Genomic DNA, 89,084 nt, shown 5'->3' on the forward strand with positions numbered 1-89,084 from the left:
TAAAGAGCAGTGCCGCTTCGCTTTTTCTCAGCGGCGCGGGGTGTGCATATTACGCTTTCCCGCTTCAGAGTCAAGCGATTATTTTCGCTTTTCTCCGTGAGGTTCTGGTCTGAACCCCGCTGACCCGGCGGCCTGTGTGCCGTTGTTCCGTGTCAGTGGTGGCGCATTATAGGGAGTTATTTCTGCCTGACAAGAGGAAATTTAAAATAATTTTCTGAGTGCGCACTTTTTATTCTTTGCGTTTATTTTGCCGACGATTTGTTGGTTAAATGGGCTATTTCACGGGCAAAGTGCGCAACCTGCTCCCAGTCGGTGTACACCACTTCTTTACTGGTATCCGTTTCGCCGCCCGACATCTTCATAATAAGCTTGATCATCAGACGGTCATACCAGCGATAGCGGGGATAGCGAAGCGCGCCTGCAATGACGGCACAGTAGTCAGGTCGCCACGGAGAGCTCATTAAAAACTTACGCGCGTAGCTGTTAGTCTGCGGCGTCCGTTTTTCAGCTTTACGCGCCACCAGGTTAACGGAATAAAAGGCGCTCGGCATTCCGTTCAACCGCGTGGCATATTTCTTAACAAACTCCTGAAAGGCGCTGTGGTAATGACCATAACGAATAGACGCGCCAATCACTACGCGATCATAGCTATCCCAGTCCGGCTCTTCTGCGCGATGCAGATTAACGACATCGGCCCAGATCCCCATCTCTTTGAGTTCAGAAGCCAGATAAGAGGCAATTTCGCGCGTTTGTCCGTCCCGGGTAGAGAAAAGAATCAATGTTTTCACGTGTTACTCCATTATTCACGCCAGAAAGTCGGGGTAAAAAGTACCAGCAAAGTGAATACTTCCAGACGACCAAATAGCATGTTGGCGATGAGTATCCATTTCGCAACCGGATTCATACTGGCGAAGTTATCAGCAACCACCCCCAGCCCCGGTCCCAGGTTATTAAGCGTAGCCACTACCGAGGCGAAAGCCGAGAAATCATCTACGCCTGTAGCGATAATGGCCAGCATACTGACGATAAATACCAGCGCGTAGGCAGAAAAGAATCCCCAGACGGCTTCCAGAATACGTTCTGGCAGCGCCCGGTTCCCCAGCTTAATACTGTAAACGGCATTCGGATGCACCAGACGTTTGAGTTCGCGGTTCCCCTGTTTAAACAACAACAGAATACGGATGACCTTTAACCCCCCGCCCGTTGACCCGGCGCAACCGCCAATAAACGCGGAACATAGCAGCAAGACGGGCAAAAACAGCGGCCAGCGCGCAATGCTGTCCGTGGTAAACCCTGCCGTTGTCGCCATCGACACAACCTGGAAGAATGCCTGATTTAGCGTTGTCAGCGCCGAGTCGTAGATATTATGGAACCACAGTACCAGCGTGCAGATCACCACCAGCGTCAACTGTACGCCGATGAACATGCGGAATTCCGGATCGCGCCAGTATACTTTCAGGCTACGCCCGCTTAATAAAGAGAAATGCAGGCCATAGTTACAACCGGAGATCAGCAGGAAAATAGCGATGATGGTATTAATAGTGGGACTATCAAAATAGCCTACGCTGGCGTCATGCGTTGAGAAGCCGCCGATAGCGATAGTGGAGAAGCTGTGTCCGATAGCGTCAAACGCGGGCATCCCTGCAAACCATAGCGCCAGCGCGCAGGCTACCGTTAGCAAGACATAGATAAGCCACAGCGTTTTCGCCGTCTCGGCAATACGCGGGCGCATTTTGTTATCTTTGAGCGGCCCCGGCATTTCCGCCCGATAGAGCTGCATCCCCCCGACGCCGAGGATAGGGAGAATCGCCACCGCCAGCACAATGATCCCCATACCCCCAAACCATTGCAGCATCTGACGATAAAAGAGAATGGCGTGCGGTAATGAGTCCAGCCCCACCAGCGTAGTGGCGCCCGTGGTGGTTAACCCGGAGAACGATTCAAAAAAAGCATCGGTAATGGTGAGGTTTGGGCTTTCCGAGAAAATAAACGGCAGCGCACCCACGCTGCCCAGCACGGTCCAGAACAGCACCACGATAAGAAATCCTTCGCGGGATTTCAGCTCGCCCTTTTCCCTACGGTTTGGCCACCACAGTATGGAACCGATCGCCAGCGCGACAAAAAAGGTCTGCGTGAACGCTCTTCCTGCGCCATCACGATATATTAGCGCTACCAGTCCCGGGAGAATCATTGTCCCCGAAAATAAGATAACCAGTAGTCCAACGATTCGGGTAATGGCGCGAAAATGCATCTCTGCCGCTTCCTTTATTCTTAAAAATGAGGTGGGGATTATTCTTCAATCGCTAACAATTGCAATGAACCACGGCTAAAATCCGCCAGTTTTGTGGAAAATACATTCACATGAGCAAAAGGAAGCGCCACCCTGAGCCGAACAGACGCCTGATAATCGCTGGAAACGATCTTCCCGGCAAACTGTCCTAATAATGCTTCGATTCCGGCCAACTGACCGTACTCACACTGCAAAGTATATTCGGTTAATGGCGTCTTGCGTTGTGTGGCAAGCTGACGTAATGCCTGATTCACACCGCCGCCATAGGCTTTTACCAGCCCGCCCGTACCCAGCAGAATACCACCATAGTAGCGCACGACGACGGCAGTAATTTCTCCGACGCCGCTGCCCATCAATTGCGCAAGCATTGGCTTGCCCGCCGTTCCCGCCGGTTCGCCGTCGTCTGAAAAGCCCAGTTGCTGTGAGTCGTCCGGCGCACCCGCCACCCACGCCACACAATGGTGGCGCGCATCAGGGTGCTCAGCTCTGACTAACTCAACAAACGCTTTCGCCGCGTCTACGCCATCGGTATGCGCCAATAGCGTAATAAAGCGGCTTTTTTTGATCTCTTCAACAACGGTGACCGGCGCTGCAGGGATTAACCAACTGTCCATTACGCCAGTTTTAAATCCCGCGTCATGTTTTCCACGCCGTTTTCGTGGATGACCACGTTATCTTCAATGCGAATACCGCCGAAAGGCTTGAGCGCTTCAATTTTCTGCCAGTTGAAGTGCTTGCTGAACGGGCCTTCGCGCCATGGCGCTAACAGCGATTCGATGAAGTAAATCCCCGGTTCGATGGTCAACACCATTCGCGGCTGTAACACACGCGTGCAGCGCAGATACGGGTATTTGGACGGCGCGGCGAGATGCGTACCGGAATCATCCTGCATAAACCCGGCCACATCGTGTACCTGCAGACCCAACGGATGACCAATACCGTGCGGCATAAACGGCCCGGTGAGATCATTTTCCACCATCGCCTCTTCACTCATGTCGGTAATGATTTGATGTTTACGCAGCAGCTTCGCGATGCGCTGATGGAATTGAATATGATAATCCACATAGCTGACGCCCGCCTTCATGGTAGCGATCAGCGCCAACTGTTCGTCGTTAACATCTTTCACCAGGTGGGCGTAGTCGTTATCGCTTTTCGCCGACCAGGTCCGCGTCAGATCCGCCGCGTAGCCGTTGTATTCCGCGCCCGCATCCAGCAGGAAACTGCGCATTTCAGACGGTGCCTGATGATCCAGTTTCGTGTAATGCAGCACGGCGGCATGTTCGTTCAGCGCCACAATGTTGCTGTATGGAACATCGGTATCGCGATGTCCCGTGGCGGTCAGGTACGCCAGGTTGATGTCGAACTCGCTCATGCCGGAACGGAAGGCCTCTTCCGCCGCCCGATGACCGCTCACCGCCATTTTCTGCGCTTCGCGCATACAGGCCAGTTCATAATCCGTTTTATAGGCGCGGTAGTAATGCAGATAGTCGATAACACCTTTCGGGTTGATGTTGCTGGCGGCGATATCCAATTGTAGCGCGCGCTCAGGAACCGGGCCGATATAGCCGATATTGCCACGCGCGGCAGGCAGTTGGCTGCCGATGCCATCCGCTTTCGGTAAGGCGACGACCTCGACTTCTTCTGTCCAGAAGGACGTTGGCAGCGGTTCAACGTTATGCCAGTAATCGACCGGCAGATAAAACCACAATTTGGGTTTGTTGACGCCATCGACCAACAGCCAGCAATTTGGAACCTGAGTTACCGGCACCCACGCTTTAAACTGTGGATTGACCTTAAACGGATAAGGGTGATCGTCGAGAAAGACGTTGAAAAGCTCGCCAGAATGAATAAGTAACGCATCCAGCTTAAAGCGCGCCAGAACATCGCGCGTCCGTTCTTGTAAGGTAACAATATGATTTTTATAGAGCGCGGCCAGTGATTCCATTTTTTACCCTTCTGTTTTTTTGACCTCAAGTTCCCGCATCTTAGCACATCGCCCCACGAGAGCGTGATCTCTGCCGAGCGTGATCACATCGGCATTTCTTTAATCATTTATTTGCATTTTTTTAACACAAAATACACACTTCGCTTCATCTGGTACGACCAGATCACTTTGTGGATTCAGGAGACTGACATGCTTTATAAAGGCGACACCCTGTACCTCGACTGGCTGGAAGATGGCATCGCCGAACTGGTGTTCGATGCTCCAGGCTCGGTCAATAAACTCGACACCGCAACCGTCGCCAGCCTCGGCCAGGCGCTTGAGGTGCTGGAAAAGCAACACGATTTAAAAGGGCTGCTGCTGCGCTCTAATAAAGCGGCCTTTATTGTCGGCGCGGACATCACCGAATTTCTTTCACTGTTCCTCGTCCCCGAAGAGCAGTTAAGCCAATGGCTGCATTTCGCTAATAGCGTCTTTAACCGTCTGGAAGATTTACCCGTACCGACCCTTGCCGCCGTAAACGGCTATGCGCTGGGCGGCGGGTGCGAATGCGTGCTGGCCACCGATTACCGTCTGGCGACGCCAGACCTCCGTATCGGTCTGCCGGAAACTAAACTGGGCATCATGCCGGGTTTCGGCGGCTCCGTTCGTCTGCCGCGTATGCTGGGCGCAGACAGCGCGCTGGAGATTATCGCGGCAGGTAAAGATGTCGGTGCTGAGCACGCGCTGAAAATCGGCCTTGTGGACGGCGTGGTCAAACAAGAGACGCTAATTGAAGGCGCGATAGCGGTGTTACGCCAGGCCATTACCGGCGATCTCGACTGGAGAGCTAAACGCCAGCCGAAACTGGAACCGTTGAAACTCAGTAAGATTGAAGCAGCGATGAGCTTTACCATCGCTAAAGGCATGGTCGCACAAACGGCGGGTAAACATTATCCGGCGCCGATGACCGCAGTGAAAACCATTGAAGCCGCCGCGCGTTTTGGTCGTGAAGAAGCGCTGAATCTGGAAAATAAAAGCTTTGTTCCGCTGGCGCATACCAATGAGGCTCGTGCGCTGGTCGGTATCTTCCTCAACGATCAATATGTAAAAGGTAAAGCCAAAAAGCTGACCAAAGATATTGAGACGCCGAAACAGGCAGCCGTACTGGGCGCGGGTATTATGGGCGGCGGTATCGCTTACCAGTCGGCCTGGAAAGGCGTACCGGTCATCATGAAAGATATCAACGATAAATCGTTGAACCTCGGCATGACCGAAGCGGCCAAGCTGCTGAACAAACAGCTGGAGCGCGGCAAGATCGACGGTCTGAAGCTGGCGGGCGTCATTTCGACCATCCACCCGACTCTAGATTATGCCGGTTTCGATCGCGTAGATGTTGTTGTCGAAGCGGTAGTCGAAAATCCGAAAGTCAAAAAAGCGGTACTGGCGGAAACCGAGCAGAAAGTGCGCCCGGAAACCGTGCTGGCCTCAAATACCTCCACCATCCCAATTGGCGAACTGGCAAGCGCCCTGGAACATCCGGAAAACTTTTGCGGAATGCACTTCTTCAACCCGGTACACCGGATGCCGCTGGTTGAAATCATTCGCGGCGAGAAGAGTTCAGACGAAACCATTGCCAAAGTCGTCGCCTGGGCCAGCAAAATGGGCAAGACACCGATTGTAGTCAACGACTGCCCCGGCTTCTTTGTTAACCGCGTGCTGTTCCCCTATTTCGCCGGTTTCAGTCAACTGCTGCGCGACGGCGCGGATTTCCGCAAAGTCGATAAAGTGATGGAAAAACAGTTCGGCTGGCCGATGGGCCCGGCCTATCTGCTCGACGTGGTGGGTATTGATACCGCCCACCACGCGCAGGCGGTAATGGCGGCAGGCTTCCCACAACGGATGCAGAAAGAGTATCGCGACGCGATCGACGCATTGTTTGACGCCAGCCGTTTTGGGCAAAAAAACGGTCTGGGCTTCTGGCGCTATAAAGAAGACAGCAAGGGTAAGCCGAAGAAAGAAGAAGATGCCGCGGTGGATGACCTGCTGGCAAGCGTCAGTCAGCCGAAACACGACTTCAGCGACGACGAGATAATCGCCCGTATGATGATCCCGATGATTAACGAAGTGGTTCGCTGTCTGGAAGAAGGCATTATCGCAAGCCCGGCGGAAGCCGATATGGCGCTGGTCTACGGCCTGGGCTTCCCTCCGTTCCACGGCGGCGCATTCCGCTGGCTGGATACACAGGGCAGCGCGAAATATCTTGATATGGCGCAGCAGTATCAACACCTCGGCCCGCTGTATGAAGTGCCGGAAGGGCTGCGTAATAAAGCGCGCCATAACGAACCGTATTATCCCCCGGTTGAACCAGCCCGTCCGGTTGGTTCTCTGAAAACGGCTTAAGGAGTCACAATGGAACAGGTTGTCATTGTCGATGCTATTCGCACCCCGATGGGCCGTTCGAAGGGCGGCGCGTTTCGCAACGTGCGGGCAGAAGATCTCTCCGCCCACTTAATGCGTAGCCTGCTGGCGCGTAATCCGTCGCTTACAGCGGCGACCCTCGATGATATTTACTGGGGCTGCGTACAACAAACGCTGGAGCAAGGCTTCAACATTGCCCGTAACGCCGCGCTGCTGGCAGAAATTCCCCATTCGGTACCGGCGGTCACCGTCAACCGTCTGTGTGGTTCCTCGATGCAGGCGTTACACGATGCAGCGCGAATGATCATGACCGGCGATGCGCAGGTTTGTCTGGTTGGCGGCGTGGAGCATATGGGGCACGTGCCGATGAGCCACGGCGTGGATTTTCACCCGGGTCTGAGCCGCAACGTCGCCAAAGCGGCAGGGATGATGGGGCTAACGGCGGAAATGCTCTCCCGCCTGCACGGCATTAGCCGGGAAATGCAGGACCAGTTCGCCGCCCGCTCTCACGCTCGCGCCTGGGCCGCTACCCAGTCTGGCGCATTCAAAACGGAGATTATCCCGACTGGCGGTCATGATGCAGACGGCGTGTTGAAGCAGTTTAACTACGATGAAGTGATCCGCCCGGAAACCACGGTCGAAGCGCTATCAACGCTGCGTCCGGCATTTGATCCGGTTAGTGGCACGGTCACGGCGGGCACCTCATCCGCGCTTTCCGATGGCGCAGCCGCCATGCTGGTAATGAGCGAAAGTCGTGCCCGTGAGCTGGGCCTGAAACCTCGCGCCCGTATTCGCTCAATGGCAGTGGTGGGTTGTGATCCGTCAATTATGGGTTACGGGCCGGTTCCGGCGTCAAAACTGGCGTTGAAAAAAGCGGGACTGTCAGCCAGCGATATCGATGTGTTTGAGATGAACGAAGCGTTTGCCGCACAGATCCTGCCATGCATTAAGGATCTGGGATTGATGGAGCAGATAGACGAGAAGATCAACCTCAACGGCGGCGCGATCGCGCTTGGTCATCCGCTCGGCTGCTCCGGAGCACGTATCAGCACCACGCTTATCAACCTGATGGAGCGCAAAGACGCGCAGTTTGGTCTGGCGACGATGTGTATTGGTCTGGGTCAGGGCATCGCCACGGTGTTTGAGCGGGTTTAATCAAAGATAATATCCCCTAAATAACTCGCACTGCAGCGCAGCGGCAACTGAGCGAATCCCCGGGCACATAGATAACCATGTGCCCGGGGTGAGCAAAGGCAGCCAACAAAGAGGCTGCGCGAATTATGACGGGAAACAGTTTAGTTGCCGTTTTTCCCGCCCGTCAGGGGCGGGTTTTTTCACCGTATGGCCCGCTCTACTCAGTAAGCGCTTTGGTCAGGCTAAATGGCATAGCCTGATATCCACGCGCACCATGTATTTGCATTTCAACCGCAGGCTCTTTTTCTCCCCATTTGAACTCTTCCAGATACGGATTAGGCAAGCTGGTAAATGCGCCTACCGACAAATCAAACGCACCACCTGCTGTTGCGGAATACACGAACACAGAATTCTTGTCAGTCTGGTACTCGGTGATAGAGGTTACCGGGCTAAACCACTCGTTCCCGCGCTCTTTACCGTATTGCCAGATCTGTTGGACTGTCTTGTTTTTCTGGTCGATTTTGTAAATCACGGAGCGGCTGTATTTCATACTCTGCATAGCAGGCTGTTCTAAGCCGCGGCCATCGCCATTGTCGAAAGCGGAAAGGTATAAGATATCGCCTTTACTCTTACTATCAATTTTAAAGGCCGTATGTTGCGTCCATGTCCAGTCGAAGTCACCCTCGCAGCCACTGTCCTGGCAGGTGATTTTTTGGCCTTTGCTATCCACAGGCGTCAGAATTGCGGCATTAAATGGCGCTTTCCAGCCAGCAGGCGTACCCAGTATCCACTTCACTTTCTTATCGCGGCCGATTTTGATAATCGCACTCTGGTGGCGGGAGCTGATGATGATGGAATCATCTTCACTGTCATAGTCGACGCTGTTGACATGCGCCCAGTTGCGGCCAGCCCCACTACCCACGATATCCCCGAATTTGTCGGAGGAGTCCAGCGCCGCCAGATCTTCTTCGCTCAACGTATGGCCGGACTGGCTGGCGTCGATATTCAGGCACACAGCGCCCTGATCGAGGGTTTTCATTATCACATCACGATAAGGATCGAGGATATCAAACAGACGCCATTCATCCACTACCACGCCGTTCTGATCAACTTCGGCAATCACATCACGCACGGTACGAACATTTTTCCCATCAGGACGTTTATAGTTAGAGCTGGCTACACGCAGGAAGTAGTGACCGTTGGCCGCGTTATCCATTGAGTGTGAAAAATCGTTATAATTATCCGGCAGGCGGCGGTTAAAGATTTCACGCCCCATGATATCGTATTTCACATAACGCTGACCGTAGCCCCACGATAGTGCGCCATCCTGGTTTTGTTTAAAGCCCATCATAACGCCAGCACGATAAATTGACTTTAAATCATAAATTGAACTTGGATTCATAAACCAACGAATATCACCGGAGGTGTCGATAATAGCGTTAGCTGTAGTGAAGTTCCATTCTAATGCACCCCCAGTAGGGTTGTTCCAGACAGTACGCGTTCCATTCCCAGACTTATCTTTCGTATTATTCAAAAGATACAAGCGATCTTTAAATTCTGGGGAAACCTTTTTAACATCGATAGTAAAGAGTGCTGATTGTTCTTCTTTTGTACCCGCTGATTCAATATAGGCAGGCGGTGCATACATTTTATAGCTTTCTTTTACATTTTCGGTTTTACTACCCTGGATCCTTGTATATTCAACTTCAACGGTATTGACATAATCCGGGTAAAGACCAAAGACGGGAATACCGCCATACGTTAAAAGGTATTTATTATTAACTTTATACGCGATCTCCTGGCCATTTTCTTTGGGTACAATCCGTACATGCACGTCACGTAACTGGTAACCGCCATTACGAATAACGGCGGTTAGCGGCGCGATATCATAGGGGTTCATAACAACTTCGCCAATTTTTCCCTGGACCTGATAGTCCACTTTAGCGCCGCTGGCGCCGCCGATGGCGAAAGCAGTAGAAGGTACTGATGACAAAATTGCAACAGATAATGCGAGAGAAGTTAAAGCATATTTAAATTTCATAACACTCTCCATCTTATAAATAAATAACTAACTTTCCATTTTATGTTTCTTTTATAAAAATAAATGAAGCATATATAATTAACTATTTTTATTGATAGCCTCAGGACATAATATTACTTAATTTATTACACGCAATACAAAGCCTGTAGATATTCAATATCATAACGTTTTATAGTTGACGATTAATTAATATTTAAGAGGACTTTTAGGTAGGCTAACGTAAAAAGGGACGCTACTGCGTCCCATAAAATAGTTAAATAAATGCGAACGCATCGCCAAACAGACGATCTTCCCGCGCGTTACGCTCATGACAGAACAGATCGCGGGCGATTTTCGCCATCTCAAAACGTCCGGCAATATAAATATCGTGCCCCGCCAGCGTACCATAATCCTGCAATACCGCCGTAAGTACCGTTCCTGTACGTCCACGCCAGCCTTCTTCCGGCTGCTCGACCACAGGTTCAATACGCAAATTCGGATGGTTAACAGAGAGTGCTTCCAGCTCAGAGAGATCATAGAGGTGCTTTTCTTCGCGACCGCCCCAGTAAATGGTAACATCGCGGGCCAGGTTGCGCGCTAACGCCGTCAACAGGATGGAGCGCACATAAGAAAAGCCCGTACCGCCCGCGATCAGAATCAATGGACGCTCTTCATCGTCACGTAGCCAGGCGTCGCCATGCGGAATATCGACGACGATTTCCCGGTCTTTCAGAATCCGATCCATGACCGCCATCGCATACAGATTGAGCTCGGAGGCGCCAATGTGTAATTCAATAAACCCTTTCTCGTCCGGCGTTGAAGCCATCGAAAACGGGCGTTTGTCACGCTCGTCCATTACGACCATCAAATACTGACCAGCGCGGAATGAAAACGCCGCGTCCGGCACTAAACGAACCCGATATACGGTATCGGTGATAGCTTCTACCGAGGTCACTTTACAGCTTAAGGTTGTCATGCGCTCCCTCTGTCGGGTGTCGGGTCAATACCGACATTTTTCAAGCCGAGTCGCCGCAGCCTGAAATGTCGATGTCCGCTTTCAGTTATTTAAAGATAGCCAGCTCATCCCAAATCGCATCAATACGCGCGGTAACTTCAGGATCTTTAACAATAGGACGACCCCACTCGCGTTGGGTTTCGCCCGGCCATTTGTTTGTGGCATCCAGCCCCATTTTTGAACCCAGCCCGGAGACCGGCGAGGCAAAATCCAGGTAGTCAATCGGCGTATTTTCAACCAGCACCGTATCCCGCGCAGGGTCCATACGGGTGGTAATCGCCCAGATCACATCATTCCAGTCGCGTGCGTTAACGTCATCATCGCAAACGATAACAAACTTCGTATACATAAACTGGCGCAAAAACGACCAGACGCCCATCATGACGCGTTTCGCATGACCAGCGTACTGCTTTTTCATCGTCACTACCGCCAGGCGGTAAGAACACCCTTCCGGCGGCAGATAAAAGTCGACGATTTCCGGAAACTGTTTTTGCAGAATAGGCACGAAGACTTCATTGAGCGCCACCCCTAATACCGCAGGCTCATCGGGCGGACGCCCGGTATAGGTGGAGTGATAGATGGCATCCTCACGCTGCGTAATATGCGTGACGGTAAAGACCGGAAAGTTATCCACTTCATTATAATAGCCCGTATGATCGCCATACGGTCCTTCCGGCGCCATCTCTCCCGGCTCAATGTAACCTTCAAGGATAATCTCGGCGCTGGCAGGCACTTCCAGATCGTTAGAAAGGCATTTAACCACTTCAGTTTTCGTGCCGCGCAGCAGGCCCGCAAAGGCATACTCCGACAGAGTATCGGGAACAGGAGTCACGGCGCCAAGTATCGTCGCCGGATCGGCGCCCAATGCGACGGAGACCGGGAAACGTTCACCCGGACGCGCGGCTAACCACTCCTGAAAATCCAGCGCGCCGCCGCGGTGAGACAGCCAGCGCATAATCAGCTTATTTTTACCTATCAACTGCTGACGATAAATGCCCAGGTTTTGCCGCTCTTTGTGCGGACCACGCGTTACCGTCAGTCCCCAGGTAATCAGCGGCGCGGCGTCGTCCGGCCAACAGGTCATGACAGGAAGACGCGTTAAATCGACATCATCGCCAGACGCGATTTTCTGCTGGCAAGGCGCGCCGCGTAACCGTTTCGTCGGCATATTCAGCACTTGCTTAAACTGCGGCAGCTTGTCAAACAGATCGCGAAAGCCTTTCGGCGGCTCAGGTTCTTTAAGAAACGCTAATAATTTACCCACTTCCCGTAAGGCGGAAACATCATCCTGCCCCATGCCCATCGCCACGCGTTTTGGCGTGCCAAAAAGGTTGCACAGCACCGGCATGGCGTAACCTTTAGGATTTTCAAACAGCAACGCCGGTCCACCGGCACGCAGCGTGCGGTCAGCGATTTCCGTGATTTCCAGATGAGGATCCACAGGTAGCGTGATGCGTTTTAGTTCCCCCTGCTGCTCAAGTAGCGTCAGGAAGTCGCGTAAATCGTGATATTTCATGGCGTCCATTGTAGCCTCTTGGTAAGCGCATCATTATACGGCGTTCATCATCGGGATGCTGTATTTTTGTTAAATTAGCGTGAACTCTGGCAACCAACGCTAATCCAGATACGGCTTAAAGGATGAAGTGTATAATTAACTTCGCGCATGGCTTTTGCTATGCTTGCGCCCCGAACAAGCGGATAAGAGTCATTATGCAATCCTGGTATTTACTGTACTGCAAACGCGGGCAACTTCAGCGTGCTCAGGAACACCTCGAAAGACAAGCGGTAAGTTGCCTGACACCGATGATCACCCTGGAAAAAATGGTACGCGGAAAACGTACCTCCGTCAGCGAACCGCTCTTTCCTAATTATCTGTTCGTTGAATTTGATCCGGAAGTGATACATACCACTACAATCAACGCCACGCGCGGCGTCAGCCATTTTGTGCGCTTTGGCGCGCATCCTGCGATCGTGCCTTCCAGCGTTATTCATCAGCTTTCTATCTACAAGCCCGAAGGCGTTGTCGATCCTGAAACCCCCTATCCCGGCGATAGCGTCATCATCACGGAAGGCGCATTTGAAGGGCTGAAAGCGATTTTTACCGAACCGGATGGCGAAACGCGTTCGATGTTACTGCTTAATTTACTCAATAAAGAAGTGAAGCAGAGCGTAAAAAACACCGGTTTTCGCAAGATTTAGCTATCGTTCAGAATACGACCTCAAATAAGGTTCTGGCGTTGGCATCTGTCATCGCCGCTAACCATTGCGGATCTTCACCACGCCATAGCGCTATGCGCTCCAGGATGTGAGGCAGATACGCGGGCTCGTTGCGTCGTGACGTTGGTTTCGGCGTAAGATCGCGAGGCAACAGATACGGCGCGTCGGTTTCTATCAGTAGCTTTTCCGCTGGAATAAACGGTAAGAGTTCACGTAGCTCAAGCCCGCGTCGTTCGTCGCAAACCCACCCGGTAATACCGATATAGAGCCCTCTATCCACACAGGCCTGCATTTGCTGGCGTGAACCGGTAAAGCAGTGCAGTATTGCACCAGGAAGACTATCCAGCCAGGGATCAAGCAATGCCAGAAATCGCTCATGCGCGTCCCGGCAGTGCATAAAGATTGGCATCTGCAATTCGGCGGCAATTTGTAGCTGCGCCTGAAAGGCACGCTCCTGCTCCTGCGGCGTGGAAAAATTGCGATTGAAATCCAGCCCGCACTCACCGATAGCGACGACTTCCGGCTGGTTCGCCAGCGCAATAATGGCGTCTTCAGACGCGGATGACCACTGACTGCTGTCATGGGGATGGACGCCAGCCGTCGACCAACAATGGGGGTAGCGCCGCGCCAGTTTTAACGCCTGCTGACTTTCATGGATGTTCGTTCCGGTCAGTAGCATACCTTTTACTCCCGCCGCAAACGCACGGGCGACCACATCATCACGATCTTTTGCAAACTGGCTACTGGTTAAATTAACGCCAATATCAAACATGCTTGCCCCCATATGACAACCGCCCTGGCGGGCGGTTGTGTTTAGTCTTCAGTGTGCTCGGCCTTTTCGGTTTCGGCCTCGTTATCTTCGTCGCGCGTCCGTCGCTTACCGACATAAAAGCGTGAGCAGAAAACGCCAATTTCAAACAGGCAGTACATCGGTATCGCCAGCAACGTTTGCGAGAAAACATCTGGCGGCGTAAGCAGCATTCCCACAATGAATGCCCCGACCAGGATATAAGGCCGTTTTTTACGCAAATCTTCTGGCGTGGTGATGCCCATCCAGCACAGCAACACAATCGCCACCGGCACTTCAAAGGCTACGCCAAAGGCCATAAAAAGCGCCATAACAAAGCTAAGATAGCTGGCGATATCTGTCGAAACCTGTACCCCTTCCGGCGCCGTATGCGTCAGGAAACCAAAGGCCAAAGGGAATACGACAAAATAGGCGAAGGCCATACCAATATAGAAAAGCAGCGAGCTGGATACCAGCAGAGGTACGACCAGACGACGCTCATGCTTATACAGCGCCGGGGCGATAAAGGCCCAAACCTGGTACAAAATGACAGGCGCGGATAAGATCAAAGACACCATGAAGGTGAGTTTGATAGGCGTAAAAAACGGCGACGCCACATCCGTCGCAATCATTGTCGCCCCTTGCGGCATCTGTTTAATCAGCGGTGCGGCGACTAAATGATAAATATCATTGGCGAAATAAATTAACGCCAGAAAAATCAGAAGTACTGCGACGATGCAGTTTAGCAGGCGCTTACGCAACTCGATCAGATGCGTGATAAGCGGTTGAGTATCTTCTACAGCCATGTTTACGGTTTATCACTCGACGAGGGGGAAGATTCGACAACAGGCGCAGCGGATTTCTTCTCGGCGTCTATCGTGGCTACGGAAGCGGTTTCCGTCGACTCAGGCACGTTAGCTTTAACGGGCTCCGGCTTTTGTTCCGGCGCGCTCGCCTGTGTTTCAGCGGCGGCAGGGGTAACGCCCTCATGCTGCGTTTCGTTCCCTTTTACCACCGGATTATGGATGGTATGCGCTTCATCGCTCGCTTGTTCGGGATCGTTAGCGCTGTAGGTGCGTTTCATCGACTCCGCCGCCTGACGCAGTTCATCCATAGATGCTTTCAGTTCGGGAGTCAGATTTTCCAGGCTCGCCTTTTCGACTTTTTTCAGACTGTCCTGGAACTCCTGAAGTTTCAGTTCCTGAGTCAGTTCATTCTGAACCGTTGTCGCAAGGGACCGCAACGCGCGAATCCAGCCCGCTACCGTTTTTACCGCTACTGGCAATCGTTGCGGCCCCAACACAATGAGGCCGATAACGAACACTAACAGCAGTTCGCTAAAACCGATATCAAACACGGATTATACCTGCTCTTTATCTTGGCTTTTAGCGTCTTCCTTTTTCGCTTCGCCTTGCTTATCCGCGATAGATTTAGCGGTAAAATCAGCGTCCTGACTGGTTTTATCCTGTTTGGCATCATCATCGCTCATGGCCTTTTTAAAGCCTTTGATAGACGCGCCAAGATCGGAACCGATGGAACCGAGTTTTTTGGTGCCGAACAGCAGTACGACGATAACGGCAACAATCAACAACTGCCAAATACTGATACCACCCATACATGTTCCTCTGTGATAGATGATGAATTAATAGGGCCGCATTATACACATTATCCTTCGCGCTGCCTCTTTGTTAGCCGCTTTCGCCCGCCCTATTCACATACTTTTACATACGACCGGGACGACATTGACTTGCGGCCTGAGTACTGCCTCGAGTGATAATATGTACCTGCGTGACACAACCGGCGTTGAGCGATAAAAAATCTCAACGAGTTTTACGCCAGCCAACCAGCCAGACAACTACGCCGCCGACCATGAGCCAGCCAGGCATCAATCCCCATTCAGGGCGGTTGACGAGTAAGAATGACCCGCTCAGTAACAGCGTTGCGCCAATTCCCAATAAATAACGAGACTGACTTTGGCGCACATGGTTTACCTGTAACTCGCGCGCAATCTTATCAACACTGTGCTGTAAATATTTGCCCTGGCGCAAACTGTCGTACACCAGTTCAGGTATTTCTGGCATTTTTTCGACCCAGAACGGCGCTTTTTCTTTAAGAGCCCGCGTGAGAGCCGGAATACCCACCTGATCTTTGATCCAGGACTCAAGAAACGGCTTCGCCGTTTTCCACAAATCAAGCTGAGGATAAAGTTGCCGCCCAACCCCTTCAACATACAATAATGTTTTCTGCAACAACACCAGTTGCGGCTGGACTTCCATGTTAAATCGACGCGCTGTATTGAAAAGGTTTAACAACACATGACCAAACGAGATTTCCGCGAGCGGCTTTTCAAAGATAGGTTCACAGACGGTGCGGATGGCAAACTCAAAATCTTCAACGTTGGTATCTGGCGGAACCCAGCCTGAATCGACATGCAGTTCTGCCACCTTTCGGTAATCGCGATTAAAAAACGCGATAAAGTTTTCAGCCAGATAACGCTTATCTTCTTTGTTTAGCGACCCGACGATACCGCAGTCAATGCCGATATATTGCGGGTTTTCAGGGTGTTCATGGCTGACAAAAATATTTCCCGGATGCATGTCCGCATGGAAAAAGCTGTCGCGGAAAACCTGGGTGAAGAAAACTTTAACCCCGCGTTCCGCCAGCAGTTTCATGTTGGTGCCGTTCTTTTCCAGCGCCGCCACATCCGAAACCGGAATGCCGTATATCCGCTCCATCACCATCATGTTCTGGCTACAGTAATCGGAGTACACCTCCGGGATATACAGCATGGGACTATTTTCAAAATTGCGGCGTAACTGAATCGCGTTGGCCGATTCCCGCAGCAGATTCAGCTCATCGATCAGCGTTTTCTCATACTCACGCACCACTTCCGTCGGGCGCAGACGACGCCCATCCGGCAACAGGCGTGGTACCCAGCGAGCAAGGCGATAAATCAGTTTCAGGTCTGCCTGAATTACCGGCAAAATATCCGGGCGAATGACCTTAATAACCACTTCTTTACCGTTTGATTTCAATCGCGCGGTATGTACCTGGGCGATTGACGCCGACGCTAAAGGCTGGATATCAAAGTCGTCAAACCAGGCTTCGACTGGTAGCCCCCCCATCGCCTCTTCAATCTGGGCTTTCGCCAGTCGACCATCGAATGGCGCGACTTTATCCTGGAGCAAAGCGAGCTGATCGGCGATTTGCGGCGGGAACAGGTCACGGCGCGTGGAGAGCATCTGGCCAAATTTGATCCAGACCGGTCCCAGCTCTTGCAACGCCAGTCTTAATCGTTCACCCAGCAATTTATCTTTATGCCGGTTTGGCATCCAGAACAGCGAATAGCGCCATAATCGGAGTGGCAGTGTAAGACGCATTCGGGGGATGAGTTCATCAAGGCCGTAGCTTAAAAACGTGCGGATGATGAAATATAGGCGCCGTACTTCACCTGGCGTCATTTGGCCTCCAGTTTTTCCAGCCGTGTGGTCAGAGCATCTACGGCGCGCTCAACAGCCGCGGTTTCTTCGGCAAACCATGCGACTTCCAGCGGGCCAGGCGCCATACGCCACTCTTCAGTGATCGCTTCAGCGGCATAACGCTGCTGGCGTTGAAACCCGTGGCGCAGGAATTTAGCCCCGCCACGCACGGCCTTACCGATACTTTCCGCCGCAATATCACCCGTGTATGGCGCCAACAGCTCCGCAGGATCGAATTCGGCGAGATCGGCGAGCGCCACAAAATTTTGCACGACCTGAATATCGCCCTGCACTTCCAGTTCGCCGCTGCGAATAAGCGCGGCCAGCTGCTGACGATCGCGTAGTTTTGGCAAAACGCTAGCTTGAGTGATTACCGTACAGTCCGCTTCGCCTTCCCATGCCCCCAGCACATCAACCTGGCGTTCGCTGAATACCAGGACTAATGGCGTTGAAAATCCCTTTAGTTTCACACACAGTACTTTTCCCTGTAAGCGCGTTCTGGCTGATTTCAGCGCTGGCGAACGATACAGAAACGTATTGAGGAGACCTTCAATTCCTGCGGTCACTAAGGGTTTAAAAGGCATTCCACCCTCCTAGAATTTATAACCACGGTGCAATGCCACAACACCCGCCGTCAGATTGTAATAATCCACGCTCTCAAATCCGGCGTCCTGCATCATGGCTTTTAAGGTATCCTGATCGGGATGCATACGGATGGATTCCGCGAGATACCGATAGCTATCCGCATCGTTTGCGACCATCGAGCCAATACGCGGTAAAATATGGAAAGAATAGGCGTCATACGCTTTACTCAGCGGCTCAATGATAGGCTTGGAAAATTCAAGCACCAGTAAACGTCCGCCGGGTTTCAACACACGGAACATTGACCGCAGCGCTTTTTCTTTTTCCGTTACATTGCGCAAACCAAACGAAATGGTAATGCAATCAAACGTATTATCAGGGAAAGGCAGAGCTTCGGCATTCGCCTGCACATACTCTACGTTGCCGATCACGCCGATATTGCGCAGCTTCTCACGCCCCATTTTGAGCATGGAATCATTAATATCCGCCAGGATAACTTTGCCAGTTTCCCCGACCATACGTGAAAATTTCGCGGTAAGATCGCCCGTCCCGCCCGCTAAATCGAGAACGGTTTGTCCACGACGCACGCCACTGCAATCAATGGTGAAGCGCTTCCACAAACGATGAATGCCAAATGACATTAAGTCATTCATCACATCGTACTTTGACGCCACAGAATGAAAAACGTGGGCCACCATGTCAGCTTTCTGCTCTTTAGCGACGGTCTGAAAGCCAAAGTGCGTCGTTTCTTGTGAATCTTCCACCATCTCAGTGCCTGCTTATCGATAAAAATGTTCAAGAAGTGTAACAGATTGGGCCAATTTGCCCTACTCTGCGCCAGGACTAAACTACTCCGTATGGGTTAACTTAACTGCTGCTTCACCCGTTCATCATTGGGATAATGTTCATCCTGCCGCCCTTCAGGGATCGATCGTAAACGATATTCTTCATCTTGCGTAACGGCCTGTTCCGCTAAATCCGGATTAATCTCGCGTTTGATTTCCACGCCTAGCCCCCGGAAGGCCTCCGCCTGCGCCAAAACGTTGCCACGCCCCGACGCAAGTTTTTTCATCGCCTGGCGGTAGTTATCCTGCGCTTTATCCAGACTCTGACCGATCGCTGACATATCATCAACGAACAACCGCATTTTATCGTAGAGCTTACTGGCTCTGTCTGCGATGTGCTGCGCATTGCGGCTCTGGTGTTCATAGCGCCACAGGTTGGCGATTGTCCGTAACGCCACCAGCAGCGTCGTGGGGCTTACCAGCATAATGTTATTTTTCAGCGCCTCGGTTATCAGTTCGGGCTGTTTATCTAACGCCAGCAGGAAAGCGGGTTCTACGGGGATAAACATCAGAACATAGTCCAGCGAGCGGAGGCCGGGAAGCTGCTGGTAGTCTTTACGCCCCAGTAAGCGAATATGATTGCGCACCGAGGCGATGTGCTCTTGTAAAGCGGCCTCGCGCGTATAGTCATCTTCAGCGTTAAAGTAACGCTCGTAGGCGACTAACGTCATTTTAGCGTCGATGACCACATCTTTGCCCTGCGGCAAGCGGACGATGACATCCGGCTGCATCCGCGAGCGCGCATCGTTCTCAATACTGACCTGGGTTTCGTATTCGTAGCCTTCACGCAGTCCGGATGCCTCCAGTACCCGCGCCAGCACAACTTCGCCCCAGTTTCCTTGCGCCTTATTGTCCCCTTTCAGGGCGCGCGTCAGGTTGATCGCTTCCTGCGCCATTTGCGCGTTAAGCTGCTGCAAATTACGAATTTCGTGCGCCAGCGTATGCCGCTCCTGCGCTTCTTTGCCAAAACTCTCCTGAACCTGGCGGCGAAAACCGTCCAGTTGCTCACGCAGCGGCGTCAGCAGGCTATTCAGGCTTTGTCGGTTTTGTTCGTCTACGCGACGATTACTGTGTTCAAAGATACGGTTCGCCAGATTTTCAAACTGCTCGCTTAAACGCTGTTCGCTGTTGATCATCTGACGGATTTTGTCTTCCGCGTGTTGTTGAGTCGCTTCCAGACGGGTCGTGACTTCACGCAGATCGGCTTCCAGAGAGGTATTAATACTGTGCAGGCTACGCAGTTCGTTATTAAGTAACTCGCATTCACTGCGCCAGTGCGCTTCTTGCGCTAATTGCTGCCGGGCCGCGCTAAGTTCGATATCCAGCTCACGCCGTTCTTCGATAAGATCGGCGCGGATTTGATCGGCGTGCGCTTTCGTCGCCAGCCAGCCAATCACCGCCCCAGCCGCCAGCGCCACGACGGCGCTTATCATAAGAGTAATATCCACAACACCTCTCCTGGAACCACACTGTCCTGCACAAAATAGAATTGTGCTGTATAAACGTCCAGTTTAAAAGGGATTTCCTGCGAGGCGCCACGCAAAAAGAAAAGGCCGAACGCGTCGGCCTTTGCAAAAGAGAGGAGAATTACAGCAGACGACGGGCCGCTTCCACGACGATTTTCACCGCGTGGCTTTCAGTTTGTTTCATCGTTTCCGCATTCGGAATCTCTTGTTGGGTACGGTTAACGATAACGCCCGCCACCATACCTGCGCGTAAACCCTGGCTTGCGCACATGGTTAACAGCGTAGCGGATTCCATTTCGTAGTTCATCACGCCCATCGCCTGCCACTCTTCCATAGAACCTTTGAAGCGACGCACAACGCGGCCAGAATAGGTGTCGTAACGTTCCTGACCCGGATAGAAAGTGTCGGAAGAGGCGGTTACGCCAACGTGAGTCGTGGCGCCAATCGATTTCGCGGCTTCAACCAGCGCAGTGGTGCAGGCAAAGTCGGCAACCGCCGGGAATTCCATCGGCGCAAAATGCAGGCTTGCCCCATCCAGACGTACGGATGCGGTCGTTACCAGAACGTCGCCGACGTTAATGTGCGGCTGAATAGCCCCCGTGGTGCCGATACGCAAGAAGGTACGAATACCCAGTTGCGCCAGTTCTTCCACGGCAATAGAGGTAGACGGGCCGCCGATACCGGTAGAGCAAACGATAACTGCTTTACCATCCAGCTCAGCGCGCCAGGAGGTGAATTCGCGGTGAGATGCCAGCTTAACCGGCTTATCCATCAGCGCGGCGATCTTTTCCACACGCTCAGGATCGCCAGGGACGATGGCGAGCTGGGCCCCTTGTAAATCGTTTTTGGTGAGGCCGAGATGAAAAACATCAGACTTGGACATATAAAACTCCTCTGTGAATCGGGTTTGTCAGAAGAAGCAAAAAGACACTTTACCTAAGGCATAAAGATATTTTCGTGACAGCCATCACTATGACGTAAAACAATTGCACTCGTTTACCATTAAAAAGTGATGTGCATCACAATAAATAATCAATATCGCCAGGCATTGCACAAAAGATAGCCGCTTTAAGGCAATGTGGTTTGTTACACACTGTCTATAGTTAAGATTGCGCTATTTTTTAAGGGTACGGAGAATACCATGACAACGACACATCCATCCGGCTTTGCACCTGCAGCTTCCCCACTTGCCCCTACGATGATTCATACGCCTGATGGGGCCATTAGCGCGGGGATAACGTCGATTCCCTCTCAGGGCGACGATATGCCAGCCTATTACGCCAGACCAAAGGCAAGCGACGGCGCATTGCCTGTGGTCATTGTGGTACAGGAAATTTTTGGCGTACATGAACACATTCGCGATATTTGCCGACGACTGGCGCTGGAAGGCTATCTCGCTATCGCGCCGGAGCTCTATTTCCGCGAAGGCGACCCCAATGATTTCGCCGATATACCCACATTATTGAGCGGGCTGGTGGCTAAAGTACCGGATTCGCAAGTTCTTGCCGACCTGGATCACGTCGCCAGTTGGGCTTCGCGCAACGGCGGGGATGCGCATAGGCTGATGATCACCGGTTTTTGTTGGGGAGGCCGAATTACCTGGCTGTACGCCGCGCACAACCCTCAGTTAAAAGCGGCGGTAGCGTGGTACGGCAAGCTGGTGGGCGACACGTCACTCAATTCGCCGAAGCATCCCGTTGACATCGCCACCGATCTTAACGCGCCGGTACTGGGTTTATACGGCGGGCAGGATACCAGTATTCCACAGGAGAGCGTGGAAACCATGCGTCAGGCGCTACGCGCCGCTAATGCGAAGGCGGAAATCGTGGTCTATCCCGATGCAGGGCACGCGTTTAATGCCGATTATCGTCCGGGCTACCACGAAGCCTCAGCGAAAGACGGCTGGCAAAGAATGTTGGAATGGTTCGCGCAGTACGGTGGGAAAAAAGGCTAACCACAGCGCATTACGATGTTTGTTGGGCCTACGAGACCGGAGTCGGTGTAGGCTCAACAAATCGTCATCGCCACGTTAGCTATGCTTTACCACAGCATTTTTTATATTTTTTGCCGCTGCCGCAGGGACAGAGATGGTTACGACTGACGGCTCCTGTGTCTTTACGCGCGTCCTGCGTCAGCCAGCGCATGATCGATGCCATCGGATAGCCTTGCGCCAGCAGCTCCCGCCAGACATTCATATACGGCGTAACGTGCTGGAAAAAATGTTTATAGCCCGCACACAAGTAATTATGCGCAGGATGACCGGACGGCGAGACGGCAAAGCGATGCTTCGGACAGCCGCCATGACACGCAAAGCGGTAGTCACAGCGACGACAATCGGCGGTCAGGGTCTCCCGCTTGGCCTCGCCAAACGCAATAGCCCGCTCGCTATTATTTAAGGTTTTGATGCTGTGCTGGTGGATATTCCCCAGCAGATGCTCCGGGTAGACAAAGTGGTCACAGTTGTAGAGATCGCCGTTCGACTCCAACGCGAAGGCATGTCCACAAGTCTCGGAATGTACACACAGTACCGGCTGCTGCGCCGTCCAGGCGGCTAACGCCACGTCAAACATCTGCACATAGACGCGGTCTACGTCGCGACGAACCCAGATATCAAAGATCTGGTTGAGAAATTCGCCATATTGCCACGACGGTACCGTCCATGGCGCCAGCGTCGCCGCGCTTTCGCCGGGCATCACCAGATTAAGTACCGATGAGTTATCGGTGCTCATTCGCTCCACCAGCGGGATAAACTGAATAAAACGCGATCCCGCCGCCAGAAGAAATTCGTAGACGTCTGCTGCATGACCGACGTTATGTTTTCCCACGACGGTTAAGGTATTAAAGTCGACATGGTGCGCTTTAAGCCGCGCCATGGCTGCGACGACCTGTTCATGAGTTCCTTTTCCAGCGCGATTAAGCCGATAGTGGTTGTGTAACGACGCCGGACCGTCGATAGAGAGACCGATGAGAAAATGCTGTTCAGCGAAAAAGCGCGCCCACTCGTCATTCACCAGGATGCCGTTCGTCTGCAACGCATGAGTGATTTTTCGCCCATCGCCGTACTTTTCACATAATGCGACAACCCGACGGAAAAACGGTAGTCCCATCATGGTCGGTTCGCCGCCCTGCCAGGCAAAGTCAATGCGGTCGCCACTCTGCGCGGCAATATGCTGGCGTATAAATTGTTCCAGCGTCTCGTCCGACATCCGCCAGTTTTTATTGCGTTCCGGGTACAGCGCCTCTTTTTCAAGATAGAAGCAATATGTGCAATCAATATTGCAGATCGCGCCGCCGGGTTTGGCCATTACGTGACAACCTGCTACCGCCATGTCAGACATCTCCGTTAAAAAATAAGGTTCACCAGCGCCATGAGACAATGCGACGTTTATCGTCGCCAGGGAACATAACAGAATGGAAAACCTCGTTTTGTGCTATGAGAGCGCTGGGCGATCATGACAGGAAAAACGATCTGCGAGGCAATAGCTGCTTCCAGGGACGCTATCCGCCTGGTTGTCATTCATACGGAGAACCTTTTTATTATCAAGATCGCCAAATAGCCAGATCCTGAAAAGGACAGCGCGGAAAATAAGAAAAAGGGAAATGAGAAGAAAGAGGCGCTGTTAATCAGGTCAGACACGGGCGCTACCCGTCAAAGGGTAGCGCCGCATTGCTGCCGGATAAACGCAGCGGCCAGGATGGGTTATTTCGCCTGACGCAGATTGTGCGCCGCTTTGACCATGTTCGCTAACGCCGCGCGGGTTTCCGGCCAACCGCGAGTTTTCAGACCGCAGTCCGGATTCACCCACAGGCGTTGTGCCGGAATACGCTGTGCCGCCTTCTTCAGCAGGGCTTCAATCCACTCGACGCTCGGCACGTTCGGCGAGTGAATATCGTACACGCCCGGCCCGATTTCGTTCGGGTAGTCGAACGCTTCGAACGACTCCAGCAACTCCATATCCGAGCGGGAGGTCTCAATGGTGATCACATCCGCGTCCAGCGCGGCGATCGAATCCATAATGTCGTTGAACTCGCAGTAACACATGTGGGTGTGGATCTGTGTTTCATCCTTCGCCACCGCCGCGTTGATGCGGAAGGCTTCCACACCCCATTCCAGATAGGCGTCCCAGTCGCTGCGACGCAGCGGTAGACCTTCGCGCAGCGCCGGTTCGTCAATCTGAATAATCCCAATCCCCGCCGCCTCCAGATCCGCGACTTCATCACGCAGCGCCAGCGCAATCTGTTTCGCAATCGTTTCGCGGGTCACGTCTTCGCGGGGGAATGACCAGCAAAGAATAGTCACCGGGCCGGTCAACATCCCTTTTACCGGCTTGTCGGTCAGCGACTGGGCATATTTCGCCCACTCCACGGTAATCGGTGCCGGACGGCTGATATCGCCAATCACTACCGGCGGTTTCACACAGCGGGAGCCATAGCTTTGCACCCAACCATTCTGGGTAAAGACGAAGCCGTCCAGATGCTCGCCGAAGTATTCCACCATGTCGTTTCGCTCGGCTTCGCCGTGTACCAGCACATCCAGCCCTAAACGCTCCTGCTCGATGATAGCCTGTTTGATATGTTCGGCGATGCCGGTGCGGTAGTTATTCGCGTCGAGGTTGCCCTTTTTGAAGTCCAGACGCAGGCCGCGAATTTCCGTGGTTTGCGGAAACGAACCGATAGTCGTCGTCGGCCAGGCGGGAAGTTTAAAGCGGGCGCGTTGCGCTTCAGCGCGCACCTCATACGGATTCTCACGCTGGCTGTCCTGCGCGGTGATCGCCGCCAGGCGTTTTTCTACCGCGGCATTATGTACGCGACGGGAGTGACGACGAGCCTGAATCGGTGCGCTCCATTCCTCAAGCGCCGCCGTTTCGCCGCTGTTCAGCGCATCGCGCAGCAACGCCAGTTCACCGCATTTTTGCAGCGCAAAGGCAAACCAGCTTTTAACTTCCGTATCCAGACGCGTTTCGACGCTGAGATCGATCGGGCTGTGCAGCAAAGAGCAGGAGGATGCTACCCACAGCGCGCGTTTGCCCACAAGGGCGTTAATCTGCGCGTATTTTTCGGTCAAATCGGCGCGCCAGACATTACGCCCGTTAATCAAGCCTGCGGAAAGCAGCCAGTCGACCGGCAGACGTTGATGCAGTTCCGCTACATCATCTTTGCCATGAATGAGGTCAACATGTAGCCCCTGTACCGGTAGCGCGATAATAGTGTCCAGGTTTGGCGTCACGCCTTCAAAATAGGTCGTCAGCAACAGCTTCACCTGGCCGGCGAGCGCGTCGTAAGCCGGTTTGAAGGCATCCAGCCACGCCTGCGGCAGTTCCAGCACCAGTGCTGGCTCATCAATTTGGACCCACTCAATACCACGTTTTGCCAGTTCAGCCAGTACGTGCTGATACACCGGCAAAATGTCTTTCAGCAACGTCAGGCGGTCAAACGGCTCGCCTTTCACTTTACCCAGCCACAGATACGTGACAGGCCCCAGCAGTACGGGTTTGATCTTATGCCCCAGCGCCAGCGCTTCGTCCACTTCCTCCAGCAATTGTGTCCAGGTGAGTCTGAACTGCTGGCCTTTGCTGAACTCCGGTACTATGTAGTGATAGTTAGTATTAAACCATTTGGTCATTTCCGCTGCCGCCGCCGGTTCGCCGGTTGGCGCGCGACCGCGGCCAATGCGGAACAGAGTGTCGATGTCCACGGAACCGTCGTTGTTCTGATGACGAGCCGGCACATTGCCTAACAGCAGGCTGGTGGTCAGAACATGGTCGTACCAGGCAAAGTCGCCTACCGGTAACAGGTCAATACCCGCTTGTTTCTGCTGCTCCCAGTGACGCGCGCGCAGTTCGCGCCCCACCGCCAGTAACGCTTCACGCGTTGTGTTCCCCGCCCAGTAGCTCTCTTGCGCTTTTTTCAACTCGCGACGCAGGCCAACGCGAGGAAAACCGAGGGTATGAGTCAATATTGTCATTTTACTTCCTCTCTTATTTTATTGAATCTGAAAGTAAAACTCTAAATAGTTCGGCTTGCAGGAAGGCGGCGACACAGCGCATCCCCAGGAGCTTACTGAAGTAAGTGACTGGGGTAAGCAAGGAAGCCAACGCATCTGCAAGTCGAAATATGACGAGTTTTAGACGTCTGGATGTTTACACATCCATAATGTAAAGGTACTGTATATTCCTCAAGCGCAATTTGTTCATGGCGAAGTGAAGGACTTTCATGATCGAAATTAAACATCTGAAAACACTCCAGGCATTGCGGAATAGTGGATCGCTGGCTGCCGCGGCGGCGGTGCTGCACCAGACCCAATCCGCTCTGTCTCATCAGTTCAGCGATCTGGAACAACGCCTTGGCTTCCGCCTGTTCGTGCGTAAAAGCCAGCCGCTGCGCTTTACGCCGCAGGGGGAAGTTCTGCTGCAACTGGCAAACCAGGTGCTGCCGCAAATCAGCCGTGCGCTGCAGGCGTGCAACGAACCGCAGCAAACTCGTCTGCGCATCGCTATTGAATGTCATAGCTGTATTCAGTGGCTGACCCCGGCGCTGGAAAACTTCCGTGCAAGCTGGCCGCAGGTAGAAATGGATTTCACATCCGGCGTCACTTTTGATCCGCAACCGGCCTTGCAACAAGGCGAGCTGGATTTGGTGATGACGTCGGATATTTTGCCGCGCAGCGGGCTGCATTATTCGCCGATGTTTGATTTTGAAGTCCGACTGGTGCTGGCGCCCGACCATCCGCTGGCCAGCAAAACGCAGATTACGCCGGAAGATTTAGCCAGCGAAACGCTGTTGATTTACCCGGTGCAGCGCAGCCGACTGGATGTCTGGCGACATTTCCTGCAACCGGCGGGTATCAGTCCGCTGCTGAAAAGCGTGGATAATACGCTACTGCTGATTCAGATGGTGGCGGCCAGAATGGGTATTGCCGCCCTGCCGCACTGGGTGGTGGAAAGCGTTGAGCGCCAGGGTCTGGTGGTGACCAAAACCCTGGGTGATGGTCTGTGGAGCCGCCTGTATGCCGCCGTGCGCGACGGCGACCAGCGTCAGGCGGTGACCGAGGCGTTTATTCGCTCGACGCGGGATCACGCCTGCGATCATCTGCCGTTTGTGCGGAGCGCGGAGCGACCCATTTTCGATGCACCCACAGCGAAGCCAGGATCACAGCCGCGCCTGTAATAAAGCTTGGCCAGTGGGGCTGCTGATGCCAGATGGCAAGATTAACCAGCAGTCCTGCGGGAACATGCATATTATTCATGATACCCAGCGTCCCGGCGTCTACCTGGGTAGCGCCATAGTTCCACATAAAGTAGCCAATGCCGGACGCCACCACGCCGAGAAACACCAGAATGCTCCATTGCAGCGTGGTTTCCGGCAGCTTTTGCGCGTTCCCCAACAGCGACCACGCCACCGCCGCCACCAAAAACGCTCCCAGATAGAACCACGCAAAGGCGTTGTGCTGCGGCATGGGACGGGTCTCCATCAGACGTTTATACCCCACCATTCCGATAGCGAAACTGATATTAGAAAGCTGCACCAGGAGCAAACCGACCCAAAAATGGTCGGTCACGCGATCGTAGCGAATAATCCCGGCGCCAATCACCGCCAGCAACGCGCTAAATGCATAGCCCCAGCGCAAACGACGCTGACTCATCACATCGTAAATCAGCGTGATATAGAGCGGCGTCAGAACGGTAAACAGCAGCAGTTCGGATACGGTCAGGTAGAGGTAAGCATGGAAGCTCAACATATACATGATGCCAAGCTGCATCGCCCCCACCAGCATATACAGGCTGATGGTTTTTAGGTTGTGTCCGCGAGTACGCAAAAACGGCAGAAAAACGAGCGCCGCCAGCCCAACGCGTATCAGCACCGCGAAATAGCTATCGACATGCCCGGCAAGATACTCGCCAAATAGACTAAAGGAGAAAGCCCACAGGATAGTGGTAATGATGAGTAGCGCCACAATGGATGTCTCTTAAAACAGGGAGCACCCATTGTAGCGGAGAGTGAAGTTGACAACTGGTCAACTAACAAACAATCACATCAGCGTAAGAAAAGATCGCGCAGGTAATGCGGCACGGCGTTATCCGCGTTGATGCCGATCACCTCAAGTTCGGGATACAGGTCTTTCAGACGCTGGTGCGCATTGCCCATGATGCAGCCTTTGCCCGCCATCGTGAGCATTTCAGCGTCGTTCATTCCGTCGCCAAAGGCGATACACTCTTTCAGACTGTACCCCATTGCCTGAGCGACCGCTTCCAGCGCATGACCTTTCGACACTCCGCCCGCCATCACTTCCAGACAGGTTAGCGTAGAGAAGCTCACGTTTACCCGATCGCCCCAGCGCGCGTTAATCGCCTGCTCCAGCGGCAACAACTTTTCATGAGTGTCGCTGGTGAAAAACACTTTGCTGACGCCCTCCGGCTCCAGCAGCGCAGGCTCAAACAACGAGTAGTTAAATACCGCCTCTTTGAAAAAACGCATTTCATCGGGGCGATGACGATTCATAAACCATTCGTCGTCGCGATAAACGTTAGTCACGATGTCCGGGTTCGCATTCACCACGCCGAACAGGTCGCTGGCAATGTCGCTGTCCAGATTATGCGTAAAAACCAAATTCCCGTCGGTATCGTGCACTCGCGCGCCGTTGGAGGTGATCATGTAAGACTTGATTTCAAGATTATCGCGGATTTGCCCTACATCGACATGATGACGACCAGTGGCAAAGACAAAATGGATGCCGCGTGCGGTCAACAGCTTCAGAGTCTCTTTGGCATAAGGGGACAACGTATGGTCGGGGGAGAGCAGCGTGCCATCTAAATCAGACGCAACAACCTGATACATAATAAAATTTAACCTCTAAGCAAAGCGATTTCCGCTGGATAAATTAGGCTTGTTGAAAAATTCAACAATGGCGTTAAGCGCGACTGAGCGCATGGCGTCCTTTTCAAAAAGGATCTCATGGTACGCGCCTTTGATAACCAGCGGTTTTCCCCCTTCACAAGGGTATCCCGCCGCGGCGCGAATTTCACAAAAACGATCGTGGGTGCGGTTATCCACTACCCGCTCTTCTTCCGCCTGAATCAGTAGCGTAGGCGTCGTGTCATCGCTCGCCCCGGCCAGAACCTGCTCACCCGCCAGAATGCCTTCGCGTACCCAATGCCAGGTGGGGCCGCCAACGCGCAGCTGCGGCTCGTCGGCATAAAATCGTAAGTTGCGCTGATAACGCTGGCGGCTGTGGGTCAGCGCATTCATCCCAAACGGCAACGCCCGCCACTGACCGGTACCAATAGCGTAATCTTCACGGATACGCTGGTGCCCCTCGGCCCAGTCGAGAATATGGCGCACCATAAAGGAAGGCAAGCGTATCACAATACCAAACATCGGCGCGGTGAGCGCAATAGCGTCGCACCGCACACGATGGCGTTGCAGGAACAGGGTGGCTATCGCGCCCCCCATTGAGTGCGCCAGGATATAACGCTTACGCCACGGCCCCGGCTCAATTTCCTGCTGCCAGAACGCCGCTAAGTCCTCAACATAATCGTTAAAATGATCAACGTGGCCCCGATGCGGGTCCGATAACATCCGCCCGGAGCGCCCTTGACCACGGTGGTCGATGATGAAGATATCAAAACCGAGATGAAAAAGGTCATACGCCAGTTCAGCGTATTTTACATAACTCTCAATGCGGCCAGGACAAATGACGATCGTCCGATCGTTGGAATCATTTCGAAAACGGACAAAGCGCACCGGAATGTTACCCACGCCGATAAACTCCGCCTCTTCCCGCTGACGCCAGAAATCGGTCAGCGGCCCCATAGCAAAAGCGGCAAACGCATTTTCTCTTGTTTCCCAGTCATTTTGCTGCTGAAACATCGGGTTTTCGGCCTCGTTTACCAGGTAAAATCGTTTTTTGCGTCGTGCCTGACACAACACAGCGGCAGTAGCGTATTGTGGCACAAAAACAGACAACCAGGGAGTTTCGCATGACCTTTGAATGGTGGTTCGCCTATCTACTGACCTCAACTCTGCTGAGTCTTTCTCCGGGTTCAGGCGCCATCAATACCATGACGACGTCTATCAACCATGGATATCGTGGCGCAGCGGCTTCTATCGCCGGACTCCAGACCGGACTGGGGATACATATCGTACTGGTGGGCGTCGGACTGGGTACGCTCTTTTCGCGCTCGCTCATCGCTTTTGAAATCCTGAAATGGGCTGGCGCGGCTTATCTTATCTGGCTGGGTATCCAGCAATGGCGCGCCGCAGGCGCTATCGATCTGCATACTCTCGCCCAGACGCAATCGCGGGGTCGGCTGTTCAAACGCGCGGTCTTTGTCAATCTAACCAATCCCAAAAGCATTGTCTTTCTTGCCGCCCTGTTTCCGCAATTCATCATGCCGCAGCAACCGCAACTGGCGCAGTACCTCATTCTCGGCGTCACCACGATTGTGGTGGATATGATTGTGATGACCGGTTACGCCACACTGGCGCAGCGCATTGCCGCCTGGATTAAAGGACCAAAGCAGATGAAGGCGCTGAATAAAGCGTTTGGTTCGTTGTTTATGCTGGTAGGCGCGCTCCTGGCGTCGGCAAGACACGCGTGATAGTCGTGCCGGATGATGTTTATCCGGCCCGGAGGTAAATTAACGCGAAATAATCAGGTGAATACCAAAGCCCGCAAACAGAGCGCCGGCAAAGCCATCAATCCATTTCGCCAGACGCTGATAGCCGCGGCGCATTTTCGGCAGCGCGAACAGGCTGGCGACTACGGTAAACCAGGCCAGCGTTTCCAGGGTAATTAACGCGAAAATACCCCAGCGCGCCGCAGCGCCGACGTTATCGCCGACAAACAGTGAAAAAACGGAACCAAAATAGATAATCGCTTTCGGATTCGACAGATTGGTCAGCAGCCCTTTGAGAAAACTGCGCCCGCTCTGCGCCAGTTCAATGTGCGGAGAAGACGCCGCCGCATCCTGTTTTTTCAGCGCGCCGCGCAGCATCTGATAGCCCATCCAGCACAGGTACAGGCCGCCGCCTACCATAATGATCGTATGCAGCCAGGCCATTTTTTCGATGATGAGATGCAGGCCAAGCAGCGCCACGCCCGCCCATACCATCACGCCGCAAGTAATGCCCAGTACGCCCATCATCGCTTCTTTACGCGAACGGCTGACAGCAGTTTGAGACACGAAGAAAAAGTCGGGGCCGGGGCTCATTAGCGCAACGATGTGCACCATTGCCACGGTGAAAAATAGCATCATCATAAAAATGGCTCGCGGGGAAATAGTTCAGTGAGTCACCATCCTGGCACTTTTTTGCCGGGCTGACTACTCTTCGTCATCACCATCGACATGCGCGCGGATGAGCGCCATGAATTCTTTCCCGAAGCGCTCCAGTTTGCGCATCCCAACCCCGTTAACGCTTAACATCTCGCTGGCGGAAACCGGCATCTGTTCCGCCATTTCTATCAGCGTGGCGTCGTTAAAGACCACATACGGCGGGATATTCTCTTCATCAGCGATAGCTTTACGCAGCTTGCGCAACTTAGCGAACAATTTGCGATCGTAATTACCGCCGAACGATTTCTGCATCACGCGGGGTTTGAGGGCGACAATGCGCGGCACCGCAAGCTTTAGCGGAACGTCTCCACGGAGTACCGGACGCGCGGCATCCGTCAACTGTAATGCGGAGTGCTGCGCAATATTTTGCATTACCAGCCCCAGATGAATGAGCTGGCGAATCACGCTCACCCAGTGCTCATGGCTCTTTTCGCGTCCCATGCCATAAACCTTGAGTTTGTCATGACCGAAATCGCGGATGCGTTGGTTATTCGCGCCGCGGATCACCTCGACAACGTAGCCCATGCCAAAACGCTGGTTAACCCGACCAATGGTAGAAAGCGCAATCTGGGCATCGTTTAAGCCATCATATTGTTTGGGCGGATCGAGACAGATATCGCAGTTGCCGCACGGTTCTTGTCGGCCTTCGCCAAAGTAATTAAGCAATACCAGGCGACGGCAGGTTTGCGCTTCAGCAAAAGCGCCCATCGCATTCAGTTTATGCCGTTCAATATCCTGAAGCTGTCCGGCTGGTTTCTCTTCCAGACAACGACGTAGCCAGGCCATATCAGCCGGATCGTAAAATAGCATGGCTTCCGCAGGCAGTCCGTCGCGCCCGGCGCGGCCCGTTTCCTGATAGTAGGATTCAATATTGCGCGGGATATCGAAATGCACAACGAAACGTACGTTAGGTTTGTTTATGCCCATTCCAAAAGCGACGGTCGCCACCACGATTTGCAGATCGTCGCGCTGAAATTTTTCCTGCACATCGGCGCGAATAGCGTTTTCCAGCCCCGCATGATAGGCCGCCGCGCTAATGCCGCGACTTTGCAAGCGCGCAGCGGTATCTTCCACTTTCGCCCGACTGTTGCAGTAGATGATACCCGATTTGCCGCGTTGCTCCTGAACATAGCGCATTAGCTGGTCGAGCGGCTTAAACTTCTCCATCAGCATGTAGCGGATATTCGGTCGGTCAAAGCTACTGATCTGGATTAACGGATCGTTAAGCCCAAGCAGACGAATAATATCCTGGCGCGTGGTGTCGTCGGCGGTGGCGGTCAATGCCATAAACGGCAAAGCGGGAAAACGCTGGCGAAGCTGACCGAGCGCCGCATATTCCGGACGGAAATCATGTCCCCACTGCGAGATACAGTGCGCTTCATCCACCGCCAGCAATACCGGATTCCAGTGCGCCAGATGATCAAGAAAGTTGTCCAGCATCAGGCGTTCCGGCGCAATATACAGCAGACGAATCTGTCCGGTACGGCACCCCGCCATCACCTCAAGCTGCTGCTCGCGGCTTTGAGTGGAGTTCAGGCACGCCGCCGCCACCCCGTTCGCCAGTAGCTGATCGACCTGGTCTTTCATCAACGAGATCAGGGGCGAAACGACGACGGTCAATCCGTCCAGCAACAACGCGGGGATTTGATAGCACAGAGATTTGCCGCCGCCGGTGGGCATGACGACCAGACAGTCGCGACCGGAGAGCGCAGTATCAATAATCGCTTCCTGGCCCGGGCGAAACTGTTGGTAGCCAAAGGTTTCCTGCAAAACCTGTTTGGCCCCTGATTCCAGATTCAACACTTCCGCCTGCGCCACATTAACCCCGTTCACCATAAATCAAAACAGGCGCTATTTTCAGCGCCTGCGAGAGAAACTGCAATGTTTAAAACACAATCCAATCAGAAGATATCGTTAAGCATCACGCCGACGCCGACACGTGTCTGATTAAAATTATAGTCGATCAGCGATTCGCCATAGCCGCTGTACACCTGGGTATAAAGCCGGACATGTTTAGTGACCGGATAGCTTAATCCAACTTCCGCGCCGCCGTAGCCTGTATTCCAGTTGTACTGGCCTTTGGCGCTTAATACCGCCTCGCCCAGGTGATAACCGATTTTAAGCTGGTAATAACCCATATATTTGGTGATGTCCGGATTATCATCGGTACTGCCAATCACGTACCACGGTTTGACCTCTACCAGCCAGTTACCGTTTTCGGCCATCAGACGGGTATACAGACGGTTCCAGCTACGCGAGGTGGGGTCCGAACGTCCGTTAGAGTCATGGTTGTAGCCCATCTCTACGTCGCGCAGCGTCCAGCCGGCAAAGCGATAATCGGTAGCAAAACCAAGAAAAAGCTGCGGTTCGTAGTTGGTTTCGCGAAACGGCGAAGACTCTTTACTGTTGGAAAGCTGCCACCAGGATTTCTGCGTATAGGAAGCGCCCAGTACCGAGTTCGGCCCCAGTATTCCGCGCCACAGCGGAAACGCCAGGCTCAACTGAAATTTCACTTCATCTTTACGTGCGTTTTCAGACCAGTTGTAGGTACTTATGGCCTCTTTGTTCAGATCGCTGGTGTTCGTGTAGATCAAGTAGTTCGTGTCATAAGGGTAAAGCGTAAAAGGGTTATCATGCTCCTGTAGCATGTTAGCGATGATACTTCCCCGTACTGCAGGCGCATCATGAACCTCTTTTATCGTAGCTTCTTGTGCATATGCCGCTAATGGCAGTAGCGTGGCTGGCAACAACCCTCTCAAAATCGCCCGCATTCTTGACGTTCTCCTGACGAAGTATTTTCAGCTTGAATCATTCTCTGCCAACCATTTTTACATATTTACACACATAGCCGTTAGTTATCCCTTCTTAAAGTAGAAAACAACAATTAAGAAGCATAATATCAACATTTCATTAACCAATGAGGTGTCAGGAATCTATGTCCGCTGTACTTACCGCTGAACAAGCTCTGAAATTAGTGGGTGAAATGTTTGTCTACCACATGCCGTTTAATCGGGCGTTAGGGCTGGAGCTGGAACGCTATGAAAAAGCGTTCGCCCAACTGGCCTTCAACAACCAGCCGATGATGGTCGGCAACTGGGCGCAAAGCATTTTACACGGCGGCGTGATCGCCTCTGCGCTGGATGTCGCCGCCGGACTGGTATGCGTCGGCAGCACGCTAACTCGCCACGAAACCATCAGCGAAGATGAACTACGCCAGCGCCTGTCGCGGATGGGAACGATTGACCTGCGCGTCGATTACCTGCGTCCGGGCAGAGGCAACCGCTTTACGGCCACCAGTAGCCTGCTGCGCGCAGGGAATAAAGTGGCCGTCGCCCGCGTGGAATTACACAATGAAGATCAGCTGTACATCGCCAGCGCCACCGCTACTTATATGGTGGGATAAAAGCAGGTAAACTGTTGTTACACTTCAGATACGAGTTTTCCGGATGGACGCAAAACAAACACGGCAGGGCGTATTACTCGCTCTTGCCGCCTATTTTATTTGGGGGATCGCCCCCGCGTATTTCAAGCTGATCTATTACGTTCCCGCAGATGAGATCCTGACGCACCGCGTGATTTGGTCATTTTTCTTTATGGTGGCGCTGCTTAGCGTCAGTCGGCAGTGGCGACAGGTTAAGCGCCTACTGAAAACGCCAAAGAAGATTTTCCTGCTGGCCCTGTCCGCCGTACTGGTCGGCGGTAACTGGCTATTGTTCATTTGGGCGGTAAATAATCACCATATGCTGGAGGCCAGCCTGGGTTATTTCATTAATCCGCTGGTTAACATCTTGCTGGGGATGATTTTTCTTGGCGAACGCTTCCGTCGAATGCAGTGGCTGGCGGTGATTCTGGCGGTGTGCGGCGTGCTGGTGCAACTCTGGACCTTTGGCTCGCTGCCGATTATCGCGCTGGGGCTGGCGTTTAGTTTTGCGTTTTACGGCCTGGTGCGTAAGAAGATCGCCGTTGAAGCGCAGACGGGTATGCTGGTTGAAACGCTATGGCTGTTGCCGGTCGCCGCGATTTATCTGTTTGGCATCGCCGATAGCCCTACCAGCCATATGGGGCAAAACGCACTATCGTTGAACTTGCTGTTAATGGCGGCGGGTGTGGTCACTACGATTCCGCTGCTGTGCTTCACCGGAGCGGCTACGCGTCTGCGTCTTTCTACACTGGGCTTTTTCCAGTATATCGGCCCAACGCTGATGTTTTTACTGGCGGTGACGTTTTATGGCGAAGTGCCGGGCGCGGATAAGATGGTGACATTTGCGTTTATCTGGGTCGCGCTGGCGATTTTCGTGATGGATGCGATTTATACGCAGCGGCGTAAGCATTAAATAATAAAATGGCAGCTATTATCTGGCTGCCATTTTATGTTATTTCTTCTTAGTAAATAGCAATACAATAAATAATATAATATTTGTTACTGGAAACACGCCCAACACACCAATAAACTTATTCCAACCAACAAACGTTAAATAGCGGGCATGGATCTGGCAAAAGCCGAATCCCAACGCTATTCCAATCCCCCTCAAATTTAATGAAGTACAAATCGACAGTACACCGAGCAGGACAATAGCAATCACCCACCATCCAATCCAGGCTTTAATGAATTCGGCTTTAGAAAAAGGGTCTTTACCAAAATAAATTTGCCAGAAATTTTTCTTTTGCATTTTATGAAATCCATTCATTGAAATTGTTAATTACCAGATAATATATTTAATTATTATCGATTGCTGTACAGCGTAATTATCATGACATTAATTACCATTGCTGTCATTAGAAAATTCAGTGTAATATATTTACATGTGAGATCTGAAGTTGGTTATCAATATGGAAAAAATAATATGATTAGGATTATTAAAGATATTTTTCACCCTTCCCCAAGGGATACATTGAAGCGAGCAAAGTTTGTTATTTATACATTATCATCATGGATAATATTATTTACTATAATGCCTAAAAACCAATATCTTAATTTAATATTTATTATTGCCAATACCTATATCCATATTAATATTGGCGCGAAGAGAATCAGAGATTCAGGTTGCAGGGCACTTTATTTCATCGCATTGTCTATAGGTGTAAATGTCTTCTGTACAGTCAGTGTCGCACTCAATGGGGCTGATTGCGATAACATTGGTATACAACTCAATATTGCCTGGGTAATACTCACAACACTACTGCTATCTTTCATCGCTTCTTCAAAACAAGAACTTTCCTCATGATGAAGAACTTCCAACGGACTGGCGGTTAAATCGCCAGTCCGTATATTTTACAGCCAGTTCTTGCGCTTAAAGTACAGATACGGCGCAAGCCCCGCCAGAATCATAAAGATAATCGCGCCTGGATAACCAAAGCTCCACTTCAGCTCCGGCATAAACTCGAAGTTCATCCCATAGCTGGAAGCGACCAGCGTCGGCGGCAGGAACACCACGGAAACCACCGAGAAGATTTTGATAATACGGTTCTGCTCGATGTTGATGAAACCCATCGCCGCCTGCATCAGGAAGTTCACCTTCTGGAACAGCGATTCATTGTGCGGCAGCAGAGATTCGATATCGCGCAGGATCTCACGCGCCTGCTCCAGCTGTCCGCCCGGTAAGCGCGCCTTGCGCACCAGGAAGTTCAGCGCGCGTTGGGTATCCATCAGACACAGGCGTACCTTCCAGCCGATATCTTCCAGCTCCGCCAGCGTGGAGAGCGCTTCGTCGTATTCATCGCCCTGATGCCCTTCCATAATGACGCGGCTCAGTTTTTCCAGATCGCTGTAGATGTTTTCGATTTCATCCGCCAACTGTTCAATTTTGGTTTCGAACAGATCGAGCAGTAGTTCGTAAGCATTACCATCGACCATCGCCTGGCTGCGGGCGCGCATACGATACAAACGGAAGGCGGGCAGCTCGCGTTCACGTAGCGTAAACAGACGGCCATCGCGAATAGTGAATGCCACCGTAGAGTTACCGGCATGATCTTCCGCATCTTCGAAGAAGAAGAAGGAGTGGATATGCAGTCCGTCTTCGTCTTCAAAGAAGCGCGCGGATGCTTCGATATCTTCCAGTTCAGGACGCGTCGCCAGACTCTGGCCCAGCTCAGATTGTACGCGCAATCGCTCGTCGTCGTCCGGTTCGACCAAATCGACCCATACGGCATCAATCAGGCTTTGTGACTCCTCGACTTCCAGCCGGGTCAGTCGGTTTTTTTCCAGTTGAAATGCGCTCAGCATGACCGGGACTCCCAATGCGTAAAAATATCGGACAGTTCAGATGGGCACACAGAAACAAATTGGGTTTCAGACCATTAAACAGCCTGACTCAACGCGACGGGAAAAAATGAAAGGTCGCTGACAACCGCTAAGGCTATCAGCAAAAAGGGATAGCCTTAGGAGTTGATCCTGGATGACAGGATAATGAGCCAGTATCTACTGGGTGTGTCCAAGGCGAATGTCCTCTTAGCGTAATCGTGGGCGCATGTTACGCCAGCAAAAATTTGCCGTCAACACGCAACGAAACGCGAAAAAGCAATAATTTCCCCTTATGCAGAAAGGTTAGCAGAGTGAGAGTATTTATCTATGATTTCAGAATATTAACATCAATATATCGCCGGATGGCGGCTTCGCCTTATCCGGCCTACAAATCAAAATGTTAGCCAGCGCGTAGGCCGGATAAGACGCGCCATCCGGCACTATGAGAGCCGGTCAAACCGTTTCCAGCTTCGCATACGCGGCAACCAGCCATTTGATCCCTTGCCCCTGAAAAGCCACCTGCAACCGGCTATGCTCGCCGCTGCCCTCCAGGTTGACAATAGTTCCCTCGCCGAACTTCGCATGGCGCACGCGTTGACCGAGTTTGTAGCCTGTGTCGTTTTCCGCCAGCGGCGTTCCCATTCGTTGATGGCTCACCGGACGACTGACGGTGGCGCGCAGACGGACCTCTTCCACGCACTCTTCCGGCAACTCGCCGATAAAACGCGACGGGCGATGGTAGACCTCTTTACCGTACAGACGACGCGTTTCCGCATAGGTTAGCGTCAGTTTCTGCATGGCACGGGTAACGCCGACGTAGGCCAGACGACGCTCCTCTTCCAAACGCCCGCCCTCATCCAGCGACATCTGGCTGGGGAACATGCCCTCTTCCATGCCGACAATAAACACCTGCGGAAACTCCAGGCCTTTGGCCGAGTGCAGCGTCATCAGCTGTACCGCATCCTGCCAGGTATCCGCCTGCCCCTCGCCCGCTTCCAGCGCCGCGTGAGAGAGGAAGGCCTGCAACGGCATCAAATCTTCATCTTCGTCGTTGTAGCTGAACTGCCGCGTTGCCGTCACCAGTTCCTCTAAGTTTTCGATGCGCGTCTGGCCTTTCTCGCCTTTTTCTTGCTCATACATGGTGCGCAGGCCGGAATCTTTGATCACCCGGTCAGTCTGCACATGCAGCGGCATGTCGGCGGTTTCCTGCGCCAGGGCGTCGATCAGTTCCATAAAGCGTTGCAGCGCGCTGGCCGCACGCCCGGCCAGGGCTTTTTCCTGTAACAATTCACGGCACGCCTGCCACAATGTTAGCTGGCGATCGCGCGAGGTCTGACGCACCACGTCCAGCGTGCGGTCACCGATGCCGCGCGTTGGGGTATTCACCACGCGTTCAAAGGCGGCATCATCGTTGCGATTGGCAATCAAACGCAGATAAGAGAGCGCATCTTTGATCTCCTGGCGTTCGAAGAAGCGCATACCGCCGTAAATGCGGTACGGCATACTGGCCTGTAATAACGCTTCTTCCAGCACGCGCGACTGGGCGTTGCTGCGATAAAGGATGGCGCATTGCGCAAGCGCGCCGCCGTTGTCCTGCCAGGTTTTGATACGGTTAACCACAAAGCGCGCTTCATCCAGTTCGTTGAAAGCGCAGTACAGCGATATCGGTTCGCCGTCAACGCCGTCAGTCCACAGCTTTTTACCCAAACGCCCATTGTTATTCTCAATCAGAGCGTTCGCCGCGCTAAGGATGTTGCTGGTCGAGCGGTAATTCTGCTCCAGACGAATGGTCTGCGCGCCGGGGAAATCATTGAGGAAGCGCTGGATGTTCTCTACCTGGGCCCCGCGCCAGCCGTAGATCGACTGGTCATCGTCGCCAACGATCATCACCTTGCCGGTGTCGCCCGCCAGCAGACGAACCCAGGCGTACTGAATGTTGTTGGTATCCTGGAATTCGTCCACCAGGATGTTAGTAAACCGCTCGCGATAGTGTTGCAGGATGTGCGGCTTGTTCAGCCATAGTTCATGAGCGCGCAGCAGTAGCTCGGCAAAATCCACCAGACCAGCGCGATCGCACGCTTCCTGATAGGCCTGATACACCTTCTGCCAGGTCTGTTCCACCGGATTGCCATAGCTTTGGATATGGTGCGGGCGTAGCCCTTCGTCTTTCTGGCTATTGATGTACCACATCGCCTGACGCGGCGGCCACTGCTTCTCATCAAGATTCATCGCCTTAATCAGGCGTTTAAGCAAACGCATCTGATCTTCGCTGTCGAGAATCTGGAAATCCTGCGGCAAATTAGCGTCCATATGATGCGCGCGCAGCAGGCGGTGCGCCAGACCGTGGAACGTCCCTACCCACATTCCGCCCTGGCAGGTCCCCATCAACTGGCCAATACGATGGCGCATTTCCGCCGCCGCTTTATTGGTAAAGGTCACCGCCATGATGGAATATGGCGAGTTGTTTTCTACGCTCAGTAACCAGGCGATACGGTGCACCAGCACGCGGGTTTTCCCGCTTCCCGCGCCCGCCAACACCAGCATGTTGCTACGTGGCGCGGCCACCGCTTCGCGCTGTTTATCATTAAGGCTGTCGAGCAGGTAAGAAACGTCCATTGGCACCGCCGCGTAAAAACATGAAAACTAAAAACGCCCGGTGGCGCTTCGCTTACCGGGGCTACTTATCGTAGGGCGGATAAGCATAGCGCCATCCGCCAGAATAACTGGGAATTTATACAGAACTACTGGTGATTATATCAGCGAGGTGAGAGATGCCAACCGCGAAATTTCGATATGCGGCAGTAAACGGCTGTCTTGCGTCCGCATCAGGTCGGCATTTTCAGGTTTAATCCAGCAGGCCTGCATCCCACAGCGAATAGCGCCAGCCACATCGGTAGTCAGATCATCGCCGACATGCAGGATCTCGCCGATCGGCACATGCAGCTTTTCCGCCGCCAGGAAATACATGTCGCTAAACGGCTTGGAACGTCCATCCGGGCCGGCGCGCAGTACAAACTTAAAGTAATCGCCGAGGCCAAACAGTTCCGGCTGGGCGTTGCCGTTAGTGATCGCCACCAGCGGCCATTTTTTCGCAAGCTGCTGTAACGTCTCATGGGTAGCCTGCGGAACCTCAATCTGGCTGCGCCATTTGGCAAAATGCATCATCGCCGCATTCGCGCCGGCAATGGCCTCCTGCGCCGATAATCCCGCATCCCGCATGGCCTGCTCTATCGCGCGATGGCGCCAGCGGGTAACGTCATGATAGATTTCCGGCTCCGCTTCACGCACCGCCTGCCGTATCCGCTGTAAATCGACGTTTTGAAACGAACGTAGCGACGGGTGATAATTTTGCATAAAAGCGAGCGCTTCCTGCTCAGTACGCAAAATCACCGGACGGTTATCATAAAGGGTATCATCCAGGTCAAAGGTGAGCGCGGCAATACGCCCCAAAGGCCGGTAAAAACGCATTATTTCCCCCGTTTAGCGCGCGGATGCGCCGCGTCGTACACTGAAGCAAGATGTTGAAAATCAAGATGAGTATAAATTTGGGTGGTGGAAAGGTTGGCATGACCCAGAAGCTCTTGCACGCCGCGCAGATCGCCGCTCGATTCCAGCATATGGGTCGCGAACGAATGGCGCAGCTTATGTGGATGCACGTGGCTGTTTAGCCCCTGCTTTATGCCCCATTCGGCGAACCGTTTTTGGACATTGCGCGCGGAGATACGCTTGCCGAGCTTCGACAGGAATAACGCCTCTTCATCGCTGGCGAACAGGCCGCGCAGATCCAGCCAGTGCTCAATCCACGTCACCGCGTTACGGCCAATCGGCAGGCGTCGCTCTTTGCTGCCTTTACCCATTACCCACACTTCGCCGGTATCAAGATCGAGGTGCTTTATATCCAGGCCAACCAGTTCGGATAAACGCAGCCCCGCGCCGTACATGACCTCCAGCATCGCCCGATCACGTACGGCGAGCGGATCGTTAAGATCGATGTCCAGCAGGCGGTTAACGTCGTCGACATCAATATTTTTCGGCAGATGACGCGGCGCTTTCGGTGCGGAGACACCCTTCGCCGGGTTAGCTTTCAATTCGCCCTGACTGACTAACCAGTCAAAAAAGCTTCGCAATGCCGAGAGACGTAGCGCCAGACTGGCAGGGCCAAGCCCTTTGCGCCGACTGCGCACCGCAAAACTGCGCACAATCGCAGCGTCACATTGTTGCCAGCTTTTCAGCCCGGTTTCTCCGGCTAAAGCGATAATGGCATCAAGCTGACGCTGGTAGTTCTGCAGGGTAATAGGGCTAAGCTGGCGCTCCACGCCTAAATAGCGCAGGAACCGCGAGACGTCCTGAGAAAGCGCGACATCCGTCATACGCGTTTAATCCAGCGTTCCAGCAGTTCCGGCAGCATCAGCGCGATCTCCTGTAAAAGCTGCGTCCCCTGTCCCGGCTGATAGTGATGCGGGTCACGGCTGCTGAAGAGAATCACCCCGAGGTCGCCATCGCTGCCCATCATCGACATGGCTACCGAGCCTACAGCCTTCGCCTCCGGCAAGACTACCAGCAGTTCCGGGCCGTTTAGCGGGCCAAGATAATGCTGCGACTGTCCCAGCCGTTGAATACGCAGCGGCTCAAAGGCCTGACGGTTTAAAGCCAGATGTGTATAGCGCGATGGCGCGCCAAGACGCCACCGCTCCGGGAACAAACGCAGCGTCGCGCCGGCAAGCCCCAAATCGCGCGCCCAGCGGTGAAACCGCACTAGCATCTCATCCAGACTATCCGCGGCGACCAGACGGCTTTGCAGATGCAGCAAGCGATAAAACAGGCTTTCATTGGCATGAGCCTGTTCCATCAGCAGCGTCATATTTTCTTCAAGCACATTGATGTGATTACGCGCGCGGGCCATATGCCACTCAACGAGCGAAACCGTTCCCCGCACGGGATGTGGAACACGCATCGCTTCAACGGCGTGGGCGTTACGGATAAAAAACTCAGGGTGGTGGCGCAGGTAATCGACGACCGCTCGATCGTCCAGTTCCGTGAGCGTTTCCTGTAGTTCTTCCTCTGGTTGCTTCATAAATGGATAAATCCGTCGTAGATATGTGCCGCCGGACCAGTCATGTATAACGGATGACCCGGACCTTTCCAGGCGATATCCAGCCGACCGCCCGGTAATTCCACGCGTACTTCTTCAGCCAGCAGCCCCTGCTGAATCCCCACGGCAACGGCAGCGCACGCGCCGCTGCCGCACGCGCGGGTCTCCCCTGCGCCGCGTTCATAGACTCGCAGCCGGATATGCTCACGTCTTACAACCTGCATAAAACCAATGTTGGCGCGTTCCGGAAAACGCTCATGGCTTTCCAGAACCGGCCCCAGTGTTTCAACGGCCGCCGTGTCGACGTTATCAACCTGAATGACACAGTGCGGATTGCCCATTGAAACCACGCCGCACAGTATGGTCTGTTCCGCCGCTCGCATAATATACGTCTTTTCCGCTTTGTTGGCGCGAAAAGGCACCTGCGCGGGTTCAAAGTTTGGCTCCCCCATATTCACCCGCACCAGTTCATCTTCCGTGACGCTCAGTACCATCCGGCCATTCGCGGTACTGACCCGAATGTCGCGTTTATTGGTTAGCCCTTTCAGGCGAACAAATCGCGCGAAACAGCGCGCGCCATTGCCGCACTGCGAGACTTCACTGCCGTCGGCGTTGAAGATGCGGTAATGAAAGTCCAACTCAGGATCATAGGGCGGCTCAACCACCAGCAGCTGATCGAACCCTACGCCCAGGTGTCTGTCGGATAGCCGACGAATCAGTTCCGGCGAAAAAAAGACATTCTGCGTTACCGCGTCGACGACCATAAAATCGTTGCCAAGGCCATGCATTTTAGAGAATTGCATCATTCACTCCGTTCACGCGGGGACAGAAAACTATCCTCAGTAATTGACCTGGGACGGGCCATCTCCCGTTGCGCGATCGTTCTTATCGGGCATCGTGGACTGCGTTTGCGAATCGACTTTTTTCGTCGGCGGCGGCGCATTTTTATCGGCTGGCGGGAAATAAAGCGGCCCTTTCAAACCGCAGCCCGTCAGGCTGAACAGAGTCAGAAGTACAGCGAGTGTCTTAAACACGTTTTTCATTATGGATTGCCTGTAAGTTCATGCTTTCTATTTTCTATCATCGCAGGAGAAGGCGTAAAAGCAAGCGTTTAGGGGCTCTTTATAAAATCTGAAAAGCGGCGCGTTGCCATGATTATTGCGCATTTACATCAGGGAACATGCTTTGCTAATCACTTTAGGTTTACGTACCACGTCCGGATGACCTTATGCAATATCGTAATTTGTTTTGCCTTTTTTCGCTTTCACTTCTGCTGCCTCCCGCCTGGGGATGCCGGCTGAGTGAATCTCCGCACAATGTTTATCAACGGCAAGGCAGCGGCGTGGTTTATCTCCAGCCAGAAGAGGAGAACAATCTTTCGTTGCCGGAGGTGAATTTCAAACGCCTGCGTCGGTTACCCAATTCATTGATTAACCCGGCAACTCAGGGCTGGAACTGGATAGCACAGCCCCCTTCCTGAACCAGAAAATTAACGCCGGAAAAGAGCACGGCTACTTTATGCATAATAGCCAGCAGGCTCAGGATATTCAGGTCTTTAGCATCAATGGGCCGCTAAAAGTCACCAAGCGTTTTGCGTATGACAACCGCTATGTTTATACGTGGATTGGCAGCCAGCTTTACCGAACAGCATCCCCCTGCCCGGATAAGACGCATACTCTGAATAGGAACGTCATGTACACCAATAATAAAGATATCATCATCATAACGCAGGCGCAGGAATGCCAAAAATGACGCCGCTAAGCCGTTTTGCGCGCTTGAATAAACATTTGAAAAACGCCCTTTGGGGCGTGGGGATCGGTTCATGCATTTACGTCATTATTGAAAGCGTTATGCACGGCACGATAAACGGTGTTGAAGCTGCCGGAGTCCTGACGATAAGCGCGGTACTCGGTCTGCTTAGCGCTCTTTTAGATATCAAAGCAAAGCCGCGCGCCCCCTTAATCCTGTTGCATTTTCTCCTCTGCGGCGGCTGCGTCGCGCTGATGGTGGCAATGCTGTCGGCTCTGAACCATTTCCCGGTTAACGCGTCCGTCATACTTATCACCAGTGCGCTATTTATCGTCATTTATCTACCGCTGAGTTTTATCCTTTACCGCTCACAACGGTAATTCGTATCGGTTCCAGAAGCTGACGCTTCCCCTTATACTGGCGCTATCACTCAATAGCGAGATAAAACAATGAACGACAGTGAATTTCATCGCCTGGCTGACGCCCTGTGGCTCACCATTGAAGAACGCCTCGATAACTGGGACGGCGATAGCGATATCGACTGCGAAATCAACGGCGGCGTGCTGACCCTCAGCTTTGAGAACGGCAGTAAGATCATTATTAACCGTCAGGAGCCGCTGCACCAGGTGTGGCTGGCAACCAAACAGGGCGGCTATCACTTTGACCTGAAAGATGACGAGTGGGTTTGCGATCGCAGCGGCGAAACCTTCTGGGATCTGCTGGAGCAGGCGGCGACGCAGCAGGCGGGTGAAAAGGTGAGTTTTCGTTGATTTATTTGCCGGATGCGCTTTGCTTATCCGGCGTACTGTAGGCCCGGTAAGGCGTAGCCGCCACCGGGCGAAAATCCTCAGGAGAAATACTGCTGCAATAGCGGCGCGTCATGATCCTGGTTTGCTGGCGGCACGGTGTTGATAGGCTGCGTACGGAATGGGATCACCTGTGCGCGGCCATCGGTTTTCACTATCTGGTAGAACTGCGGCAGGTTAAAGTTGATAAAACTGGAGCCATACGTGAAGCGATCGTGCGATGACGAATAGAAGCGACTGACGTCGCGCACCAGTTCTTCCTTGCTACCCTCGCAGTGGTGATACACTTCCGCCCGGTTACTTTCATCCAGAATATAAATATTAAAGCCTTTCTCATCGCCCGTTTCTTCAAAGAAGAACTGGATGATCCCTTCGCTGGCGAAGCCATCCACCACTGACGGCAATTTCACCTGGTTGGTTTCCACCTGTACCGACAGCCCGTGCAGCTTGTTATGCGAAATCGCGCCGTAGAATTCGATAGCGTTCTCCAGCTTCTGCACCGAGACATTCAAGCGTTCGAAGAATAGCCCCCACGTCTGCCCGGAAACCCGCAGCGCCTTGAAGCGACCGGTCTCCTGACGGGTGCTGGAAAGACGTAGCTCAATACATTCGGAGACCAGTTGCTGCACACGGGTGCGAATCAGGCCGCGAAGATGCTGACTGTAGCAGAACACCTCCACGCTATCCGGCGGCGCGGCATCCTGGTGCATTTTCCCCAGAATCGTTTTCAGCGCTTCGATCATCGCCTGCTCGCCGTTAAAGTGCAGAGTACGCACTTCGTTCCACGAGTTGCGATATAACAAGTCGATACTGCCTATCAGACAGTTTTGCTCTTCGCCAAAGCTGAAAACGTCCAGCTTACGGAAGTCAAAATGGACCACTTTATTGCGAAACGCCGCCGTCGGGTCATATTCGAGGTTAACGATAATCGCCAGATGGCGAATTTCACAGGGGCTGTAGAGCGCTTTCGGCGTCGGAGCAGGCAAGCGCAGCGGGAAATGGTGCGAAACATCGGCGACCATCTCCTGCAACTTAGGCAGGTCGACAATACCGTTGCCCTTAATAAACAGATGCGTTCGCGACGTCAGCAGGCCGTTGAACCACGCCCACGCGACCAACTTATTAAGATAACGGTTATATTCCAGCGGCTGGTGGCTGATGATGGAATCCATGTTCGGCGCGCGGTTGTAGAGATACCAGCCTGAACGGTTGGCGCGTCCCGGCGGCACATGGATAAAGGTTAAATTCGGCTCGGACAGATCCGGCGATATCTGCGGGTTCACCAGCGTGACTTTACCCGGCAACGCTTCAAAAGCCGCGTACAGCTTACGCGTCAGTACGCCGATATCCTGCGGGCTGGCACTCACGCTGAGGTTGTTGCGCCGCGCAAAGCGAATCAGATTACGATAGCTCTGCATCATGGCGTCGAGCAATTCGTTGTGGGCTTCGCGCACCTGATCGATTTTCCAGTTTGCGCGATTATCGAGCATGGTCAGACGCGCGTCGTCCCATCCCCACTCGCTGACTAACTGGCTTAATACTTCCCGACGCCAGCCTACGCAGGCACGCTCGCGACTTAATTTCTCGCACACTTTCAGGTAAAAGCAGCGGCGGACTAAATCCAGCCGCGTCGGATCTTCAATCGCCGTCAGGTATTCAGTGACCCGTTCCAGCATCATGCAGTAGGGATCGAGTCCAAACGATACGATTTCACCGTCATGCAGACGTTGTTTAATATCTTTCGCCAGCAGACGTGGGTTGGGATATTCCCATGAGTAGGCTTCCAGCAGCAGCGTTTTCAGCACCGCTTTGTACGGCGAGTCAATGCTCTTGTATAGCTGCCACAGGCTGGCGCCAAAGTACTCTTCGGCGGAGAGCGAGCTTAAGCCCCCCAGATCCAGCCATTCGTTTGGCGTTAATACGCCCTGCGCGTAGAGCGTCATGACATAGTCGTCGTAATGCTCTTCTTCGTCGCACGGCACCATGCTCCACAGGATACGCTTCCCGGCCAGGCGCACAGCGGTACGATAAAACTCATCAAGCAACAGGATATGCTGCGTAGAACCACAGTCTTCCCCGCCCAGACTGCCGCTTTCGTTATGGCGGAAACGGTTCTCGTCGATCAGGAAGAAGCTCACCTCAACGCCAAGCGAGGCGGCCCAGCTTTCCAGCAGGCTACACTTACGTTGCAGCAACTGACGCTCTTCGCCGTCGAGCCAGGACTGATGGCACACCCAGATATCCAGGTCGGACGAACAGCTCTGCCCGACCGAGGAGGTGCTGCCCATGGTGTAAACGCCGGTAATCGGCAGCTCGCCCTTCGGCGGGTCCTGCGGCGTCATACCGCGGTACAGCTCAAGTTCGTTCAGATAGTGGCGTTGGGTTTCATCAGGCGTGTAGAAGCAAATACCGCTGGGAACGTTACCATCAAGGTAACCCGGCATCAGTGGATGGTGATAGTGCAATAATGTCGGCAGAAGACTGTAAACCTGCTGAAAAGCGGGTCCCATGGCAGCAAGCGCGCGATCCACACGCAGTTGATTTATGGCATCCAGTCTCTGTTTCAGAGTCTCAATATAGAGGTACAAGACGTATCGCCTGATGTTGCTACCCGTCATGGTGCAGGTCAGTACTTGACCGTCGCCATTCGGGATAAACCGTATGTCAAAAATAACCGTTACCCTTTCTCGTCTGCATATTTTTATCTAATACCGACGAAAAAATGGTCTAAAACGTGATCAATTTAACACCTTGCTCATTGACCGTAAAGAAAGATGCGCTACATACAAGTGTAGCACCGTTCGCTGCGTGTAAATTCTTAAATACGGGCTGGCGGTTTCTCGTCATTATTCACTGTCATTGACGACACTGCGCCTTATCCTCTCACTCACGGTGACCGGAAAACTAACATACTCTCTATAAGGATGTTAGGATGGTCAATGATTGATAATGACGGTAACAAGCATGTTAGACAATGTTTTAAGAATTGCCACACGCCAAAGTCCCCTTGCGCTTTGGCAGGCACATTATGTCAAAGACGCATTGATGGCAACCCATCCGGGACTGACGGTAGAACTGGTGCCGATGGTCACACGCGGCGACGTGATTCTCGATACTCCCCTGGCAAAAGTGGGCGGTAAGGGACTGTTTGTTAAAGAGCTTGAAATCGCGCTGCTGGAAAAGCGCGCTGATATCGCCGTGCACTCTATGAAAGACGTTCCGGTGGCCTTCCCGGACGGTCTCGGTCTGGTGACCATTTGCGAGCGCGAAGATCCGCGCGACGCGTTTGTCTCGAATAAATATCACAGTCTGGACGATCTGCCCGCGGGTAGTATCGTCGGGACGTCCAGTTTGCGTCGTCAGTGTCAACTGGCGGAACGCCGTCCGGACCTCATTATCCGTTCGTTGCGCGGCAACGTCGGCACACGTCTCGGCAAGCTGGACAACGGCGACTATGACGCCATTATCCTGGCCGTGGCCGGTCTGAAACGCTTAGGTCTGGAGTCGCGCATTCGCACAGCCTTGCCGCCCGACGTTTCACTTCCTGCCGTAGGCCAGGGCGCCGTCGGGATTGAGTGTCGTCTTGACGACGCGCGAACGCAGGCGCTGCTCGCACCGTTGAATCACTCGCAAACCGCGCTGCGCGTAACGGCGGAACGCGCTATGAACACCCGCCTGGAAGGCGGGTGTCAGGTGCCAATTGGCAGCTATGCAGAAATCATCAACGGTGAAATTTGGTTACGCGCGCTGGTTGGCGCACCGGACGGTTCGGTGATGGTGCGCGGCGAACGTCGTGGTTCTCCCGAGCAGGCGGAGCAAATGGGCATCTCGCTTGCAGAGGAACTGCTGGAAAACGGCGCACGCGCGATTCTGACGGAAGTTTATAACGGCGAGACGCCCGCATGAGTATTCTGATCACCCGCCCCTCTCCCGCAGGGGAAGCGTTAGTGAGCCGTCTGCGCGCACTGGGGCAGGTGGCCTGGAGTTTTCCACTGATTGAATTTGTCGCCGGTCGGGAGCTACCCACCCTGGCCGACCGCCTGGCGACGCTCGCGGAAAACGATCTGGTTTTTGCCCTTTCACAGCACGCTGTCGCCTTTGCTCACGCCCAGCTCCAGCGGGATGGTCGAAACTGGCCTGCGTCGCCGCGCTATTTCGCGATTGGCCGCACCACGGCGCTCGCCCTTCATACCGTTAGCGGGTTCGATATTCGTTATCCATTGGATCGGGAAATCAGCGAAGCCTTGCTACAATTACCTGAATTACAAAATATTGCGGGCAAACGCGCGCTGATTTTGCGTGGCAATGGCGGCCGCGAACTGCTGGGCGAAACCCTGACAGCTCGCGGAGCCGAAGTCAGTTTTTGTGAATGTTATCAACGATGTGCGAAACATTACGATGGCGCGGAAGAAGCGATGCGCTGGCATACTCGCGGCGTAACAACGCTTGTTGTTACCAGCGGCGAGATGTTGCAACGGCTCTGGTCGCTGACTCCCGAGTGGTATCGTGAGCACTGGTTACTACGCTGTCGGCTATTGGTCGTCAGTGAACGTCTGGCGCACCTCGCCCGGGAGCTGGGCTGGCAAGATATTAAGGTCGCTGATAACGCCGACAACGATGCGCTGTTGCGCGCATTACAATAACTCTCATAATGGGATGCCATAATGACGGAACAAGAAAAATCCTCCGCCGTGGTTGATGAGACCAGGGAGAGCGTGGAAACCACGCCACAGCCAGTTAATACCGAGAAAAAAAGTAAGAACGGCGCCGCGCTGGTATTAAGCGCGGTGGCGATTGCGATTGCCCTGGCGGCAGGTATTGGGCTTTATGGCTGGGGGAAACAGCAAGCAACCGCGCAAACGGAAACCAGCGATGCGCTGGCGACGCAACTGACCGCCTTGCAAAAGGCGCAGGAGAGCCAAAAAGCGGAGCTGGAAGGGATTATCAAAAAACAAGCGGCGCAGTTAGAAGACGCGAATCGCCAACAGGCGGCGCTGGCGAAACAGCTTGATGAAGTACAACAAAAAGTCGCCACTATTTCCGGCAGCGATGCTAAAACCTGGCTGCTGGCGCAGGCTGATTTCCTGGTGAAACTCGCCGGACGCAAGCTATGGAGCGATCAGGACGTCACTACCGCCGCTGCGCTGCTCAAAAGCGCTGACGCCAGTCTGGCGGACATGAATGACCCCAGCCTGATTACCGCACGACGCGCGATTACTGACGATATCGCCAGCCTGTCATCCGTTGCGCAGATCGACTACGACGGCATTATTCTCAAGCTCAATCAGCTCTCTAACCAAATCGATAACCTGCGTCTGGCGGATAACGATACCGATGGTTCGCCGATGGATTCAGACAGCAGCGAGCTGTCCAGCTCGCTAAGCGAATGGCGCGTTAACCTGCAAAAAAGCTGGCAGAACTTTATGGACAGCTTTATTACCATTCGCCGCCGCGATGATACCGCCGTACCGCTGTTGGCGCCCAACCAGGACGTCTATTTACGCGAAAATATTCGCTCCCGCCTGTTAGTCGCCGCGCAGGCCGTGCCACGCCATCAGGAAGAAACATACCGTCAGGCGCTGGATAACGTTTCGACCTGGGTTCGCGCTTATTACGATACTGACGACGCCGCGACAAAAGCCTTCCTGGAGGAGGTCGATAAATTAAGCCAGCAAAATATCACGATGGATCTGCCGGAAACCCTGGGAAGCCAGGCGATTCTTGAAAAACTGATGCAAACCCGCGTGCGTAATCTGCTGGCGCAACCGACAGTCTCTACGGCAGCGCCTGCCACGCAGACAGACGCTCCGGCAGCCGCGCCGCAAGGAGAATAATGATGCTAAAAGTATTATTGCTCTTTGTGTTGTTGCTCGCGGGTATCGTGGTCGGCCCGATGATAGCCGGTCACCAGGGCTATGTGTTAATCCAGACCGATAACTACAACATTGAAACCAGCGTCACCGGACTGGCGATCATTCTCATCGTCGCTATGGTGGTGCTATTCGCCATTGAGTGGTTGCTACGCCGTCTGTTTCGTACCGGCGCGCACACCCGCGGTTGGTTTGCCGGCCGTAAACGCCGTCGCGCCCGCAAGCAGACCGAACAGGCGCTGCTGAAGCTGGCGGAGGGCGACTATCAGCAGGTTGAAAAGCTGATGTCAAAAAATGCCGACCATGCTGAACAACCGGTGGTAAATTATCTGCTGGCGGCAGAAGCGGCGCAGCAGCGCGGCGATGAAGCACGCGCTAATCAGCACCTTGAACGTGCGGCAGAGCTGGCGGGGAACGACACCATCCCGGTCGAGATCACGCGCGTGCGCTTACAGCTGGCGCGCAATGAAAATCACGCAGCGCGTCACGGCGTGGACAAACTGCTGGAGGTCACGCCGCGTCACCCGGAAGTTCTGCGTCTGGCGGAGCAGGCCTATATTCGCACCAGCGCATGGAGTTCTTTACTGGATATCATCCCATCCATGGCGAAAGCGCACGTCGGCGATGAAGCGCATCGCGCCATGCTCGAACAACAGGCGTGGATAGGACTCATGGATCAGGCGCGCGCCGAGCAGGGCAGCGAAGGATTACGCACCTGGTGGAAAAACCAAAGCCGTAAAACCCGCCATCAGGTGGCGCTGCAGGTCGCGATGGCCGAGCATCTGATCGAATGTGACGATCATGATATGGCGCAGCAGATTATCATCGATGGTCTGAAACGCCAGTATGACGATCGGCTGGTGCTGCCCATTCCTCGCCTCAGAACCAATAATCCGGAACAACTGGAGAAAGTGCTGCGCCAGCAAATCAAGACGGTAGGCGATCGCCCGCTGTTATGGAGCACGCTCGGCCAGTCGCTAATGAAACACGGTGAATGGCAGGAGGCGACTCTGGCTTTCCGCGCCGCGCTGAAACAACGCCCGGACGCGTATGATTATGCCTGGCTTGCCGATGCGCTTGATCGACTGCATCAACCGGAAGAGGCTGCCGCCATGCGGCGCGACGGCCTGATGCTGACATTACAGAACAATCCCTCGCAGTAATTCCCTCTTGCCCGGTGGCGCTTCGCTTACCGGGCTTACCGCCTACACAAAATCATTCGGAATGCATAAAAAAACGCCTGCCCGGTTAAGGGGCAGGCGTCAAAACAGGTCTGTATGACAACATAAAGGGGTGCTTCACTCAACGTTGTGTCCAGGGTGTTTGATGAGGCGTAAGCGACATCTGTCAGTGGACGATAAGCACCGTAAACGGCTCTGCATCATTCCTGAGTTTATGAGGCCAGAAGGCGAACATAAGAGATGGCATGAGCATCTACCCGTACATTATTGCACATAACGTGCCATCTTTGCACCGCTAAAAAACAGGCGCAGGCATTAAAAAAACGTAGAGAATTCACGCGATTGACATCCCCCCGCTGCTGGCGAGGTTTTAGCGTGTCGCCCGGCGGAGACAGAACAGGATGCTTTTTATAAAGTGATTATAAATCAATAGATTATTCGTCACCGAATAGCGACAAATAAAGTCTGGGATATCGCCAATAAACCATAATGGCAACACGTGCGGGGTAAGTAGTTGAAAATGAACAGAAAACAAAAAACCCCGCCGAAGCGGGGTTCAAAATTGGTCGGCGAGAGAGGATTCGAACCTCCGACCCACTGGTCCCAAACCAGTTGCGCTACCAAGCTGCGCTACTCGCCGATATACTGCTTTTTTGAATTTTTAGTTCAATTCATTGAGTCGTGGTGCGAGGGGGGGGACTTGAACCCCCACGTCCGTAAGGACACTAACACCTGAAGCTAGCGCGTCTACCAATTCCGCCACCTTCGCGTTTCACAACTCTATATTAATGGGGTGGCTAATGGGATTCGAACCCACGACAACTGGAATCACAATCCAGGGCTCTACCAACTGAGCTATAGCCACCACTGAAACTTTTTACGCGGTATTAAACCACCGCAGCTCAAGCACCTAAATAAATGGTACGCCCGACAGGATTCGAACCTGAGACCTCTGCCTCCGGAGGGCAGCGCTCTATCCAGCTGAGCTACGGGCGCTTAGCGCCGTTGCGGGGGTGGATAATACGGACTTCACACCCCGCTGTCCAGTGCCTTTTTAAATAAAATGCGCGTTTGGTTATGCTTTGCGCATTTTGGCGCTTATTCCCCCACCTTGTGGGCGGTTCCGTGACGATTCAGACCGAAAACTTTGTAGACCAGCGTGACGGCCAGCAGGAAGATGACGCCGACAAACAGCGACATGCGCGTATCTTCATTAAAGTACATGCCGATTAAAACGCAAACCAGAAACGCCATCGTCAAATAGTTCGCCCACGGAAACATAATGGAACGAAAAGGATGATCCGCAATCGCTTCTTTATGCGCCCGACGAAAGCGCAGTTGGCTAATCAGAATGACAAACCACGGCACCATCCCCGGCAGTACGCTGGCGCTATAAACGTAAACAAAGACGCGCTGCGGATTGGGGATGATGTAGTTCAGGCAAGAACCTACCAACAAAATCAAAATAGAGAGCGCCACGCCCGCGACCGGCACGCCGTGGCGAGAGACTTTCGCGACTGCCGCCGGCAGTTGACGGTTTTTCGCCAGCGCGTAAAGCATACGCCCACAGCTATACATTCCGCTGTTACAGCCGGAGAGCGCCGCCGTCAGCACGACAAAGTTGATAATGCCTGCCGCGGCGGTGATGCCGATTTTCGCGAAGGTGAGCACAAAGGGACTGCCGTTGCTGCCAATCTCATTCCACGGGAAAATGGTGACGATTACGAAAATCGCGCCAACATAAAAAATCAGGATACGCCACAGCACTTTACCCACCGCGCTACGCAACGTCACCTGCGGATTCTTCGCTTCACCGGCGGTAATACCGATCAACTCAACCCCCTGATAAGAGGCCACCACGATACATAATGCGGTCAGAAAGCCTTTCCAGCCGCCGGCAAAAAAGCCGCCATGCTCGGTCAGATTACCAAAGCCAATCGCCTGGCCGCCGTTACCAAAGCCGAAGAAAATCACCCCCAGACCGATGATGATCATCACAATAATCGTGGTGACTTTGATCATCGCAAACCAGAACTCGATTTCACCATACAGGCGCACCGCAGCCAGATTCGCCAACGCGACCAGTCCGACGGCAATCAGCGCCGGTATCCACTGCGCCATCTCCGGAAACCAGAACTGGACGTAGACACCAATGGCGGTAATTTCCGAGATCCCGACCGCCATCCACATAAACCAGTATGACCAGGCGGTAAGATAGCCAAAAAAAGGACTCATATACCGGTGGGCGTACACGGCAAAGGAGCCGGTAACAGGTTCCAGAAAGAGCATCTCCCCCATCGAACGCATGATGAAAAAGACGAACAATCCGGCGATGATATACGCCAGCAGCACTGACGGGCCCGCCCATTTCAGCGTACTGGCGGCGCCCATAAAGAGTCCGACGCCGATGGTGCCCCCGAGGGCAATCAATTCAATATGACGAGCTTCCAGCCCACGCTGTAGCTCCGGTTTTTTCTCTGCCATAAATCCTCATGTCGTGTTTGCAACGGTTCCGGTAGTACCGGTTATTGTTATGGGTACATCGATTGTTGCGAATATTTTCTTAAATTTGGACAAATGGCAAATGGAGCATTAAAAAAATGCACTTATTGTGTAAGAAATCATCGATTATGTTGTAAATGAGCAGCACCATAAGCACAATCCGCTGCTCAAGTCATCAGAAGGGAGAATTAGAGATCGCCAGTATAGTGCCAGCGAAGATAGCGCAGCAGGCGCATCTGGCGGGTAATACGCCTCGGTTGAGAAAGCAGACGATACAACCACTCCAGTCCCAGGTTCTGCCATATTTTTGGAGCGCGTTTGACGTGACCAGTAAACACATCATAGGTCCCGCCCACCCCCATATATAACGCATGGGGATGCACTTCCCGACAATCGCGCATTAGCAATTCCTGTTTTGGCGATCCCATCGCGACGGTGACAATTTTCGCGCCGCTGGCATGGATACGCGCAAATAGCGCCTGACGCTGCTCCGGCGTAAAGTAACCGTCCTGGCTACCCACAATATTGACGTTCCACTGCGTCCGCAGTTTTGCTTCCGTCTGCGCCAGCACCTCAGGCTTGCCGCCGACAAGAAATACCGGTGTGCCTTCTTTTCCCGCGCGCGCCATTAACGCTTCCCAAAGGTCGGCGCCAGCCACACGAGAAACCTGCGCCTGCGGAAATTTTTTACGTATTGAACGCACCACGCTGATTCCATCGGCATATTTAAATTCCGCCGCCGCTATCAACGCGCGGACTTCCGGATTATCTTCCGCCGTCAGCAGCTTTTCGGCGTTGATCGCCACCAACGTGCCTTGCTTCAGTTGACCATCGGCAAACAGATAATTCAGCGCATGTGACATGTCGCGCCAGCCAATCAGAGGTAATCCACGCAGCGAGTAAAGGGGCGCAGCGGCATTATTGGTCATAGTTTTCCTTCCACCTGTGCCTGAGGGAGCGAAGTTGTACGTTTATGAATCAGTCCGGCGCTATCAAATAACCAGAACAGAAGCTTAGCGACCAGCAGGCTGGCGCCAAAAACCACCAGGAAGAAAACCACGCGCGAAACAAACGAATCCAGCCCTTCTCGCGCCAGCACAATCATATTAAAGATGGCGCCAAAGCAGAAACTGTGCAGAATCGCCGCCTTATAGCGATTGGGCTCCCGGTTACCCAGTTCATACAGCCAGTCGAACCATTTGATAATCATCCCGACGACGATCGCGCCGAGCGGAATAAACAGCGCCCCGCCCATGACCACCAGCGATCCGATAAGCGTTGGCGATATCGCCAGGCCAGAATGGTTGTTCAGGACTTCCCAGGTGAAGTAATTCGCAGAATTCAGCACGATGCTGGGTCGTCCCGGCCATAACCAGGTGGGAATAAAGACGTAGAAATCACGCACGATAGGGGCCAGCCCCTGAAACTCGATATTGTGGTAATTTTGCAACAGCAGCGCCAGATTCTCCCACGGCGAAAAGGTATCGCGCGTCAGATAAAGAAACGTATAGAACGCCTCATCGCCGCTCACATTTAATCCGTAGCGTTTGAGCGCCAGCCAGAACATACCGACAATCCCCAGCACGCCCGCCGCCGCCAGCATCCACAGGCTGATCCAGCCTCGAATAATGCCGATAAACAGGAAGATAGCAAACGCAATAATGATGTTAGCGCGCGTGCCGCCGACAATCATGTAGGTCAACAGACCAAACGCGACGGTGCTCACCAGAAAGAACAGCCACGCTTTGCTGTCCTGGCGCAGGAAATAGACCACCAGCATCGCCGGAATGAAGAAATAGAAGAACCGTTTTAACGCCACGCCGGAGACTTCGCTGGAAAAGATCTGGCTGTAGGAGTGCAGCCGGAACAGCAAAAAGCCGTTATGCATAAAGAAAATCGCCACGCTCACCAGCGCGATGCCCATCAGGATCACCCAGGTAAGGTGGGTTTCCACCCGGTTCATGGTAAATAGCGGCTTGCGTGGTACATCCACAACGCGTTTGCGTAAACGCGTTTTATAGGTCACGTAATACACGCCGTAGAAACAGGCGGCGGATAATAGAGCCTGCAATAAGATTTCCGGCGGCGCGACGCCAACGTCGAAACGAAATACCAGCACGCTGGTTAGCGGAAAACCAAAAAAGAAGGTCAACAAAAACAGCAACGAAAAGAAAACGTTGAAGTTAAAACGCACGCGGCGGAATTCAAACCAGGTCAGCGTGGCGATAAACAGCGTAGAGAGCAGCCAGACCACCAGCAGCCCGCTGAATTGCATTAAACTCATTCGGCTTCTCCTGCGGCGATTCTCAACGCATTATGCCACGGTTGCAGGTAGTTGGGGCTAAAGAAGGTGATGCCGCTTTTATCTACCGATGCGAGCTGACGCTGCGCCTCGCGCACGACCTGCTCATTAAGATCGTCCGTGGTAAACAGGACGGGCAGATGCTGTTCCGCCATATCCTGCCAGAAAGGATTGTCGCGATTCAGTACGCACGGGATATCGGCCTGAATTAGCAGACATAACGTCCCGATCCCCTGTTGGCGGGCAAAAATAAAATAACCGAGGTCGCACTGGCGCAACAGCGCAAGATAGGCATCAAATTCCATTTTTTCGCTAAGAATTTGTAAATTTTCGGCGCTAAATAGCGCCAGACCGGCCTGACGAACCTCATCAATATAGTCCTGGTTATTGGCCGGATAGCCCATCGGCACCACCACGTTTACCGTGTCGCCAAACTGCTGATACACCGCCCGTAACGCCGCAATATGTTGGTTACTGCGATCGCCGGAGTTCCCTACTAAAATGGTCAATTTTCCCGCACGTTGGCACTCTTTTGCCATAGCATTCAGGGAAGGATCCATGCGCGTCGGGAAATAGAGCAACTCGCCGCGTACGTCCGGATGCTGGCGCGCAAAATAGCTGAGATCGCCGCGCGTCGCGAATACGCACCCTACTCGCCCCTGCGCGATACGACGAAGCGGGTAGAAAAGGCGGAATTTCAGCCCGTTGGACACTTCGTAGAGATCCGCGCCCCAGATATGCCAGTAAAACTGAGCTGGCTTAATACCGCCGCTTAACAGCGCCAGCCACAGGCTGGTGTTGAACTGACCGTGAAAGAAGAATCTCTGTCGACGATTTGCTTTCGCTTTGGCGATGACCGCCTGCGCCAGCGCTTTCTTACTGCCATAAAAACGAAGCGAGAGCGCCGGGCAGCTTTCCGTGAAGCCGTTATCTTCACCGGCAACCATAAATTCGCGCGCGTGCTCGCTTGTGGCGGCCAGCGTATCATTGAAAAACCGCAGCACGGTGTGGTTATGGTGAGGGATATCCGATCCCAGGACGTGAATCAGTACAGTCATGCTCGCCTACGCCAGAGTAAAAATACGCCGCAACAAAGTGAAAAATAGACAATATAGGTGGCCATATAAGCCTGTGCCGCACCCAGCGCGCCGTGAGCGGGAATCAGCCAGTGAGCGAACGCCGTTAACAGAATGAACTGGCTAATTTCGGCCAGAATGTAAAATCGCAACGACGCTTTGGCAATCACCAGATAACCGAAAACATAGGCGCCGACTTTCAGCACGTCGCCCACTAACTGCCAGGCGAACAGATCGCGCATCGCGGTGAATTTGGCGGAAAAAAGCAGCCAGATAGCAAAATCGCGCAGTAGCCAGACGGTAAAACTCGCCGCCGCAACCGCCGGTAAAACAAATTTCAGCGCTTTTACCACTTCACGCGTAATGTCCTGTTTTTCCGTCAGGCGTGAGAGCGTGGGTAACAGGTAAACGCTGAAGGAGGCGGTGATAAATTGCAGATAGGCGTCAGAAATGCTGCTTACACCCTGCCAGATCCCGACATCGCTCCAGCTATAGTGCGCGGCCAGTTGGTTTCGCATCATCACATAGGCGACCGGCATCGTAACGGAGGTAATCAGCGCCATCAGGGTAAATTTACTGAGCTGCCCTGCCAAACCGTTGTTCCAGGAGGGCTTGAGATAGCGTAGCGGGACGGTGCCGCGCTTAATCAGTATTATACCGGCTGGCACTACCACCAGCGCCGGCACCAGCGCCAGGCCAAGCAGAGCGCCTTCATAGCCGCCGACACGGTAGCAGAGATACCAGGCGGCGATGCCCAAAAAGCTGCCGACAATTAACGATAAGGCATTACCCGACGCGTCACGAAAGCCCTTCATTAGCGCCAGCAGCAGGTTCGCCCAGGCGATCCCCATTTGTACCAGCGCAACCAGACGCACCAACCCTTGATAGTCCGTATGACCGAACAATCCCTGGCTAATCGGCGCCGCCGCCAGCAGGAAGACCAGCGCCAGCAGCGTAGAGAACCCCAATACCATCGCGGAGGAGGTTCCCACCACGGTACGTAACTGCGCCGGGTTATCATGATGTTGTGCGACAAGTTTGGTAACGCCGTTAAATATCCCCGCGCCAGCCAATACGCCCAGCACGGTAATCATCTGGCGGAAGTTACCCGCTTGTCCGACGCCCGCCGGGCCAAAAGAGACGGCCAGTAGTTTCACCACCAGCAGTCCGGCGCCAATTTTTACCAGCGTACTGACCGCCGTCCACAGGGAGGCTTTAGCAAGCGACATATCAGGAGAAATAATTTAGCAAGGTAGTAATCACCGTTCGTTGATCGACGGGCGCAAGGTTATAAAACAGCGGCAGACGCAACAAACGTTCGCTCTCTTTTGTGGTGTAGACATCGTCCCCGATAAACTCGCCGAATTTATCGCCCGCCGGACAATCATGCAGCGGAATGTAATGGAATACCGCCATGATTTCCGCCTCTTTCAGGAAATTAATCAGCGCGCTGCGATCGGCGATATCCCGCAGTTTGATGTAAAACATGTGGGCATTATGCCCGCAGTTTTCCGGAATAGAAGGCAGCTCGATACGCCCGGCGCGCGCCAGCGGCGTTAACGCATCGTAGTAAGTCTGCCACAGCGACAGACGCTGTTGATTGATACGATCGGCGGCCTCCAGTTGCGCCCACAGATAGGCAGCCTGCAGATCGGACATCAAATAACTGGAGCCGATATCCCGCCAGGTGTATTTGTCCACCTGACCACGGAAGAACTGGCTACGGTTGGTGCCTTTTTCGCGGATGATCTCCGCGCGTTCAATCAGCGTACGATCGTTGATCAGCGTCGCGCCGCCTTCGCCGCCAGCGGTGTAATTTTTGGTTTCATGGAAGCTAAAACAGCCGATGTGACCGATCGTCCCTAACGCGCGCCCTTTGTACGTGGACATCACACCCTGGGCGGCATCCTCGACAACGAACAGATTATACTTATCCGCCAGCGCCATGATGACATCCATTTCACAAGCGACGCCAGCGTAGTGTACCGGCACGATAGCGCGGGTTTTATCAGTAATCGCCGCCTCAATCAGCGTTTCGTCAATATTCATCGTATCCGGACGAATATCGACAAATACAATTTTCGCGCCGCGCAGGACAAAAGCGTTAGCGGTGGAGACAAACGTAAAGCTCGGCATGATCACTTCATCGCCGGGCTGAATATCCAACAACAGAGCCGCCATCTCCAGCGACGCGGTACAGGAAGGCGTCAGCAACACCTTCGCGCTGCCGAAATGTTGCTCCAGCCACTGCTGGCAACGACGCGTAAAGCCGCCGTCGCCGCACAGTTTGCCGCTGCTCATTGCAGACTGCATGTATTCGAGTTCGGTTCCCACCACCGGCGGCGCATTAAAAGGAATCATGTTGTCACCTGTATAACCAGTACGCAGTGCTTTCGATGTTGGCACCGCTTTGTATGTAACGTTTAAGCGCGGCGGTGTTGCCCAACTGGGTCGCCACCCGCAATGTTGCTTTGCCGCGACTCTGCGCCCAACAGATCGCCGCCTGCATAAGTTCCGCTCCCGCGCCGCGTCCGGCCAACAGGCCAATGCGCGCGTCGGTATCATTCAATTCCCGCAGCGAGACGTAACCGCGGATAGCGCCTGTCTCCGTGCGAAGCACCAGGCATTGGTGATCAAACGTGCCGCGTACCGCATTCTCAATCCACTGGGCGTAAAAACGGACGCTGGCGTCGGGCGCATACCACGGCGCGCGAAAACGACTCTGCGTAAACGCCTCTCCGGCCAACTGACGCAAAGCAGGAATGTCTTTAAGGTTTGCAATTTCCGCGCCATGCTGGTCGCGATGCCCTTTTACCGGCAACGCAAAATCCACCTCGCCTTCAACCAAAGAGAATCCCAGCGATTGCAACGCCGACAGCCAGGCGATGTTTTCAGCCGGCACTTTTACCTGCACGCGTTGCCACGCCTGCAGCGCTTCTGGCGTTAATTCGGGCGCTGAGGCATCGATACGCACAATGCCGCTATTCACGCCAAAGAACGTATTTTCCCAGAGTAACGGTTCAATACTGGCGCGGACGGGCACGGAGCAACTCCAGTAAATATTGGCCATAGCCGGTTTTTTCAAGCTGACTGGCGGCGCGTTTCAAACCATCATCATCCAGCCAGCCGTTGCGCCAGGCAATCTCCTCCAGACAGGCAATTTTGAAGCCCTGGCGCTTTGATACGCCGCGCGTAATGGGATGCAACCGGGTACCGGAACCTCCGGCCAGAATGATGCCTTTCATTCGTTTCTCCTCCAGGAGTAAGAACCTGCCGTTTAGCGTTTCAGCCCTAAGCGTTCGCCCTGATAACTGCCATCCTGCACGGGTTTCCACCAGGCCTCATTGGCGAGATACCACTGAACGGTTTTTCGCATCCCGCTTTCGAAGGTTTCCTGCGGCGTCCAGCCCAGCTCGCGGGCGATTTTCGACGCGTCGATGGCATAGCGTAAGTCATGGCCGGGGCGATCGTCGACGAAGGTAATCAGATCGTGATAATTCGCCACACCCTGCGGTTTTTGCGGGGCCAGTTCCTCCAACAGAGCGCAGATCGTCCTGACCACATCCAGATTTTTACGTTCGTTATGACCGCCGATATTATACGTTTCGCCCACCGCACCGTTCGTCACCACGTGATACAACGCACGGGCATGATCCTCTACATACAGCCAGTCGCGAATTTGCTGACCGTTGCCATAGACCGGCAATGGTTTACCCGCCAGCGCGTTCAGAATCATCAGCGGGATCAGTTTTTCCGGGAAATGGTAGGGCCCGTAGTTATTAGAGCAGTTGGTGACAAGCGTAGGCAGACCGTAGGTACGTAACCAGGCGCGTACCAGATGGTCGCTGCTGGCTTTGGAGGCGGAATAAGGGCTGCTTGGCGCATATGGCGTGGTTTCGGTGAAGAAATCGTCTGCAGTATGCAGATCGCCATACACTTCATCGGTGGAGATATGGTGGAAGCGGAACGCCGCTTTAGCGTCCGCGTCAAGCGCGGACCAGTAAGCGCGAGCGGCTTCCAGCAAGGTGTAAGTACCAACTATATTCGTTTCAATAAACGCCGCCGGGCCGTCGATGGAACGGTCTACATGGCTTTCCGCCGCCAGGTGCATCACGCTATTGGGATGATACTGCTGGAAGACTCGCTCCAGTGATGCCCGATCGCAGATATCCACCTTCTCAAAGGCGAAACGGTCGCTTTGCGTCACCGATGCCAGAGACATCAGGTTGCCCGCATAGGTGAGTTTATCCACCACCACCACCGCGTCTGCCGTTTCATGGATGATATGCCGCACCACCGCAGATCCGATAAAGCCTGCGCCGCCGGTCACCAGAATGCGTTTCATCAGCGCCAGACCCCTTTGGTATCAACCACATAACGTTGATGAACCGCATCGCCGGGAATCGCTTTAAATTCGTCGTGATCGACCAGCATCACCAGCACATCGGCGGCGGCCAGCGCCGCGTCCAGTTTCGCCAGCGTGCAAAGTCCGTCCAATTTTTTCGGCAACTGACGGATATTCGGTTCGACGACCAGGGTTTCGCCGCTGTGCCAGCGGGCGATACTTTGCGCGATCCCCATCGCCGGGCTTTCGCGCAGATCGTCGATATTCGGCTTAAAGGCCAGCCCAAAACAGGCGATTTTCACTTCGCTGGCGCGTTTATCGGTGGCCGCCAGGTAATCTGCGACCGCGGCTTTTACCTGATCGACCACCCAGTGCGGTTTGCCGTCATTCACTTCACGCGCGGTGCGAATCAGTCTCGCCTGCTGCGGATTTTGCGCCACAATAAACCACGGATCGACCGCAATGCAGTGCCCGCCAACGCCTGGGCCCGGCTGCAAAATATTGACGCGCGGATGGCGGTTCGCCAGACGGATCAATTCCCAGACGTTAATCCCCTGTTCGGCGCAAATCAGCGACAATTCATTCGCAAAGGCGATATTCACATCACGGAAGCTATTTTCCGTCAGCTTGCACATCTCTGCGGTGCGCGAGTTGGTGACAACGCATTCGCCCTCAAGGAAAATTTTGTACAGCGCGCTGGCGCGAGCCGAACATACTGGCGTCATACCGCCAATCACGCGGTCATTTTTAATGAGTTCCAGCATCACCTGACCCGGCAGCACACGCTCCGGACAATAGGCGATATTCACGTCGGCCTGCTCGCCCGCCTGCTGGGGAAAGGTCAGATCCGGGCGCATCCCGGCCAGCCAGCCAGCCATTTGCTCCGTTGCGCCGACCGGCGATGTTGATTCCAGAATCACCAGTGCCCCTTTTTTTAATACCGGCGCAATGGATTTTGCCGCGGCTTCCACATAGGCCATGTCAGGGTCGTGCTCGCCTTTGAATGGCGTCGGCACGGCAATCAGGTACGCATCGGCCTCGACAGGTGTCGTCGTCGCACGCAGAAAGCCACCCTCCACCGCCATCTTCACCACATTGCCCAACGCCGGCTCCACGATGTGAATTTCACCGCGATTTATGGTGTCTATCGCATGTTGGTTGATATCCACGCCGATAACCTGCTTCTGGCGGGAAGCAAAAGCGGCCGCAGTCGGTAATCCGATATACCCCAGCCCAATAACAGAAATGGTCGTAAAACTCATAACGATACCCGATAACTTTTTAACGCCTGTAAAATGCGCGCGCATGATTGCCCGTCACCATAAGGATTATGGGCGCGGCTCATGGTTTGATATTCATTTTCGTCGTGCAGCAGACGCATAACTTCCGCCACAATGCGCCGGGAGTCCGTGCCGATCAGTCTTACCGTACCAGCGGTAATGGCTTCCGGACGCTCTGTGGTTTCACGCATGACCAATACCGGCTTACCTAATGACGGCGCTTCTTCCTGAATACCGCCGGAATCGGTCAGAATGAGCCAGGCGTGATTCATCAGCCAGACAAAAGGTAAGTAGTCCTGCGGCTCAATCAGTACCACGTTTTCAACATGGCCGAGGATACGGTTGACAGGTTCGCTGACGTTGGGATTGAGATGCACCGGATAGACAATTTGCACATTCTGGTTCGCGGCGGCGATTTCCGCCAGCGCCTGGCAGATATGCTCAAAGCCCTGACCAAAGCTTTCACGCCGATGACCGGTCACCAAAATCATCTTCTTATTCGCGTTGAGGAAAGGATACTGCTCGGCCAGTTCAGCCTGTAATGTATCGCTCGTCAGAACGCGATCGCGTACCCAGATCAGCGCGTCGATAACGGTATTGCCAGTGACAAAAATGCGCTCATCCGGAATGTTCTCCCGCAACAGATTCTGCCGCGAGTTTTCCGTCGGCGCAAAGTGGTACATCGCCAGATGTCCGGTCAGCGTGCGGTTTGCCTCTTCCGGCCAGGGGGAATAGAGATCGCCGGTTCGCAACCCGGCTTCTACGTGCCCTACCGGAATTCGTTGATAGAAAGCCGCCAGGCTGGTAGCAATCGTAGTGGTGGTATCGCCATGAACCAGCACCACATCAGGTTTAAAATCTGCCAGGATCGGCTTTAATCCCTCCAGAATTCGGCAGGTAATTTCCGTCAACCCCTGTCCCGGCTGCATAATGTTGAGATCGTAATCAGGCACAATAGAAAAAAGAGTTAATACCTGATCAAGCATCTCCCGATGCTGCGCAGTAACGCATACTTTGGCCTCGAAATGAGGATCTTTTTCCAGCGCATGGACCAGAGGCGCCATCTTAATGGCCTCCGGTCGTGTACCAAATACAGTCAGTACTTTCACATCGATTCTCTTCGAATAGACAGTAGGGGCCCAGCCCCCTACTGCAGAGGTGTTGCTAAATCGTGCGGCGACGGGTTAAGGCAACGCCCGCACCGATTAGCGCCCCAACGATACCCCACATGATCATCAGGAAGGCTCGGCGTGGGCTATCACGTTTTACCGGTTCTTCCGGCGTACGCAAATAACGATAGGTCTGAAAACGAGGGTCCAGGGTCGGCCCCACATTAAGCGTATTCAACATTGCCCGATTTTGAAAGTAGTCCAAATCGAACGCAGGGCCAACCGCTTGCAGATTTTCAAGACGCGCCTGCAACATAGGGCGACCGAGTAAAAAAAGCTCTGAGTCCGGTAATTCATCCGCCGGGACATCCGTCGCGCTACGAGAAATATTATGTTGTTCCGCAATTTTGAGCGCCTGCTCAATACTGTTTACACGACGCGAATAGATCGCTTTCGCAACCTCCTCCTGCCGTTTGACCTGGGCTTTCATCTGCACGGTACGCGCAGCCCAGGCACCTTTTAATTCATCATTCAGATGGCTCGCCGCCCGCTGGCTGGCGAATGCGACATACTGACGCAGCAGATTATTGGCGTCCGGCGCAGTTTCAGCAATCAGCTTCACATTGTCGTTGATGGCGCGTGTAAAATCGCCGGGCGTAAACTGTATGTTATTGATCAGTTCATCAAGCATCGCCGCATCAGCTTTGCTATTCCCGACCATTCGCTGCTTGTAATAGTCCGTCTGTAACCAGAAATCGCGACGCGTATCCCAGGAGGCAAGTTGCATGATGAACTCTTTATACGCTTCATCCATCACTGAGGGTTTATCGGAAGAAGCAGGATCGGTCTTAATATCCAGGTTGCGCAGAAACTGCTGCTGGGAGTAATAACCGCCCAACATATTTACGGTTGGGCGATCGGTGATCGCCGTCGCACTCCACTCCTGACGAGCAAAAAAGGTATAGGCTAACGCGATAAGGGCAAATAGCAGGCCAATGCCGATAATCCAGAATTTGCCAGCCCATAAAGTACGAAACAACCCGCGAATATCCAGTTCATTTTCAGCGCTCACCGCGCGTGCCCCCGGTAATGGTTGTGTCATCGTATCCTCATTTACTTGGTTAAGTTTGGCCGGTTCTCACGTTGCCTGCGCAGGCGACGCTTCACACGCTTAATAAATCTCGCCACCTTCCAGGCCCGCTTAATGCAGTAGCCATAGAGGAAGAATGCTAGCAAAAAGAGCACCAACATAACCCATTCAGGAACAAAATGAGAGTATTCTGCCGTTACGCCTACTCCCGCCAGAATCGCCGCTGCGAGCGTAATAAGAACAAATGCCTGGCGGGAAGTAAACCCTGCTCGCATAACCAAATGATGAATATGTTGGCGATCAGGGGAAAAGGGGCTCATCCCTTTACGCAGACGGCGATACATAATCGCCACCATATCCATCAATGGAATAGCGATAATCCATAGCGCGGTAACCGGGCTGATAGAGTGAGTTTTCCCCTGCGTCGTTTCCAGTAAGAGCCAGATGACGGTAAAGCCAATCAGTGTACTACCGGCATCGCCCATAAAGACTTTGTAACGCCGCCCCAAAATACCGAGATTAAGCATAATGTAAGGCAGAATCGCGGCGATCATGGCAAAGCACCACATTGCCAGACTAGTCTGACCATCAAACCATAAAATCAGCCCCATCGCCGCAAATGAGACGCTGGATAACCCACCCAGCAGGCCGTCAATACCGTCCACCATATTGAAAGCGTTGATCGCCGCCCATACCGCAAACAGAGTAAGGAAATAGCCAAAGGGGCCAAGCACTAACTCCCAAGGCCCAAAGATGTAACCAAGGCTACCTAAGTGAAGTTTTGCGATAACCATCATTACAACCGCAATAACAGCCTGAACCACAGCACGAATTTTTACACTGATATCAAAACGGTCATCCATCGCACCAACAAAAACCAATACACCAGCGCAAATAAGATATAGCGATAAGTGCGGTATGTAGTAATCCGAGAGGCCAAACATAAAGCAGATTCCTGCAAACACAGAAATCCCGCCGACTAATGGGATAACGCCCTGATGTCGTTTACGAAAGTTTGGTTTATCCACTAAACCAATTTTTATGGCTACTTTTCGCGCAAGAAAAATAAAAATGGTCGTGAATAAAAAAATACTGATTAGCTCAGATAAAGCGGTGAGTAACTTCACAGTGTATGTGCTCTCAGCATATATCATTTCCTTAAAGTATAATGCGTTACGCCAGCTCCTAGAAGAGACCTGTTAGAACATTACACTTTTTACCGCAAACAATGTGTATTGTGCATGGTGTTACTCTGTAGCGCATATCCCGATGACCAGTTTATATGACATGACGCCAGGATGAATCGCAAAACAAAAACGCCACGTAAAAACGTGGCGTTTTCAGGTAAAGACCAGGTTATGAGCGCTTCATCATCTCGAAAAAGTCGTCATTAGTTTTGGTCATCGCCAGTTTGTTAATGAGGAATTCCATCGCGTCAATCTCACCCATCGGATGGATGATTTTACGCAGGATCCACATTTTCTGCAGCTCTTCCTGAGTGGTGAGCAGCTCTTCTTTACGGGTACCGGAACGGTTGTAGTCGATAGCCGGGAAGACACGTTTTTCAGCAATCTTACGCGAGAGATGCAGCTCCATGTTACCGGTGCCTTTAAACTCTTCGTAGATAACTTCGTCCATCTTGGAACCGGTATCGATCAGCGCCGTCGCGATGATAGTCAGGCTACCGCCCTCTTCCACGTTACGCGCCGCACCGAAGAAACGCTTCGGACGATGCAGGGCGTTAGCGTCCACACCACCGGTCAGTACTTTACCGGAAGCCGGCACCACGGTGTTGTAGGCACGCGCCAGACGGGTGATGGAGTCGAGCAGGATGATAACGTCTTTCTTGTGTTCAACCAGACGTTTCGCCTTCTCGATAACCATTTCGGCAACCTGAACGTGGCGGGATGCCGGTTCGTCAAAGGTAGACGCAACCACTTCGCCTTTCACCAGACGCTGCATCTCGGTTACTTCTTCCGGACGTTCGTCAATCAGCAGCACCATCAGCACGCAGTCTGGGTGGTTATACGCGATGCTCTGCGCGATGTTCTGCAGCAGCATGGTTTTACCCGCTTTCGGCGGCGCGACAATCAGACCGCGCTGGCCGCGACCGATCGGCGAAGCCAGATCCAAAACGCGCGCCGTTAAGTCTTCGGTAGAACCGTTACCACGCTCCATACGCAGACGAGAGTTTGCGTGCAGCGGGGTTAAGTTCTCAAAGAGGATTTTGTTACGGGCGTTTTCCGGTTTGTCGTAGTTAACTTCGTTAACTTTCAACAGCGCAAAATAGCGTTCACCTTCTTTCGGCGGGCGAATCTTACCAGAAATGGTATCACCAGTGCGGAGGTTGAAACGGCGGATTTGGCTGGGGGAAACGTAGATATCATCAGGACCGGCGAGGTAGGAGCTGTCTGCAGAACGGAGGAAACCAAATCCATCCTGCAATATCTCCAGCACACCGTCGCCAAAGATATCTTCGCCACTCTTTGCGTGCTGCTTCAGGATGGCAAAAATAATGTCCTGCTTGCGCATACGGGCCAGGTTTTCCAGCCCCATACTTTCGCCGAGAGTGATCAGCTCAGAAACCGGCGTATTCTTTAATTCGGTAAGATTCATAATGGTGTGAGTTCTTAAACTTGGGGTAAATCTCGAACTTAATGTTGTGAATGGTATGGCAGGGTCATCCATGCCTGTTTACGGCTATCAACTCATGTCTGTTCGCTGTCTGGTCACAGGAAAGTACGCAGAACTGAAACGACAAGACGGAATGAGCGAAGAGCCAGGAATCTTTCCACTTCTCGTGCGAGAAAAAACGGGAAGTGACGGATAAAACCAGATTCAAACTTAATAAGGTATGTTTAATTCGAAGTCAATACTAACTTAGCACGACTCAGACCGGGCGTCCAGAGATCCTGACAATTTAAGAATAACGTAAGGACAACAGACGCCACGAAACTGCCTGATACCTTAATCATTCGTCGAATGACAGACGCCTGACCATACAGCGCCTTTGTCATTCGACGTATAAAAGGTATTACGCCAGATTGGCGTCGAGAAACTCTTTCAACTGACCTTTAGACAGTGCGCCTACTTTGGTTGCCGCCACTTCGCCGTTTTTAAACAGCAGCAGAGTCGGAATACCGCGGATGCCATATTTAGGCGCAGTACCAGGGTTCTGGTCAATGTTCAGTTTGGCAACGGTCAATTTGCCCTGATATTCGTCAGCGATTTCATCCAGAATCGGAGCGATCATTTTACACGGCCCGCACCACTCTGCCCAGAAATCAACGAGGATAGCCCCGTCCGCTTTGAGTACATCCGTGTCAAAACTGTCGTCAGTCAGGTGAATAATTTTATCGCTCATATATAACTCCACAGGAATAAGCCTGGCGTGTTGGTGTAGCATTAACCAACGAGGTGCTGATGTTAACTTCGCCAACAAAGGTTGACTTTATTTCACCGGATACGCTTTCGTAAAGCAATAGTAAGCTGATATTCTACCACACTATGAGCAAAACACATTTAACAGAACAGAAGTTTTCCGACTTCGCCCTGCACCCACAGGTGGTTGAAGCCCTTGAAAAAAAAGGGTTTTATAATTGTACGCCCATTCAGGCACTGGCCCTTCCGCTAACGCTGGCGGGTCGTGACGTTGCAGGGCAGGCGCAAACCGGTACCGGGAAAACGATGGCGTTTCTGACGTCAACGTTTCATTATTTACTTTCTCATCCCGCGATCGACGATCGCAAGGTGAACCAGCCGCGCGCGCTGATCATGGCGCCGACGCGTGAATTAGCCGTACAAATTCACGCAGACGCGGAGCCGTTGGCGCAAGCGACAGGCTTAAAATTAGGCTTGGCTTACGGCGGCGATGGTTACGACAAGCAGCTTAAAGTGCTGGAAAGCGGCGTTGATATTCTTATTGGTACGACGGGCCGACTGATCGACTACGCCAAACAAAATCACATTAACCTCGGCGCCATTCAGGTCGTCGTACTCGATGAAGCCGATCGCATGTACGATTTGGGCTTTATTAAAGATATCCGCTGGCTGTTCCGTCGTATGCCGCCGGCTGCGCAGCGTCTGAACATGTTGTTCTCCGCCACCCTGTCTTATCGGGTTCGCGAGCTGGCGTTTGAACAGATGAACAACGCCGAATATGTTGAAGTGGAACCGGAGCAAAAGACCGGCCACCGCATTAAAGAAGAGCTTTTCTACCCCTCTAATGAAGAGAAAATGCGTTTACTGCAAACGCTGATCGAAGAAGAGTGGCCGGATCGCGCCATTATTTTCGCCAACACCAAGCATCGTTGCGAAGATATCTGGGGACATCTGGCGGCAGATGGCCATCGTGTTGGTCTGCTGACCGGCGACGTCGCGCAGAAAAAGCGCCTGCGGATTCTGGATGAGTTCACCCGCGGCGATCTGGATATTCTTGTGGCGACCGATGTCGCGGCGCGCGGGTTGCATATCCCCGCCGTAACGCACGTCTTTAACTACGATCTGCCAGACGATTGTGAAGACTATGTTCACCGTATCGGTCGTACCGGTCGCGCTGGCGCCAGCGGGCATTCCATCAGCCTGGCTTGCGAAGAGTATGCGCTGAATCTGCCCGCCATTGAGAGCTATATCGGCCACTCGATTCCGGTCAGCAAATACAATCCGGAAGCGCTCATGAACGATCTACCCAAGCCGTTGCGCCTGACGCGTTCGCGTCCTGGCAATGGTCCGCGTCGTGCTGGCGCTCCGCGTAATCGTCGTCGTTCAGGTTAAGAAAAGTTATGCCATACACAAAATCATTTAGCCTGTATCAAGGCGGCAAGAAAACAAATCCCGATGAGCGTACTTTAGTAAATGATTCAGGGGAGTGTACGCAGCCAACACGGATACAGGTTGAAGGATGAAGTGTATGAATTCCACCTCGTTGTATGCCGCCATTGATCTCGGTTCCAATAGTTTTCATATGCTGGTCGTGCGCGAGGCGGCGGGAAGCATCCAGACGCTGACCCGAATAAAACGTAAGGTGCGTCTGGCCGCGGGTCTGAACAACGACAACCACCTTTCAGCCGAAGCGATGGAACGCGGCTGGCAATGCCTGCGTCTGTTTGCTGAACGTTTGCAGGATATCCCGCAGCCGCAAATCCGCGTGGTTGCCACCGCAACATTGCGTCTCGCCGTTAATGCGGGTGAATTTATCGCGAAAGCGCAGACTATCCTTGGTTGTCCGGTGCAGGTTATCAGCGGCGAAGAAGAGGCGCGGCTGATTTATCAGGGGGTCGCTCATACCACCGGCGGCGCAGATCAGCGACTGGTGGTGGATATCGGCGGCGCCAGCACTGAACTGGTTACCGGCACTGGCGCGCAAACCACGTCGCTATTTAGCCTGTCGATGGGCTGCGTAACGTGGCTTGAACGCTATTTTAGCGATCGTAATCTGGCGCAAGAAAACTTTGATGATGCGGAGAAGGCCGCGCGCGATGTACTGCGTCCGGTCGCCGATGAACTGCGTTTTCATGGCTGGAAGGTCTGCGTGGGTGCCTCCGGCACCGTACAGGCATTGCAGGAAATCATGATGGCGCAGGGGATGGACGAGCGCATTACGCTCGCCAAACTGCAGCAGCTAAAACAACGCGCGATACAGTGCGGGCGTCTGGAAGAGCTGGAAATCGAAGGCCTGACGCTGGAGCGCGCGCTGGTTTTCCCAAGCGGGCTGGCTATTCTGATCGCGATATTTACCGAGCTGAACATCCAGAGCATGACGCTGGCAGGCGGCGCGTTACGCGAAGGGCTGGTGTATGGGATGTTGCATCTGGCGGTAGATCAGGATATCCGCAGCCGCACGCTGCGAAACATTCAGCGTCGGTTTATCGTCGATACCGATCAGGCGAACCGCGTAGCGAAGCTGGCAGATAACTTCCTCAAACAGGTAGAAAATGCCTGGCATATTGAACCTATCAGTCGTGAACTGTTGCTTAGCGCTTGCCAGTTGCATGAGATCGGTCTGAGCGTTGATTTTAAACAGGCGCCCTATCATGCCGCCTATTTAGTACGCCATTTGGATCTGCCTGGCTATACGCCCGCGCAGAAAAAGTTGCTCGCCACCCTCTTACTGAATCAGACCAATCCGGTCGATCTCTCTTCGCTTCATCAGCAAAACGCGGTACCGCCCCGTGTTGCGGAACAGCTATGCCGTTTGCTGCGACTGGCGATTCTTTTTGCCGGTCGCCGTCGTGACGATCTGGTACCAGAAATTACGCTACAGGCGCTAAATGAAAATCTGACGTTAACCTTGCCTGGCGACTGGCTGGCGCATCACCCGCTGGGTAAAGAGTTGATTGATCAGGAAAGCCAGTGGCAAAGCTATGTACACTGGCCGCTGGACGTTCGCTAACCGTAGTCTGATTGCCGGATGACGCTTCGCTTATCCGGCCTACGATTTCGCTCGCTTTGCCGCCATCATGGCTTTCAGATTAGCCAGGTGACTTTGCCCTTTTTGCATTCGCTCCTCAGCGCTTACCACTTTGCGCTCCTGCTCCCAGATTAAATCATCCTGCGGCAGTTCTAACAGGAAGCGACTGGGTTCCGGGCGCACCAGTTCCCCATACTGACGGCGCTCTTTACATAATGTAAAGGTGAGCTCTTTCTGCGCACGAGTGATCCCGACATAGGCCAGCCGACGCTCTTCCTCAATATTATCTTCGTCAATGCTGCTTTGATGCGGCAAAAATCCTTCTTCCATTCCCACCATATAGACATACGGGAATTCCAGTCCTTTCGATGCATGAAGCGTCATCAACTGTACCTGATCCAGCTCTTCTTCGCTCTCGCCACGCTCCATCATATCGCGCAGCGTAAAGCGTGTAACCACCTGGGTCAGCGTCATCGGCTCATCGAGTTCGTTGCCTTCCAGCATCTCAGTCATCCAGCTAAAGAGCTGGTTAACGTTTTTCATACGCATTTCCGCCGCTTTGGGGCTCGGCGAGGTTTCGTACAACCAGGACTCATAGTCAATACCGTGGATGAGATCGCGCACGGCGGCGACAGGCTCGCGTTCGGCCAGACGCTGGATTTCCCCCAGCCAGTGGGTAAAACGCGTCAATGAATCGTAACCACGTCCGGTCAGCTTTTGGCTAAGTCCCATATCAAAGCTGGCGGTAAACAGGCTTTTATTACGCGTCATTGCCCATTCACCCAGCTTTTGCAGAGTAGCCGGACCGATTTCGCGTTTTGGCGTATTCACGATGCGCAGGAAAGCGCTGTCATCATCCGGGTTGGTCAACACCCGCAGGTAGGCCAGCAGGTCTTTAATCTCCGGACGGGAGAAGAATGAGGTGCCGCCGGAAATTTTGTACGGAATGCGGTTCTGCATGAGGAATTTTTCAAATACCCGCGACTGATGATTCCCGCGATACAGAATGGCGTAATCCTTGTACTGGGTCTTGTTCACAAAGTGATGGGCAATCAGTTCGCCGATAACGCGCTCAGCTTCATGCTCTTCATTGTTTGCGCTTAACACTTTGAGTTCCGCGCCGTAACCGAGCTCGGAAAAGAGGCGCTTTTCAAAGACGTGCGGATTGTTGGCGATGAGAATATTTGCCGCTTTCAGGATGCGGCCCGAAGAACGATAGTTTTGCTCCAGCTTAATCACCTGCAGCGCCGGAAAATCCTGGCTCAGTAACACCAGGTTTTGCGGACGCGCCCCGCGCCAGGAGTAGATAGACTGATCGTCATCGCCCACGACCGTAAAGCGCGCGCGTTGCCCGACCAGCAGCTTAACCAACTCATACTGGCTGGTGTTAGTATCCTGATATTCATCCACCAGCAGATAACGAATTTTATTCTGCCAGCGCTCGCGCACCTCGTCATTGCGTTGCAGCAGCAGCGTCGGCAGCAAAATCAAATCATCAAAATCGAGAACGTTACATGCCTTCATATGGGCGTCGTAAAGCCCGTAGCAGTGGGCAAAAATACGATCGCGTTCGCCTTTCGCCCCGGCCGCCGCCTGCGCAGGCGTTTTGAGATCGTTTTTCCAGTTGGAGATCGTGGAGATCAGCTGTTGCAACAGAACCTTGTCGTCTTCGATCAGGCCTTCGGTCAGCTCTTTGAGCAAGGCGACCTGGTCGGTATCGTCAAACAATGAAAAGTTCGATTTCATCCCCAGCGCAGCGTACTCGCGCTTAATAATATCCAGCCCTAGCGTATGAAAGGTGGAGATCATCAAACCGCGCGCTTCCTTACGGCCGAGCGTCTGCCCGACGCGTTCTTTCATTTCGCGCGCTGCCTTGTTGGTAAACGTCACCGCCGCAATATGCCGGGCCTGATAGCCGCATCCGCGGATCAGGTGGGCGATTTTATTGGTAATTACGCGAGTTTTACCAGAACCCGCTCCTGCCAGCACCAGGCAGGGTCCGGTGACGAATTCGACAGCGTGTTGTTGGCCGGGATTTAAACGCATGGGAATAGTGCTCAATCTTCGAACGGGGGAGGGATTGTAGCAGAAAGCGAGGCCCAGAGAAGACCAGGCTGCTTTTTCAGGCAGCCTGGAAAAGGTCAATCAGCAGGCTCTGGCGGCAAGCGGCGTATAGCCATTACGCTGTGCGCTCTTGATCCAACTGAAAGAACCCATTAACGCGATCGCCGTCAGCAGAACATACTCAAGCGACATCGCATAAACGCCCTGTACTGCATGATTTCCAACGGGCAGTATTTGAGTAATTCATAGAGCACTGGGTCGCGTACGACCTGGCGTAGCCCTAAAAGCCAGTCGTCTGGAAATTCTGCGTTTTTCATTATGTTCATGGTATCTCGCCCCTTGTCAGAAAGGACAGGACCGCCGTCCCGCACATCCGAAATACGCCTGCTAAAAATGCCGCTTATCTCCCGGTTCATTAAATCAGGCGGGACATCTGTCCTGTAATGGCGAAGAGTATATGTCTGACGGCCTAAGGAGTGATAAAGTGACGGCCAATCTTTGCGACGTGAGAACACAATAATGGCAAAAATGGCAGCAGCACTGCATATCCTTGTAAAAGAAGAGAAACTGGCATTGGATCTTCTGGAGCAAATTAAAAACGGCGGCGATTTTGAGAAGCTGGCGAAGAAGCATTCTATCTGCCCATCCGGTAAAAAAGGCGGTCATTTAGGCGAATTTCGTCAGGGCCAGATGGTTCCGGCATTCGATAAAGTAGTCTTTTCCTGCCCGGTACTGGAGCCAACCGGCCCATTGCACACCCAGTTCGGTTATCACATCATTAAGGTATTGTATCGCAAATAAAAAGCCGGGTGGCGGCTACGCCTTACCCGGCCTACATCGTCTGCTTGATTTTGTAGGTCGGGTAAGCGCTAGCACCACCCGACAAGGTATATCAACCCGCTACCGCAATACGCTTCATATCCTTCATATAGCCGCGCAGTTTCTTACCTACCTGCTCAATCGCATGGCTACGAATCGCGTCGTTCACGTCGCGAAGCTGTGCGTTGTCTACCGCGCCTTCCGGGATAGCACTACCCAGATCGCCCGGTTGCAATTCCGCCATAAACGGTTTCAGCAGCGGTACGCAAGCGTAAGAGAACAGGTAGTTACCGTATTCTGCGGTATCAGAGATAACCACGTTCATTTCATACAGACGCTTACGGGCGATGGTGTTCGCGATCAGCGGCAGTTCGTGCAGTGATTCGTAGTAAGCGGATTCTTCGATGATGCCGGAATCGACCATGGTTTCGAACGCCAGCTCAACGCCCGCTTTCACCATCGCGATCATCAGCACGCCTTTATCGAAGTACTCCTGCTCGCCGATTTTACCTTCAAACTGCGGCGCGGTTTCGAACGCGGTTTTACCGGTCTCTTCACGCCAGGTCAGCAGTTTCTTATCGTCGTTAGCCCAGTCAGCCATCATGCCGGAAGAGAATTCGCCGGAGATGATGTCATCCATGTGTTTCTGGAACAGCGGCGCCATGATCTCTTTCAGCTGTTCAGACAGCGCGTAAGCACGCAGTTTCGCCGGGTTAGACAGACGGTCCATCATCAGAGTGATGCCGCCCTGCTTCAGCGCTTCGGTGATGGTTTCCCAGCCGAACTGAATCAGTTTTTCGGCGTATGCCGGGTCGGTGCCTTCTGCCACCAGCTTGTCGAAGCACAGCAGAGAACCGGCCTGCAACATACCGCACAGGATGGTCTGCTCGCCCATCAGGTCGGATTTCACTTCCGCCACGAAAGAAGATTCCAGTACACCCGCACGGTGACCGCCGGTGGCCGCTGCCCAGGCTTTAGCAATCGCCATGCCTTCGCCTTTCGGGTCGTTTTCCGGGTGAACGGCGATCAGCGTCGGCACGCCGAAACCACGTTTGTATTCTTCACGCACTTCGGTACCCGGACACTTCGGCGCCACCATCACCACGGTGATGTCTTTACGGATCTGCTCTCCCACTTCCACGATGTTGAAGCCGTGGGAGTAGCCCAGCGCTGCGCCGTCTTTCATCAGCGGCTGTACAGAACGTACAACGTCGGAGTGCTGTTTGTCCGGCGTCAGGTTAACCACCAGGTCAGCCTGCGGGATCAGCTCTTCGTAGGTGCCTACTTTGAAACCGTTTTCGGTCGCTTTACGCCAGGAGGCGCGCTTCTCAGCAATAGCTTCTTTACGCAGGGCGTAGGAAATATCCAGACCGGAGTCACGCATGTTCAGGCCCTGGTTCAGACCCTGAGCGCCACAGCCGACGATGACCACTTTTTTACCCTGCAGGTAGCTCGCGCCGTCGGCGAATTCGTCGCGGCCCATAAAGCGGCATTTACCCAGCTGCGCCAGCTGCTGGCGCAGATTCAGTGTATTAAAGTAGTTAGCCATGATGGTGTACTCCGTGATGTTGTGTGTCGCGCTTATTGTTCGGTTTACAGATTGCTATCTGTGCGAATGAACCCACATTACAACAGGAAATTTATTGCGGAAATTGATATATTCACAACGTTATGTTGCGGTTTATGCAACGTCAAAAACCGGAGGTCTGTCTGTGGATTTACGCGATCTAAAAACCTTCCTGCATCTGGCGGAAAGCCGCCACTTTGGCCGCAGCGCGCGGGCGATGCACGTCAGCCCCTCCACGCTCTCCCGGCAGATTCAGCGGCTGGAAGAAGATCTCGGCCAGCCGCTGTTTGTGCGCGATAACCGCACGGTCACGCTGACCGAAGCCGGCGAAGAGCTGCGAGTGTTTGCCCAACAGACGCTTTTGCAATATCAGCAGTTGCGCCATACCCTCGATCAGCAGGGGCCGTCCCTTTCCGGCGAACTCCATATCTTCTGTTCAGTGACCGCGGCATACAGTCATCTGCCGCCGATCCTCGACCGTTTTCGCGCCGAACACCCTTCTGTTGAAATCAAATTGACGACCGGAGATGCTGCCGATGCGATGGAAAAGGTGGTAACGGGAGAAGCGGACCTGGCAATCGCCGGCAAACCAGAAACGCTACCGGGCGCAGTGGCGTTTTCGATGCTGGAAAATCTGGCGGTGGTGCTGATCGCCCCGGCGCTGCCCTGCCCGGTGCGCAATCAGGTTTCGGTTGATAAGCCCGACTGGTCGACGGTGCCATTTATCATGGCCGATCAGGGGCCGGTACGCCGCCGTATTGAGCTGTGGTTTCGCCGCCATAAAATCAGCAATCCGCAGATTTACGCCACCGTCGGCGGTCACGAAGCGATGGTCTCAATGGTGGCGCTGGGCTGCGGCGTGGCGCTGCTGCCGGAAGTGGTGCTGGAAAACAGCCCGGAGCCAGTGCGCAACCGGGTGATGATTTTAGAACGCAGCGATGAAAAAACGCCGTTTGAACTTGGCGTCTGCGCGCAAAAAAAGCGGCTGCATGAGCCGCTAATTGATGCGTTCTGGAAGATTTTACCGAATTAGTTTTACGGCCCTACCATTACCCGAACAGGCTTCCCAATACGGCTAAGCATATTCACCAGAGCATCAATGGTGAATTTGCTGCATTTCTTGTTGACGACATCCGAAACGCGCGGTCGGGATATATGCAAAACTGTAGCAACCTCGGCTTGCTTCATCTGGTTTTGCGTAATCCAGAGGGTAATTTCTTCCATTAGCTGTTGTTTAATGGCTAACGTGTTTTCGATTTCATTCAGGGAATCAGCGTAAAACTTTTCTGCGTCCTGCTTATGAAACCCCAAATCAGCAAAAACATTACCGCCAGATGGCGTCACATGGCGAATATCACTATCAGTTTTGGCAATCACAAGCTGTTTCTCCGTTGTTGCACCACCCGGTTATAACGCGTTCTGGCGATGTTTTTATCATGCTGACTGGTTTGTTGCGTCTGTTTTTGGAAACTATGCAAAACGTAGAGTGCTTCTTCAAACTTAGCGACATACATAACGCGATAGATACCATTGTTGTCACGAATACGAATTTCATTTACCCCAGCCCCAATTTCTGAAAACGGTTTCCAGTCATCGGGTTCAATTCCATACTGAATTTTGTGAAGCTGATAACCGACTGCTTTACGTACCGTTATGGGAAAAGCCAGGAGATCCTCCAGAGAAGATCCCACTCATCGAATTTCTTTTTCATTGGAGAGAGCTCGGGTGAGTAACATAACATCCTTGCGTATAAAATTTTATACATTGTTTTTAGCAGGTGCAAGTGATGGCGGTGCTAACGATATGGTGAGCCGAGTTTCACCACAAGCAGATTGGGCGCCTTCTGGAAAACGTCTCGCAAAATGAAATGAGTGGATGCTCCGGGCTGGCAGAAAAGCCCAATAACTGAGGGAAGATAATATCTGGATATCAGGCCCACTTTACTTTGTGGGCCCGAAAAACTAAACGCTGAATTAACCCGCCAGAAAGAACCGGAACGCCGGGTTATTGCTCTCATCATGGCATTCATAGCCCAGCTCATGCAGCCGGGTTTCGAAATCCGGCTCATGATCGCCTAACTCGAACGCCGCCAGCACGCGGCCATAATCGGTACCGTGGCTACGGTAATGGAATAGCGAAATATTCCAGTGCGTGCCAAGCGTATGCAGGAATTTGAGCAACGCGCCGGGCGACTCCGGAAATTCGAAACTATACAAACGCTCCTGTAATGGCTTGGAGGGGCGTCCGCCGACCATATAGCGCACATGCAGCTTCGCCATTTCATCGTCGGAGAGATCCACTACGCTATAACCGCCGTCGCACAGTTGGGTGATAATCTCTTTTCGCTCCTCCAGCCCCTGACTGACGCGTACGCCAACAAAAATACAGGCATTTTTCGCGTCGGCAAAACGGTAGTTAAATTCGGTGACCATACGCCCGCCAAGCAACTGGCAGAATTTGAGAAAGCTCCCCTTTTCTTCCGGAATGGTCACCGCCAGTAACGCTTCGCGCTGTTCCCCCAGCTCGCAGCGTTCAGACACATAGCGCAAGCCGTGGAAGTTGACGTTGGCGCCGGAAAGGACGTGCGCCAGGCGTTCGCCGCGAATATTGTGCTGGGCGATATATTTTTTCATCCCCGCCAGCGCCAGCGCGCCGGAGGGCTCCGCCACCGCACGCACATCTTCAAACAGGTCTTTCATCGCCGCGCAGATCGCGTCGCTATCGACTGTAATAATGTCGTCGAGATATTCCTGGCACAGCCGGAACGTTTCGTCGCCGATGCGTTTTACCGCTACGCCTTCAGCAAACAACCCAACGCGCGGGAGATCCACTGGATGACCGGCTTCCAACGCCGCTTTCAGGCAGGCGGAATCCTCCGCTTCGACGGCGATAACTTTGATTTGCGGCATCAATTGTTTGATCAGTACCGCTACGCCCGCCGCCAGGCCGCCGCCGCCAACCGGCACAAAGACACGATCGAGATGCGAATCCTGCTGAAGCAGTTCCAGCGCCAGCGTGCCCTGCCCGGCGATCACCATTGGGTGATCAAACGGCGGCACCCAGGTAAAACCCTGCTGCTGCGCCAGTTCAATAGCTTTCGCTTTCGCTTCATCAAAATTAGCGCCGTGCAACAGCACTTCGCCGCCAAAACCGCGTACCGCATCGACTTTAATATCCGCCGTTGCTTTTGGCATGACGATCAGCGACTTCACGCCAAGCCGCGCGGAGGAGAACGCCACGCCCTGCGCATGATTGCCCGCCGACGCGGTAATCACGCCGTGGGCTTTTTGTTCTTCGGTCAATCCGGCCATCATCGCGTAAGCGCCGCGCAGCTTAAAGCTATGTACCGGCTGCCGGTCTTCGCGTTTGACGAGAATAACGTTATCCAGACGTGACGAGAGCTTTTCCATTTTTTGCAGCGGCGTCACCTGCGCCGCTTCGTATACTGGCGCGCGTAGCACCGCGCGCAGATACTCCGCCCCTTCCGGCGCGACTGACAGTGGTTGAGATTCCGCCATCATCAACCTCCCAGTTTCGATTTATCGCGCACCGCGCCTTTATCGGCGCTGGTCGCCAGGCTGGCGTAGGCACGCAGGGCAAACGAAACCTGACGCTGACGATTTTTCGGCGTCCAGGCTTTGTCGCCACGAGCTTCCTGCGCCTCGCGGCGTGCGGCGATTTCAGCCTCACTCAACTGCAACTGAATGCTGCGGTTCGGGATATCAATCGCAATAGTGTCGCCATCTTCAATCAACGCAATAGTGCCGCCGCTGGCCGCTTCCGGCGAAACGTGGCCAATAGAGAGACCGGAAGTCCCGCCGGAAAAACGCCCATCGGTGATGAGCGCGCAGGCTTTGCCCAGCCCCATCGACTTCAGGAAACTGGTCGGATAGAGCATTTCCTGCATTCCCGGCCCGCCTTTCGGCCCTTCGTAGCGGATCACGACTACATCGCCTTCCACTACTTTGCCGCCGAGAATCGCCTCTACCGCCTCATCCTGACTTTCATACACTTTCGCCGGGCCGGTGAATTTAAGGATGCTGTCATCGACGCCCGCGGTTTTAACGATGCAGCCGTTTTCGGCGAAGTTGCCATACAGCACCGCCAGACCGCCGTCTTTGCTATAGGCATATTCCAGCGAGCGGATGCAACCCGCTGCGCGGTCGTCATCCAGCGAATCCCAGCGACAATCCTGCGAGAACGCCTGAGTAGTACGGATACCGGCAGGGCCAGCACGGAACATTTTTTTAACCGCTTCGTCCTGCGTAACCGTGATGTCGTACTGTTCCAGCGTTTGCGGCAGCGTCAGGCCTAATACGTTTTTCACGTTGCGGTTCAGCAGCCCGGCGCGATCCAGCTCGCCTAAAATACCCAGCACACCGCCGGCACGGTGAACATCTTCCATATGGTATTTCTGGGTACTTGGCGCCACTTTACACAGCTGCGGCACCTTGCGGGACAGCTTGTCGATATCACTCATGGTGAAGTCGATTTCCGCTTCCTGCGCCGCCGCCAGCAGGTGAAGAACGGTGTTGGTCGAACCGCCCATCGCGATATCCAGCGTCATCGCGTTTTCAAACGCGGCTTTGCTGGCGATGTTACGCGGCAGTGCACTTTCGTCGTTTTGCTCGTAATAGCGTTTAGTCAGTTCAACAATCCGCTTACCGGCATTGAGGAACAACTGCTTACGGTCAGCGTGAGTTGCCAGCAGCGAGCCGTTGCCCGGCTGCGACAGGCCCAGCGCTTCGGTCAGACAATTCATGGAGTTAGCGGTAAACATGCCGGAGCAGGAGCCGCAGGTTGGACAGGCGGAGCGTTCAACCTGGTTACTTTGATCGTCAGAGACTTTCGGGTCCGCTCCCTGAATCATGGCATCAACCAGATCCAGCTTGATAATTTTGTCTGAAAGCTTGGTTTTCCCGGCTTCCATCGGGCCGCCGGAGACAAAGATCACCGGAATATTCAGGCGCAGCGAGGCCATGAGCATCCCTGGGGTGATTTTGTCGCAGTTGGAGATACACACCATCGCGTCAGCGCAGTGAGCGTTCACCATGTACTCAACGGAGTCGGCGATCAGCTCGCGCGACGGCAGTGAATAGAGCATACCCCCGTGCCCCATGGCAATCCCGTCATCCACGGCAATAGTGTTGAACTCTTTCGCCACCCCGCCGGAAGCTTCAATCTGTTCGGCGACCAGCTTACCGAGATCGCGCAGATGAACGTGACCCGGCACAAACTGAGTGAATGAGTTCACCACGGCGATAATCGGTTTGCCAAAATCACTGTCGGTCATTCCGGTGGCGCGCCACAGCGCGCGGGCACCCGCCATATTACGACCATGGGTGGTGGTGGCGGAACGGTACTTAGGCATGCTTTATTTACTCCCCATCTTTTCCCTTCATACTTCACGCCACAGGTGCGTTGGCTGCCTCACTCACCCCAGTCACTTACTACAGTAAGCCCTGGGGATTCGCTGCGTTACCGCCTTCCTGTGACGCAAATTATTTTGGGAAAATATTAATTTTATTTATTATGAATTTACCGGATCCAACCAGCCCCATTTATCCTCGGTTTCTCCAGTGAAGAGACCAAAGAAGGCTTGTTGAATACGCTTGGTAACAGGGCCGCAACGGCCTTCACCTACCTGGATACCATCAACGCTGCGTACCGGAGTAATTTCTGCCGCGGTTCCGGACATAAACACTTCGTCGGCCAGATACAGCGACTCACGGGACAGCACCTGCTCGCGCACTTCAATACCCAGCTCTTTCGCCAGTTTGATGATCGCGTCGCGAGTAATGCCTGGCAGCGCGGAAGAGGTAAACGGCGGAGTAAACAGCACGCCATCTTTTACCTCAAACAGGTTTTCACCTGCGCCTTCGGAGATATAGCCGTTTACATCCAGGGCGATGCCTTCCTGATAGCCGTGGCGGCGCGCTTCGCTACCCACCAGCAGTGAGGAGAGGTAGTTACCGCCCGCTTTCGCAGCGGTTGGAATGGTGTTCGGCGCAGCGCGATTCCAGGAAGAAACCATCGCATCGATCCCCTGATCCAGCGCTTCGGCGCCCAGGTATGCCCCCCACGGGAACGCGGCGATGATGACGTCAGTGGTGTATCCCGGGGGCGGGTTAACGCCCATACCGACATCGCCGACAAATACCAACGGACGGATATAGGCGCTGGTCAGGTTGTTTTTGCGGATCACTTCGCGGCAGGCTTCCATCAGCTCATCAATACTCTGGGAAACCGGAAAACGATAAATTTTTGCTGAGTCGCGCAGACGCTGCATATGTTCACGATGACGAAACACTACCGGGCCTTTGTGAGAGTCGTAGCACCGAATCCCTTCAAATACCGACGTACCGTAGTGCAGCGCGTGGGACATTACGTGAACCTTCGCGTCTTCCCAGCGCACCATCTCGCCATTGAACCAAATATAATCAGCTTTTTTCGTCGTCATTTTTCTTCCTTTTGCGCTCAGGCGCGGATTTGTTGTGATGTTGCAGCGCTCTGGCAGATCGCGACATGCGCAACATCTACCAGTTTACTTAACTGACTAAACAGTAAGTCGACCGACCGGGGACTGGCAACGGTCAATTCAATATTTATATTCTGCGCATCGGTCGCGGCTTCCATATTCATGGAGCACACCTGAAAACCACGATGGCGCACCACGCGTAAAACACGTTCTAAGGTTTCTGGATTAAAGCGTGCCGATACATTGACCTGATGTTGCATCATGATAATTTCTCCAGCATTTCAGAGTTACTGGCGCCAGGCGGCACCAACGGCCAGACATTTTCAAGTTCGTCGATTGAGACGTGAAGCAGGTACGGCCCTTCGCTTGCCAACATAGTGTCGAGTGCCGCTTCAACCTGGTCTTTACGAGTAATGTGCTGGCCTGGAATGCCGAAGGCGCTGGCCAGCATGAGGAAATCGGGGTTATCGGTCAGGGTGGTTTCGCTATATCGCTCCTGGAAAAACAGTTGCTGCCATTGTCGAACCATCCCTAACCGCTGGTTGTCGAGTAAGACTATCTTCAACGGTAACTGCTTGCGTTTTACGGTGCCCAACTCCTGAACATTCATCATGAAGGAGCCGTCACCGGAGATACAGATAACGGTATCATTCGGTCGCGCTACCTGCGCGCCAACGGCCGCCGGTAAGCCGAATCCCATCGTCCCCAGACCGCTGGAGGTGATGAAGTTCTCCGGGCGGGTGTAAGTCATATGCTGGGCTGACCACATCTGATGCTGCCCCACATCCGTCGTCACCACACTGTCTGCGGGTTTGCGTTCCGACAATTGCTTCAACAACAACGGCGCATAGATAGTCTCGCCAGGATGATCATAGCGCCAGGCGTGTTCTGCGCGCAGCTCTGCACAGGACTGACGCCATGCGTCGATCTTCAGCGGTTGCTGTAATGCCGACAACAGCGAATTTAAATCGCCCTGCAACGCGACGTGTGCCTGACGCAGTTTGTTCATTTCCGCCGGGTCGATATCCATATGGATCACGCTGGCGTTCGGCGCAAACGTATTCAGCTTACCGGTCACCCGGTCATCAAAACGTGCACCCACTGCGATCAGTAAATCACACTCTTGCACCGCGAAATTAGCCGCTTTAGTACCGTGCATTCCCAGCATGCCCAGATAGTACGGATAATCAGCTTCAACAGCCCCTAGCCCTTTCAGCGTGCAGGTAACTGGCATTTGCGTTACCGCGATAAATTTACGCAGCGCCGGAACTGCCTGCGCCATACCAACACCACCGCCGACGTACAGCATGGGTTTTTTCGCCTGTTCCAGCATCTGGCGCGCCTGTTCCGCATCAGCCTGCGGGAAAGTCGCTTCGTTATCAACGGTAGTAAACCAGGGTTCCAGCTCACCGCTGGCCAACTGGATATCTTTCGGGATATCCACCAGAACCGGGCCAGGACGGCCAGCGTTGGCGACTTCAAAAGCCTCCGCCATGATGCGCGGCAACTCTGCCAGCGACTGCACCAGGAAGCTGTGTTTGGTGCAGGCCAGCGACAGCCCTAACACATCCACCTCCTGGAACGCATCGGTGCCGATGAACGGGGCGGAAACCTGACCCGTGATCGCGACGACGGGGACCGAATCTAACAACGCATCCGCCAGGCCAGTGATCAGGTTAGTGGCGCCAGGGCCGGAGGTGGCGATACAAACACCGGTTTTGCCGGTAGAACGGGCATAACCGATTGCCGCCATTGCGGCACCCTGTTCGTGTCGGCACAACAAATGCTCCACACCACCGTCATACAACGCGTCGTAAACCGGCATAATTGCGCCGCCAGGATAACCAAATACGGTTTTCACCCCCTGCGCTCGCAAAGCATGTACCACCCACTGTGCCCCGTTCATAGTTACATCCCCGTCGTAAATCTTGAGAAACAGAATTTTATGCTGTTATTCACGCTCTGCTCCTCGCTTAAGTTTTTCAGGCCAAAAAAAACCCCCGGACCTTTCGGTGCGGGGGTCTTAGTTCGTTAAGGCTTGATTTCTAAGCCTTTCCTCGTCCAAGTGCAGCCCCGCACGGTGGGATAATAATCACCACCACGCTAATCACGACCAGGCTAATCACTCGTAGAAGGGCTGTCATTTTTGTCTATTCTTGCATCTTGTTCGAAGGAATACCTAAAGAGTTACCATAGGTTTTGCCAATAGCACAAGATATTTTTTTAACCACGTTTCAGATAATGCAGGTGAATGCCTAAAAGTGCTTTGTTTTTTATAAGAAAAATTAGCAACTGAAAAATTTTCACGTTTTCCTCCCCCTTTTGGCGCGCTTTACACCCTGTTTTCCTTCTTTTCGCTTCTGCGAGCGTTCTTCCAGTTTGATGTTTCTTACCTGAAAATGACGCCAAAATTCAGGAAGCAGCCGCTAAAAAACAAAAAGTCAGTAATTCGATTTTCTCTTCTATTCCGCATAATCCACGTAACAGGAGGGATTATGTCACTGGCGATTGTTCATACCCGCGCCGCACTTGGCGTCAATGCGCCGCCTATCACTATAGAGGTGCATATCAGTAATGGTTTACCGGGACTAACCATGGTTGGCCTACCGGAAACCACGGTAAAAGAGGCGCGTGATCGGGTACGTAGTGCGATTATTAATAGCGGATATGAATTTCCGGCTAAAAAAATAACCATTAACCTTGCTCCAGCCGATCTACCGAAAGAGGGTGGAAGGTATGACCTGCCTATTGCTGTTGCGCTTCTGGCCGCGTCTGAGCAGCTTACAGAGTCGAATCTTGAGGCATATGAGCTGGTGGGTGAGTTAGCGCTTACAGGCGCATTACGCGGCGTTCCTGGCGCAATATCAAGTGCAACGGAAGCCATCAGGGCCGGCAGAAATATTATCGTCGCAACAGAGAACGCGGCGGAGGTTGGGCTTATCAGCAAAGAAGGTTGTTTTATCGCCGATCATCTACAAACCGTCTGCGCCTTTCTGGAAGGGAAACACGCCCTGGAAAGACCTTTAGCTCAGGATATGGCATCGCCTACCGCAACTGCCGATCTTCGCGATGTGATCGGTCAGGAGCAGGGTAAACGCGGCCTGGAGATTACAGCGGCAGGGGGACATAATCTGCTATTGATCGGCCCGCCGGGTACGGGTAAAACCATGCTGGCCAGTCGACTGAGCGGGATTCTTCCACCATTAAGCAATGAAGAGGCGTTGGAAAGCGCCGCGATCCTCAGTCTGGTTAATGCCGATACGGTACAAAAACGATGGCAGCAACGTCCCTTTCGCTCACCTCATCATAGCGCCTCGCTTACTGCTATGGTCGGCGGCGGCGCAATACCCGCCCCGGGAGAGATATCGCTGGCGCACAACGGAATTTTGTTCCTTGATGAATTGCCTGAATTTGAGCGACGCACACTGGATGCGCTACGTGAACCTATAGAATCCGGTCAAATTCATTTATCCCGTACCAGAGCGAAAATAACGTACCCTGCCAGGTTCCAGTTAATCGCCGCAATGAATCCCAGCCCGACCGGACATTATCAGGGAAACCATAATCGCTGCACGCCAGAACAGACACTACGTTACCTTAATCGGTTGTCAGGCCCGTTTCTTGATCGTTTTGACCTTTCGCTTGAGGTACCGCTTCCACCGCCCGGGATTCTTAGCCAACACGCCTCAAAGGGTGAGAGCAGCGCTACGGTAAAAAAGCGGGTCATCGCCGCCCATGAACGGCAGTACCGACGCCAGAAGAAGTTAAACGCGCGTCTGGAGGGTCGCGAAATCCAAAAATATTGTGTTTTGCATCACGATGACGCTCGCTGGCTTGAAGACACGCTGGTGCATCTTGGGTTATCCATTCGCGCCTGGCAGCGTTTACTAAAAGTGGCCAGAACCATTGCCGACATAGAACTGGCTGACCAGATCTCGCGTCAGCATTTGCAGGAGGCGGTAAGCTATCGGGCGATAGACAGGTTGTTAATTCATTTGCAAAAGCTGCTGGCGTAAAAAAAGGGCATTACGCCCTTTTTATTAATCATCAGCTTCGGTGTAGTCTTCTGCGCCTTCAACTTGCGGCTTGCCGCCAGACAAGGTGTGGAAGCGTTTTGGACGCTTGATACGCGTCATATACTTGGACCAGACGCGTTCTGCATCCGTTACCGGCTCACGTTCACCGCGACATACCGCTACAAACAGCTTCTCTTCTTCAGTCACAGGCTCACGCTTGCCAAGATCCAGATCATTAAAGGCATGACCATGACGCTCAAGCAGTTGTGCCTCTTTAATCGTGAAATCACCGTGACGAGAGAATCCACGTGGATAATGTTTATTGTCAAAATATCGATTAGTCGTCGTAAAGCTTTCCGCCATCCTGCACGCTCCTAATTCTTTGTCTGAGCTATTTATGGCGCGGAGTATTAGTTACGCTTGACAGAGTGTAAAACAAAACATTTAAATCATAACGACAAATAATTTTGTGGAGAGCACAGTGGATACGGAATTGTTAAAAACTTTCCTGGAAGTTAGCCGGACACGCCATTTCGGGCGGGCCGCAGAAGCACTTTACCTGACGCAATCCGCGGTGAGCTTTCGTATCAGGCAACTGGAGAATCAACTGGGCGTAAACCTTTTTACGCGGCACAGAAACAATATCCGTTTAACCACGGCTGGCGAAAAACTTTTACCGTATGCGGAAACGCTGATGAATACGTGGCAGGCGGCACGTAAAGAGGTGGCGCATACCTCACGCCATAACGAGTTTTCCATCGGCGCCAGCGCGTCTTTATGGGAGTGTATGCTTAACGCCTGGCTGGGTCGACTGTACCAACTACAGGAGCCGCAAAGCGGCCTGCAGTTCGAAGCCAGAATCGCTCAACGGCAATCGCTTGTGAAGCAACTTCATGAACGCCAGCTTGATCTCCTCATTACTACCGAAGCGCCCAAAATGGATGAGTTCAGCAGTCAGCTGTTAGGGCACTTCACTTTGGCGTTATATTGCAGCAGCCCTGCCCGTAAGAAATCAGAACTCAATTATCTGCGGCTGGAGTGGGGACCAGACTTCCAACAGCATGAAACAGGGCTGATCGCAGCAGATGAAGTGCCGGTATTAACAACCAGCTCAGCCGAACTCGCCCGACAGCAGCTTAGCGCATTAAATGGCTGTAGCTGGCTTCCTGTAAACTGGGCAAATGAAAAGGGCGGATTACATACCGTTGCCGACAGCGCAACGCTTTCACGGCCGCTATACGCTATTTGGCTGCAAAACAGCGATAAATACTCGCTGATCTGCGATCTGTTAAAAACGGATGTGCTGGATGGCCAATGAAAATGATGAAAAGAAAAAGAAGGGAACTTACGATTACCTGACCAGATAATCAGGTAATTTCAGGCAAAAAAAATCCTTAGCAGATGCTAAGGATTATTTCTGGCAGGGGCGGAGAGACTCGAACTCCCAACACCCGGTTTTGGAGACCGGTGCTCTACCAATTGAACTACGCCCCTAATTAGGGTGGCGGAACGGACGGGACTCGAACCCGCGACCCCCTGCGTGACAGGCAGGTATTCTAACCAACTGAACTACCGCTC

At 53.2% G+C, this 89,084-nt stretch carries 84 protein-coding genes, 5 tRNA genes and 3 pseudogenes; 23 read left to right on the plus strand and 69 right to left on the minus strand.

The features are described from left to right. Positions 1-242: 242 nt before the first annotated feature. From hemG to pepQ, 4 genes are read right to left on the minus strand one after another with little or no spacing between them, the layout of a single operon-like run. Complete coding sequence (gene hemG, locus ACLJRS_RS21580) at positions 243-788, minus strand: menaquinone-dependent protoporphyrinogen IX dehydrogenase (RefSeq protein WP_000853982.1); 546 nt, start codon at positions 786-788, stop codon at positions 243-245. Positions 789-799: 11 nt separating this feature from the next. After that, the gene (gene trkH / locus ACLJRS_RS21585) at positions 800-2,251 is read right to left on the minus strand and encodes a Trk system potassium transporter TrkH (protein WP_000545688.1); all 1,452 of its coding nucleotides are present in this window, start codon (positions 2,249-2,251) and stop codon (positions 800-802) included. A gap of 38 nt (positions 2,252-2,289) precedes the next feature. Continuing rightward, positions 2,290-2,904, minus strand: coding sequence for an IMPACT family protein (locus ACLJRS_RS21590; protein WP_000378894.1), 615 nt, complete (start codon positions 2,902-2,904; stop codon positions 2,290-2,292). Continuing rightward, positions 2,904-4,235 (minus strand): Xaa-Pro dipeptidase, encoded by a 1,332-nt coding sequence (pepQ, locus tag ACLJRS_RS21595; RefSeq protein WP_000444529.1) that lies wholly within the window; start codon positions 4,233-4,235, stop codon positions 2,904-2,906. The genes ACLJRS_RS21590 and pepQ overlap by 1 nt, the downstream gene beginning before the upstream one ends. Positions 4,236-4,424: 189 nt before the next feature. On the opposite strand from pepQ, the gene fadB reads away from it, so the two are divergent. Next, complete coding sequence (gene fadB, locus ACLJRS_RS21600; protein WP_000966011.1) at positions 4,425-6,614, plus strand: fatty acid oxidation complex subunit alpha FadB; 2,190 nt, start codon at positions 4,425-4,427, stop codon at positions 6,612-6,614. Between the two features lie 9 nt (positions 6,615-6,623). Then, positions 6,624-7,787: an acetyl-CoA C-acyltransferase FadA gene (fadA, locus tag ACLJRS_RS21605; protein WP_000438778.1), complete on the plus strand. Its 1,164-nt coding sequence runs from the start codon at positions 6,624-6,626 to the stop codon at positions 7,785-7,787. A 196-nt stretch (positions 7,788-7,983) separates the two neighbouring features. Here the strand turns inward: fadA and ACLJRS_RS21610 are convergent, their stop codons facing one another. From ACLJRS_RS21610 to ubiD, 3 genes are all read right to left on the minus strand, one after another. Continuing rightward, entirely contained in the window at positions 7,984-9,807 is a 1,824-nt protein-coding gene (locus ACLJRS_RS21610) for an aryl-sulfate sulfotransferase (protein ID WP_000669902.1), read from the minus strand. 253 nt (positions 9,808-10,060) lie between these two features. Beyond that, the gene (gene fre / locus ACLJRS_RS21615) at positions 10,061-10,762 is read right to left on the minus strand and encodes an NAD(P)H-flavin reductase (RefSeq protein ID WP_410957901.1); all 702 of its coding nucleotides are present in this window, start codon (positions 10,760-10,762) and stop codon (positions 10,061-10,063) included. A gap of 85 nt (positions 10,763-10,847) precedes the next feature. After that, positions 10,848-12,326: a 4-hydroxy-3-polyprenylbenzoate decarboxylase gene (ubiD, locus tag ACLJRS_RS21620; RefSeq protein WP_000339760.1), complete on the minus strand. Its 1,479-nt coding sequence runs from the start codon at positions 12,324-12,326 to the stop codon at positions 10,848-10,850. Positions 12,327-12,511: 185 nt separating this feature from the next. On the opposite strand from ubiD, the gene rfaH reads away from it, so the two are divergent. After that, on the plus strand, positions 12,512-13,000 hold the full coding sequence (rfaH, locus tag ACLJRS_RS21625; RefSeq protein ID WP_001192410.1) for a transcription/translation regulatory transformer protein RfaH: 489 nt from the start codon (positions 12,512-12,514) through the stop codon (positions 12,998-13,000). 7 nt (positions 13,001-13,007) lie between these two features. Here rfaH and tatD read toward each other — a convergent pair whose 3' ends face one another. From tatD to udp, 9 genes are all read right to left on the minus strand, one after another. Beyond that, positions 13,008-13,790, minus strand: a complete 783-nt coding sequence (tatD, locus tag ACLJRS_RS21630) for a 3'-5' ssDNA/RNA exonuclease TatD (RefSeq protein ID WP_000459642.1) — start codon at positions 13,788-13,790, stop codon at positions 13,008-13,010. A gap of 41 nt (positions 13,791-13,831) precedes the next feature. Beyond that, entirely contained in the window at positions 13,832-14,611 is a 780-nt protein-coding gene (tatC, locus tag ACLJRS_RS21635) for a Sec-independent protein translocase subunit TatC (RefSeq protein ID WP_000257554.1), read from the minus strand. A gap of 2 nt (positions 14,612-14,613) precedes the next feature. After that, a complete protein-coding gene (gene tatB / locus ACLJRS_RS21640) occupies positions 14,614-15,162 on the minus strand; it encodes a Sec-independent protein translocase protein TatB (protein ID WP_000459612.1) in 549 nt (182 codons plus the stop codon). Between the two features lie 3 nt (positions 15,163-15,165). Then, positions 15,166-15,420, minus strand: coding sequence for a Sec-independent protein translocase subunit TatA (gene tatA, locus ACLJRS_RS21645; RefSeq protein ID WP_000508972.1), 255 nt, complete (start codon positions 15,418-15,420; stop codon positions 15,166-15,168). A gap of 205 nt (positions 15,421-15,625) precedes the next feature. Beyond that, entirely contained in the window at positions 15,626-17,266 is a 1,641-nt protein-coding gene (ubiB, locus tag ACLJRS_RS21650; RefSeq protein ID WP_000187559.1) for a ubiquinone biosynthesis regulatory protein kinase UbiB, read from the minus strand. Next, the gene (gene ubiJ, locus ACLJRS_RS21655) at positions 17,263-17,868 is read right to left on the minus strand and encodes a ubiquinone biosynthesis protein UbiJ (protein ID WP_001116088.1); all 606 of its coding nucleotides are present in this window, start codon (positions 17,866-17,868) and stop codon (positions 17,263-17,265) included. The genes ubiB and ubiJ overlap by 4 nt, the downstream gene beginning before the upstream one ends. Positions 17,869-17,877: 9 nt before the next feature. Then, positions 17,878-18,633 (minus strand): bifunctional demethylmenaquinone methyltransferase/2-methoxy-6-polyprenyl-1,4-benzoquinol methylase UbiE, encoded by a 756-nt coding sequence (gene ubiE, locus ACLJRS_RS21660; protein WP_000229009.1) that lies wholly within the window; start codon positions 18,631-18,633, stop codon positions 17,878-17,880. Positions 18,634-18,728: 95 nt separating this feature from the next. Beyond that, positions 18,729-20,159 (minus strand): DNA recombination protein RmuC, encoded by a 1,431-nt coding sequence (rmuC, locus tag ACLJRS_RS21665; RefSeq protein ID WP_000355562.1) that lies wholly within the window; start codon positions 20,157-20,159, stop codon positions 18,729-18,731. A 139-nt stretch (positions 20,160-20,298) separates the two neighbouring features. Then, the gene (gene udp / locus ACLJRS_RS21670; RefSeq protein WP_000045169.1) at positions 20,299-21,060 is read right to left on the minus strand and encodes a uridine phosphorylase; all 762 of its coding nucleotides are present in this window, start codon (positions 21,058-21,060) and stop codon (positions 20,299-20,301) included. Positions 21,061-21,318: 258 nt separating this feature from the next. Here udp and ACLJRS_RS21675 point away from each other — a divergent pair, with 258 nt between their 5' ends. Then, positions 21,319-22,131: a dienelactone hydrolase family protein gene (locus ACLJRS_RS21675; protein ID WP_000213959.1), complete on the plus strand. Its 813-nt coding sequence runs from the start codon at positions 21,319-21,321 to the stop codon at positions 22,129-22,131. Between the two features lie 79 nt (positions 22,132-22,210). Here the strand turns inward: ACLJRS_RS21675 and ACLJRS_RS21680 are convergent, their stop codons facing one another. Continuing rightward, positions 22,211-23,554 carry an anaerobic sulfatase maturase gene (locus ACLJRS_RS21680; protein WP_000017950.1) on the minus strand — a complete coding sequence of 448 codons (1,344 nt, stop codon included), beginning with the start codon at positions 23,552-23,554 and terminating at the stop codon, positions 22,211-22,213. Positions 23,555-23,877: 323 nt separating this feature from the next. Beyond that, positions 23,878-26,142, minus strand: a complete 2,265-nt coding sequence (gene metE / locus ACLJRS_RS21685; RefSeq protein ID WP_000154195.1) for a 5-methyltetrahydropteroyltriglutamate--homocysteine S-methyltransferase — start codon at positions 26,140-26,142, stop codon at positions 23,878-23,880. A 248-nt stretch (positions 26,143-26,390) separates the two neighbouring features. On the opposite strand from metE, the gene metR reads away from it, so the two are divergent. Next, on the plus strand, positions 26,391-27,344 hold the full coding sequence (metR, locus tag ACLJRS_RS21690) for an HTH-type transcriptional regulator MetR (RefSeq protein WP_000569786.1): 954 nt from the start codon (positions 26,391-26,393) through the stop codon (positions 27,342-27,344). Here the strand turns inward: metR and ACLJRS_RS21695 are convergent. The 3 genes from ACLJRS_RS21695 to pldB all read right to left on the minus strand — a co-directional run bounded on the left by ACLJRS_RS21695 (position 27,232) and on the right by pldB (position 30,044). Beyond that, on the minus strand, positions 27,232-28,131 hold the full coding sequence (locus ACLJRS_RS21695; protein WP_001196257.1) for a carboxylate/amino acid/amine transporter: 900 nt from the start codon (positions 28,129-28,131) through the stop codon (positions 27,232-27,234). The genes metR and ACLJRS_RS21695 overlap by 113 nt on opposite strands. Before the next feature lie 80 nt (positions 28,132-28,211). Next, positions 28,212-29,012 carry a sugar/pyridoxal phosphate phosphatase YigL gene (gene yigL, locus ACLJRS_RS21700; protein WP_000285338.1) on the minus strand — a complete coding sequence of 267 codons (801 nt, stop codon included), beginning with the start codon at positions 29,010-29,012 and terminating at the stop codon, positions 28,212-28,214. A 15-nt stretch (positions 29,013-29,027) separates the two neighbouring features. Continuing rightward, the gene (pldB, locus tag ACLJRS_RS21705; RefSeq protein ID WP_000487685.1) at positions 29,028-30,044 is read right to left on the minus strand and encodes a lysophospholipase L2; all 1,017 of its coding nucleotides are present in this window, start codon (positions 30,042-30,044) and stop codon (positions 29,028-29,030) included. A 110-nt stretch (positions 30,045-30,154) separates the two neighbouring features. On the opposite strand from pldB, the gene rhtB reads away from it, so the two are divergent. Beyond that, positions 30,155-30,775 (plus strand): homoserine/homoserine lactone efflux protein, encoded by a 621-nt coding sequence (rhtB, locus tag ACLJRS_RS21710; protein ID WP_000142521.1) that lies wholly within the window; start codon positions 30,155-30,157, stop codon positions 30,773-30,775. A 39-nt stretch (positions 30,776-30,814) separates the two neighbouring features. Here the strand turns inward: rhtB and rhtC are convergent, their stop codons facing one another. The 3 genes from rhtC to pldA all read right to left on the minus strand — a co-directional run bounded on the left by rhtC (position 30,815) and on the right by pldA (position 34,281). After that, positions 30,815-31,435 (minus strand): threonine export protein RhtC, encoded by a 621-nt coding sequence (gene rhtC, locus ACLJRS_RS21715; RefSeq protein ID WP_000980080.1) that lies wholly within the window; start codon positions 31,433-31,435, stop codon positions 30,815-30,817. A 63-nt stretch (positions 31,436-31,498) separates the two neighbouring features. Continuing rightward, positions 31,499-33,328, minus strand: coding sequence for an ATP-dependent DNA helicase RecQ (recQ, locus tag ACLJRS_RS21720; protein WP_001533487.1), 1,830 nt, complete (start codon positions 33,326-33,328; stop codon positions 31,499-31,501). Positions 33,329-33,411: 83 nt separating this feature from the next. Further along, positions 33,412-34,281, minus strand: a complete 870-nt coding sequence (gene pldA, locus ACLJRS_RS21725; protein ID WP_001201692.1) for a phospholipase A — start codon at positions 34,279-34,281, stop codon at positions 33,412-33,414. A 164-nt stretch (positions 34,282-34,445) separates the two neighbouring features. Here pldA and yigI point away from each other — a divergent pair, with 164 nt between their 5' ends. Both yigI and rarD read left to right on the plus strand, forming a co-directional pair. Then, a complete protein-coding gene (gene yigI, locus ACLJRS_RS21730; protein WP_001277136.1) occupies positions 34,446-34,913 on the plus strand; it encodes an acyl-CoA thioesterase YigI in 468 nt (155 codons plus the stop codon). A 43-nt stretch (positions 34,914-34,956) separates the two neighbouring features. Further along, positions 34,957-35,844, plus strand: coding sequence for an EamA family transporter RarD (rarD, locus tag ACLJRS_RS21735; RefSeq protein ID WP_000339081.1), 888 nt, complete (start codon positions 34,957-34,959; stop codon positions 35,842-35,844). A gap of 39 nt (positions 35,845-35,883) precedes the next feature. Here the strand turns inward: rarD and ACLJRS_RS21740 are convergent, their stop codons facing one another. Next, positions 35,884-36,180: a hypothetical protein gene (locus tag ACLJRS_RS21740; RefSeq protein WP_001170054.1), complete on the minus strand. Its 297-nt coding sequence runs from the start codon at positions 36,178-36,180 to the stop codon at positions 35,884-35,886. Positions 36,181-36,354: 174 nt separating this feature from the next. Here ACLJRS_RS21740 and ACLJRS_RS21745 point away from each other — a divergent pair, with 174 nt between their 5' ends. Beyond that, entirely contained in the window at positions 36,355-36,735 is a 381-nt protein-coding gene (locus tag ACLJRS_RS21745; RefSeq protein ID WP_000619297.1) for a hypothetical protein, read from the plus strand. Positions 36,736-36,782: 47 nt separating this feature from the next. Here the strand turns inward: ACLJRS_RS21745 and corA are convergent, their stop codons facing one another. The 8 genes from corA to lptM all read right to left on the minus strand — a co-directional run bounded on the left by corA (position 36,783) and on the right by lptM (position 43,886). Further along, positions 36,783-37,733, minus strand: a complete 951-nt coding sequence (corA, locus tag ACLJRS_RS21750) for a magnesium/cobalt transporter CorA (RefSeq protein ID WP_000947139.1) — start codon at positions 37,731-37,733, stop codon at positions 36,783-36,785. Between the two features lie 155 nt (positions 37,734-37,888). Continuing rightward, the gene (gene ysgD, locus ACLJRS_RS21755) at positions 37,889-37,945 is read right to left on the minus strand and encodes a YsgD/CorL family protein (RefSeq protein WP_212723238.1); all 57 of its coding nucleotides are present in this window, start codon (positions 37,943-37,945) and stop codon (positions 37,889-37,891) included. Positions 37,946-38,204: 259 nt separating this feature from the next. Beyond that, entirely contained in the window at positions 38,205-40,367 is a 2,163-nt protein-coding gene (gene uvrD, locus ACLJRS_RS21760) for a DNA helicase II (protein ID WP_410957902.1), read from the minus strand. 135 nt (positions 40,368-40,502) lie between these two features. After that, positions 40,503-41,219, minus strand: coding sequence for a 5-amino-6-(5-phospho-D-ribitylamino)uracil phosphatase YigB (gene yigB / locus ACLJRS_RS21765; protein ID WP_001213560.1), 717 nt, complete (start codon positions 41,217-41,219; stop codon positions 40,503-40,505). Further along, positions 41,219-42,121 carry a tyrosine recombinase XerC gene (gene xerC / locus ACLJRS_RS21770; RefSeq protein ID WP_000132877.1) on the minus strand — a complete coding sequence of 301 codons (903 nt, stop codon included), beginning with the start codon at positions 42,119-42,121 and terminating at the stop codon, positions 41,219-41,221. Before xerC ends, yigB begins: the two co-directional genes overlap by 1 nt. Further along, positions 42,118-42,825 carry a DUF484 domain-containing protein gene (locus ACLJRS_RS21775; protein WP_000812766.1) on the minus strand — a complete coding sequence of 236 codons (708 nt, stop codon included), beginning with the start codon at positions 42,823-42,825 and terminating at the stop codon, positions 42,118-42,120. The genes xerC and ACLJRS_RS21775 overlap by 4 nt, the downstream gene beginning before the upstream one ends. After that, entirely contained in the window at positions 42,822-43,646 is an 825-nt protein-coding gene (dapF, locus tag ACLJRS_RS21780; RefSeq protein ID WP_001160671.1) for a diaminopimelate epimerase, read from the minus strand. Before dapF ends, ACLJRS_RS21775 begins: the two co-directional genes overlap by 4 nt. 36 nt (positions 43,647-43,682) lie before the next feature. Further along, positions 43,683-43,886 (minus strand): LPS translocon maturation chaperone LptM, encoded by a 204-nt coding sequence (gene lptM / locus ACLJRS_RS21785; RefSeq protein WP_000799903.1) that lies wholly within the window; start codon positions 43,884-43,886, stop codon positions 43,683-43,685. Between the two features lie 185 nt (positions 43,887-44,071). Between lptM and ACLJRS_RS21790 the strand changes: the two genes are divergently transcribed. The 4 genes and pseudogenes from ACLJRS_RS21790 (at position 44,072) to cyaY (ending at position 45,362) form a co-directional block, all read left to right on the plus strand. Continuing rightward, positions 44,072-44,323, plus strand: coding sequence for a hypothetical protein (locus ACLJRS_RS21790; RefSeq protein WP_001621231.1), 252 nt, complete (start codon positions 44,072-44,074; stop codon positions 44,321-44,323). Beyond that, positions 44,293-44,595: pseudogene (locus ACLJRS_RS21795) on the plus strand (hypothetical protein); the annotation flags it as partial. The gene ACLJRS_RS21790 and the pseudogene ACLJRS_RS21795, both read left to right, overlap by 31 nt. After that, entirely contained in the window at positions 44,583-44,972 is a 390-nt protein-coding gene (locus ACLJRS_RS21800) for a DUF3021 family protein (RefSeq protein ID WP_001125570.1), read from the plus strand. The pseudogene ACLJRS_RS21795 and the gene ACLJRS_RS21800, both read left to right, overlap by 13 nt. 69 nt (positions 44,973-45,041) lie before the next feature. Next, complete coding sequence (gene cyaY / locus ACLJRS_RS21805; protein WP_000999921.1) at positions 45,042-45,362, plus strand: iron donor protein CyaY; 321 nt, start codon at positions 45,042-45,044, stop codon at positions 45,360-45,362. Positions 45,363-45,439: 77 nt separating this feature from the next. Here cyaY and cyaA read toward each other — a convergent pair whose 3' ends face one another. Continuing rightward, positions 45,440-47,986: a class I adenylate cyclase gene (gene cyaA / locus ACLJRS_RS21810; RefSeq protein ID WP_000281718.1), complete on the minus strand. Its 2,547-nt coding sequence runs from the start codon at positions 47,984-47,986 to the stop codon at positions 45,440-45,442. A gap of 376 nt (positions 47,987-48,362) precedes the next feature. Here cyaA and hemC point away from each other — a divergent pair, with 376 nt between their 5' ends. From hemC to hemY, 4 genes are read left to right on the plus strand one after another with little or no spacing between them, the layout of a single operon-like run. Further along, complete coding sequence (gene hemC / locus ACLJRS_RS21815) at positions 48,363-49,304, plus strand: hydroxymethylbilane synthase (RefSeq protein WP_001521319.1); 942 nt, start codon at positions 48,363-48,365, stop codon at positions 49,302-49,304. Beyond that, the gene (gene hemD, locus ACLJRS_RS21820; RefSeq protein WP_000025490.1) at positions 49,301-50,041 is read left to right on the plus strand and encodes a uroporphyrinogen-III synthase; all 741 of its coding nucleotides are present in this window, start codon (positions 49,301-49,303) and stop codon (positions 50,039-50,041) included. The genes hemC and hemD overlap by 4 nt, the downstream gene beginning before the upstream one ends. Positions 50,042-50,062: 21 nt before the next feature. Further along, entirely contained in the window at positions 50,063-51,232 is a 1,170-nt protein-coding gene (gene hemX / locus ACLJRS_RS21825) for a uroporphyrinogen-III C-methyltransferase (RefSeq protein WP_000138967.1), read from the plus strand. 2 nt (positions 51,233-51,234) lie between these two features. Beyond that, the gene (gene hemY, locus ACLJRS_RS21830; protein ID WP_031606719.1) at positions 51,235-52,431 is read left to right on the plus strand and encodes a protoheme IX biogenesis protein HemY; all 1,197 of its coding nucleotides are present in this window, start codon (positions 51,235-51,237) and stop codon (positions 52,429-52,431) included. A 581-nt stretch (positions 52,432-53,012) separates the two neighbouring features. On the opposite strand, the gene ACLJRS_RS21835 is transcribed toward hemY, so the two are convergent. From ACLJRS_RS21835 to trxA, 20 genes are all read right to left on the minus strand, one after another. Further along, positions 53,013-53,089: transfer RNA gene (locus tag ACLJRS_RS21835), tRNA-Pro, on the minus strand. 42 nt (positions 53,090-53,131) lie between these two features. Beyond that, positions 53,132-53,218, minus strand: a tRNA-Leu gene (locus ACLJRS_RS21840). 20 nt (positions 53,219-53,238) lie between these two features. Further along, positions 53,239-53,314: transfer RNA gene (locus ACLJRS_RS21845), tRNA-His, on the minus strand. Positions 53,315-53,368: 54 nt separating this feature from the next. After that, a tRNA-Arg gene (locus tag ACLJRS_RS21850) sits at positions 53,369-53,445 on the minus strand. A gap of 102 nt (positions 53,446-53,547) precedes the next feature. Next, positions 53,548-54,933 (minus strand): bifunctional threonine/serine APC transporter ThrP, encoded by a 1,386-nt coding sequence (gene thrP / locus ACLJRS_RS21855; protein ID WP_000818378.1) that lies wholly within the window; start codon positions 54,931-54,933, stop codon positions 53,548-53,550. 206 nt (positions 54,934-55,139) lie between these two features. Further along, on the minus strand, positions 55,140-55,880 hold the full coding sequence (gene wecG / locus ACLJRS_RS21860; protein ID WP_000183621.1) for a lipopolysaccharide N-acetylmannosaminouronosyltransferase: 741 nt from the start codon (positions 55,878-55,880) through the stop codon (positions 55,140-55,142). After that, a complete protein-coding gene (gene wzyE / locus ACLJRS_RS21865) occupies positions 55,877-57,235 on the minus strand; it encodes an ECA oligosaccharide polymerase (protein WP_000055610.1) in 1,359 nt (452 codons plus the stop codon). The genes wecG and wzyE overlap by 4 nt, the downstream gene beginning before the upstream one ends. After that, a complete protein-coding gene (locus tag ACLJRS_RS21870) occupies positions 57,232-58,311 on the minus strand; it encodes a TDP-N-acetylfucosamine:lipid II N-acetylfucosaminyltransferase (RefSeq protein WP_000217196.1) in 1,080 nt (359 codons plus the stop codon). The genes wzyE and ACLJRS_RS21870 overlap by 4 nt, the downstream gene beginning before the upstream one ends. Further along, positions 58,308-59,558, minus strand: coding sequence for a lipid III flippase WzxE (wzxE, locus tag ACLJRS_RS21875; protein WP_000050294.1), 1,251 nt, complete (start codon positions 59,556-59,558; stop codon positions 58,308-58,310). The genes ACLJRS_RS21870 and wzxE overlap by 4 nt, the downstream gene beginning before the upstream one ends. Position 59,559: 1 nt before the next feature. Continuing rightward, a complete protein-coding gene (gene rffA, locus ACLJRS_RS21880) occupies positions 59,560-60,690 on the minus strand; it encodes a dTDP-4-amino-4,6-dideoxygalactose transaminase (RefSeq protein ID WP_000612080.1) in 1,131 nt (376 codons plus the stop codon). A gap of 4 nt (positions 60,691-60,694) precedes the next feature. Beyond that, a complete protein-coding gene (rffC, locus tag ACLJRS_RS21885) occupies positions 60,695-61,372 on the minus strand; it encodes a dTDP-4-amino-4,6-dideoxy-D-galactose acyltransferase (RefSeq protein ID WP_001145157.1) in 678 nt (225 codons plus the stop codon). Further along, positions 61,350-61,664 carry a sugar phosphate nucleotidyltransferase gene (locus ACLJRS_RS21890; protein WP_223149427.1) on the minus strand — a complete coding sequence of 105 codons (315 nt, stop codon included), beginning with the start codon at positions 61,662-61,664 and terminating at the stop codon, positions 61,350-61,352. Before ACLJRS_RS21890 ends, rffC begins: the two co-directional genes overlap by 23 nt. Then, positions 61,607-62,674, minus strand: coding sequence for a dTDP-glucose 4,6-dehydratase (gene rffG / locus ACLJRS_RS21895; RefSeq protein ID WP_000822152.1), 1,068 nt, complete (start codon positions 62,672-62,674; stop codon positions 61,607-61,609). Before rffG ends, ACLJRS_RS21890 begins: the two co-directional genes overlap by 58 nt. Beyond that, positions 62,674-63,936 (minus strand): UDP-N-acetyl-D-mannosamine dehydrogenase, encoded by a 1,263-nt coding sequence (gene wecC / locus ACLJRS_RS21900; RefSeq protein WP_410957903.1) that lies wholly within the window; start codon positions 63,934-63,936, stop codon positions 62,674-62,676. Before wecC ends, rffG begins: the two co-directional genes overlap by 1 nt. Beyond that, positions 63,933-65,063, minus strand: coding sequence for a non-hydrolyzing UDP-N-acetylglucosamine 2-epimerase (gene wecB / locus ACLJRS_RS21905; RefSeq protein ID WP_000866685.1), 1,131 nt, complete (start codon positions 65,061-65,063; stop codon positions 63,933-63,935). The genes wecC and wecB overlap by 4 nt, the downstream gene beginning before the upstream one ends. A gap of 55 nt (positions 65,064-65,118) precedes the next feature. Then, entirely contained in the window at positions 65,119-66,165 is a 1,047-nt protein-coding gene (gene wzzE / locus ACLJRS_RS21910; protein ID WP_000193413.1) for an ECA polysaccharide chain length modulation protein, read from the minus strand. A gap of 11 nt (positions 66,166-66,176) precedes the next feature. Further along, positions 66,177-67,280 carry a UDP-N-acetylglucosamine--undecaprenyl-phosphate N-acetylglucosaminephosphotransferase gene (gene wecA / locus ACLJRS_RS21915; RefSeq protein WP_000771937.1) on the minus strand — a complete coding sequence of 368 codons (1,104 nt, stop codon included), beginning with the start codon at positions 67,278-67,280 and terminating at the stop codon, positions 66,177-66,179. Positions 67,281-67,509: 229 nt separating this feature from the next. Continuing rightward, positions 67,510-68,769 (minus strand): transcription termination factor Rho, encoded by a 1,260-nt coding sequence (rho, locus tag ACLJRS_RS21920; protein WP_001054532.1) that lies wholly within the window; start codon positions 68,767-68,769, stop codon positions 67,510-67,512. An 87-nt stretch (positions 68,770-68,856) separates the two neighbouring features. Next, positions 68,857-68,940 carry a rho operon leader peptide gene (locus ACLJRS_RS21925; protein WP_134820045.1) on the minus strand — a complete coding sequence of 28 codons (84 nt, stop codon included), beginning with the start codon at positions 68,938-68,940 and terminating at the stop codon, positions 68,857-68,859. 247 nt (positions 68,941-69,187) lie between these two features. Then, entirely contained in the window at positions 69,188-69,517 is a 330-nt protein-coding gene (trxA, locus tag ACLJRS_RS21930) for a thioredoxin TrxA (RefSeq protein WP_001280776.1), read from the minus strand. A 143-nt stretch (positions 69,518-69,660) separates the two neighbouring features. On the opposite strand from trxA, the gene rhlB reads away from it, so the two are divergent. Together rhlB and gppA are read left to right on the plus strand one after the other, a co-directional pair. Next, the gene (gene rhlB / locus ACLJRS_RS21935; RefSeq protein ID WP_000047525.1) at positions 69,661-70,926 is read left to right on the plus strand and encodes an ATP-dependent RNA helicase RhlB; all 1,266 of its coding nucleotides are present in this window, start codon (positions 69,661-69,663) and stop codon (positions 70,924-70,926) included. Positions 70,927-71,062: 136 nt separating this feature from the next. Next, a complete protein-coding gene (gene gppA / locus ACLJRS_RS21940; protein ID WP_001089447.1) occupies positions 71,063-72,544 on the plus strand; it encodes a guanosine-5'-triphosphate,3'-diphosphate diphosphatase in 1,482 nt (493 codons plus the stop codon). A gap of 39 nt (positions 72,545-72,583) precedes the next feature. Here the strand turns inward: gppA and rep are convergent, their stop codons facing one another. From rep to ACLJRS_RS21955, 3 genes and pseudogenes are all read right to left on the minus strand, one after another. Continuing rightward, positions 72,584-74,608, minus strand: a complete 2,025-nt coding sequence (rep, locus tag ACLJRS_RS21945; protein ID WP_001238835.1) for a DNA helicase Rep — start codon at positions 74,606-74,608, stop codon at positions 72,584-72,586. Between the two features lie 99 nt (positions 74,609-74,707). Continuing rightward, positions 74,708-74,845 (minus strand): annotated as a pseudogene (locus ACLJRS_RS21950) (nicotinamide riboside transporter PnuC); the annotation flags it as partial. Next, a pseudogene (locus tag ACLJRS_RS21955) lies at positions 74,797-74,952 on the minus strand (Crp/Fnr family transcriptional regulator); the annotation flags it as partial. The pseudogenes ACLJRS_RS21950 and ACLJRS_RS21955, both read right to left, overlap by 49 nt. 193 nt (positions 74,953-75,145) lie before the next feature. Between ACLJRS_RS21955 and ppiC the strand changes: the two are divergent. Next, positions 75,146-75,427 (plus strand): peptidylprolyl isomerase PpiC, encoded by a 282-nt coding sequence (gene ppiC / locus ACLJRS_RS21960; RefSeq protein WP_001096806.1) that lies wholly within the window; start codon positions 75,146-75,148, stop codon positions 75,425-75,427. A gap of 91 nt (positions 75,428-75,518) precedes the next feature. Here ppiC and ilvC read toward each other — a convergent pair whose 3' ends face one another. Beyond that, on the minus strand, positions 75,519-76,994 hold the full coding sequence (gene ilvC, locus ACLJRS_RS21965) for a ketol-acid reductoisomerase (protein WP_000024942.1): 1,476 nt from the start codon (positions 76,992-76,994) through the stop codon (positions 75,519-75,521). A gap of 163 nt (positions 76,995-77,157) precedes the next feature. On the opposite strand from ilvC, the gene ilvY reads away from it, so the two are divergent. Then, complete coding sequence (gene ilvY, locus ACLJRS_RS21970; RefSeq protein WP_000365798.1) at positions 77,158-78,045, plus strand: HTH-type transcriptional activator IlvY; 888 nt, start codon at positions 77,158-77,160, stop codon at positions 78,043-78,045. A gap of 2 nt (positions 78,046-78,047) precedes the next feature. On the opposite strand, the gene ACLJRS_RS21975 is transcribed toward ilvY, so the two are convergent. The 9 genes from ACLJRS_RS21975 to ilvL form a co-directional block, all read right to left on the minus strand. Further along, the gene (locus ACLJRS_RS21975; protein ID WP_000560824.1) at positions 78,048-78,389 is read right to left on the minus strand and encodes a helix-turn-helix domain-containing protein; all 342 of its coding nucleotides are present in this window, start codon (positions 78,387-78,389) and stop codon (positions 78,048-78,050) included. Next, on the minus strand, positions 78,386-78,703 hold the full coding sequence (locus tag ACLJRS_RS21980) for a type II toxin-antitoxin system RelE/ParE family toxin (RefSeq protein ID WP_000535852.1): 318 nt from the start codon (positions 78,701-78,703) through the stop codon (positions 78,386-78,388). Before ACLJRS_RS21980 ends, ACLJRS_RS21975 begins: the two co-directional genes overlap by 4 nt. 282 nt (positions 78,704-78,985) lie before the next feature. Next, positions 78,986-80,530, minus strand: a complete 1,545-nt coding sequence (ilvA, locus tag ACLJRS_RS21985) for a threonine ammonia-lyase, biosynthetic (RefSeq protein WP_001518457.1) — start codon at positions 80,528-80,530, stop codon at positions 78,986-78,988. Between the two features lie 2 nt (positions 80,531-80,532). Then, on the minus strand, positions 80,533-82,383 hold the full coding sequence (gene ilvD / locus ACLJRS_RS21990; protein WP_001127436.1) for a dihydroxy-acid dehydratase: 1,851 nt from the start codon (positions 82,381-82,383) through the stop codon (positions 80,533-80,535). Between the two features lie 159 nt (positions 82,384-82,542). Beyond that, the gene (gene ilvE, locus ACLJRS_RS21995) at positions 82,543-83,472 is read right to left on the minus strand and encodes a branched-chain-amino-acid transaminase (RefSeq protein WP_000208532.1); all 930 of its coding nucleotides are present in this window, start codon (positions 83,470-83,472) and stop codon (positions 82,543-82,545) included. A 17-nt stretch (positions 83,473-83,489) separates the two neighbouring features. Next, complete coding sequence (gene ilvM, locus ACLJRS_RS22000; protein WP_000983260.1) at positions 83,490-83,753, minus strand: acetolactate synthase 2 small subunit; 264 nt, start codon at positions 83,751-83,753, stop codon at positions 83,490-83,492. Then, positions 83,750-85,396 (minus strand): acetolactate synthase 2 catalytic subunit, encoded by a 1,647-nt coding sequence (gene ilvG, locus ACLJRS_RS22005; RefSeq protein ID WP_001012557.1) that lies wholly within the window; start codon positions 85,394-85,396, stop codon positions 83,750-83,752. The genes ilvM and ilvG overlap by 4 nt, the downstream gene beginning before the upstream one ends. Before the next feature lie 2 nt (positions 85,397-85,398). Beyond that, positions 85,399-85,449: a peptide IlvX gene (ilvX, locus tag ACLJRS_RS22010; protein ID WP_192930503.1), complete on the minus strand. Its 51-nt coding sequence runs from the start codon at positions 85,447-85,449 to the stop codon at positions 85,399-85,401. A gap of 86 nt (positions 85,450-85,535) precedes the next feature. Beyond that, positions 85,536-85,634, minus strand: coding sequence for an ilv operon leader peptide (gene ilvL / locus ACLJRS_RS22015; RefSeq protein WP_001311244.1), 99 nt, complete (start codon positions 85,632-85,634; stop codon positions 85,536-85,538). 351 nt (positions 85,635-85,985) lie between these two features. Here ilvL and ACLJRS_RS22020 point away from each other — a divergent pair, with 351 nt between their 5' ends. After that, entirely contained in the window at positions 85,986-87,506 is a 1,521-nt protein-coding gene (locus tag ACLJRS_RS22020; protein WP_000050225.1) for a YifB family Mg chelatase-like AAA ATPase, read from the plus strand. A 24-nt stretch (positions 87,507-87,530) separates the two neighbouring features. Here ACLJRS_RS22020 and maoP read toward each other — a convergent pair whose 3' ends face one another. Next, on the minus strand, positions 87,531-87,869 hold the full coding sequence (gene maoP / locus ACLJRS_RS22025; protein WP_000840996.1) for a macrodomain Ori organization protein MaoP: 339 nt from the start codon (positions 87,867-87,869) through the stop codon (positions 87,531-87,533). Between the two features lie 106 nt (positions 87,870-87,975). On the opposite strand from maoP, the gene hdfR reads away from it, so the two are divergent. Beyond that, positions 87,976-88,824 carry an HTH-type transcriptional regulator HdfR gene (gene hdfR, locus ACLJRS_RS22030; RefSeq protein ID WP_086008739.1) on the plus strand — a complete coding sequence of 283 codons (849 nt, stop codon included), beginning with the start codon at positions 87,976-87,978 and terminating at the stop codon, positions 88,822-88,824. Between the two features lie 100 nt (positions 88,825-88,924). Here the strand turns inward: hdfR and ACLJRS_RS22035 are convergent. Continuing rightward, positions 88,925-89,000, minus strand: a tRNA-Trp gene (locus ACLJRS_RS22035). Between the last annotated feature and the right edge of the window lie 84 nt (positions 89,001-89,084).

This window comes from Salmonella sp. SAL00670, assembly GCF_046552235.1.
In the GTDB taxonomy this organism is placed as follows: domain Bacteria; phylum Pseudomonadota; class Gammaproteobacteria; order Enterobacterales; family Enterobacteriaceae; genus Salmonella; species Salmonella enterica.

Excerpts from the sequence above, each read along its gene's own strand:
- trkH (WP_000545688.1), bottom strand. The coding sequence starts at position 2,251 with ATGCATTTTCGCGCCATTACCCGAATCGTTGGACTACTGGTTATCTTA.
- ACLJRS_RS21590 (WP_000378894.1), bottom strand. The coding sequence starts at position 2,904 with ATGGACAGTTGGTTAATCCCTGCAGCGCCGGTCACCGTTGTTGAAGAG.
- pepQ (WP_000444529.1), bottom strand. The coding sequence starts at position 4,235 with ATGGAATCACTGGCCGCGCTCTATAAAAATCATATTGTTACCTTACAA.
- fadB (WP_000966011.1), top strand. The coding sequence starts at position 4,425 with ATGCTTTATAAAGGCGACACCCTGTACCTCGACTGGCTGGAAGATGGC.
- fadA (WP_000438778.1), top strand. The coding sequence starts at position 6,624 with ATGGAACAGGTTGTCATTGTCGATGCTATTCGCACCCCGATGGGCCGT.
- ACLJRS_RS21610 (WP_000669902.1), bottom strand. The coding sequence starts at position 9,807 with ATGAAATTTAAATATGCTTTAACTTCTCTCGCATTATCTGTTGCAATT.
- fre (WP_410957901.1), bottom strand. The coding sequence starts at position 10,762 with ATGACAACCTTAAGCTGTAAAGTGACCTCGGTAGAAGCTATCACCGAT.
- ubiD (WP_000339760.1), bottom strand. The coding sequence starts at position 12,326 with ATGGACGCCATGAAATATCACGATTTACGCGACTTCCTGACGCTACTT.
- rfaH (WP_001192410.1), top strand. The coding sequence starts at position 12,512 with ATGCAATCCTGGTATTTACTGTACTGCAAACGCGGGCAACTTCAGCGT.
- tatD (WP_000459642.1), bottom strand. The coding sequence starts at position 13,790 with ATGTTTGATATTGGCGTTAATTTAACCAGTAGCCAGTTTGCAAAAGAT.
- tatC (WP_000257554.1), bottom strand. The coding sequence starts at position 14,611 with ATGGCTGTAGAAGATACTCAACCGCTTATCACGCATCTGATCGAGTTG.
- tatA (WP_000508972.1), bottom strand. The coding sequence starts at position 15,420 with ATGGGTGGTATCAGTATTTGGCAGTTGTTGATTGTTGCCGTTATCGTC.
- ubiB (WP_000187559.1), bottom strand. The coding sequence starts at position 17,266 with ATGACGCCAGGTGAAGTACGGCGCCTATATTTCATCATCCGCACGTTT.
- ubiJ (WP_001116088.1), bottom strand. The coding sequence starts at position 17,868 with ATGCCTTTTAAACCCTTAGTGACCGCAGGAATTGAAGGTCTCCTCAAT.
- ubiE (WP_000229009.1), bottom strand. The coding sequence starts at position 18,633 with ATGGTGGAAGATTCACAAGAAACGACGCACTTTGGCTTTCAGACCGTC.
- udp (WP_000045169.1), bottom strand. The coding sequence starts at position 21,060 with ATGTCCAAGTCTGATGTTTTTCATCTCGGCCTCACCAAAAACGATTTA.
- ACLJRS_RS21675 (WP_000213959.1), top strand. The coding sequence starts at position 21,319 with ATGACAACGACACATCCATCCGGCTTTGCACCTGCAGCTTCCCCACTT.
- metE (WP_000154195.1), bottom strand. The coding sequence starts at position 26,142 with ATGACAATATTGACTCATACCCTCGGTTTTCCTCGCGTTGGCCTGCGT.
- metR (WP_000569786.1), top strand. The coding sequence starts at position 26,391 with ATGATCGAAATTAAACATCTGAAAACACTCCAGGCATTGCGGAATAGT.
- yigL (WP_000285338.1), bottom strand. The coding sequence starts at position 29,012 with ATGTATCAGGTTGTTGCGTCTGATTTAGATGGCACGCTGCTCTCCCCC.
- pldB (WP_000487685.1), bottom strand. The coding sequence starts at position 30,044 with ATGTTTCAGCAGCAAAATGACTGGGAAACAAGAGAAAATGCGTTTGCC.
- rhtB (WP_000142521.1), top strand. The coding sequence starts at position 30,155 with ATGACCTTTGAATGGTGGTTCGCCTATCTACTGACCTCAACTCTGCTG.
- rhtC (WP_000980080.1), bottom strand. The coding sequence starts at position 31,435 with ATGATGATGCTATTTTTCACCGTGGCAATGGTGCACATCGTTGCGCTA.
- pldA (WP_001201692.1), bottom strand. The coding sequence starts at position 34,281 with ATGCGGGCGATTTTGAGAGGGTTGTTGCCAGCCACGCTACTGCCATTA.
- yigI (WP_001277136.1), top strand. The coding sequence starts at position 34,446 with ATGTCCGCTGTACTTACCGCTGAACAAGCTCTGAAATTAGTGGGTGAA.
- rarD (WP_000339081.1), top strand. The coding sequence starts at position 34,957 with ATGGACGCAAAACAAACACGGCAGGGCGTATTACTCGCTCTTGCCGCC.
- ACLJRS_RS21740 (WP_001170054.1), bottom strand. The coding sequence starts at position 36,180 with ATGCAAAAGAAAAATTTCTGGCAAATTTATTTTGGTAAAGACCCTTTT.
- ACLJRS_RS21745 (WP_000619297.1), top strand. The coding sequence starts at position 36,355 with ATGATTAGGATTATTAAAGATATTTTTCACCCTTCCCCAAGGGATACA.
- corA (WP_000947139.1), bottom strand. The coding sequence starts at position 37,733 with ATGCTGAGCGCATTTCAACTGGAAAAAAACCGACTGACCCGGCTGGAA.
- uvrD (WP_410957902.1), bottom strand. The coding sequence starts at position 40,367 with ATGGACGTTTCTTACCTGCTCGACAGCCTTAATGATAAACAGCGCGAA.
- yigB (WP_001213560.1), bottom strand. The coding sequence starts at position 41,219 with ATGCGTTTTTACCGGCCTTTGGGGCGTATTGCCGCGCTCACCTTTGAC.
- xerC (WP_000132877.1), bottom strand. The coding sequence starts at position 42,121 with ATGACGGATGTCGCGCTTTCTCAGGACGTCTCGCGGTTCCTGCGCTAT.
- ACLJRS_RS21775 (WP_000812766.1), bottom strand. The coding sequence starts at position 42,825 with ATGAAGCAACCAGAGGAAGAACTACAGGAAACGCTCACGGAACTGGAC.
- dapF (WP_001160671.1), bottom strand. The coding sequence starts at position 43,646 with ATGCAATTCTCTAAAATGCATGGCCTTGGCAACGATTTTATGGTCGTC.
- lptM (WP_000799903.1), bottom strand. The coding sequence starts at position 43,886 with ATGAAAAACGTGTTTAAGACACTCGCTGTACTTCTGACTCTGTTCAGC.
- ACLJRS_RS21790 (WP_001621231.1), top strand. The coding sequence starts at position 44,072 with ATGCAATATCGTAATTTGTTTTGCCTTTTTTCGCTTTCACTTCTGCTG.
- ACLJRS_RS21800 (WP_001125570.1), top strand. The coding sequence starts at position 44,583 with ATGCCAAAAATGACGCCGCTAAGCCGTTTTGCGCGCTTGAATAAACAT.
- cyaY (WP_000999921.1), top strand. The coding sequence starts at position 45,042 with ATGAACGACAGTGAATTTCATCGCCTGGCTGACGCCCTGTGGCTCACC.
- hemC (WP_001521319.1), top strand. The coding sequence starts at position 48,363 with ATGTTAGACAATGTTTTAAGAATTGCCACACGCCAAAGTCCCCTTGCG.
- hemD (WP_000025490.1), top strand. The coding sequence starts at position 49,301 with ATGAGTATTCTGATCACCCGCCCCTCTCCCGCAGGGGAAGCGTTAGTG.
- hemX (WP_000138967.1), top strand. The coding sequence starts at position 50,063 with ATGACGGAACAAGAAAAATCCTCCGCCGTGGTTGATGAGACCAGGGAG.
- hemY (WP_031606719.1), top strand. The coding sequence starts at position 51,235 with ATGCTAAAAGTATTATTGCTCTTTGTGTTGTTGCTCGCGGGTATCGTG.
- thrP (WP_000818378.1), bottom strand. The coding sequence starts at position 54,933 with ATGGCAGAGAAAAAACCGGAGCTACAGCGTGGGCTGGAAGCTCGTCAT.
- wecG (WP_000183621.1), bottom strand. The coding sequence starts at position 55,880 with ATGACCAATAATGCCGCTGCGCCCCTTTACTCGCTGCGTGGATTACCT.
- wzyE (WP_000055610.1), bottom strand. The coding sequence starts at position 57,235 with ATGAGTTTAATGCAATTCAGCGGGCTGCTGGTGGTCTGGCTGCTCTCT.
- ACLJRS_RS21870 (WP_000217196.1), bottom strand. The coding sequence starts at position 58,311 with ATGACTGTACTGATTCACGTCCTGGGATCGGATATCCCTCACCATAAC.
- wzxE (WP_000050294.1), bottom strand. The coding sequence starts at position 59,558 with ATGTCGCTTGCTAAAGCCTCCCTGTGGACGGCGGTCAGTACGCTGGTA.
- rffA (WP_000612080.1), bottom strand. The coding sequence starts at position 60,690 with ATGATTCCTTTTAATGCGCCGCCGGTGGTGGGAACCGAACTCGAATAC.
- rffG (WP_000822152.1), bottom strand. The coding sequence starts at position 62,674 with ATGAAACGCATTCTGGTGACCGGCGGCGCAGGCTTTATCGGATCTGCG.
- wecC (WP_410957903.1), bottom strand. The coding sequence starts at position 63,936 with ATGAGTTTTACGACCATTTCTGTTATTGGGCTGGGGTATATCGGATTA.
- wzzE (WP_000193413.1), bottom strand. The coding sequence starts at position 66,165 with ATGACACAACCATTACCGGGGGCACGCGCGGTGAGCGCTGAAAATGAA.
- rho (WP_001054532.1), bottom strand. The coding sequence starts at position 68,769 with ATGAATCTTACCGAATTAAAGAATACGCCGGTTTCTGAGCTGATCACT.
- trxA (WP_001280776.1), bottom strand. The coding sequence starts at position 69,517 with ATGAGCGATAAAATTATTCACCTGACTGACGACAGTTTTGACACGGAT.
- rhlB (WP_000047525.1), top strand. The coding sequence starts at position 69,661 with ATGAGCAAAACACATTTAACAGAACAGAAGTTTTCCGACTTCGCCCTG.
- gppA (WP_001089447.1), top strand. The coding sequence starts at position 71,063 with ATGAATTCCACCTCGTTGTATGCCGCCATTGATCTCGGTTCCAATAGT.
- rep (WP_001238835.1), bottom strand. The coding sequence starts at position 74,608 with ATGCGTTTAAATCCCGGCCAACAACACGCTGTCGAATTCGTCACCGGA.
- ppiC (WP_001096806.1), top strand. The coding sequence starts at position 75,146 with ATGGCAAAAATGGCAGCAGCACTGCATATCCTTGTAAAAGAAGAGAAA.
- ilvC (WP_000024942.1), bottom strand. The coding sequence starts at position 76,994 with ATGGCTAACTACTTTAATACACTGAATCTGCGCCAGCAGCTGGCGCAG.
- ilvA (WP_001518457.1), bottom strand. The coding sequence starts at position 80,530 with ATGGCGGAATCTCAACCACTGTCAGTCGCGCCGGAAGGGGCGGAGTAT.
- ilvD (WP_001127436.1), bottom strand. The coding sequence starts at position 82,383 with ATGCCTAAGTACCGTTCCGCCACCACCACCCATGGTCGTAATATGGCG.
- ilvE (WP_000208532.1), bottom strand. The coding sequence starts at position 83,472 with ATGACGACGAAAAAAGCTGATTATATTTGGTTCAATGGCGAGATGGTG.
- ilvM (WP_000983260.1), bottom strand. The coding sequence starts at position 83,753 with ATGATGCAACATCAGGTCAATGTATCGGCACGCTTTAATCCAGAAACC.
- ilvG (WP_001012557.1), bottom strand. The coding sequence starts at position 85,396 with ATGAACGGGGCACAGTGGGTGGTACATGCTTTGCGAGCGCAGGGGGTG.
- ilvL (WP_001311244.1), bottom strand. The coding sequence starts at position 85,634 with ATGACAGCCCTTCTACGAGTGATTAGCCTGGTCGTGATTAGCGTGGTG.
- ACLJRS_RS22020 (WP_000050225.1), top strand. The coding sequence starts at position 85,986 with ATGTCACTGGCGATTGTTCATACCCGCGCCGCACTTGGCGTCAATGCG.
- maoP (WP_000840996.1), bottom strand. The coding sequence starts at position 87,869 with ATGGCGGAAAGCTTTACGACGACTAATCGATATTTTGACAATAAACAT.